The sequence below is a fragment of the Pseudomonas sp. RGB genome, from assembly GCF_007713445.1.
Classification (GTDB): Bacteria; Pseudomonadota; Gammaproteobacteria; order Pseudomonadales; family Pseudomonadaceae; genus Aquipseudomonas.
This window is the reverse complement of the sequence record NZ_VMSH01000006.1, coordinates 115,343-227,559: the sequence shown is the minus strand read 5'-3', so window position 1 is coordinate 227,559 and position 112,217 is coordinate 115,343. Positions and strand designations below refer to the sequence as shown.

At 57.5% G+C, this 112,217-nt stretch carries 107 protein-coding genes and 3 pseudogenes (2 of these 110 running past the window's edge); 53 read left to right on the top strand and 57 right to left on the bottom strand.

Features of this window, described 5'->3' with window-relative positions; translation table 11 throughout:
• The 5 genes from FPT15_RS15300 to FPT15_RS15280 all read left to right on the top strand — a co-directional run.
• Positions 1-1,078: the 3' portion of a D-alanyl-D-alanine carboxypeptidase family protein gene (locus FPT15_RS15300; protein WP_106579372.1), read on the top strand. It extends 80 nt beyond the left edge of the window; the window shows 1,078 of its 1,158 coding nt (coding positions 81-1,158); its start codon lies off the left edge, out of view; it ends in the stop codon at positions 1,076-1,078.
• A gap of 85 nt (positions 1,079-1,163) precedes the next feature.
• Positions 1,164-1,445 (top strand): DUF493 domain-containing protein, encoded by a 282-nt coding sequence (locus tag FPT15_RS15295; RefSeq protein ID WP_017136054.1) that lies wholly within the window; start codon positions 1,164-1,166, stop codon positions 1,443-1,445.
• On the top strand, positions 1,445-2,092 hold the full coding sequence (gene lipB / locus FPT15_RS15290; RefSeq protein WP_145162471.1) for a lipoyl(octanoyl) transferase LipB: 648 nt from the start codon (positions 1,445-1,447) through the stop codon (positions 2,090-2,092). The genes FPT15_RS15295 and lipB overlap by 1 nt, the downstream gene beginning before the upstream one ends.
• A gap of 2 nt (positions 2,093-2,094) precedes the next feature.
• Positions 2,095-3,114 carry a lipoyl synthase gene (gene lipA / locus FPT15_RS15285; protein ID WP_090401916.1) on the top strand — a complete coding sequence of 340 codons (1,020 nt, stop codon included), beginning with the start codon at positions 2,095-2,097 and terminating at the stop codon, positions 3,112-3,114.
• Positions 3,115-3,293: 179 nt separating this feature from the next.
• On the top strand, positions 3,294-4,226 hold the full coding sequence (locus FPT15_RS15280) for an LD-carboxypeptidase (RefSeq protein WP_145162468.1): 933 nt from the start codon (positions 3,294-3,296) through the stop codon (positions 4,224-4,226).
• 176 nt (positions 4,227-4,402) lie between these two features.
• Here FPT15_RS15280 and FPT15_RS15275 read toward each other — a convergent pair whose 3' ends face one another.
• From FPT15_RS15275 to leuS, 5 genes are all read right to left on the bottom strand, one after another.
• The gene (locus FPT15_RS15275; protein WP_145162466.1) at positions 4,403-5,728 is read right to left on the bottom strand and encodes a lytic murein transglycosylase; all 1,326 of its coding nucleotides are present in this window, start codon (positions 5,726-5,728) and stop codon (positions 4,403-4,405) included.
• Between the two features lie 61 nt (positions 5,729-5,789).
• Complete coding sequence (arfA, locus tag FPT15_RS15270; protein ID WP_003176285.1) at positions 5,790-5,954, bottom strand: alternative ribosome rescue factor ArfA; 165 nt, start codon at positions 5,952-5,954, stop codon at positions 5,790-5,792.
• Between the two features lie 218 nt (positions 5,955-6,172).
• Positions 6,173-7,210 (bottom strand): DNA polymerase III subunit delta, encoded by a 1,038-nt coding sequence (holA, locus tag FPT15_RS15265; RefSeq protein WP_145162463.1) that lies wholly within the window; start codon positions 7,208-7,210, stop codon positions 6,173-6,175.
• 39 nt (positions 7,211-7,249) lie between these two features.
• Positions 7,250-7,855, bottom strand: a complete 606-nt coding sequence (lptE, locus tag FPT15_RS15260) for an LPS assembly lipoprotein LptE (protein WP_145162460.1) — start codon at positions 7,853-7,855, stop codon at positions 7,250-7,252.
• A gap of 88 nt (positions 7,856-7,943) precedes the next feature.
• Positions 7,944-10,550 (bottom strand): leucine--tRNA ligase, encoded by a 2,607-nt coding sequence (gene leuS, locus FPT15_RS15255; protein WP_145162457.1) that lies wholly within the window; start codon positions 10,548-10,550, stop codon positions 7,944-7,946.
• Positions 10,551-10,812: 262 nt separating this feature from the next.
• Between leuS and FPT15_RS30050 the strand changes: the two genes are divergently transcribed.
• Together FPT15_RS30050 and FPT15_RS15245 are read left to right on the top strand one after the other, a co-directional pair.
• Positions 10,813-11,124 carry a hypothetical protein gene (locus FPT15_RS30050; protein WP_145162454.1) on the top strand — a complete coding sequence of 104 codons (312 nt, stop codon included), beginning with the start codon at positions 10,813-10,815 and terminating at the stop codon, positions 11,122-11,124.
• Between the two features lie 97 nt (positions 11,125-11,221).
• On the top strand, positions 11,222-11,983 hold the full coding sequence (locus FPT15_RS15245) for a YdcF family protein (protein ID WP_145162451.1): 762 nt from the start codon (positions 11,222-11,224) through the stop codon (positions 11,981-11,983).
• A 154-nt stretch (positions 11,984-12,137) separates the two neighbouring features.
• Here the strand turns inward: FPT15_RS15245 and lnt are convergent, their stop codons facing one another.
• The 5 genes from lnt to miaB form a co-directional block, all read right to left on the bottom strand.
• Entirely contained in the window at positions 12,138-13,661 is a 1,524-nt protein-coding gene (gene lnt, locus FPT15_RS15235; RefSeq protein ID WP_145162444.1) for an apolipoprotein N-acyltransferase, read from the bottom strand.
• 8 nt (positions 13,662-13,669) lie between these two features.
• A complete protein-coding gene (locus FPT15_RS15230) occupies positions 13,670-14,509 on the bottom strand; it encodes an HlyC/CorC family transporter (RefSeq protein WP_015373027.1) in 840 nt (279 codons plus the stop codon).
• A gap of 27 nt (positions 14,510-14,536) precedes the next feature.
• Positions 14,537-15,010, bottom strand: a complete 474-nt coding sequence (ybeY, locus tag FPT15_RS15225) for an rRNA maturation RNase YbeY (RefSeq protein ID WP_145162441.1) — start codon at positions 15,008-15,010, stop codon at positions 14,537-14,539.
• Entirely contained in the window at positions 15,003-16,004 is a 1,002-nt protein-coding gene (locus FPT15_RS15220) for a PhoH family protein (RefSeq protein ID WP_145162438.1), read from the bottom strand. Before FPT15_RS15220 ends, ybeY begins: the two co-directional genes overlap by 8 nt.
• 229 nt (positions 16,005-16,233) lie before the next feature.
• Positions 16,234-17,562: a tRNA (N6-isopentenyl adenosine(37)-C2)-methylthiotransferase MiaB gene (gene miaB / locus FPT15_RS15215; protein ID WP_145162435.1), complete on the bottom strand. Its 1,329-nt coding sequence runs from the start codon at positions 17,560-17,562 to the stop codon at positions 16,234-16,236.
• A gap of 131 nt (positions 17,563-17,693) precedes the next feature.
• Between miaB and FPT15_RS15210 the strand changes: the two genes are divergently transcribed.
• Complete coding sequence (locus tag FPT15_RS15210) at positions 17,694-18,020, top strand: DUF1820 family protein (protein ID WP_003194436.1); 327 nt, start codon at positions 17,694-17,696, stop codon at positions 18,018-18,020.
• Between the two features lie 128 nt (positions 18,021-18,148).
• Here FPT15_RS15210 and FPT15_RS15205 read toward each other — a convergent pair whose 3' ends face one another.
• The 4 genes from FPT15_RS15205 to FPT15_RS15190 form a co-directional block, all read right to left on the bottom strand.
• Positions 18,149-18,703 carry a tetratricopeptide repeat protein gene (locus FPT15_RS15205; protein WP_145162432.1) on the bottom strand — a complete coding sequence of 185 codons (555 nt, stop codon included), beginning with the start codon at positions 18,701-18,703 and terminating at the stop codon, positions 18,149-18,151.
• A gap of 225 nt (positions 18,704-18,928) precedes the next feature.
• On the bottom strand, positions 18,929-20,212 hold the full coding sequence (hemL, locus tag FPT15_RS15200) for a glutamate-1-semialdehyde 2,1-aminomutase (RefSeq protein ID WP_106579359.1): 1,284 nt from the start codon (positions 20,210-20,212) through the stop codon (positions 18,929-18,931).
• Positions 20,213-20,223: 11 nt separating this feature from the next.
• Entirely contained in the window at positions 20,224-20,853 is a 630-nt protein-coding gene (thiE, locus tag FPT15_RS15195) for a thiamine phosphate synthase (RefSeq protein ID WP_145162429.1), read from the bottom strand.
• A 19-nt stretch (positions 20,854-20,872) separates the two neighbouring features.
• Positions 20,873-21,670 (bottom strand): hydroxymethylpyrimidine/phosphomethylpyrimidine kinase, encoded by a 798-nt coding sequence (locus FPT15_RS15190; protein ID WP_124418525.1) that lies wholly within the window; start codon positions 21,668-21,670, stop codon positions 20,873-20,875.
• Between the two features lie 286 nt (positions 21,671-21,956).
• On the opposite strand from FPT15_RS15190, the gene FPT15_RS15185 reads away from it, so the two are divergent.
• The 4 genes from FPT15_RS15185 to FPT15_RS15170 all read left to right on the top strand — a co-directional run bounded on the left by FPT15_RS15185 (position 21,957) and on the right by FPT15_RS15170 (position 28,441).
• On the top strand, positions 21,957-24,335 hold the full coding sequence (locus FPT15_RS15185; protein ID WP_145162426.1) for a hybrid sensor histidine kinase/response regulator: 2,379 nt from the start codon (positions 21,957-21,959) through the stop codon (positions 24,333-24,335).
• A gap of 89 nt (positions 24,336-24,424) precedes the next feature.
• The gene (locus FPT15_RS15180; RefSeq protein ID WP_145162423.1) at positions 24,425-26,074 is read left to right on the top strand and encodes an acyl-CoA dehydrogenase family protein; all 1,650 of its coding nucleotides are present in this window, start codon (positions 24,425-24,427) and stop codon (positions 26,072-26,074) included.
• A 186-nt stretch (positions 26,075-26,260) separates the two neighbouring features.
• Positions 26,261-27,733, top strand: coding sequence for an AMP nucleosidase (gene amn, locus FPT15_RS15175; protein ID WP_178119700.1), 1,473 nt, complete (start codon positions 26,261-26,263; stop codon positions 27,731-27,733).
• Positions 27,734-27,805: 72 nt separating this feature from the next.
• Complete coding sequence (locus FPT15_RS15170) at positions 27,806-28,441, top strand: pseudouridine synthase (RefSeq protein WP_145162417.1); 636 nt, start codon at positions 27,806-27,808, stop codon at positions 28,439-28,441.
• Here FPT15_RS15170 and FPT15_RS15165 read toward each other — a convergent pair.
• Together FPT15_RS15165 and FPT15_RS15160 are read right to left on the bottom strand one after the other, a co-directional pair.
• A complete protein-coding gene (locus FPT15_RS15165) occupies positions 28,436-28,645 on the bottom strand; it encodes a DUF2788 domain-containing protein (protein ID WP_007975837.1) in 210 nt (69 codons plus the stop codon). The genes FPT15_RS15170 and FPT15_RS15165 overlap by 6 nt on opposite strands.
• Before the next feature lie 195 nt (positions 28,646-28,840).
• Positions 28,841-29,320 carry an Lrp/AsnC family transcriptional regulator gene (locus FPT15_RS15160; RefSeq protein ID WP_003194418.1) on the bottom strand — a complete coding sequence of 160 codons (480 nt, stop codon included), beginning with the start codon at positions 29,318-29,320 and terminating at the stop codon, positions 28,841-28,843.
• 442 nt (positions 29,321-29,762) lie between these two features.
• Here FPT15_RS15160 and FPT15_RS15155 point away from each other — a divergent pair, with 442 nt between their 5' ends.
• Positions 29,763-30,857, top strand: coding sequence for a DUF6515 family protein (locus tag FPT15_RS15155; protein WP_145162414.1), 1,095 nt, complete (start codon positions 29,763-29,765; stop codon positions 30,855-30,857).
• Here FPT15_RS15155 and FPT15_RS15150 read toward each other — a convergent pair.
• Positions 30,854-31,747, bottom strand: a complete 894-nt coding sequence (locus FPT15_RS15150) for a cation diffusion facilitator family transporter (protein ID WP_145162411.1) — start codon at positions 31,745-31,747, stop codon at positions 30,854-30,856. The two genes, FPT15_RS15155 and FPT15_RS15150, sit on opposite strands and share 4 nt — an antisense overlap.
• 15 nt (positions 31,748-31,762) lie before the next feature.
• Positions 31,763-32,182 carry a polyribonucleotide nucleotidyltransferase gene (locus FPT15_RS15145; protein ID WP_106579351.1) on the bottom strand — a complete coding sequence of 140 codons (420 nt, stop codon included), beginning with the start codon at positions 32,180-32,182 and terminating at the stop codon, positions 31,763-31,765.
• Positions 32,183-32,434: 252 nt separating this feature from the next.
• Between FPT15_RS15145 and FPT15_RS15140 the strand changes: the two are divergent.
• Positions 32,435-32,815 (top strand): annotated as a pseudogene (locus FPT15_RS15140) (DEAD/DEAH box helicase); the annotation flags it as partial.
• A 129-nt stretch (positions 32,816-32,944) separates the two neighbouring features.
• Positions 32,945-35,467, top strand: a complete 2,523-nt coding sequence (gene hrpB / locus FPT15_RS15135; RefSeq protein ID WP_145162405.1) for an ATP-dependent helicase HrpB — start codon at positions 32,945-32,947, stop codon at positions 35,465-35,467.
• Positions 35,468-35,727: 260 nt separating this feature from the next.
• Here hrpB (FPT15_RS15135) and FPT15_RS15130 read toward each other — a convergent pair whose 3' ends face one another.
• From FPT15_RS15130 to FPT15_RS15110, 5 genes are all read right to left on the bottom strand, one after another.
• On the bottom strand, positions 35,728-36,384 hold the full coding sequence (locus FPT15_RS15130; protein WP_256676462.1) for a DUF4365 domain-containing protein: 657 nt from the start codon (positions 36,382-36,384) through the stop codon (positions 35,728-35,730).
• 28 nt (positions 36,385-36,412) lie between these two features.
• Positions 36,413-37,105: a helix-turn-helix domain-containing protein gene (locus FPT15_RS15125; protein ID WP_145162402.1), complete on the bottom strand. Its 693-nt coding sequence runs from the start codon at positions 37,103-37,105 to the stop codon at positions 36,413-36,415.
• A gap of 89 nt (positions 37,106-37,194) precedes the next feature.
• Positions 37,195-38,823 (bottom strand): DUF2326 domain-containing protein, encoded by a 1,629-nt coding sequence (locus FPT15_RS15120; protein WP_145162399.1) that lies wholly within the window; start codon positions 38,821-38,823, stop codon positions 37,195-37,197.
• Entirely contained in the window at positions 38,816-38,986 is a 171-nt protein-coding gene (locus FPT15_RS15115) for an ABC-three component system middle component 7 (protein ID WP_242461450.1), read from the bottom strand. The genes FPT15_RS15120 and FPT15_RS15115 overlap by 8 nt, the downstream gene beginning before the upstream one ends.
• Before the next feature lie 37 nt (positions 38,987-39,023).
• Positions 39,024-39,758 (bottom strand): ABC-three component system protein, encoded by a 735-nt coding sequence (locus FPT15_RS15110; RefSeq protein ID WP_145162393.1) that lies wholly within the window; start codon positions 39,756-39,758, stop codon positions 39,024-39,026.
• Positions 39,759-40,193: 435 nt separating this feature from the next.
• On the opposite strand from FPT15_RS15110, the gene FPT15_RS30365 reads away from it, so the two are divergent.
• A complete protein-coding gene (locus tag FPT15_RS30365) occupies positions 40,194-40,748 on the top strand; it encodes a hypothetical protein (RefSeq protein WP_145162389.1) in 555 nt (184 codons plus the stop codon).
• Between the two features lie 75 nt (positions 40,749-40,823).
• On the opposite strand, the gene FPT15_RS15100 is transcribed toward FPT15_RS30365, so the two are convergent.
• Positions 40,824-41,882, bottom strand: coding sequence for a hypothetical protein (locus FPT15_RS15100; RefSeq protein ID WP_145162386.1), 1,059 nt, complete (start codon positions 41,880-41,882; stop codon positions 40,824-40,826).
• A 356-nt stretch (positions 41,883-42,238) separates the two neighbouring features.
• On the opposite strand from FPT15_RS15100, the gene FPT15_RS15095 reads away from it, so the two are divergent.
• Both FPT15_RS15095 and FPT15_RS15090 read left to right on the top strand, forming a co-directional pair.
• Positions 42,239-43,195, top strand: coding sequence for a restriction endonuclease (locus FPT15_RS15095; RefSeq protein ID WP_178119698.1), 957 nt, complete (start codon positions 42,239-42,241; stop codon positions 43,193-43,195).
• Positions 43,196-43,476: 281 nt separating this feature from the next.
• Positions 43,477-44,271, top strand: coding sequence for a hypothetical protein (locus tag FPT15_RS15090; protein WP_145162381.1), 795 nt, complete (start codon positions 43,477-43,479; stop codon positions 44,269-44,271).
• 19 nt (positions 44,272-44,290) lie between these two features.
• Here FPT15_RS15090 and FPT15_RS30040 read toward each other — a convergent pair whose 3' ends face one another.
• Both FPT15_RS30040 and FPT15_RS15080 read right to left on the bottom strand, forming a co-directional pair.
• On the bottom strand, positions 44,291-44,497 hold the full coding sequence (locus FPT15_RS30040) for a hypothetical protein (protein WP_032861746.1): 207 nt from the start codon (positions 44,495-44,497) through the stop codon (positions 44,291-44,293).
• An 18-nt stretch (positions 44,498-44,515) separates the two neighbouring features.
• Entirely contained in the window at positions 44,516-44,923 is a 408-nt protein-coding gene (locus tag FPT15_RS15080; RefSeq protein ID WP_145162378.1) for a hypothetical protein, read from the bottom strand.
• A gap of 272 nt (positions 44,924-45,195) precedes the next feature.
• On the opposite strand from FPT15_RS15080, the gene FPT15_RS15075 reads away from it, so the two are divergent.
• The 7 genes and pseudogenes from FPT15_RS15075 to FPT15_RS15045 all read left to right on the top strand — a co-directional run bounded on the left by FPT15_RS15075 (position 45,196) and on the right by FPT15_RS15045 (position 49,241).
• The gene (locus FPT15_RS15075; RefSeq protein ID WP_242461448.1) at positions 45,196-45,429 is read left to right on the top strand and encodes a hypothetical protein; all 234 of its coding nucleotides are present in this window, start codon (positions 45,196-45,198) and stop codon (positions 45,427-45,429) included.
• 84 nt (positions 45,430-45,513) lie between these two features.
• A complete protein-coding gene (locus FPT15_RS15070; RefSeq protein WP_032861748.1) occupies positions 45,514-46,587 on the top strand; it encodes a hypothetical protein in 1,074 nt (357 codons plus the stop codon).
• 34 nt (positions 46,588-46,621) lie between these two features.
• Positions 46,622-46,798 (top strand): annotated as a pseudogene (locus FPT15_RS30035) (NAD-dependent dehydratase); the annotation flags it as partial.
• A gap of 46 nt (positions 46,799-46,844) precedes the next feature.
• Positions 46,845-47,054 (top strand): hypothetical protein, encoded by a 210-nt coding sequence (locus tag FPT15_RS15060; protein ID WP_145162375.1) that lies wholly within the window; start codon positions 46,845-46,847, stop codon positions 47,052-47,054.
• Positions 47,051-47,527: a hypothetical protein gene (locus tag FPT15_RS15055; protein WP_145162372.1), complete on the top strand. Its 477-nt coding sequence runs from the start codon at positions 47,051-47,053 to the stop codon at positions 47,525-47,527. The genes FPT15_RS15060 and FPT15_RS15055 overlap by 4 nt, the downstream gene beginning before the upstream one ends.
• Positions 47,528-47,580: 53 nt before the next feature.
• Positions 47,581-48,111 carry an SH3 domain-containing protein gene (locus FPT15_RS15050; protein ID WP_306099027.1) on the top strand — a complete coding sequence of 177 codons (531 nt, stop codon included), beginning with the start codon at positions 47,581-47,583 and terminating at the stop codon, positions 48,109-48,111.
• An 89-nt stretch (positions 48,112-48,200) separates the two neighbouring features.
• Positions 48,201-49,241, top strand: coding sequence for a DUF4062 domain-containing protein (locus FPT15_RS15045; protein WP_032861751.1), 1,041 nt, complete (start codon positions 48,201-48,203; stop codon positions 49,239-49,241).
• A gap of 44 nt (positions 49,242-49,285) precedes the next feature.
• Here FPT15_RS15045 and FPT15_RS15040 read toward each other — a convergent pair whose 3' ends face one another.
• A complete protein-coding gene (locus FPT15_RS15040; protein ID WP_032861752.1) occupies positions 49,286-49,741 on the bottom strand; it encodes a helix-turn-helix domain-containing protein in 456 nt (151 codons plus the stop codon).
• A 157-nt stretch (positions 49,742-49,898) separates the two neighbouring features.
• Between FPT15_RS15040 and FPT15_RS15035 the strand changes: the two genes are divergently transcribed.
• Genes FPT15_RS15035 through FPT15_RS15025 form a run of 3 tightly spaced genes read left to right on the top strand, consistent with a single transcriptional unit; the run spans position 49,899 to position 51,197 of the window.
• On the top strand, positions 49,899-50,294 hold the full coding sequence (locus FPT15_RS15035; RefSeq protein ID WP_032861754.1) for a hypothetical protein: 396 nt from the start codon (positions 49,899-49,901) through the stop codon (positions 50,292-50,294).
• 40 nt (positions 50,295-50,334) lie between these two features.
• Complete coding sequence (locus tag FPT15_RS15030; RefSeq protein ID WP_017337051.1) at positions 50,335-50,805, top strand: hypothetical protein; 471 nt, start codon at positions 50,335-50,337, stop codon at positions 50,803-50,805.
• A gap of 2 nt (positions 50,806-50,807) precedes the next feature.
• Positions 50,808-51,197 (top strand): hypothetical protein, encoded by a 390-nt coding sequence (locus tag FPT15_RS15025; RefSeq protein ID WP_145162369.1) that lies wholly within the window; start codon positions 50,808-50,810, stop codon positions 51,195-51,197.
• 86 nt (positions 51,198-51,283) lie between these two features.
• On the opposite strand, the gene FPT15_RS15020 is transcribed toward FPT15_RS15025, so the two are convergent.
• The 3 genes from FPT15_RS15020 to FPT15_RS15010 form a co-directional block, all read right to left on the bottom strand.
• Entirely contained in the window at positions 51,284-53,002 is a 1,719-nt protein-coding gene (locus FPT15_RS15020) for an AAA family ATPase (protein ID WP_020309465.1), read from the bottom strand.
• Between the two features lie 95 nt (positions 53,003-53,097).
• Positions 53,098-54,084: a hypothetical protein gene (locus tag FPT15_RS15015; RefSeq protein ID WP_145162366.1), complete on the bottom strand. Its 987-nt coding sequence runs from the start codon at positions 54,082-54,084 to the stop codon at positions 53,098-53,100.
• A 49-nt stretch (positions 54,085-54,133) separates the two neighbouring features.
• Positions 54,134-54,601 carry a 3'-5' exoribonuclease gene (locus tag FPT15_RS15010; RefSeq protein ID WP_145162713.1) on the bottom strand — a complete coding sequence of 156 codons (468 nt, stop codon included), beginning with the start codon at positions 54,599-54,601 and terminating at the stop codon, positions 54,134-54,136.
• Positions 54,602-54,639: 38 nt separating this feature from the next.
• Between FPT15_RS15010 and FPT15_RS15005 the strand changes: the two genes are divergently transcribed.
• From FPT15_RS15005 to FPT15_RS14985, 5 genes are all read left to right on the top strand, one after another.
• Complete coding sequence (locus FPT15_RS15005) at positions 54,640-54,984, top strand: hypothetical protein (RefSeq protein ID WP_256676461.1); 345 nt, start codon at positions 54,640-54,642, stop codon at positions 54,982-54,984.
• Between the two features lie 85 nt (positions 54,985-55,069).
• Complete coding sequence (locus FPT15_RS15000; protein WP_145162360.1) at positions 55,070-55,402, top strand: hypothetical protein; 333 nt, start codon at positions 55,070-55,072, stop codon at positions 55,400-55,402.
• A 129-nt stretch (positions 55,403-55,531) separates the two neighbouring features.
• Positions 55,532-55,936: a hypothetical protein gene (locus tag FPT15_RS14995; RefSeq protein WP_145162357.1), complete on the top strand. Its 405-nt coding sequence runs from the start codon at positions 55,532-55,534 to the stop codon at positions 55,934-55,936.
• A gap of 329 nt (positions 55,937-56,265) precedes the next feature.
• Positions 56,266-56,634, top strand: coding sequence for a hypothetical protein (locus tag FPT15_RS14990; RefSeq protein ID WP_038443869.1), 369 nt, complete (start codon positions 56,266-56,268; stop codon positions 56,632-56,634).
• A gap of 1,006 nt (positions 56,635-57,640) precedes the next feature.
• Positions 57,641-58,600: a hypothetical protein gene (locus FPT15_RS14985; protein ID WP_145162354.1), complete on the top strand. Its 960-nt coding sequence runs from the start codon at positions 57,641-57,643 to the stop codon at positions 58,598-58,600.
• Between the two features lie 568 nt (positions 58,601-59,168).
• Here FPT15_RS14985 and FPT15_RS14975 read toward each other — a convergent pair.
• Positions 59,169-60,545: a HEPN domain-containing protein gene (locus FPT15_RS14975; RefSeq protein ID WP_145162351.1), complete on the bottom strand. Its 1,377-nt coding sequence runs from the start codon at positions 60,543-60,545 to the stop codon at positions 59,169-59,171.
• Positions 60,546-60,699: 154 nt separating this feature from the next.
• Positions 60,700-61,467, bottom strand: coding sequence for an NAD-dependent deacylase (locus tag FPT15_RS14970; RefSeq protein WP_145162348.1), 768 nt, complete (start codon positions 61,465-61,467; stop codon positions 60,700-60,702).
• Positions 61,468-61,778: 311 nt separating this feature from the next.
• Between FPT15_RS14970 and FPT15_RS14965 the strand changes: the two genes are divergently transcribed.
• Entirely contained in the window at positions 61,779-62,684 is a 906-nt protein-coding gene (locus FPT15_RS14965) for a hypothetical protein (protein WP_145162344.1), read from the top strand.
• A gap of 613 nt (positions 62,685-63,297) precedes the next feature.
• Positions 63,298-64,095 carry an HNH endonuclease gene (locus tag FPT15_RS14960; protein ID WP_145162342.1) on the top strand — a complete coding sequence of 266 codons (798 nt, stop codon included), beginning with the start codon at positions 63,298-63,300 and terminating at the stop codon, positions 64,093-64,095.
• Between the two features lie 294 nt (positions 64,096-64,389).
• Here the strand turns inward: FPT15_RS14960 and FPT15_RS29790 are convergent, their stop codons facing one another.
• From FPT15_RS29790 to FPT15_RS14905, 10 genes are all read right to left on the bottom strand, one after another.
• Complete coding sequence (locus tag FPT15_RS29790; RefSeq protein WP_178119697.1) at positions 64,390-65,724, bottom strand: hypothetical protein; 1,335 nt, start codon at positions 65,722-65,724, stop codon at positions 64,390-64,392.
• Positions 65,725-66,170: 446 nt separating this feature from the next.
• Entirely contained in the window at positions 66,171-67,634 is a 1,464-nt protein-coding gene (locus tag FPT15_RS14950; protein WP_145162338.1) for a YecA family protein, read from the bottom strand.
• A gap of 40 nt (positions 67,635-67,674) precedes the next feature.
• Positions 67,675-67,911: a hypothetical protein gene (locus FPT15_RS14945; RefSeq protein ID WP_122677720.1), complete on the bottom strand. Its 237-nt coding sequence runs from the start codon at positions 67,909-67,911 to the stop codon at positions 67,675-67,677.
• A gap of 754 nt (positions 67,912-68,665) precedes the next feature.
• Complete coding sequence (locus tag FPT15_RS14935) at positions 68,666-69,472, bottom strand: DUF4238 domain-containing protein (protein WP_178119696.1); 807 nt, start codon at positions 69,470-69,472, stop codon at positions 68,666-68,668.
• 59 nt (positions 69,473-69,531) lie between these two features.
• Positions 69,532-70,929 carry a hypothetical protein gene (locus FPT15_RS14930; RefSeq protein WP_145162335.1) on the bottom strand — a complete coding sequence of 466 codons (1,398 nt, stop codon included), beginning with the start codon at positions 70,927-70,929 and terminating at the stop codon, positions 69,532-69,534.
• Positions 70,930-70,948: 19 nt separating this feature from the next.
• On the bottom strand, positions 70,949-71,218 hold the full coding sequence (locus FPT15_RS14925; protein ID WP_145162332.1) for a hypothetical protein: 270 nt from the start codon (positions 71,216-71,218) through the stop codon (positions 70,949-70,951).
• A gap of 364 nt (positions 71,219-71,582) precedes the next feature.
• On the bottom strand, positions 71,583-72,998 hold the full coding sequence (locus FPT15_RS30030) for a site-specific integrase (protein WP_242461446.1): 1,416 nt from the start codon (positions 72,996-72,998) through the stop codon (positions 71,583-71,585).
• Positions 72,995-73,600 (bottom strand): hypothetical protein, encoded by a 606-nt coding sequence (locus tag FPT15_RS14915; RefSeq protein ID WP_145162328.1) that lies wholly within the window; start codon positions 73,598-73,600, stop codon positions 72,995-72,997. The genes FPT15_RS30030 and FPT15_RS14915 overlap by 4 nt, the downstream gene beginning before the upstream one ends.
• The gene (locus tag FPT15_RS14910) at positions 73,597-75,672 is read right to left on the bottom strand and encodes a site-specific integrase (protein WP_145162325.1); all 2,076 of its coding nucleotides are present in this window, start codon (positions 75,670-75,672) and stop codon (positions 73,597-73,599) included. The genes FPT15_RS14915 and FPT15_RS14910 overlap by 4 nt, the downstream gene beginning before the upstream one ends.
• The gene (locus FPT15_RS14905; RefSeq protein WP_145162322.1) at positions 75,656-77,944 is read right to left on the bottom strand and encodes a hypothetical protein; all 2,289 of its coding nucleotides are present in this window, start codon (positions 77,942-77,944) and stop codon (positions 75,656-75,658) included. Before FPT15_RS14905 ends, FPT15_RS14910 begins: the two co-directional genes overlap by 17 nt.
• 89 nt (positions 77,945-78,033) lie before the next feature.
• Between FPT15_RS14905 and hrpB (FPT15_RS14900) the strand changes: the two are divergent.
• Positions 78,034-80,160 (top strand): annotated as a pseudogene (gene hrpB, locus FPT15_RS14900) (ATP-dependent helicase HrpB); the annotation flags it as partial.
• Between the two features lie 153 nt (positions 80,161-80,313).
• Here hrpB (FPT15_RS14900) and FPT15_RS14895 read toward each other — a convergent pair.
• The gene (locus tag FPT15_RS14895; protein WP_145162319.1) at positions 80,314-81,402 is read right to left on the bottom strand and encodes an endonuclease/exonuclease/phosphatase family protein; all 1,089 of its coding nucleotides are present in this window, start codon (positions 81,400-81,402) and stop codon (positions 80,314-80,316) included.
• Positions 81,403-81,441: 39 nt separating this feature from the next.
• Positions 81,442-82,101 carry a YciC family protein gene (locus FPT15_RS14890; RefSeq protein ID WP_145162316.1) on the bottom strand — a complete coding sequence of 220 codons (660 nt, stop codon included), beginning with the start codon at positions 82,099-82,101 and terminating at the stop codon, positions 81,442-81,444.
• A gap of 180 nt (positions 82,102-82,281) precedes the next feature.
• On the opposite strand from FPT15_RS14890, the gene FPT15_RS14885 reads away from it, so the two are divergent.
• From FPT15_RS14885 to FPT15_RS14875, 3 genes are all read left to right on the top strand, one after another.
• The gene (locus tag FPT15_RS14885) at positions 82,282-83,049 is read left to right on the top strand and encodes a DUF2076 domain-containing protein (protein ID WP_145162313.1); all 768 of its coding nucleotides are present in this window, start codon (positions 82,282-82,284) and stop codon (positions 83,047-83,049) included.
• A 128-nt stretch (positions 83,050-83,177) separates the two neighbouring features.
• The gene (locus tag FPT15_RS14880; RefSeq protein WP_119740929.1) at positions 83,178-83,654 is read left to right on the top strand and encodes an NYN domain-containing protein; all 477 of its coding nucleotides are present in this window, start codon (positions 83,178-83,180) and stop codon (positions 83,652-83,654) included.
• A 29-nt stretch (positions 83,655-83,683) separates the two neighbouring features.
• The gene (locus FPT15_RS14875; RefSeq protein ID WP_145162310.1) at positions 83,684-84,295 is read left to right on the top strand and encodes a PolC-type DNA polymerase III; all 612 of its coding nucleotides are present in this window, start codon (positions 83,684-83,686) and stop codon (positions 84,293-84,295) included.
• 221 nt (positions 84,296-84,516) lie between these two features.
• On the opposite strand, the gene FPT15_RS14870 is transcribed toward FPT15_RS14875, so the two are convergent.
• Together FPT15_RS14870 and FPT15_RS14865 are read right to left on the bottom strand one after the other, a co-directional pair.
• The gene (locus FPT15_RS14870) at positions 84,517-84,825 is read right to left on the bottom strand and encodes a DUF3077 domain-containing protein (RefSeq protein ID WP_145162307.1); all 309 of its coding nucleotides are present in this window, start codon (positions 84,823-84,825) and stop codon (positions 84,517-84,519) included.
• A gap of 249 nt (positions 84,826-85,074) precedes the next feature.
• Entirely contained in the window at positions 85,075-85,527 is a 453-nt protein-coding gene (locus FPT15_RS14865) for an Lrp/AsnC family transcriptional regulator (protein ID WP_145162303.1), read from the bottom strand.
• Between the two features lie 160 nt (positions 85,528-85,687).
• Here FPT15_RS14865 and yedA point away from each other — a divergent pair, with 160 nt between their 5' ends.
• The gene (yedA, locus tag FPT15_RS14860; protein WP_145162300.1) at positions 85,688-86,584 is read left to right on the top strand and encodes a drug/metabolite exporter YedA; all 897 of its coding nucleotides are present in this window, start codon (positions 85,688-85,690) and stop codon (positions 86,582-86,584) included.
• A gap of 48 nt (positions 86,585-86,632) precedes the next feature.
• Entirely contained in the window at positions 86,633-87,970 is a 1,338-nt protein-coding gene (locus FPT15_RS14855; RefSeq protein ID WP_145162297.1) for a DEAD/DEAH box helicase, read from the top strand.
• A 122-nt stretch (positions 87,971-88,092) separates the two neighbouring features.
• On the opposite strand, the gene FPT15_RS14850 is transcribed toward FPT15_RS14855, so the two are convergent.
• Together FPT15_RS14850 and FPT15_RS14845 are read right to left on the bottom strand one after the other, a co-directional pair.
• A complete protein-coding gene (locus tag FPT15_RS14850) occupies positions 88,093-89,319 on the bottom strand; it encodes a TIGR03862 family flavoprotein (protein ID WP_145162294.1) in 1,227 nt (408 codons plus the stop codon).
• 170 nt (positions 89,320-89,489) lie between these two features.
• Positions 89,490-90,410: a histone deacetylase gene (locus tag FPT15_RS14845; RefSeq protein ID WP_145162292.1), complete on the bottom strand. Its 921-nt coding sequence runs from the start codon at positions 90,408-90,410 to the stop codon at positions 89,490-89,492.
• A 76-nt stretch (positions 90,411-90,486) separates the two neighbouring features.
• Here FPT15_RS14845 and FPT15_RS14840 point away from each other — a divergent pair, with 76 nt between their 5' ends.
• From FPT15_RS14840 to FPT15_RS14830, 3 genes are read left to right on the top strand one after another with little or no spacing between them, the layout of a single operon-like run.
• Positions 90,487-91,056: a GNAT family N-acetyltransferase gene (locus tag FPT15_RS14840; protein ID WP_145162289.1), complete on the top strand. Its 570-nt coding sequence runs from the start codon at positions 90,487-90,489 to the stop codon at positions 91,054-91,056.
• Positions 91,057-91,097: 41 nt separating this feature from the next.
• Positions 91,098-91,967 (top strand): acyl-CoA thioesterase II, encoded by an 870-nt coding sequence (gene tesB / locus FPT15_RS14835; RefSeq protein WP_145162285.1) that lies wholly within the window; start codon positions 91,098-91,100, stop codon positions 91,965-91,967.
• A complete protein-coding gene (locus tag FPT15_RS14830; protein ID WP_145162282.1) occupies positions 91,964-92,551 on the top strand; it encodes an HAD family hydrolase in 588 nt (195 codons plus the stop codon). The genes tesB and FPT15_RS14830 overlap by 4 nt, the downstream gene beginning before the upstream one ends.
• Positions 92,552-92,686: 135 nt before the next feature.
• Here the strand turns inward: FPT15_RS14830 and FPT15_RS14825 are convergent, their stop codons facing one another.
• The 3 genes from FPT15_RS14825 to FPT15_RS14815 form a co-directional block, all read right to left on the bottom strand.
• Positions 92,687-93,673 carry an alpha/beta hydrolase gene (locus tag FPT15_RS14825; protein WP_145162280.1) on the bottom strand — a complete coding sequence of 329 codons (987 nt, stop codon included), beginning with the start codon at positions 93,671-93,673 and terminating at the stop codon, positions 92,687-92,689.
• On the bottom strand, positions 93,674-94,561 hold the full coding sequence (locus FPT15_RS14820; protein ID WP_119740949.1) for a neutral zinc metallopeptidase: 888 nt from the start codon (positions 94,559-94,561) through the stop codon (positions 93,674-93,676).
• Positions 94,562-94,732: 171 nt separating this feature from the next.
• Entirely contained in the window at positions 94,733-95,149 is a 417-nt protein-coding gene (locus tag FPT15_RS14815; RefSeq protein WP_145162277.1) for a membrane lipoprotein lipid attachment site-containing protein, read from the bottom strand.
• Positions 95,150-95,346: 197 nt separating this feature from the next.
• On the opposite strand from FPT15_RS14815, the gene FPT15_RS14810 reads away from it, so the two are divergent.
• Positions 95,347-96,225 (top strand): DMT family transporter, encoded by an 879-nt coding sequence (locus FPT15_RS14810; RefSeq protein WP_145162274.1) that lies wholly within the window; start codon positions 95,347-95,349, stop codon positions 96,223-96,225.
• 1 nt (position 96,226) lies between these two features.
• Here FPT15_RS14810 and FPT15_RS14805 read toward each other — a convergent pair whose 3' ends face one another.
• Positions 96,227-97,561 (bottom strand): MFS transporter, encoded by a 1,335-nt coding sequence (locus FPT15_RS14805; RefSeq protein WP_145162271.1) that lies wholly within the window; start codon positions 97,559-97,561, stop codon positions 96,227-96,229.
• 221 nt (positions 97,562-97,782) lie between these two features.
• On the opposite strand from FPT15_RS14805, the gene quiC reads away from it, so the two are divergent.
• Both quiC and FPT15_RS14795 read left to right on the top strand, forming a co-directional pair.
• Entirely contained in the window at positions 97,783-99,684 is a 1,902-nt protein-coding gene (gene quiC, locus FPT15_RS14800) for a 3-dehydroshikimate dehydratase QuiC (protein WP_145162267.1), read from the top strand.
• A gap of 81 nt (positions 99,685-99,765) precedes the next feature.
• The gene (locus FPT15_RS14795; RefSeq protein ID WP_145162264.1) at positions 99,766-100,431 is read left to right on the top strand and encodes a TetR/AcrR family transcriptional regulator; all 666 of its coding nucleotides are present in this window, start codon (positions 99,766-99,768) and stop codon (positions 100,429-100,431) included.
• 124 nt (positions 100,432-100,555) lie between these two features.
• On the opposite strand, the gene FPT15_RS14790 is transcribed toward FPT15_RS14795, so the two are convergent.
• The 4 genes from FPT15_RS14790 to FPT15_RS14775 form a co-directional block, all read right to left on the bottom strand.
• Positions 100,556-101,404, bottom strand: coding sequence for a shikimate dehydrogenase (locus tag FPT15_RS14790; protein ID WP_145162261.1), 849 nt, complete (start codon positions 101,402-101,404; stop codon positions 100,556-100,558).
• Between the two features lie 5 nt (positions 101,405-101,409).
• On the bottom strand, positions 101,410-101,850 hold the full coding sequence (gene aroQ, locus FPT15_RS14785) for a type II 3-dehydroquinate dehydratase (RefSeq protein WP_145162258.1): 441 nt from the start codon (positions 101,848-101,850) through the stop codon (positions 101,410-101,412).
• Between the two features lie 184 nt (positions 101,851-102,034).
• Positions 102,035-103,114, bottom strand: coding sequence for a tRNA (uridine(54)-C5)-methyltransferase TrmA (trmA, locus tag FPT15_RS14780; protein WP_145162254.1), 1,080 nt, complete (start codon positions 103,112-103,114; stop codon positions 102,035-102,037).
• Complete coding sequence (locus FPT15_RS14775) at positions 103,111-104,406, bottom strand: NCS2 family permease (RefSeq protein ID WP_145162251.1); 1,296 nt, start codon at positions 104,404-104,406, stop codon at positions 103,111-103,113. The genes trmA and FPT15_RS14775 overlap by 4 nt, the downstream gene beginning before the upstream one ends.
• A gap of 210 nt (positions 104,407-104,616) precedes the next feature.
• Here FPT15_RS14775 and FPT15_RS14770 point away from each other — a divergent pair, with 210 nt between their 5' ends.
• The 4 genes from FPT15_RS14770 (at position 104,617) to FPT15_RS14755 (ending at position 108,847) form a co-directional block, all read left to right on the top strand.
• The gene (locus tag FPT15_RS14770; RefSeq protein ID WP_145162247.1) at positions 104,617-105,060 is read left to right on the top strand and encodes a DUF4879 domain-containing protein; all 444 of its coding nucleotides are present in this window, start codon (positions 104,617-104,619) and stop codon (positions 105,058-105,060) included.
• A 96-nt stretch (positions 105,061-105,156) separates the two neighbouring features.
• The gene (locus FPT15_RS14765; protein WP_145162245.1) at positions 105,157-105,681 is read left to right on the top strand and encodes a (2Fe-2S)-binding protein; all 525 of its coding nucleotides are present in this window, start codon (positions 105,157-105,159) and stop codon (positions 105,679-105,681) included.
• Positions 105,678-106,667, top strand: a complete 990-nt coding sequence (locus FPT15_RS14760) for a xanthine dehydrogenase family protein subunit M (RefSeq protein WP_145162242.1) — start codon at positions 105,678-105,680, stop codon at positions 106,665-106,667. The genes FPT15_RS14765 and FPT15_RS14760 overlap by 4 nt, the downstream gene beginning before the upstream one ends.
• The gene (locus FPT15_RS14755) at positions 106,664-108,847 is read left to right on the top strand and encodes a xanthine dehydrogenase family protein molybdopterin-binding subunit (RefSeq protein ID WP_145162239.1); all 2,184 of its coding nucleotides are present in this window, start codon (positions 106,664-106,666) and stop codon (positions 108,845-108,847) included. The genes FPT15_RS14760 and FPT15_RS14755 overlap by 4 nt, the downstream gene beginning before the upstream one ends.
• A 145-nt stretch (positions 108,848-108,992) precedes the next feature.
• Here FPT15_RS14755 and FPT15_RS14750 read toward each other — a convergent pair whose 3' ends face one another.
• The gene (locus FPT15_RS14750; protein ID WP_145162236.1) at positions 108,993-110,249 is read right to left on the bottom strand and encodes an MFS transporter; all 1,257 of its coding nucleotides are present in this window, start codon (positions 110,247-110,249) and stop codon (positions 108,993-108,995) included.
• A 329-nt stretch (positions 110,250-110,578) separates the two neighbouring features.
• Here FPT15_RS14750 and FPT15_RS14745 point away from each other — a divergent pair, with 329 nt between their 5' ends.
• Together FPT15_RS14745 and cydB are read left to right on the top strand one after the other, a co-directional pair.
• Positions 110,579-112,018: a cytochrome ubiquinol oxidase subunit I gene (locus FPT15_RS14745; protein ID WP_106579300.1), complete on the top strand. Its 1,440-nt coding sequence runs from the start codon at positions 110,579-110,581 to the stop codon at positions 112,016-112,018.
• Position 112,019: 1 nt separating this feature from the next.
• Positions 112,020-112,217 carry the 5' portion of a cytochrome d ubiquinol oxidase subunit II gene (gene cydB, locus FPT15_RS14740; RefSeq protein ID WP_124418507.1) on the top strand. The gene runs 810 nt beyond the window's last position, so 198 of the gene's 1,008 nt are visible here — the first part of the coding sequence; it begins with the start codon at positions 112,020-112,022; its stop codon lies off the right edge, out of view.

Genomic DNA, 112,217 nt, shown 5'->3' with positions numbered 1-112,217 from the left:
GGTGCCGGCTTCCCCGCAACTGGCCGCCAAGGCCTGGGTCCTCATGGATGCCGCCAGCGGCAACGTGCTGGTCGAGAACAACGGTGACCAGCGCCTGCCACCCGCGAGCCTGACCAAGCTGATGACGGCGTACATCGCGACCCTGGAAATCCGTCGCGGCCAGATCGGCGAAAACGACCCGGTTACCGTCAGCGAAAACGCCTGGCGTACCGGCGGTTCGCGGATGTTCATCAAGGTGGGTTCGCAGGTGACTGTCAGCGACCTGCTGCACGGCATCATCATCCAGTCCGGTAACGACGCCAGCGTGGCCTTATCCGAGCACATCGCCGGCAGCGAAGACGCCTTTGCCGACATGATGAACAAGACGGCCGGCGACCTGGGCATGACCAACAGCCACTTCATGAACCCGACCGGTCTGCCGAACCCGGAGCACTACTCGTCGGCTCACGACATGGCGCTGCTGGCGCGCGCGATCATCCGCGTCGACCCGGTGCACTACGCGATCTACTCCCAGAAGGAGTTCTTCTGGAACAACATCAAGCAGCCTAACCGCAACCTGCTGCTGTGGCGCGACAAGACCGTCGATGGCCTGAAAACCGGCCACACCGACGAAGCCGGCTACTGCATGGTGTCGTCTGCTGTGCGTGACGGCCAGCGCCTGATCGCGGTGGTCTTCGGTACTAACAGCGAGCAGGCCCGTGCGGCCGAGACGCAAAAGCTGCTGACCTACGGTTTCCGCTTCTTCGAAACCCAGACCTTCTACCAGAAGGGTGCTGAGCTGGCTCAAGCCCCGGTATGGAAAGGCGCTACCCACCAAGTCAAAGCCGGCCTGGCTGATGACCTGACGTTGACCATGCCTAAAGGCCAGCTGAAAAAGCTCGCTGCCAGCATGACCATGAACCCGCAATTGGTTGCGCCAATCGCCAAGGGTGACGTTATCGGTAAAGTCGAAGTGAAGCTGGACGACAAGGTGGTGCACAGCGCCGACCTGATCGCGCTGGACGCCGTCGACGAAGGTGGTATCTTCCGCCGCGTGTGGGATAGCATCCGTCTATTCTTCTACAGCTTGTTCAACTGATAAGTGTGCACCTGCAAAGCCCCGCGTCGACCTGACGCGGGGCTTTGCCCGTCGCCACGGCTTACGCTTACGAGGCCGTTACGCCATGACCGATAAAGAAGTAGAAGTAAAGGCGCCAAAGATCGAATTCCCTAACGTGGACTATCCCGTCAAGGTGATCAGCGATACGGGTGTGGGCAACAAAGACAAGATTCTGGAGATCGTGCGTAAACACGCGACGATCAACGACAACCGTGTGGACGAGCGTTTGAGCTCCAACGGCAAGTACACCACGATCCAGTTGCACATCGTTGCGACCGGTCAAGACCAGCTCTACGACATCAACAGCGAACTGCGGGCCACCGGCTTCGTGCACATGGTGCTGTGATGTCTCAGGTCCTGGGCTTTCGCGAGCTCGGCCAGATGGCCTACGAGCCGGTCTGGCATGCCATGCAGCGCTTCACCAACGAGCGCGGCAGCTCGGCCCCGGATGAAATCTGGCTGGTGGAACACCCGCCGGTATTCACCCAGGGCCAGGCTGGCAAGGCCGAGCATCTGCTGCTGCCGGGGGATATTCCGGTGGTGCAGGTCGACCGAGGTGGCCAAGTGACTTACCATGGGCCGGGTCAGCTTGTTGCTTATCTCTTGCTGGATGTGCGCAAGCTGGGTTTTGGCGTACGTGACCTGGTGAGCCGCATGGAAGCTTGCCTGATCGAGCTGTTGGCCAGTTACGGCGTGAGCGCCGCGGCCAAGCCCGATGCACCCGGTGTGTATGTGGACGGCGCGAAAATCGCCTCCCTCGGTTTACGGATCCGTCACGGTTGTTCCTTTCATGGCCTGGCCCTGAACGTGGACATGAACCTGGCGCCATTCCGGCGCATCAACCCGTGCGGTTATGCAGGGTTGGCGATGACCCAACTGAGCGATCACGCCACACCGATTAAATTTGCCGAGGTAAGTGCCCGGCTGCGTGCGCAGCTCGTCAAACACCTCGACTATGCTGAGCAGACGACCCTTACGGGCGGAATCGACTGATTATGACTACTGATGCAGTGCAAACCATGATCCCGACGCTGGACATCACCGAGCGTCCGGCCCCGCGTGCCAAGGTGGAAGCCGGCGTCAAGCTGCGCGGCGCCGAGAAGGTTGCACGCATCCCGGTCAAGATCATCCCGACCACCGAACTGCCGAAAAAACCTGACTGGATCCGCGTGCGCATCCCGGTTTCGCCGGAAGTCGACCGTATCAAGGCCCTGCTGCGCAAACACAAGCTGCACAGCGTGTGCGAAGAGGCATCCTGCCCGAACCTGGGCGAATGCTTCTCCGGCGGTACCGCCACCTTCATGATCATGGGTGACATCTGCACCCGTCGTTGCCCGTTCTGCGACGTTGGCCACGGCCGGCCGAAGCCTCTGGACGTCAACGAGCCGGAAAGCCTGGCCATCGCCATCGCCGACCTGAAACTCAAATACGTGGTAATCACCTCGGTAGATCGCGACGACCTGCGTGACGGCGGTGCCCAGCACTTTGCCGACTGCATTCGCGAGATCCGCAAGTTGTCGCCGAACGTGATGCTCGAAACCCTGGTGCCGGACTACCGTGGCCGTATGGACGTCGCGCTGGAAATCACCGCGGCCGAGCCACCGGATGTGTTCAACCACAACCTGGAAACCGTGCCACGCCTGTACAAGGCCGCGCGTCCAGGCTCGGACTACCAGTGGTCGCTGACCCTGCTGCAGAAATTCAAGCAGATGATGCCGCACATCCCGACCAAATCCGGCCTGATGCTGGGCCTGGGCGAGACCGACGAAGAAGTGATCGAAGTCATGAAGCGCATGCGCGAACACGACATCGACATGCTGACCCTCGGCCAGTACCTGCAGCCGTCGCGCAGCCACTTGCCGGTGCAGCGTTTTGTGCACCCGGACACCTTCGCCTGGTTCGCCGAGGAAGGTTACAAAATGGGCTTCAAGAACGTGGCGTCCGGCCCGCTGGTGCGTTCCTCGTACCACGCTGACGAGCAGGCCAAGCTGGTCAAGGCCAGCCTGGTTTCGTAATAACGATGTGCGCAACACCGCAGATCCAATGTGGGAGCGGGCTTATGTAGGAGTGGGCTTGCCCGCGATAGCATCGCCTCGGTTTGACTGAAAACCGAGGCGTTTGCGTCGCAGGCAAGCCCGCTCCCACAGGGTCCGGCTCCCACATTTCGTTCCGCGTCATACAGGGAGACCCATGGATGACAACTCAACTTGCGGCCGCGGTACCTGCACTTCGCCCCGAAGGCATCATCGGCCTGATCGCCCCCGCCGGCCCTGCCGCCCTCGACGTTGAAAAAGCCGGGCAATGGATGCGCGCCCGTGGCCATGAGCTGCGGATTTTCCCGGGTGTATACGAACGCGACGGTTACCTCGCAGGCAGCGATGACGTGCGCCTGCGTGACCTTCATGCTGCTTTCGCCGACCCCGACATCGATGCCATCTTCTGCCTGCGCGGCGGCTACGGCACGCCACGCTTGCTGGATCGTCTGGATTACGACCTGCTGAGCGCCAACCCCAAGCCGTTCGTGGGTTACAGCGACATCACCGCGTTGCACCTGGCGATCAGCCGCTACGCAGGCTTCGTGACTTTCCACGGGCCGATGTTCAATGCCGATTTGCTGGGCGACAAGCAACAGCCCACGGAGTCATCGCTGTTCAGCATGCTGCGCGGCCAGCTTGGCGCCGGCAGTGTAGTGGCGCACCCGGTGGCCTACCCATTGACCACCCTTGAGCCAGGTATCGCCTGTGGACGCTTGTTGGGTGGCAACCTGTCGATGATCGCGGCGGTGATGGGCACGGCTTATGAGATTGATGCCGAAGGCATCATTTTGCTGATCGAAGACGTCAACGAGCCGATCTACCGTATCGACCGCCTGCTGACTCACCTGCGCCTGGCGGGCAAGCTGGAGCAGATTGCCGGTGTGCTGGTGGGCGATGTGGCGGGTGTGGATAAAGCAGCGCTGGAGCGACTGCTGAAGCAGACCTTCGCACCGTTGTGCATTCCGGTGTTGTCCGGCTGGCGCAGTGGGCACTGCGACCCGAACCTGACGCTGCCGATGGGCGCATTGGTACGGCTGGATGCGGCGGCGCAGCGGGTGGTGTTGGAGCAGGATGTAGTGTTCAAGCCCTGACAGGGTGATAAAGCCACCGCGCGGGCCTTTTTTGTGGCGAGCGGGCTTGCCCCGCGTCGGGCTGCGCAGCAGCCCCAAAACCAGCCACTCAGGCGCAGCTGATACACCGTATTCTGCTTGATCAGGGCCGCTTCGCGGCCCAGCGCGGGGCAAGCCCGCTCGCCACCATTGCAGGTCTATCGGCTCTGCAACGATTCCAGCAACTTCACCGTCGGATACCCATCCGCCGGCCAGCCCAACGACTGCTGCGCTGCGCGGATCGCCTTGCGCGTGTTGGCGCCGATGATGCCGTCTGCATTGCCCGCGTCATACCCTTTGGCGCTCAGCACTGTCTGCAAGTCGATGCGCTGGGAGCGGCTCAGTGGCAGCTCATCTTTGGGCCAATCGCCACGAATCACACCACCGCCACCAAACCGCTCCGACAGCAGGCCAACCGCCAGCGCGTAGGACGACGAGTTGTTGTACTTGAGGATGGCGCGGAAGTTGTCCAGCACCAGAAACGCCGGGCCCCGGTAGCCTGCCGGCAGCAACAGGGCGGCGGACAGTTGGTCGACGTTGGGCGGCATGCTCGCGCCAGGTGGCAACTGGATACCGAGTTTCAGCCACTCGGCGACGGTCTTGCGCACGCCGCCGTCTGCCAGGGCGTAATCAAAGTTGGCCGGCAGCTGTTGCACCTCAAAGCCCCACGGCTGGCCTTTTTGCCAGCCAGAGCTTTGCAGGTAGTGCGCTGTGGAGGCGAGGGCGTCGGCTGGGCTGTTCCAGATGTCACGGCGACCGTCACCGTCGAAGTCGACGGCGTGGGTGTTGTAGGTGGTTGGGATAAATTGCGTCTGGCCCATCGCGCCGGCCCAGGAGCCTTTCATCTGGTCGGCCTGGATGTCGCCATGCTGGATGATCTGCAGCGCCGCCAGCAGTTGCGCCTGGGCGAATGCCGGGCGACGGCCTTCGTAGGCCAGGGTGGCCAGGGAACGGATCACCGAATTATTGCCCTGGAACTGGCCAAAATTGCTTTCCATGCCCCACACCGAGACCAGCGCCTGGCGGTCGACGCCATAGCGCTGTTCGATACTTTGCAGGATGTCGGCGTACTTGATCAGCAACGCTTGGCCATTGCGTACGCGCACCGGCGAGAGGGCGCCGTCGAGGTATTCCCAAACCGGGCGGGAAAATTCCGGTTGGCTGCGGTCAGCGCGAATCACCGCCATGTCGGGGGTGACGCCGGCAAAGGCGTTGTCGAACACCGCGGGCGTGATCCCGGCTTTCAGGGCGTCCACGCGAAAGGCCGCCTGCCATTCGGCAAAGGTCTGGGTCGGTTGGATATCGAGGTTGTCCACGGCCAACGGCGCAACGACGGCGGGCGCGACGGCCGGCACAGTCTGCAGTTTTGGCAGGGGTTGCGCGTCTGCGGCGGTGGGTTTTTCCGCGCAGGCGACAAGCAAAATGAGGCTGGAGGCAGCGATCAATTGGCGAAGGTGCCAACGACGGGAAAGACTAGAGGGCATGCACAGGTCCAGGGATTACAAATCAGGTACAGACCTTATCATGCCGGAGGGGCGCTTGCCTTCAGGCAGCCAGAAAGTAAGAAGCCTCCCAGCTATTAGACTGGAAGGCTTCGCGGCGGTAGCTGCCTTTGCCCTTGCCGGCGCGTTCTTGACGGCTGCGGAACAGTGGCTGGGCGATGATGGATTTGGCCTTGTTGGGGCCATGCTTGGATGGCTTTTTGCTCATGTCGATACTCTCTGTCGGTGGGATGAAGCGGTGCAAATCATCTGCCGAAGTGACGCCGCTGTAAAGCCCGGCGCGGTGTAGGAAAGGTGCACGATCAAAATGTGGGAGCGGGCTTGCCCGCGAAGGCGGCGTGTCAGTCACTACAAGTGTCAGCTGAACCACCGCATTCGCGGGCAAGCCCGCTCCCACATGGGATCTGTGATGTTTTTGAGAGAAGGTTATTCGGCGGGCAAGGTCAGGCGCTGGCCGGCCATCAACAGCGACAGGCGGCTCAGGCTCATCCACGGCGAACCGGCCGCCTGGCCCTTGATCTGCGCGTCTATTCGTTGCGCTTCCAGCAGCAATTGCGCCCAGCGTTGCGCCGAGTGCCGTTGCAGGGCTTTGCTCATCAGGGGTTTGCGTTTGTCCCAGACCGGTGGCCGCGCCTGGCTGAAGCATTTGTCCAGCGGAGTGCCCTGGCTGTATTGCAGCGAAATATTGGCCAGCACCCGCAACTCACGGGCCAGCGCCCATAGAATCACCGGGGGTTCCACGCCTTCGCCGCGCAGCCCTTCGAGCATGCGCAGGGCGTGGGCGGGTTCACCGTTAAGAATCGCGTCCACCAGCCCGAACACGTCAAAGCGAGCGCTGTCGGCCACTGCGCCTTGTACGGTTTCGACGGTGATTTGCCCGTCTTCGGCCATCAACTTGAGCTTTTCGATCTCCTGGGCGGCAGCAAGCAAGTTGCCTTCGACCCGGGCGGCGATCAGCTCAACAGCGTCTTGCGTCGCTGACAGCCCCGACTGGGACAGGCGCTGACGAATCCACTGCGGCAACTGGTTGCTGTCCACTGGCCAGATCTGGATGAACTGGGTCTGTGGTCCCTCTACCAGCGCCTTGCCCCATTTGGTTTTCTGCGCACTGCCGTCGAGCTTGGGCAAGCTGACCAGCAGCACCGTGTCTTCAGCGGGACGCGAGCAGTATTCCATCAACGCCGCCGCGCCCTTGTCCCCGGGTTTGCCCGAGGGCAGGCGCAATTCCAGCAGGCGTTTTTCGGCGAACAGCGACATGCTCGCACCGGCTTGCAGCAGCGTGCCCCAGTCGAAACTGGCGTCGGCGCTGAAGACCTGGCGTTCATCGAAACCCTGCTGGCGCGCGGCGCTGCGAATAGCGTCTGCCGCTTCCTGGCACAACAGCGGGTCATCACCGCTGACGATATAGACAGGCGCGAGGCCACCTTGCAGGTGTTTGGCGAGTTGGGCGGGGGCGAGCTTCATAGGCGGGGCAAACGGGGCGCCAGGGGCGCCCCGTCTGGCTTACTCGACAGGGACTTCAACAGGCGATTGTTTCGGCGTGTTGTCTTCGTACTCTTTTGCGGCTTTCAGGGCGTCGGCGTCAGCCTTGGCCTTGTTGTCGGCGGTTTGCTGCAGAGCGGCCAGTTTTTCCGGCGTCAGCTGTTGCAGACGTACCATCAGGCGCTGGATCAGCTCACGACGCATTTCCTTGCGAACCTGAATGATCTCCGAGTCCGAACCCACCAGGTTGTTGCCGTCGTGGCTCACAACTTTCTGGACTTCGAGCTTGTCGGCCATCAATGACAGGTGGTCACGGCCCTGTACTTCATAGTTGACGGCCGTATTGAGCTCAACGTCCGACGCGCGGCCGGCGCTGGCGTAGCTCAGGCTACGCTGGGATTCCTGCTCGTCCACCAGGACCAGTTTGTAGGTTGCACCGGTGTAGACGTGCACACCGCTGTTTTCCAGGGTCTGGCGCAGCTGAACCACGGTGTCGCCGTAGGCGTTGCGGGCGCTGACGTCCAGTTCCTTGATGCTCAGTTCATTGGTGCCGGTGCCGCGCAGCTGGAAGCCGCAAGCGCTCAGTAGCACAGCGAGGCCCATCACCAGCAAATTGCGTTTGATCATTTTGTTGCTCCCCTTGAAACCATGTGGGCCTTATCGAGGCCTTAAAGGTTTGGTTCGGCGCAGGGCCCAAGCCCTGCGCCCGATCCGATTAGCTGGCGACGATGTTGACCAGTTTGCCAGGCACTACGATCACTTTGCGGATCGTCAGGCCTTCGGTAAAGCGCAGCACGTTCTCGTTGACCCGTGCAGCCGCCTCGACGTCTTCACGGCTGGCGCTGGCTGGCATATCAATCTGGCCACGCAGTTTGCCGTTGACCTGGATCACCAGCTGAAGCGTGTCCTGTACCAGTGCGCTGTCATCCTGTACCGGCCAGCCGGCGTCGATCACCGCGCCACTGTGGCCCAAGCGGCTCCACAGATCATGGCTGATGTGCGGCGTGATCGGAGCCAGCAACAGAACGACCGTTTCCAGGCCTTCCTGGACCAGCGCGCGGTCTTGTTCGGTCGCCTGCGGTGCTTTTTCCAGCACGTTCATCAGCGTCATCACCTGAGCGATGGCGGTGTTGAATTTGTGGTTCTGGCCCACGTCCTGGCTGGCCTGGCGAATGGCCAGGTGAGTGCTGCGGCGAATGGCTTTCTGTTCATCGCTCAACGACGCCACGTCCAGCTTGCCCGGCAGGCCCTGGCTGACATGGGCATGTGCCAGGCGCCAGACGCGCTTGAGGAAACGGTGCGAGCCTTCGACGCCGGAGTCGGACCATTCGGCGCTCATGTCGGGCGGCGAGGCGAACATCATGAACAGGCGGCAGGTGTCGGCGCCGAACTGATCGATCATCGACTGTGGGTCGACGCCGTTGTTCTTGGACTTGGCCATCTTCTCGGTGCCGCCGATTTCCACCGGCAGGCCGTCGGATTTCAGCTTGGCGCTGATCACCTTGGCTTTGCTGTCACGCTCAAGCTCTACGTCCGCCGGGTTGAACCAGGTGTAGGCGCCATTGGCTTCGCGGCGATAGTAAGTCTCGGCGATCACCATGCCCTGGGTCAGCAGGTTCTTGAACGGCTCATCGGAGCTGACCAGACCTTCGTCGCGCATCAGCTTGTGGAAGAAGCGCGCGTACAGCAGGTGAAGAATGGCGTGTTCGATGCCGCCGATGTACTGATCCACCGGCAACCAGTGGTCGGCCGCGGATTTTTCCACCAGGCCGCCTTCATAGTGCGGCGAGGCGTAGCGAGCGTAGTACCACGAGGACTCGACGAAGGTGTCCATGGTGTCGGTTTCACGCTTGGCCGGTGCACCGCATTTCGGGCAGGCGCACTCGTAGAACTCGGGCATGCGCGCCAACGGCGAACCGGCGCCATCGGGCACTACGTCTTCGGGCAGTACCACCGGCAACTGGTCTTCCGGCACCGGCACGTCACCGCAGGTTTGGCAGTGGATGATCGGAATCGGGCAGCCCCAGTAGCGCTGGCGGCTGATGCCCCAGTCGCGCAGGCGGAACTGGGTGCGCGAGGCTCCGAGGTTTTTCTTGATCAGTGCCACTTCAATGGCGTCGAAGGCACCCTGGAAATCCAGGCCGTCGAACTCGCCGGAGTTGATCAGTTCGCCGTGCTCGCCGTAGGCGTCTTGCCACGGGGCCGGGTTGGTATCACCCGAGCTGGTACGCACGACCGATTTGATCGGCAGGTCGTACTGGGTGGCGAATTCGAAATCGCGCTCGTCGTGAGCCGGCACGGCCATTACTGCGCCATCGCCGTAGTGCATCAGCACGTAGTTGGCGACCCACACCGGCAGTTTTTCACCGGTCAGCGGGTGCTCGACGAACAGGCCGGTTGGCAGGCCTTTTTTCTCCTGGGTGGCGACGTCGGCTTCGGCCACGCTGCCGCCTTTGCATTCGGCGATGAAAGCCTGCAGCTCTGGGTTGTTCTGTGCAGCCTGGGTGGCCAGCGGGTGTTCAGCGGCCACGGCGACGTAGGTCGCGCCCATCAGGGTGTCTGGGCGGGTGGTGAAGACTTTCAGTGCGCCGGCAACGCCAATGGAATCGACGTTGTACGGGAACTGCACTTCCATGCCCTTGGACTTGCCGATCCAGTTGCGCTGCATGGTCTTGACCTGTTCAGGCCAGCCCGGCAAGTCGTCGAGGCTCGACAAGAGTTCATCCGCGTAGGCAGTGATCTTGAAGTAGTACATCGGGATTTCGCGCTTTTCGATCAGCGCGCCGGAGCGCCAGCCGCGACCGTCGATGACCTGCTCGTTGGCCAGTACGGTCTGGTCGACCGGGTCCCAGTTCACGGTGCCGCTTTTCTTGTAGATCACACCTTTTTCGAACAGGCGGGTGAACAGCCATTGTTCCCAACGGTAGTAATCGGGCTTGCAGGTGGTCACCTCGCGCGACCAGTCTACCGCCAGGCCCAGGCTGCGCAGCTGGGTCTTCATGTAGGCGATGTTTTCGTAGGTCCACTTGGCGGGCGCCACGTTGTTTTTCATCGCGGCGTTTTCCGCCGGCATGCCGAAGGCGTCCCAACCCATGGGTTGCAGAACGTTCTTGCCGAGCATGCGCTGGTAGCGCGAAATCACGTCGCCGATGGTGTAGTTACGCACGTGCCCCATGTGTAGCTTGCCGCTGGGGTAAGGGAACATCGATAGGCAGTAGTAAGTCTCCTTGCCTGGCTGTTCACTGACTTCAAAGGACTTTTGCTCGTCCCAGAAGGTTTGGGCGGCATTTTCTATTTCACGGGGCTGATATTGTTCGTGCATGGCTACTTTTGAACTGAATAGGGGTGGCCTAATCCTCTTCGGTGCAACGTTCAGGTTGATCGACACCAAAAAGCGGCGCGTCCGTGCCCAAACCCTGCGGGAAGTGGAGTTACAGGAAGCGCCGTAGCATACATGACCCCACTCTATCGAGGGAAACCCTGATTGCGCAGGCAGGGCCGTCTGTCGCGGCGCCGGGCAGGCGCAGCCACGGGGACTACGCTGTTTATTGGGGAGTGAGTCTTATCTTCAATGAGGTGAGGGGATGGTTGAATCGCAGCGAACTTTAACGAAACCGCAGTTGTACCAAGGACTGATCGACCGTTTGGGTCGGGCATTGGATGCTGCCAGAACCGCAGGCCGATTGCGTGATGAACGGCCTCTGGAATTGGAGTTGCGAGGCTTGAGCCAGGCTGAGCTTGAATTGATCAAGGTTTACCTGGAGTTGAATCACCAGCGTGCCTCTCAAGGGCCGGCTTCCCCGCCAGCCCAGGCGCCATCACGTTCGGCCAAGGTAATCTGGTTGAAGGATGTGGCGGCCGGTCGCGGCCCCGAAAAGCTTCGGGCCGTTCGGTGAAACATCGCGTTATCCAGTGACCTTCTCGAAATGTGTGGGTAAAGATTGTCGCTAAATCCCGTTGCATCTAGGCTTCGGGCATCTTTGGAGATGCCCGATGCCTTTTCGTTATTTCATTAAACAATTGCTGTTGCCGCCCGGCATTTTTTTGCTGCTGCTGGTGTTTGCCTGGTGGTTTCGTAAAAGCCGTCCGCGCCTGGCCGGGTTTTGCTTTGTGGTGGGGTTGGGCGGGATGTGGCTGATCAGCCTGCCGGTGATGGTGCAATGGGGCGCGCATGCGCTGGAAACCGAGCCACCGTTGGCGCGTGACGCGTGGGCAACGCTGGCGCAGCGCGCCGATGCCATTGTGGTGCTGGGCTCCGGGCGCGAACGCGGTGATCCGGCCTGGGGCAGTGATCAGCCCACCGGCATCGGCCTTGAGCGCCAGCGGTATGCCGCGCGACTGGCCAAGGCCTCCGGGTTGCCGGTATTGACCAGCGGCGGCTTGCACTACGGCACGCCGCCCAGTGAAGCGCAGTTGATGGCCGTGTCGATGCAGGATGACTTCGGCGTGACGGTGCGCTGGAAGGAAGAACGCAGCCGTACTACCTGGGAAAACGCGCAGATGAGTGCCGAGATACTGCTGCCCCAAGGCATCAAGCGCGTGGTGGTGGTGACCCAGGCCTGGCACATGCCGCGCGCGGTGTGGAGTTTTGAGAAGGCCGGCTTCACTGTGGTGCCGGCGCCGGTGGGGTTTTTGGGCGTGGACAATGCCCGGCCGCTCGGCGGCTGGATGCCCGAGTTTGTGTCGGTGTGGCGCAGCGGGCAGTTGATCAATGAGGCGGTGGGGCAGGTGGGGTATCGGGTGTTTTATCGATAACCCCGTAAATCAACGGTGCGGTGGGCCTATGTGGGAGCGGGCTTGCTCGCGAAAGCGGTGCGTCAGTCAGCCTGTTCATTAGCTGATGCACCCTATTCGCGAGCAAGCCCGCTCCCACACAAGCCAGCTCCCACATTGATTTTGGGTTTGTCTGTCAGACCGTCTTGGACATCCGCCCCGCCAGCAACGCCCAGCCAAACAGCCCCAGGCACACGATGATCAACGGCCATGAGCGCCATTGCAGGTACGGCGTGAGGTTGTGCATCGGCACCACCTCGCCGTACAGGATCCCGCGCTCGAACTGCGGGATCTGCGCGGTGATCTGCCCGAACGGGTTGATCAGGCCGGTAACGCCGTTGTTGGTCGCCCGAATCATCCAGCGACCAGCTTCCAATGCGCGCATCTGCGCCATTTGCAGGTGTTGCAGCGGGCCGATGGAGCGGCCAAACCAGGTGTCATTACTGATGGTCAGCAACAGATCGCTCTGGGCCGACAGGCCGGCAGCAAATTCCGGGTACACCACTTCATAGCAAATGAAGGGCGCAATCTGATAGCCCTTGGCCTGCAGCATCGCCTGGTCAGACGGGCCGCGAGCGAAGTCCGACATGGGCAGGTCGAAGAACGCAATCAGCCCGCGCAGCATGTCTTGCAACGGCACGTATTCGCCAAACGGCACCAGTTTCTGCTTAAGGTAAGTGCCTTCGCCTTCGCCGACCACGGTGATGCCATTGAAGAAACGCTTCTGGTGGTGCACTTCCTGGCGGATCGGCACGCCGGTGATCAGCGCCGTGTGCCGGTCTGCAGCAAACTTGCCCATCATGCCCAGATAGCCTTCGACGGAATCCTTGAGCACCGGCACGGCGGTTTCCGGCCACACCAGCAGGTCGACGCGCTTGGAGCTGAAGCTCATGTCGCGGTACAGCGCCAACTGCGCATTGAGCTGCTCGGGGTCCCACTTCATGCTTTGTTCGACGTTGCCCTGGATCGCTGCCACCGTCAGGGGCGCGCCCGAGGGCGTGGTCCAGGCGTGGTGCTTGAGCGCCAGGCCTATGGCCCAGGGCGCAACCAGCAGAACCAGGCCTGCGCCGATGAACCCGTTGCGCTTGCTCGCCAGCAGGCGTGGCAGGTTGCACAGCACCGCAGCGGTCAGCGCCAGCGCGAAGGAAATCAGCCACATCCCACCCAGCGGCGCGAGGCCGGTAAGTGGGCCGTCGAGTTGACTGTAGCCAGAGTAGAGCCAGGGGAAACCGGTGAGGAACCAGCCGCGAAAGGCCTCTTGGCCGACCCACAACGCAGCAAACGTCAGCGCGTCGGCCAACGGTGCTTCATTACGGCGCAGCCAGCGCGCCCACAGCCAGGCGGGCAGGGCGAAAAACCAGGCGATGGCGGCGGTAAACAGCAGCATCAAAAAGCCAGCCAGCAGCACCGAAGCGCCGCCGAAGTGGTGAATGCTGTAGTAGATCCAGCTGGTGCCGGCGCCAAACAGGCCGAAACCGAAACACCAACCACGGCCCAGGGCCTGACGTGGCGTCAGCTCGCGCAGGCCGATATAGAACAACCCGACCGCCACCAGTGCAAATGGCCACAGATCGAACGGCGCCAGCGCCAGGGTGGTGATGGCGCCGGCCACCACGGCCAGCAAGTTACCGGGCCAGCCGGGGCGGGTCAGACGGCGCATATCAATCCTTAGCGGGCAATAGGTGTCAGGCGAATCAAATGGATGCGGCGGCTGTCGGCATTCAGGATGCGGAAGCGATAGGCGCCGATCTCGGTGGTCTCGTTACGCTTGGGCAGATGCCCGAACGCGCTCATCACCAGGCCGCCGACGGTGTCGAACTCGTCGTCGGAGAATTCGCTGTCGAAGAACTCGTTGAAGTTCTCGATCGGCGTGAGCGCCTTGACCAGGAAATCACCGCTGGGCAGCGGCTTGATGTAACTGTCTTCTTCGACGTCGTGCTCGTCTTCGATGTCGCCAACGATCTGTTCCAGCACGTCTTCGATGGTCACCAGACCCGCCACGCCGCCGTATTCGTCGATCACGATGGCCATGTGATTGTGGTTGGCGCGAAATTCACGCAACAGCACATTCAGGCGCTTGGATTCAGGCACGAAGGTGGCCGGACGCAGCAGGTCCTTGATGTTGAAGTTGTCGCCGTTCTCCTTGAGGATCAACGGCAGCAGGTCCTTGGCCAGCAGGACACCCATGACGTCGTCATGGCTTTCACCGATCACCGGGTAGCGCGAGTGCGCCGAGTCGATCACGGCCGGGAGGAATTCCCGAGGGGTCTGGGTCGCCTTGATGCTGATCATCTGCGAACGCGGGACCATGATGTCCCGGACTTGCAGGTCAGCCACCTGGATGGCGCCTTCGACGATGGCCAGCGCTTCGCTGTCCAGCAACTTGTTCTGATGGGCCTCGCGCAGCAGCTCAAGCAGCTCCTGGCGGTTTTTCGGCTCGTGGGCAAAAGCCTGGGTCAATTTACCCAGCCATGACTTCTGCCCGTTGCTCGATCGGTCTTCGCTCATAGCGATTACTCTAAATCCTTTGTTGTTTCAGTGAGGTGTAGTTTCGATTTCGTCGTCTGCATAAGGGTCGCGGTGACCCAATTCAGCAAGCAACGTTTGTTCCAGTGTTTCCATCTCCAGCGCTTCGTCATCGTCTATATGGTCGTAACCCAAGAGATGCAAGCAGCCGTGGATCACTAGATGGGCCCAATGGGCCTCAAGTTCCTTGCCTTGCTCCTTGGCTTCGCGTTCCACCACCTCGACACAGATCACCAGGTCGCCCAGCAGCGGGATGTCCAGTAACTCATCCGGCACGTCGGCTGGGAAGGACAGCACGTTGGTCGCGTAATCCTTTTGGCGCCACGTGTGATTCAGTTCGCGGCCTTCGGGCTCGTCCACCAGGCGGATGGTCAGCTCCGAGTCGGCGGTGCGCTGGCGCAGGGCCAGCGTGCACCATTGGCGGAACTGTTCTTCGCTGGGGGCGGGCGCGTCGGTGGCCAGCTGCAGGTCAAGCTCAAGCATCGCGGCGAACGTCCTTGGCGGGTGCGTCGTCCTTGTGGTCGAAGCGCTCGTAGGCTTCGACGATGCGCTGCACCAGCGGGTGACGCACCACGTCTTTGGGCATGAAATGCGTAAAGCTGATGCCCGGCACGTCCTTGAGCACTTCGATGACTTGGGCCAGGCCCGACTTGGTGCCCTTGGGCAGGTCGACCTGGGTCACGTCACCGGTGATCACGGCGGTTGAGCCGAAACCGATACGGGTCAGGAACATCTTCATCTGTTCGACGGTGGTGTTCTGGCTTTCGTCGAGGATGATGAAGCTGTTGTTCAGCGTACGGCCACGCATGTAGGCCAGCGGGGCGATCTCGATCACCTGGCGCTCGATCAGTTTGGCCACGTATTCAAAGCCGAGCATCTCGTACAGCGCGTCATAGAGCGGGCGCAGGTACGGGTCGATCTTCTGGGCCAGGTCGCCGGGCAGGAAGCCAAGCTTTTCGCCGGCCTCGACCGCCGGGCGCACCAGCAGGATACGGCGCACTTGCTCGCGCTCCAAGGCGTCCACCGCACAGGCCACGGCCAGGTAGGTCTTGCCGGTACCGGCGGGGCCGATGCCGAAATTGATGTCGTTACCGAGGATTTCTTTGACGTAGCGCTGCTGATTCAAGCCGCGCGGGCGAATCATGCCTTTTTTGGTGCGCAGGGCCACGCTGGCTTCGGCCACCGGGTTGTTGGCCAAATCTTCCACGGCAGATTCCTGCAGGTACAGGTGCACGGTCTCCGGCGACAGCTCACTACCCTTGGTTTCGCGGTAGAGGCGGCGGAGCAGGTTTTCTGCAGACGTGGTGTGCTGGGGTTCACCAATGAGCTCGAACTGATTGCCGCGGTTGCGGATCTCGATGCTCAGGCGTTGCTCGATCAGGCGCAGGTGCTCGTCGAACTGTCCGCACAGGTTGGCGAAACGGCGAGCCTCAAAAGGCTCGAGGAGAAAACGATGGGGTTCTATGGGTGCGTTCAAGGTCGCTTTTAGCCGCCCTTTGGCTGTTGAGGTGAAAGAGAGGATAACGCCAGTGGCCTACGTGCGAAAGCACTTAAATGGGCTGGTTTGGATCTCAAGAACCCTGAAGATCCACTGTGGGAGCTGGCTTGCCTGCGATAGCGGTGTATCAGCGCCAGTTGTATCGGCTGACTCACCGCTATCGCAGGCAGGCCAGCCCCACATTTTGATCTACATCAGGTCAGAGCGATCAGTTAACCAACGACCCACGCAACGAGTGCGGTTGCGCCGCATCAATGTGCACATCCGCAAACTGGCCGATCAGGGTTGGGTTGTCGCAGCGGAAGTTGACGATGCGGTTGTTCTCGGTACGCCCTTGCAGCTCGCCCGGGTCTTTTTTCGAATAGTCGGTGACCAGGATGCGCTGGATCGAGCCGACCATTTGTCGGCTGATCTCGAAACCTTGCTGGTTCAGACGGTGCTGCAGCGCGTTCAAGCGCTCTTTTTTCAGCGCTTCCGGGGTTTCATCCGCCAGGTCGGCAGCCGGGGTGCCTGGGCGCTGGCTGTAGACGAACGAGTAGGAGAAGTCGAACCCGACGTCTTCGATCAGCTTCATGGTCTGCTCGAAATCTTTCTCGGTCTCCCCGGGGAAGCCGACGATAAAGTCCGAGCTGATGCAGATACCCGGCACCGCCGCGCGCAGTTTGCGCAGCTTGGATTTGTATTCCAGGGCCGTGTGGTTGCGCTTCATCGCCGACAGAATGCGGTCCGAGCCCGATTGCACCGGCAAGTGCAGGTGTTTGACCAACTCCGGCACTTCGGCATGGGCCTGGATCAGGCTGTCGGAGAACTCCAGCGGGTGCGAGGTGGTGTAGCGAATGCGCTCGATGCCATCGACGGCGGCCACTACGCGGATCAACTCTGCCAGGTCGGCCAGGCGGCCGTCATGGGTCTGGCCGCGGTAGCCGTTGACGTTTTGGCCCAGCAGGGTGACTTCGCGCACACCGTTTTCGGCCAGGTGGATAATTTCTGCCAGCACGTCATCAAACGGCCGGCTGACTTCTTCACCACGGGTGTAGGGCACCACGCAGAAGGTGCAGTACTTGCTGCAGCCTTCCATCACCGACACATAGGCGCTCGGGCCGTCGATGCGCGGCTCGGGCAAGTGGTCGAATTTTTCGATTTCCGGGAACGACACGTCCACCTGCGGCAGCTTGGTGATACGCGCGGCGTCGATCATTTCCGGCAGGCGGTGCAGGGTCTGCGGGCCGAAGACCACGTCAACATAGGGCGCGCGGTCGCGGATCGCGGCGCCTTCCTGGCTGGCCACGCAGCCGCCAACGGCAATCACCATGTCCGGGTTGGCCAGTTTCAACTCGCGCCAGCGGCCCAGCTGGGAATACACACGGTCCTGGGCGCGCTCACGAATCGAGCAGGTATTGAGCAGGATAACGTCAGCATCTTCGGCGCGGGCGGTGACTTCCAGGGCCTGATGTTCGCCCAGCAGATCGACCATGCGCGAGCTGTCGTACTCGTTCATCTGGCAACCGTGGGTTTCGATGTAAAGCTTCTTGGCCATGGGAATCGTCAACTGGTGGTAAAGAACCGCGCATTATAGGGGGCATGTCCATTGGTTCCTAGCGTTGTGCATCGGGTGCCATGCTATAGTTCGCGCCCTCTTTTATATCCCCGATGTGTTATTCGCCCACCATGACCAAACGTGAAGCTCCAATCTATAAGGTGATTTTCCTTAACCAGGGCCAGGTGTTCGAAATGTACGCCAAGCAGATCTATCAAAGTGATCTGTGGGGCTTCCTGGAAGTGGAAGAGTTCGTCTTTGGCGAGCGCACCCAGTTGGTCGTCGATCCGGGTGAGGAAAAGCTGAAAGCGCAGTTTGAAGGCGTGGTGCGCAGCTTTGTGCCGATGCATTCGATTGTGCGCATCGACGAAGTCGAGCGCCTGGGCACGCCGAAAATCAGCGAAGCGCGTGGCACCAGCAATGTGATGCCGTTTCCGATGCCGATGCCTGAGAAGTAGCGCGTTAGACCGAGGTGTGCCCATCGCAGGCAAGCCAGCTCCCACATTCGACAGCATTCCAATCTTGGAGCGCGTTCAAGTGTGGGAGCTGGCTTGTCTGCGATAGCGGTAGAAGGGTTTAGCTGAAATCAGGGAAGGGGCGAGAAGGGCGAACGCCCATCGGCACTCTGCAATTCCTGCAAGTAATTGCGGAAGATCTGGCCCAGCACCTGGGTCGCCACTTCCAACTCATCACGCTGCATGTGCTCGGCGACTTCGTCGGCGGTGTCCAGCGCGTCTTCAGCGCCGTTGACCGCGGCCATTTTCAGCACGATATAGGCCTGGACGTTATTGGCCGGCACGCCTTCGCCATGGAAAAACATTTTTCCCAGTTCGAATTGCGACTGGGCGTGGCCCTGCAACGACGCTTTCTCGAAGTAGCTCAAGGCTTTGTTGAGGTCGCGGGCGGGGTTTTTGTCGTCGTGGTAGTACTCGCCCAACTCGTATTGCGCCTGCGCATCCCCGCCGTCGGCCTGTTTCTGGCACGCGCTCAGGGCTTCGGCCTGGCTGTCTGGCTGGGTATTGAGGGTGCAACGACCCATCGCTGGGATTAACAACGAGTTGCCGCCTGCTTGTGCATGTGCCAGCAGCGGCTGAAGGAGCAACAGGCAGCCCAGAACCAGGGTGCGGCCGGTGCGTTTCATGGGAATCGACTTACCTCTGACGGGGCGCGCGGACCCTCGCGGGTCCAATAAGCGCGCATTATGAAATAAGCAGGCCTCTGCTTACAAAGTCTTTACTCGTTTTTCTGCTGCGTGGGCAAGTTATCTGCAGGATTGCAGGTGATTTCTCGAAAAATGCAGGAAAGCGCTGTAAGCAAAGTAGCAAATTCTGACGTCACCCAAGGCAACGTCAGCTTGATATGCCCCTTATTTCAGGGCCGCGAAGGCGCGCTCGGCAGCATCCAGGGTCAATTTCAACTCTGCATCGCCATGGGCGATCGAGGTGAAGCCCGCTTCGAAGGCGCTCGGTGCCAGGTAAACGCCGCCTTCCAGCATCAAGTGGAAGAAGCGCTTGAACAGGTCGGCATCGCTGCCCATCACGTCATCGAAGGTGACGATATCGTCGGCACCGCTGAAGTACAGGCCGAACATGCCACCGGCTTGCGTGGTGACGAACGGGATGCCGGCAGCATCGGCGCGCTGTTGCAGGCCATCGAGCAGGCGCGTGGTGTAGTCGGTCAGCTCGGCGTGAAAGCCCGGGCGGCTGATCAGGCGCAAGGTGGTCAGGCCGGCCGCCATGGCCAATGGGTTACCCGACAAGGTGCCCGCCTGGTAGACCGGGCCCAGTGGCGCGATGTGCTGCATGATGTCGCGCTTGCCGCCGAAGCAACCCACCGGCATGCCGCCGCCGATGATCTTGCCGAAGGTGCTCAGGTCCGGCGTGACGCCGTAGTAAGCCTGGGCGCCGCCGAGGGCGACACGGAAACCGGTCATGACTTCGTCGAAAATCAGCACTACGCCGTGCTTGTCGCACTGCTCGCGCAAGCCTTCAAGGAAGCCAGGCGCCGGCGGTACGCAGTTCATGTTGCCGGCGACCGGCTCGACGATGATGCACGCCACCTCTTGGCCCACTTCGCTGAGCATCTGCTCGACGGCGGCGATGTCGTTGAATGGCAGGGTCAGGGTGTGCTTGGCGAAGGCCGCCGGTACACCGGCCGAGCTCGGCACGCCCTGGGTCAGTGCGCCGGAACCGGCTTTTACCAGCAGGCTGTCGGAATGGCCGTGGTAGCAGCCTTCGAACTTGATGATGCTGTCGCGGCCGGTAAAACCACGGGCCAGGCGAATCGCGCTCATGGTGGCCTCGGTGCCTGAGCTGACCATGCGCACCATTTCCATCGACGGCACGATCGAGCACACCAAGTCTGCCATCTCGGTTTCCATGGCGGTCGGGGCGCCGTAGGACAGGCCGTGTTGCAACTGCTGGCGCACCGCATCGAGCACGTCCGGGTGGCTGTGGCCGAGGATCATCGGGCCCCAAGAACCCACGTAGTCAACGTAGCGCTTGTCATCTTCGTCGGTGACGTAGGCGCCTTCGGCATGCTTGAAGAACAACGGCGTGCCGCCCACGCTCTTGAACGCACGCACGGGGGAGTTCACACCGCCGGGAATGTGTTTCTGAGCATTGGCAAACAGGGTTTCGGAACGGGACATGGTCGGGCTCTCTAAACTGAAATTTTAAGAAGATCGTTGAATGCGCGCGCGCGGCGCGTGACTTCCTGGGTGCTGTCGGCACCGAACAGGCCGTGCACCACGGCGAGCAGGTCGGCACCGTGGGCCACCAGCGGTTCGGCGTTTTCCAGGGTGACGCCGCCGATCACGCAGATCGGCAGCTGCAGGCGCGCGCGGGCCTGGGCAAGCATGTCAACGGTGGCGGCGGGTGCGCCGGGCTTGGTGTTGGAATTGAAGAAGCGGCCGAAGGCGACGTAGCTGGCGCCTTCTTTGGCGGCCTGTTCGGCCAGTTCGATCTGGCTGTGGCAGGTGGCGCCGATGATCGCTTTGGAACCGAGCAACGCTCGGGCCGGAGTCAGTGGGCCGTCGGTTTGGCCCAGGTGTACGCCCACGCCCAGGCGCGCGGCCAGTTCGGCGTCGTCATTGATAATGAGCTGGGTCTTGTAGCGCGAGCACAGCTCGCGCAGTTTCTCCGCCTCTCGCAGGCGGCGGGCTTCATCGCTGCTTTTGTCGCGGTACTGCAGCAGGGTTACGCCGCCGTCCAATGCCGCTTCGACGTAGGCGAGAAATTTGCCGGCCAACAGTTGGCTGTCGGTAATGGCATACAGGCCACGTAGTTTCATCGGGCAGGCCTCTTGTGCTTTAAGAGCAGAAATCCAGCGGCAAACGGCGCGGCACGAACTGGCCCTGGCCGAGTTGTTCGGCGTCACGCAAGGTGCGCCAAGTGTAGTTGAGCGCCGACTGCACAGCACTGACCAGGCCTTCGCCCTGGGCGATGCGACCGGCCAGTGCGCTGGCCAGCGTGCAGCCCGAACCATGATAGCTGCCGGGCAGGCGCTGGCAGGTAAAGGTCTGGCGCGTGCCGTCGCGGCTGTACAGGCGATTGTGCACTTCATGCTCGTCGCCGTGGCCGCCGGTTATCAGCAGGTGCTTGATAAACGGCAGCAGCTTCTCGGCGCATTCGTCCGCGGTGCCTTCAGGCAGTTCGGCGAGGATGCGCGCTTCAGGCAAGTTGGGCGTGGCGATCAGCGACAACGGCAGCAGCCGCTCGCGCATCGCGTAGCCGACTTCGTCCTTGCCCAGGCTGCCACCGCCGCCGGCCCGCAGCACCGGGTCGCACACCACCGGCAGGTGCGGGTGCGCCTGCAGCAGTTCGACCACGGTGTCGACCATCGCGGTGGACCCGAGCATGCCAAGCTTGACCGCCGCCACCTCGGAATCGCCGAGCACGGCATTCGCCTGGGCCAGGACCCACTCGCGGTCGAGCACGCGGAAATCGCTGACATTGACGGTGTTCTGCACGGTCAGGGCGGTGACGGCGGGAGCCGCATGACAGCCTTGGGCGAGCAGGGCTTCGATATCTGCCTGCAGGCCGGCGCCACCACTTGGGTCATGGCCGGAGAGACAGAGGACAACGGGGCGAGAGCTGTAGATATTCATGGTGCGCGAGCTTACCACCAAACGCTTTTTGCGTGGCTGTCTGGCGAGGGTTGAATTTTGCCGCTACCCAAGCGTAATTATGGCCGATAGCTATTATCGAGTATTGCGTCATAAATGCGTTGAAAGCCGCGTGCTAGAGCCTTTCAAAAAATTATTTCAATGGTGTCTAATGGCCTCCAGCGGCTATGCTAGAGTGGATCCAAACAACTTACTGTATCGCCGGTATACGTCTTCTCAAAAGGAATGGGGGCTTTTGACATAACCGGGCAGGCCACGCTGGGGCTCTATGCGCTATTTGCTGATCTTATTATTGTGCGGGCTGCCGATGCTCGCCGGCGCCGTCGAGTTCAATCAGAGCACTCGAAGCCTGCCGCTGGGCCGGGTCATGCAAGTACTCGAAGACCCTACCGACGCCCTCACCATCGCCCAAGTCAGTTCCCCCGCCTACGCCACCCAGTTCAAGACCCACGACCAAGCCACCCTCAATGCCGGTTATTCACGCTCGGTGTTCTGGCTCAAGGTCGATCTGCATTACACCGCCACTGACCCTCGCGCCCCGCGTACCTGGTTCCTGGAGCTGGCGTACCCGCCGCTGAACCGCCTGGACCTGTACCAGAACGACGGTACCGGCGGCTACCGACTGACCACTCGCACCGGCAGTGCACTGCCCTTTTCCAGCCGTGAAGTGCGCCAGAGCAACTACCTGTTCAAGCTCAACTTTGTGCCCGACCAGCAGCAAACCGTGTACCTGCGCCTGCAAAGCGAAGGCTCGATCCAGGCGCCGTTGACGCTCTGGGCCGGCACCGCCTACCTGGAGGAACAGCCGCTGCGCTTGTATGTGTTGGGCGCCATCTACGGCGTACTGCTGGGGATGCTGGTCTACAACCTGTTCATCTACCTGAGCGTGCGCGACACCAGCTACCTCTATTACATCCTCTATATCGCCTCGTTCGGCCTTTATCAGCTGTCGGTCAATGGCGTGGCCGTGGAGTACTTCTGGCCCAACAACCCATGGTGGGCGAATGCGGCGGTGCCGTTCCTGATCGGGTCGGCGGCGCTGTTCGGCAGCCTGTTCGCGCGCAGCTTCCTGCACACCGCGCAGCACAGCCGCTGGCTCGACCGGATCTTGCTGGCGCTGGCGACCTGCGGCGCGGTGGTGATGGTGCTGGCGCTGCTGACCAGCTATGCGGTGGCCCTGCGCCTGGCCACCGGTCTGGCGCTGGTGTTTACCGTGACCATCTTTGTTGCCGCGATCAAGGCCTGGTATTGCGGCCAGCGCATGGCGCGGTATTTCATCATCGCCTGGTCGGCATTCCTGCTCGGCGGGGTGGTCAACACGATGATGGTATTGGGCTACCTGCCGAATATGTTCCTCACCATGTACGCCAGCCAGCTCGGTTCTGCGATTGAAGTGGCGCTGCTCTCACTGGCCCTGGCGGACCGCATCAATGGCATGCGTGAGCAGCAGGCGCAAATCCTGTTCGACGCCAGCCAGAAACTCGAAGTGCTCAACCAGCAACTCGCGCGCAGCAATCGTTTAAAAGACGAATTCCTCGCCACCCTGACCCACGAACTGCGCACACCGATGAATGGCGTGATCGGCTCCCTTGAGCTGATGCAAACCGTGCCGCTGGACGATGACCTGGCGCAGTACCAGCAAACCGCCGCCGGCTCGGCGCGGGACATGATGCGCATGGTCAACGGCATCCTCACCCTGACCGAACTGCAAGCCGGGCGCCTGACCGCCCAGCCCCAGGTGTTCAGCCTGCGCGGCGCACTCGACACCTTGCGTCAGCAGTTCAGCACCGGCGCGCAGAACAAAGGCCTGGCATTCTCCATCGACGTGGCGGACGAGTTGCCGGACCGCGTGATCGGCGATGCCGACAAACTGATCCAGTGCCTGGATTGTCTGCTCGACAACGCGTTCAAGTTCACCCACGAAGGCGCGGTGCGCCTGCGCGTGGTGGGTGTTCCACAAAACGAGGGCAGCTTGCGCCTGAGCTTTATCGTCACCGACAGTGGTATCGGCTTCGCTTTCCTCGACGAGGCCACGCTGTATCAGCGCTTCTTCCAACTCGACGGCTCAACCACCCGCGAATACGGCGGCCTGGGCATCGGCCTGGCGATCTGCCGACAGCTGATCGAACTGCTCGGTGGGCGCCTGACCCATCATTCCGAGCCGCGCAAGGGCAGCCGTTTCCAACTTGAGGTGACGGTAAGCCCGGTGCCGCCCGAGCCCAAAGCGACGCCCCAGGAAACCTTGACGCAGCGCGCGCCCCACGAGTGCGCGGTGTTGCTGGTGGACGACAACAGCGTCGGCCAACTGGCGGTGCGTGGCATGCTGCTCAAACTGGGCTATCGGGTGAAAACCGTGGACAACGGTTCGTCTGCGCTGGCGATGTTGCAGAGTGAAACGTTTGATGCGGTGCTGCTGGATGTGCCTGAAGGCGGGTTCTCATTGTGCTGTCAGATTCGTGCACTGCCGGGGTGTGGCGAACTGCCGGTGATCGCCCTGAGTACCTCACTGAATGGGACGGACCGTGAGCGCTGCCATGGCATCGGCATCACTGACCGGCTGGCCAAGCCCGTGCGTTTTGAAGCGCTGCAGGCGGTGCTGGAGCGTCGGCTGCTGTGCCCGTTAGAGGGCGAAAGCGCCGGACATTAGGCGCGTATGCCACTTTTTTAAGCCCGGTGACGGTGCTTAACTGAAATTCAGGCCTCAACTGCACGTGGCCTTTTTTCAGGAGGCCCGTCATGAACCTGCATCAGTTCGCCGAAACCCACGACGTCACCAATCAGCCACCGTCCTTGGACGGCACCAACCTGTACCGCATCGACGTGCCCCTGCAAGAGTGGTCGCGCCGCTTTGGCGCCGGCTGGGCCCATGCGCGTATCGATGCGTATGGCGCACTGGCGGGCGGCCCGTTGATGGCGGCCGGGTTCCTGGCAAACGAGAATAAGCCGGTGTTCAACAGCCATGACCGTTATGGCCATCGCATCGACTGCGTGGCGTTTCATCCGGCGTACCACGAGCTGATGCGCACCGCCGTCGAGCATGGCCTGCCGTCGCTGCCGTGGGCGCACCCACAACCCGGCGCCCATGTGGCGCGCGCCGCCATGACTTACCTGCACAGCCAGGCCGAAGCGGGCACCGGCTGCCCGCTGACCATGACCTTCGCCTGCGTACCGGCCCTGCGCCTGCAACCGGATCTGGCGCAGACCTGGCTGCCGAAAATCCTCAGCACCGAATACGACCCGCGCAACGTCGGCATCGCCCACAAGGCCGGGGCCACCATCGGCATGGCCATGACCGAGAAGCAGGGTGGCACCGACGTACGCGCCAACACCACCCGCGCGTATCCAGTGGGCGCGGGCGGCCCAGGGCAAGCCTATGAACTGGTGGGGCACAAGTGGTTCTGCTCGGCGCCGATGTGTGATGCGTTCCTCACGCTGGCGCAGACCGACAAAGGGCTGACCTGTTTCCTGCTGCCCCGGCACCGCCCGGATGACACCCGCAACGAGTTCTACATCCAGCGCCTGAAAAACAAACTCGGCAACTGCTCCAACGCCTCCAGCGAAGTGGAGTTTCGTGGCGCGCTGGCCTGGATGATCGGCGAAGAGGGCCGTGGCGTGCCGACCATTATCGAAATGGTCGCCATGACCCGCTTCGACTGCATGGTTGGCTCCAGCGCGCTGATGCGTCAGGCGTTGACCCAGGCCAGTCATCATTGCGCGCACCGCTTGGTAGGTGGCCGTGTGCTGAGTGAGCAGCCGCTGATGCAAAACGTATTGGCTGACCTGGCCCTGGAAAGCGAGGCGTCGCTGGCATTGAGCATGCGCATGGGCCGGGCCCTGGACCATCTGGATAACGAGCAGGAAGCCAAATTTGCCCGGCTGGTAACGGCAGTGGGCAAGTATTGGATCTGCAAGCGCGCGCCAGCAATGATCAACGAGGCGGCCGAGTGCATGGGCGGTGCCGGGTATGTCGAGGACAGCATCCTGCCGCGCTTGTACCGTGAGGCGCCGGTGAATTCAACGTGGGAAGGTTCCGGCAATGTGCAGTGCCTGGACGTGTTGCGGGCGCTGTCGAAAGAGCCGGGCGTGCTGGAGGCGCTGTTTGTCGAACTCGGGGACGGGCATGGCCATACGCAGCTGGCGCGGCATATCGAGCAGCTGAAGTCGGCGTTCATGGACACTCAGGACATCCAGTACCGCGCCCGCCAATTGACCGAGGATATTGCCGTGGCGTTGCAGGCCAAGTTGTTGCTGGAGGCCGGGAACGCGGCGGTCAGTGATGGCTTTATCGCCAGCCGCTTGGGGGAGTCGTCCGGTCGGGTGTACGGCACCTTGCCGCGAGGCGTGGATGTAGAAGCGATCGTCGCGCGTTCAACCCCAACCCTCTGACTACACTCGGTCAAAATGTGGGAGCGGGCTTGCTCGCGAATACGGTTCTTCAGTGACTGAGCAGGTGACTGATACACCGCATTCGCGAGCAAGCCCGCTCCCACATTATTAACCGCATTCCAATCACTACTGTTTCAGTGAGGCCGGGATACAGGCAAGATAAAGGCCTGCAAGTCAGAACACAGGATGCTTACCGTGACCGAAGCTTTTGTTGTCGTTCAAACCGCCGAAGAAGCCGTGGATCGGCTGGCGGCTCTTCACGAGCGTGCTACCGGCGCGCTCAATCAAGCCCTCAAGCAATACCTCAAGGACCGCGTCGAGCCCGACGCCGCGCAACGCGCACTGTTTCGCTATCCAGAACTGCGCTTGACCTACCATTGCCATGGCGAAGTCCCACAGACCACTCGGGCGTACGCCAAGGTTCAGTTGCCGGGGACCTACAGCGTCACCGTCACCCATCCGGGCGCATTCCGTAAGTACCTGCTGGAGCAACTGGTGCCGCTGATGCACGACTTCACCGTAACGGTAGAAGTCGGCGTGAGCCAACAGAATATTCCGTACCCGTATGTGGTGGAGCAGGGCGACGAACTGGCCGGCTCCGGCGTGACCGCCGCGACCCTGGCGCGCGTGTTCCCCAGCACCGACCTGTCCGCGGCCACCGACGGTATCGCCGATGGCCTTTACGACTGGGAAAACACCGACCCGCTGCCGCTGGCGCTGTTCGATGCCGCCCGCGTGGACTTCTCCCTGCGCCGTCTGGTGCACTACACCGGCAGCGACTGGCGCCATGTGCAGCCGTGGATCCTGCTGACCAACTACCATCGCTATGTTGACCAGTTCATCCTGCATGGCCTGGAGCAATTGCGCAGTGACCCGCGGTTTATCCGCATGGTGCTGCCGGGCAACGTGATCATCGACAAGAGCATGGACCACGGCGAAGCCTCGGCGATTGCGGCGGGCGTGGTCTGGCACCGTTACCAGATGCCGGCCTATCACCTGCAGGCCACTGATGGCCACGGCGTGACCCTGGTGAACATCGGCGTCGGCCCGTCCAACGCCAAGAACATCACCGACCACCTGGCCGTGCTGCGCCCGCATTGCTGGCTGATGATTGGTCACTGCGGCGGCCTGCGCCAATCCCAGACCATTGGCGATTACGTACTGGCCCACGCCTACATGCGCCGCGACGGGATTCTGGACCGCGTAGTGCCGCCGAATATTCCGATCCCGGCCCTGGCCGAAGTGCAGATGGCCCTGCAGCAAGCGGCGGCCAACGTTACCGGCGAAAAAGGCGAGGAGCTGAAAAAGCGCCTGCGCACCGGCACCGTGTTGACCTACGACGACCGCAACTGGGAGCTGCGCTGGGCCCAGGAACGGCCGCTGATCAACCTGTCCCGCGCCGTGGCCGTGGACATGGAAAGCGGCACCATCGCCGCCCAGGGTTATCGTCTGCGGGTGCCATATGGCACGTTGCTGTGCGTCTCGGACAAACCCCTGCACAGCGAGATCAAGCTGCCAGGTTCGGCCAACGCGTTCTATGAGCGTGCGGTCAGCCAACACTTGAAGATCGGCATCGAGGCGGTGGACCTGTTGCGCACCGAACTCAACTCGCTGCACTCGCGCAAACTGCGCAGCTTCGACGAGCCGCCGTTCCGCTAAGCGGTTGGGATGGTCATTTAGCGGTCAGGCCACTAGCATTGTCGGTCCTGACCGTTAGATGTTCCTTTTGCCATGTCCCGTCCCACCCGTCCCGACTCGCGCCGCCCTGGCGTGAAACCTGCGTATCCCGCTCTCCGGCGTGTCGCCAAGGCGCCACCGGCCGAGCCGAAACTGATCCTGTTCAATAAACCCTTCGACGTGCTGACCCAGTTCAGCGACGAAGGCGGGCGCGCGACCCTCAAGGATTTTATCGACATCCCCGGTATCTACCCGGCTGGCCGCCTGGACCGTGACAGTGAAGGCCTGTTGCTGCTGACCAACGATGGCCAACTGCAGGCGCGGATTGCCGACCCCAAGCACAAGCTGGCGAAAACCTACTGGGTGCAAGTCGAAGGCGAACCGACCGAAGAGCAATTGCAGCGCCTGCGCGACGGCGTGGAGCTTAATGACGGCATGACCTTGCCCGCGCAAGCCCGGCAGTTGGACGAACCTGAATTGTGGCCACGCAATCCGCCGGTGCGTTTTCGCAAGAGCGTGCCCACGCACTGGCTGGAGCTGGTGATTCGTGAAGGGCGTAACCGCCAGGTACGGCGCATGACCGCTGCGGTGGGCCTGCCGACCTTGCGTCTGGTGCGCGTGCGCATTGGTGATTGGTCGATTGACGGCCTGGACCAAGGCCAGTGGAAGGAAGTGCCGGCGCGTTTATAAGGCGCCGGATTCGATCAGGCCGATCACCACGCTTTTGATGATGAATGCGGCCACGCCCAGGCCCAGTACGAAGAACAGAATGAACGAGCCAAAGCGCCCGGCTTTGGATTTTTTCGCCAAGTCCCAAACGATAAAGCCCATGAAAATGATCAGAATGGTGACCAGGCCGGTCATCATCCATTCTTCAAACACGGCGGGGTCGATGTTGTTCATGTGGGAATTTTCCGGCAGGGCAGGCGGGAAGTATAAAGCAGGGCTTCAGGCGCAACATTGACCTGAGTCTTGAGGCGGTCAATGTGGGAGCTGGCTTGCCTGCGATAGCATCAACTGGGGCTGGCTGATACACCGAGTGGCCTGTATCGCAGGCAAGCCAGCTCCCACATTTGATCTTCTGCGACCTTAAGTACGCAGGTGTGTCAGCGGCAATTCGGTGCTGTTGAGTACCTGATTGAGCACAAAGCTCGACCGCACGCTGGTCACGCCTTCAATGCGGGTCAGGTGGCCCAGCAGCAGTTTTTGATAGTGATCCATGTCCGGTACCACCACTTTCAACTGATAGTCCGCATCCATCCCGGTGACCAAGCTGCATTCGAGCACTTGCGGCAGGGTGCGAATCGCCGCTTCGAAATTCTCGAAACGCTCGGGTGTGTGGCGGTCCATGCCGATCAGCACATAGGCAGTGAGGCTCAGGCCGAGCATCTTGCGATCGAGCAAGGCGACCTGGCGCGCGATGTAACCATCGTCTTCAAGCTGCTTGACCCGGCGCGAGCAGGGCGAAGGCGACAAGCCGATACGCTCGGCCAACTCCTGGTTGGAGATCCTCGCGTCGCGCTGCAATTCCGCCAAAATACTCAGGTCGTATCGGTCAAGCTTGCTCATTGGGTTGGCCTTTGTCGTAACTATTGCGGCGAATTATCTATGAAGGGTTAAAAATTGCGCAAGCACTGTTTATTGACGCAATCTTCGCAATCATCTGTCGGCGCGGCGGGCCTATGATTACCAACAGAATCACCGCCTGGACAACAGTCCACTGCAGCCCGCCCAATCAGGCCCGCTGCGGCCGCCGCCCCAGCAGGGTTGAGTCGGCCTCCAGGCTGCACACTGTCCACAAGACGGCGTGAGGTGAGCCAACGTCAAAAGCGTTGAGCACGGACGAAATTCTCAAGGGGTGGCCGACGGGTCACCCCTTTTTCTTTGCGCGCGTTTTTACCCAAAAAAATACTTCTCGTGACTGATAATCTGTCTCAGAACCGGGCGAGGCTTTTCCAGTCTCATCTATGAGGCCGGACGTTCTAGGCCCTTATCCGCAGTGAGGAATAGCATGAAGCGCATCTGGCGTATGGCAGGTGTAGGTTTGCTGATAATGACCGTTGGCTCGCAAGTAATGGCCGACGACCCGCGCTCTGAAGGGGGCGGTCAGCATGAAAGAGGTCCCGAAGGCGGACGGCAAGGCAACGAACAGCCGCGACCGCAAAATAACCAACCACGCCCGCAGAACAATCAACCGCGCCCGGAAATCAACCAGCCGCGCCTGCAGAACCCGCGTGTCGAGAACAATCAGCCTCGGCCGCAAAACCAGCATTTTGATCGCGCCGAACAACAGCAGCACGGCGGTGGGCAATGGCAAGGTCGCCCGCAAGGTGCCGAACAGCCTCGGCCAGCGCCGCAGCCCGCGAATGACCTGCCGATTCAGGGGCGCCCGGACACGGTTCGGCAAACCCAGGAGCCGCGCCAGGGTCACTATCAGGACATCCCGCGCCGTAACGATGGCAACCAGCATTGGCAGGCCGGCAATGGCCCCGGGCGCCCAGGTGGCGGGTTCAACAATGGTCACCCCAACGACAACCGCTGGCCGGGTCGCCCCAGTGGGCACGGCACTGGTTGGGGCCCTGGCCCGCAATATCGCCCCGGCTATACGGTGGATCGGTTTCCCGACCGCAACTACCGCGTGCCTTACCGTGGCCAGGATTACTTCTTTTCCGGCGGCTACTGGTATCGCCCGCAAGGCCCGCGTTATGTCGTGGTGACGCCGCCGTACGGCATCCGCGTGCAATACCTGCCGGACTATGCGCGCGAAGTGTGGGTGGGGAGTGCGCTGTTCTTCCTCGCAGCGGGTTCGTACTACACCTACGAAAGCGCCACCCAGCAGTACGTGGTAGTGCAGCCGCCGACAGAAGTGCCGGCACCGCAACCCGCGCCGCAGGGCAATGGCTATGACGTGGTGGCCTACCCGGCCAACGGCCAGTCACCGGCGCAGGTGCAGCAGGACGGCTACGACTGTTATCGCTGGGCAGTGCAACAAAGCGGTTTCGACCCTCGGACCGTCACCTACGCCCCAGACCCCGCGGTGGTGCAAACCTACCGCCAAGCCCAGGGCAACTGCCTCACCAGCCGCGGGTATCAGGTGCAGTACTAGGCCTTATTGCCCGTGACCACTTCCCGCGGGTCGGCGTGCACCAGCACTTCGGCGCGCGGGTAGGCGTTGTGAATGGCATCGGCGGCCTGGTCGCTGATGCCGTGAGCAACCGACAACGATAATTCCCCCGGCAACTCCAGATGCAGTTGCACAAACCAGTGGCTGCCGGAAATCCGCGTGCGCAAATCATGTGCACCCAACACGCCTGGCACACCGCGCGCCAGTTCCAGCATGTGCTGGCTCACATCGGCTGGCAGTTCCTCGTCCATCAACACCGCAAAGCTTTCACGGGCGATCTGGATGGCGCTCCACAAAATGTACGCGGCGATGCCCAGGCCGAACCAGGCATCGACCTGATTGAAGCCGAACCCCGCCAACACCAACGCCACCAGAATGCTGCCATTGAGCATCAAGTCCGAACGGTAGTGCAGCGAGTCCGCGCGCACGGCGTTGGAGCCGGTTTCGCGGATCACCCGGTGTTGCAGCATCAGCAACGCCACCGTCATCACCAGCGAAAACACGATCACCCCGATGCTCAGCCAAGGCGCGCCGACTGGTTCCGGATGGTGCAAACGCTGGTACGCCTGGAACGCGATCAACACCGCACTGCCGGCGATAAACAACGCCTGTGCCATGCCCGACAGCGACTCCGCCTTGCCATGCCCATAACGGTGGTCATCATCGGCCGGGCGCAGCGCGTAATGCACTGCCAGCAGGTTCAGCAACGAGGTCACGCCATCGAGCAGCGAGTCGGTCAACCCGGCGAGCATGCTCACCGAGCCACTGAACCACCAGGCGATGGCCTTGGTAATAATCAGCGCACAGGCCACGCCCACCGACGCGCGGGTGGCCAGGCGCAAGAGCCTTGCGTGTTCGGGACTGCTGGTCATAAGCGGGTCGAATCCTTAAGCGGCGGGCTGCAGGCCCAGGGAGGCGAGTTGTTGCACGCTGCCCTTGAACTGGATCATGCGCGGATCATCCAGCGGCAGGGTGCGGCCGGTTTCCTTCTGGATGATGGTTTGCAGCTTGGCGTTATCGACCTTGCCGTCGGCGCCGATGGCTTCATGCAGTTTCTCGGGCGCGACTTGAGCCGTTTTGCCGGGCTCGAAGTAAATCGCGCCGGTGGCGAAGTCCACGCCGAATGCGATCAGGCCGGGGATCACGTAGAACAGCAGGCCCACGGCGTCGAGCACGGCAATCGCCGGGTCGATCTTGCCGTCGATCTGGCCACGGCGGTCCGGGTAGAAAATCGAGCCACAGGCGGTCAGTTGGCTCAGCAGGGTGACGGCGAGGACACCGCCGATGACACGGGAAGCGATACGCATGGGAATCTCCTGAACACGTTTAAAGGTGACTATAAGCCAGATCCATCAGACGACGATGATCCAATGTGGGAGCTGGCTTGCCTGCGATAGCGGTGGATCAGTGACACATGCCTAGCTGACCCACCGCTATCGCAGGCAAGCCAGCTCCTACATTTACCTGTATTCCAATTAAGGAAGAACGAGGTGTCTTTGAGACCAGCACCGGCATCCGGCAGTTCGCCGTTATACTCGCCGCTCTGCTTTGGAGCCAGTATGAATTCGTTGCCGATCGATGATGTTTTACCCGCCCTGCGTGACGCCTTGGCGATTCGCCATGAAGCCGTGCTGGAAGCGCCGCCCGGCGCCGGTAAAACCACCCGCGTGCCCTTGGCCTTGTTGAACGAGCCATGGCTGGCCGGGCAGACCATCCTGATGCTCGAACCCCGGCGCCTGGCCGCGCGCGCGGCCGCCGAACGCCTGGCCAGCGAACTGGGCGAAAAGGTCGGCGAAACCGTCGGCTATCGCATTCGCCTCGACAGCAAAGTCGGCCCCAATACACGTATCGAAGTGGTCACCGAAGGCATCCTCACCCGCCGCTTGCAGGACGACCCGGCGCTGGAAGGCGTGGGCCTGCTGATCTTTGACGAATTCCACGTTTTGCTGAATGCACAGAAACCATCACTTTCTTGTCAAAAACTCTCAAACAACGCCGTCTCAGTCTGAGGGCTTAATCTCCTCGCTTGATCCCCCGTCGTATACTGCCTCCCTGATTTGGGAGCCTCGATGATTTCACTACCTATTGACCTCGTATTGCCAGACCTACGAGAGGCCCTGGCCAACCGCCACGAAGTAATCCTTGAAGCTCCTCCTGGTGCGGGCAAGACCACTCGAGTGCCCCTAGCACTACTGAGTGAACCTTGGCTTGGTGATCAGAAGATCCTGATGCTCGAGCCTCGTCGATTGGCTGCTCGGGCCGCCGCTGAACGTTTGGCGAGTGAGCTTGGTGAGAAGGTTGGTGAGACTGTCGGATACCGCATTCGCCTTGAAAGCAAGGTAGGCCCTCGCACCCAGATTGAAGTGGTGACCGAAGGCATCTTGGCTCGCCGACTTCAAGATGACCCCGCGCTTGATGGAGTGGGCGTGGTTATCTTCGATGAGTACCACCTTAGAAACCTCGACTCCGACCTTGCGCTGGCCTTGTGCGTGAGTGCTCGGGAGCTTCTGCGTGATGAGCCGCCACTGAAGTTGCTTCTGATGTCCGCAACGCTGGACGGTGCTCGTCTTTCAAAGGTGCTGAATGATGCGCCTGTGGTCACCAGTGAGGGCCGGATGTATCCGGTCGTACCGGTTTGGGGCAGTCCATATCAGCCGGGCGAGCGTATGGATGCGCGAGTCACTGACACCTGTTTGGCTGCCATCAACGAACAGTCGGGAAGCGTTTTGGTTTTCCTTCCTGGGCAGGCAGAGATTCGGCGGGTGGCTGAGGCGCTCAAGGAGCAGTTGAGTGGTCGTCCAGAGGTAATCGTATGTCCTCTGTACGGCGACCTCGACTTAAATGCTCAGCGTGCTGCGATAGACCCGGCACCCAAAGGCTCCCGGAAGATCGTACTGGCCACGAACATCGCGGAGACTAGCTTGACCATCGAAGGTGTCAGAGTGGTGGTGGATAGTGGTCTCGAGCGAGTGCCGAAGTTCGATCCTCGCAGTGGAATGACCCGGCTCGACACACAGCGTATTTCGAAGGCCAGTGCTACTCAGCGTGCAGGGCGGGCAGGGCGATTGGAACCAGGTATCTGCTATCGCCTTTGGTCTGAGTCGCAGCACGAGCAAATGGCTGGCTACAGTACCCCTGAAATTTTGCTGGCTGATCTTGCAGCCTTGGCACTCCAGTTGGCGCGGTGGGGAATGAAGCCAGAGGAGATGGCCTGGCTCGACCAACCTCCATCAGCTCCCTTCGGCCAAGGTAGAGACCTGCTGAAGCGCCTGGGCGCACTCGACGATGGTGGACAGCTCACACCACACGGATCAGCCATGAGCGAGCTCCCAGCGCATCCACGGATCGCTCACATGCTCATTAAAGGCAACGCGATGGGGCTGGATGACCTTGCTTGCAACATCGCGGCGCTGCTGGGTGAGAAGGATATTTTGCGCGGTGCAGGTGCCGATCTTCACGCCAGATTGAGTGCATTATCCGGCGAGCAACATTCACGTCGAGACGGTGGCTCCTTTCAGCGCGTGAAGCAGTCTGCTCGGCAGTATCGATCCCTGCTACGAGGGAGTGTCGTTCACCCTGTCAGCGAACCCGATCACCCAAGATGGGTAGGGTGTCTACTGGCATTCGCCTACCCTGACCGAATCGGTCTCCAGAGGCGTGCAAGTGCATCCGAGTACCGTCTCTCCAACGGTCGGGCTGCCGTGTTCTCAGAGCCTGATGCTCTCACCAAGCACGAGTGGCTGGTGGTAGCCGATCTGGGTAGCCGGCAAGGCCAGCGTGAGGAGCGGATCTACCTGGCGAGTGACCTCGATCCGGCCCTTTTCGATGACGAGCTAGATGACCTCGTGAGGTCTGTCGATGAGGTCGATTGGGATGAAAGGGAAGGGGTGCTTAAGGCTGAGCGGCAGTTGAAGGTTGGGCATCTCATCCTGTCGACGACACCCCTGCCGAATCTTGATGAGCAAACCCGTTCGTTGGCCTTGGTCAACCTGGTGAGGCGTAAGGGCCTCGAGCTCCTGCCTTGGAACCCTGAGCTGCGCCAATGGCAGGCGCGGGTCGATCTGCTGCGTCAGCTGGATATCCACAATGGCCAAGCAGAAAGCAAGTGGCCTGACCTCAGCGATGCCAATCTTCTGGCCACATTGGAAGAGTGGCTCACACCGTACTTGGGCAAAGTCGCGAGGCTCAGCCACTTCAGTCATCTGGATCTGGCTTCGATTGTCAGAAGTCTTCTGCCTTGGCCGCTTCCACAGGAACTGGAGACTCAGGCACCTCAGACCATCCAGGTGCCTTCCGGCTCCAATATTCGTATCGACTACTCGCAGCATCCACCAGTCCTCGCAGTGCGCCTGCAGGAGCTTTTTGGCCTAGCAGAAACCCCACGCATTGCCCTTGGTAAGCAATCGCTGGTTTTGCATCTCCTGTCGCCGGCCCGCAGGCCGGTGCAAGTTACCCAAGATCTCGCAAATTTCTGGCGCAGCACCTACGTGGAAGTAAAGAAGGATCTTAAGGGCCGATATCCAAAGCATTATTGGCCCGAAGACCCATTGGTGGCTGAGCCAACCGCGCGAGCCAAGCCCAGAAAATCCTGATGAGGGATGAGAATGTTGCTGGCGGCATTGTGAGGCTGCCTTCGGCAGTCATTGAACCGTGATCCGCGAACCAAAACCCGCATGCTTCTCTTGTTTCGCATGTGTCAAATAAGACGCTAACAGGGTGATAAATGTGTTGGTGAGGTATTAAGCCTCATCAATGAATTTTTGAATCTCGCCGTCCCCGTACTTTCGGTCATCCCAATCGATATGCATATTCCAGTCTTCCATGAAAGTTCTCAGCTCATTCAGGGCTGCCTCTAAGGTTTCTTCCATTTTCTTGCATTCGGGTGCCCCGACCTTATAACTGGCGGAAAGAGTTTTGGCTTGTAATAAGTCATTGTAGGCCCCCACCTACTGTTCATAATATCAATTAAGCTGGGTGGGTCTGAGTAATCGTCCATCTCTTCGATTGCTGATTTGACTTCGTCGATCTTAATCTGGACTTTAGACAAATGTTCCTCTATTGCCGACATGGTGCTTTCTTCGGCTGCCGCCTTAATTCGCTTGCCGCTTGATTCGGTGAAGTGCTCATTAACTAAATCAAAATCAATCCGGACTGAGTCTTTCTCAGTTATGTGGTAGCGGGATTTTTTCTTTATTTGATGCAAGTGAATAGTCTGCTTTTTTAGCGAGACCAATGCAACAAATACCGGTATGTCCATGTCGCGCCAGTAGTCGAGCTGATTTTTCGAAACGTACCAGTAAGGCTGAGGCTCCTCATCTGCAGAAGTTTTCACTTGGAAGGCGACAAATCGCCCGGTGCTATTTCGATTCTCGTCCAGTATTTCGACTTGTGCATCAATGCCAATGTCGATATCGAAGAGCCGACAAGGCCAACCGAGAACATACGAAATCTTGTAGGCAAAAAAATATTCTCCAGCATCGCCTGTTGCAATCTTGGATGGGTATTTCATGTTTTGTCGAGTTGCCTTTAGATAAGGTTTACCGAAAATTAAGCTTCCTTGGCAGTCCGAGTTCTTCCGGAGCCTCTCCATGCATGAATGCCAAGAGGTAAAGCACCTGACCCACTGGCTGTGGTTTCTGCTGCGGTTCGGAGGCGTCCTTCTGCACTATCTGTCTGGTCGCGTAGCGTAACGTTACGCCCAGAGCACTGAGCCGGTCTAGGAGCTCCTGCAACTGATCAAAAACCTCAAGGCGGGCGGTGCTTGAGTAGTGCTCGGCGCAGTCGCGATAGTCGCGTAGGTAATCAGTCAGCTCCGCGAATGCTAGTGCTTGATCACATGAGGGTTCGAAGGCGGGCTCGATGTAATCGCCGACGGTCTCAGCTGCAAGCCTAGCCAAACACCTTCCCGACGCGGGCTTGAGAGCCCTACGTACCACATAATCATTCTCAAACTGCTCGCGTGCAGCTTTCATTTGTTCATCGGTAGGGATGGCCATCGGTTTACTGAAAGCGTCGATGTCTCGGAATTCAAATGCACTGGCGATGGAGCGTAGGGTGTTGATACTCGTGCCCGAACCGGCTTCGATTCTTTGGATGGTGCGGGTTGTCGTCTGGGCGAGCTCCGCCAACGTCTCTTGAGACCATTGGCGAAGTTCTCTCAGATACCTGATTACCCGCCCCAGTTCGGCTTTGCTCAGAGTGCGTGTTTCAGTGGTGTCAAAGGTGCTCATATCGTGTCTCCTGCTACTAGGCTGATGTGATGAACCGAGTATGAACAGGCGCGGATCGCGGTGACACGACATGTACCCGACAGGCCTCTTTATGTCCTCTTCACTTTTGCCCGCCAGTCCTTGGTATAGAGCAGCTTGTCGCGATGCAATTGTAATACCTTATTGTTTTGCAGGATCTGCTGAGTCGCGAGGCTGAACTTTTTCGCTTCATCAAAAGCTAGGAAAATTTGCTTTTGTTTAAATGAGGCGAGAATTCGAATGATATGCTCAGTGGCGGCAATTTCGATGTTTTTGTAGATCATCGAATCATGGATGACAAATGGCAGACGCGTGAGCGAAAGCATTGACAAATCAAATCCAACCAAGCCTGCATACGATTTTCCTGTTCCAGTATCCAATGGCGAAGTAAAGCTGTAAGAGTTTGCATTCTTAATGCGAAGCTGTGACGGGTTGCGCTCAGGCCCATAAACAGTATTGTTAAATTTCTCAAGCTTCTGGTTAATGGTGCCTTCAATCTCAAGAAATATTTTGTCGTAGATAGCGTCTAGTCGAGTTTTGGAAGCGGCCTCGCTATCATCAATGGAAACCTTCTGCTCGAAGAATTTATTCTCTTCCCTAGCCTTGTCGGTAACCTCTTTAAGTTCAAAGACTTTCGTGAATAGATCTGTGGGGGTGCCTTTGGCTTTAAGGGTGAGTTTTATTTGTTGATCCAAGTCGGTGATAAGTCCGGTAATCTCAGATTCATTTGCGACCAAAAGCTCAAGTTCGCTTTTAAGTTCTTTGCTGACTAGCTTGCCAATTTTTGCGTGGAATTGCTCTACCTGTTCGAGTCTTTCTAGGTTGGCTTCTGGGAAAAATTCAGCAACGAGAGCTATGTTTGCAGCGAGGCGAGGTGTTACGCCAGATATGTCCCTCTGAAGCTTTTCTCTTCTAGCTGAAATCAGATTTCTCTGATTTATCATTTCGTTTTTGGTTTGTTGGATGGCCCTTAATTTTTCGTCGAACAGGGCTTCGTATGCGGTGATAGCTCCAGCGAAATTATCCTTGATATCACTAATAGCTTGCGCATTAGTTTTAATTAGCTGGTTGTTGGATTTGTATTTGGTCATCGTGATCCGTGGAATGATTTCCGCAGTCATCGACTTTCTCATCAGATCTTTTTTATCTTTCAAGGTCTGAAGTACAGCCCGCTCCACGGAAACATCACCGGTGCGTTCAAAGAGATCGAGCAGCCTGGCCACCCCGGCGCTGAGCCTTTCTTTTGAAGCTCCCGCCAATGGGTGATCTGGATCGGCTTCGCCCTTGTTCCATATCCGAGCAAATGGGCCAACAATGGATCGAAAGGTGCTCTCTAGCTCAGATAGGTCGTAGAGGCTTTTTAGCTTTTCTCTATACGCTTCTAGTGATATTTCGTCTTGTTTAACATGGTTGGAGTCGCAGACATCAACAACGTCTGGCTGCTCAGTAGACCTAGTTACGAATAGGGGGGCGCCACCGAAGTCAAATGTGATTTCGTATGAATGGTTCCCCAGCACCTTAATAACTCCGGCGTCGTCTACCAATAGGCTATTACCGCCCATTGCGAAGTCGATCACCAAGAGAGCTGAGGATTTGCCAATGGAGTTCTTGGCTTCGTCATCACCAAGGACAATATTTAGTCCAGCATGGAATTCAATAGGGGTTTGATTGAATAGGCTGCACTTCACTTGTTTAAGCATATTCAATCACTCCAGTTTCATCTTGAATATCTAAATAACCTAGAAAAAAAAGAACATCCATCGCAGCAAGAAATTCAGAAGTGTCTAAGAATTTATCGCGAGTCTTCGCGAGGGCTTGGGCTACTGTTTCGCCAGGCTCCTTCTCTGCTAGGATTACGTGCATCTTGAAAATCGTAGATTCCTCCAGCTTCGTAAACTTACTAGGCACTAACATCGAAAACCTCGCAGTTTTGAACAAAGAATGAAGTTATGATCTTCGAAACATCCAGCGATTTGCCGCTTTTGGCGCTAATCCATTGAGCGATATAATTGAAAATTACATCCTTGTTGTCAGGGTGCTCTCTATGCATCGCCCAAAAATAGGTATTTACTTGGTTGAGCAGCATCTTGACTGATGCTTGATCCCTTTGCTCAAGCAGCCGCAGTTCATCCCGAATTGTCACGAAATAGCCAACCACGTCGTTTCGTATGTTGCGTTTCAGGATGTTGGTAGCGCCTTTCTTTAGTTTCTCTTTTAAGGTGTAGGCATTAAGTTCTAAGTCAAAAGCGACGAGGCTTTCGTCGTCTAGATCAGCGAATGACTCAATCAGTTCTTTTATCTCAATCCTGAGGCTGTGTTCAGAAATCGACTTTCTTGCCTCGGTATCTCGGATGAAGCCATCCTTAATTTCCCGTAACCGATCATACTCTTCAATCTTAAAGTCCTTGTCATACTTCCGGTGACAAGAAGGACACAAGCAGATCACGTTGCCGAGACCGTTTATGTCGATAGGAATCGTGTGATTTATCAGTGCCAGAGTTTGAGCGGCAGTTGGATTCAGAGGGTAGATGTGAGCGATTTCATAAAACTTTCTAGGGTTTTTGGAACCTGGCTTCTTATCTATGATTACACGAGCGCAAAGCGGACAGATACCACCTGTTTCCGCATAAAGCATGCTGTGCTCTTCAGGATGGTAAGTTGTCCTTACATTCGCCATATAAAACCTAAGTTGTCTGCATGCCACTCAGGGCTGAGCAGTGCCCCGGTTGGCTGATGGAAGAGTAATGAAGAGGCGCAGGTATAGGTTCCAAGCGGCAAAACAAGAACGCCTGACCTACGGGTGATTGTGAGGGCAGCAAGACGCTGTCAACCAACGGTGCGGCTGTGCCTAGTGATAAAGACATCCTGCTTTCGCAGGTTGCCTGTTTAAAATTCCACATTCCCTGTGCCTGATTTCCACTTGTCTCGCGCAACATACCATTTTGCCATCATCGCCGGTATAGCTAAGCCCCGCCTTTTGAGGAAGGGGCAACCAATGGCGGTGTGAGCATCATTGAAGCTGTGAGGTATGATCGCCAGAGCTTGCCTCCCTCAAATCAGGCTAGGAATGATGCTGAAGTTTTTAAAATGCGTCTTTAACGTCCTCTATCCCGACCGCCGTCCCGATTGGGAGCAGAAGCGCGAGCGTGAGTTCATCCTGGCAGCGAACGGATTAAAGACTCTTTCGGTCACCGACCGGGGTGGCATGTCTATCGACCCCGAAGAGCTCCGCGACCAGATAGTCGCCTCGCGTGAGCAGTTGAAGCATCTTGTCCACAGGCCAGAAGCGCCTAACCGATCATTCAGAGCAGCGGAAGATGCCCAAGTGGAAACGTTAGTGAGTTCCACCGTAGAGGCTCCGGTGAGCACCATGGACTGTATCGAGGTAGTGGCTTGGCGTCGGTTGCTGAGTGGCGCTGTAGTGCGGTACGTGTGCCTCCAATCTACGAGTACGGGGCGATTCGCTGTCGCGACTGCAAACCTGTTCTCAGAGAGCTCGCATAGTCTTCCATCTTGGATCGAAGCCAACACAGCCAGGCACGTCGCCCATGCTATACAGAACGATCATCTCCGCTGGTTGGCTACCGTGAGTGAGGCGATGGATGCATGGGATGCGGAGCTCTGATTGTCCTCGCTTGACCATTGATTTCACGGTCATCGATGCGGGGTGGGGGGGGGCGCATCAAGTGCTGTTCGGTTGTCACTCATAGTGCAGCTCTCCGAACAAACCGATCATGAGATCTCCTTCCAGGATTTCGAACGGAAGGGTGACATATTGATCTCGATGACGAGGTAGAGCTTTTCCGTCATGTGGCGCGTTCTTAGTGTGGCCTTGCACCCGCTCGCCATTTTCCTTGATATATGGAAGCACTACGATCCGACCATGATTTTTGGACAAAATAGTGCCTTCATGCCATAGCGTCGAACCTTCTTCGTTATTGGACTCGCCCCCGGTGTTCTTGATGACCCACCTCGGCTGCCCATCATCCTCGAACCAGAACACGAAGCCTCCACAGACCAGCACCCTCTGGCCGCGCATCCTGGCTTCGGCAAGCATTTGTTTGACGCTGGCCAGTTGAAGTAGCTGGTTAGCTCTTGGAAGCAGCAGAGCACGAATCTGTGCCTTGGTTCTTCCCCAGTGATCAGCTGCCGAAAGACCAAAACCCTTGGCAGTAAATTCTCTAAGGCATATCTGTGAGCGCTTCGGGGTTAGAGCGCCGATCTCTTCCCATTCCATGTCTCCGGTACGACGAAGACAAGCGTTAAACCTTGCGATTGCAACCACTTGCAAATACGGGGCACGTATAAGCTGTTCGTGTAGCGGCTCCCGCAAACTGTCCATCTTACTGGGCAGATTTAAATCTCGGATGGCTGGGCGGGGCAGATGAGCATTACGTTTGATCGCCTCGCGCTCCATTAGCTCCTCTTCGTCCTGAATGCGGCGAGCCGCAGTCAAAGCCTTGTCGACCTTTAGGGTGACTGAGGCTTGGAGCACGGGATCAAGCACCGCTATGCCTATGCGCTCGGCGATGGTCTGGTTGAACGCATCTGCCGCAATCATGGCTTCTGCAAAGGTGCTAAATGAGGAACCACGTGCATGCCCCTGGCCGTTATCGTAGAAATAGCGTTTCCAGGCGAGCAGGGAGTCAGGGAAGAGCTTCAGGGCTCGCAGTTGCCATGACCAGCCGATTCCAAATTGACGGAATGGGAGTACGGCTAGAGTAGGCATCGAGTGGTACGGCATCTGATCGAGGCGCATGGTTCTTCCTTGCAGATAGGCATTGGTCGCGCCGATAGATGCGCCCCGGTGGGATACCCTGTTTCCAACGATAGCGTATATACCCAATGGATAGCACATCGCCAGGATGATTCAACCTACTAGGGAGTCTGATACGAAACTTCTGACGCCCCGTGACGATGTTAAGTATCAATGGGCATCACTCAACGCTTGTGCCACATGCCCCAAAACCTAATCAGATGAGGCCGTAGCATGGCGCAGGAGCTTTGCCTGCTACCAAGATATGTCCGTCATGAGCTTTTTTCACATCCACCGATGGTGTCTTTGTGGTCTTGGTAGCTACTCTTGCATTTCACCACCACGTGCTGGGCTGGAACATGGACGCGCGCTACCACTATCCCCCTGATGTCTTTAACCTGCTGGTCGACACCATCCCGCTACTTTGCAAAAGTAAGGCTGATGTGCTGCTTTTTTTACGGGGGGCAGGAGTGCCTCAAGATGATCTCGCGCTGATGGACGTCACGGTTAAAACAAACCGTGATTCAGTCAGTACATTTGCCATAGTTCGCGACGTCCTTGAAAAGCTGAATAAGCGAGGGGATGGGGGCTTGGCGGCTAGGCGCGAAATCATCAAACGAGTGGTGGAGTTCGAGGAGTTTTCAGGATGCTGGCCCAACAATGTTCACAAGGCTAAAGCTAACGTGGGAGACCTGGCGCGCATCGTCAATGTTAAAGACTCGTTTACCCGAATGAACCAGCAACGAGAGGCCGCTCAAGCCGAGGTTGCCGCCAAGGCACGAGCCGAGCGTCAAGCGGCTGCAGCGAGGGATCGTAAAGTTGAAGACGTGCGTGATCGGCTGAGTGCTCTCTTTGGTATGGATAGAGAACCTCAAAAGCGCGGCAAGCTCTTGGAAGGAGTTTTGAACGACCTGTTCAGGGCACACGGAATCCTTTTACGAGAAGACTTCAAGCGACTTGATCAATCTGGAGGCGCCGTCGTTGAGCAAATAGATGGAGTCATCGAGTTTGAAGGACACATTTACCTTGTAGAGATGAAATGGCTCAAGGATCCAGTAGGAGTGAATGATCTCGCGGCGCACATGATTAGACTGTTTGCGAGAGCTGACGCTCGAGGAATCTTCATCTCGAACTCAGATTTTGCCTCTACCACTATTGCCGAGTGCGTCACTCACTCAACCCAGAAAACGATGGTGCTTTGCACGCTAAGGGAAATCGTGGTGCTGCTCATGAACAAAAGCGACTTGGTCAGTCTCCTGCGAAGCAAGGTACGTGCTGCAGTGATTGATAAGAAGCCCTACCTCGAAAGCCTATAAGAAGGCGATGTGATTAGCCCGGCTAATTCTGGAGGTGACGTATGAGATGGTTTTCCAATGGCATTAATCGCCGACTCCTGTTGCGGCAGGACGTTGGGAGCGACGTGCAGAATCGATCCTAGTTTCATCCCAAGGCATTTGCACATAGGTAGCCTGTCGTAATTCGCGATCAGGCCCCACCGCCGTCGCCACTGGTCTCAGGACAAGATGAAAACCACAGATAGTCATGGGCCATCACTGTGGATAGGATGAGTTCTCGGACGAATGAGGGAATATGAAATATGAGCTCTGAATTGATGACCACCGCAGTGTGCTGGGAGGTGGGCGCCAACGTGTCGGCAGAGTACGCAAAAGACAACTCCACTTTCTATTATTTTTGTCCTGAGCAGAACTGCTTGGAAAAGGTCGTCCCAGCGCAAAGGAACAACAAATTTTTTAGGGCACCAAACAGGCATATCACGGGATGTAAGAATGAAAAGGAATCCATCGAGAACTCCAATGTACAGGGAGAGCAAAAAAAAGTTGCAATGGCAGTAGCACCCACGATCATCCCAAGCCACTTAGGCGCAGTTCCTACTACGAAAAAAAAGGCCATGCCTACGCGAGCACAAATGCTTGCGCTTGCTCAACAAGTTCAGAGCTCTCCAGCAATCCACCCTGGCACGCTACAGGAAGTTGTCGATGCTTGGAGAATTTTGAGCATGAACGAACGAGTCGAGCATCAGCTTTATATAGAAAATGAGCCGCTCAATTACTTTGATGCATTCGTTCCGTTGAGTCACGCTGGGGAGGATGTCAACTCAGTAAACTGGAGCAATACCATTGTTTTTGGAACTGCATCGGTTAACTTATTTAACGGCTCGTTCTATATCAAAACGTTCAGCAAATTTGCCAATGGTGCTAACAGAGCACAAATCCGGGTTAGGGTAAGGTCGAGCGAACCCTATTTTAACCTCCTGGTAGATGGCCAAAAAGTGACGCTATTCCTGCGCACATCCATGCCGACCATAGACGCCAGAAATAAATTTTTCGAAATCCAACCCTCAACGTTATATAGCGGCTTTGCTATTGGCTAGTAACACCGTGATGAGGGAATCATTCGCGCCAAAGGCCCCAAGTCGGCGGATTTTCGACTATATCAATCGACGTGCTGAGCTCGTACTGCATGTGTTCAAAAACTCTGTCGAGACTTGGATGAGCTTTCGACTCTCGCAGGACATTCACTAACGTCAATAGCTCCCGCCCTTGAGCCACCGGCATTTGGATATCGCAATACACGGTGTCATCGCTGTCTCGTTCCACGTCTTTTCTCCGTCTGCATCAATCCAGCTTGGGCTTACTGCTGGCAGCTCTGTGTGCCTCGAGGTGCTGCATCTCTGATTCCCAACAAGCCAGGAATTTATACCAGTCCGCAGCGTAAGGCCCATCTAACAATCTGGTCGACCCGATACTCGCCTGACTGAAGCGTTCCCTCCAGGGCTGGGGGATAGTCTGCTCCAAAATGATGTCGATTCCGGAGTGGTGATACTGCACGGTGACACAATCCCGAAGCTGGTTGAACTCAAGTGCCTTGTCAGCATGAGGGGAGTCTTTTCGCTCTTGAAGTTCAAGGTCATCAAGAATGGATAAGGGATCGAACGCCTTCGAATCGCCTGGAGATATGTTCGCAAGCATCCACAAAGCTTTTCGTCTCTTGGCCTCCAGTTCGCGGAGTTCATCGTCGGGCATTTGAGTTACCTCTTGTTGGCGTTGATGGCGTGCCGCCTGCGGCGTCAGGCTGCTGTGAATCGAGCCCCGCCAAGGCGTGTCTCGTCCCTGCGGGCTCGCATCCCTCACGCCTGCGCGCTCCGCTTGCTTGGTGTCTGAGCCTATGGGAAGCATAGATCGCAACGCATCCTACCTTCATGATTCGGAGCTCGGCATCGCTATTCGAAGCGTTCTGTTATCGTTCTAAAAGTAATTTAGTCGCTCTTATTCATCAGCCTTCTGGGGAGCCGGGAATGGACACAACTCGACGCGTACTAGGCAGAGCCTACCAAACGGTTCGCGATCCTGAGCGTCTGCTCATTGAAGAGCGCGCCGAAGCTCTATCTGCTGCAGGCTACCCGCTGCCAGATGATGATCCGGCTATGTACGCTGAGCAGAGGCTCAAAGAGGCCAAGGAGGCTCGTTCAGCGCAAGTTGTTGGCGTTCCCGAACAAGCTTCAACTCAGAAAGATTTGCGAGGTACGTGAGAAGTGATCTTCGGTCGAAGTAGCCTGAAAATACGCTTTAACTAGAATGTAAACATTCCTGATTCTGCACACCGGGAGGCCGAAATGGACTTGCTAAAGCCCTTGTACGAACAGGACAGGCTTCATCCACACTTTCGCACCATATCTGACGGACGACCCGGCAGGCTTTACCAGCGAGAGGAGCTGCAACGCTGGCTTGATGGATTTCCAGACAGGGATAACAAATTCGTACGTGAGTTTCAGACCACGTTTAACTCAAGCTTTTGGGAAATCTATCTTCACGCAGTGTTCCGCGAGTATGGCTTTGCTTTCGACTGGACTTATCCAGCCCCTGATTTTCTAGTTTCGTCAGCAGACATTACGTTTACGGTGGAAGCAACCACTGCCAACCATTCCATTGACGCTACCCCGGAGTGGGGTAGGCCCATGACAGCGGAGTTCTTTGAAGACGTTGATTTCAATGAGCTCAATCGGGTCGCGATAATCAGGTTGGCCAACGCGTTCATGAGCAAATCACAAAAATTCCAAGATAAGTATCAGCATCATCCGCATGTCCAAGGACGCCCATTTGTCTTAGCAGTAGCACCGTTCGAACAGCCGGGTTTCAACCTCCAGGCCTACCGGGCTATCGAAGCCCTGCTATTCGATTACTACGTAGATGAAGCGGAATACCTGGCTAATCCGGAGCGCTTTCCTAACGGATTAGAGGGGAAATCTTTGGGAAGCGTACAGAAAGATAACGGTGCTGAAATCGAACTGGGGTTTTTCGATTGCTTGCGCTTCAGCCACATTAGCGCCGTGATATTCAGTAATCTGGCCACTTGGGGAAAAGTAGATGCCATGTGCGGAAATCCGGATGCGGTCATATCGTCTGTCTGGTCGCTACCGAATGGCGAGATGAAGCGCACTGTGTCCAGAGGCAACGAAGCCTCAGAAGGGATCACCGATGGGCTGCGTATCTATCACAACCCTTTTGCTACAACGCCGTTGCCGCTTGAAGTATTTCGACGAGAAGGTGTGATGCAGATGTGGGCTGATCCTTACGCTCGATCACTCATAAGTGAACAAGCCGAGAACTGCTTACAGTCCAGGACGGCTATGACTTTCTTCGTAAAGGATGATGATCCCTCTTGCGAGGGCTTATCTGAGAAAATTTAGCAGTGCGCTCTGGCCAATCCGGCTAGGCAGCAATTCGCCTGTGGATTGCTTGATATCCTCAACGAATACCGATGCAGACCTTACTCGACCAATCGAAGTCGTGACGGATATGTCAAAAAGCCGTGCAATGGGCTCAACCGCCTACCAAGCGAGCGATCAACCATTTTTTTTGTGTTGGGGCAAACTACGGAAGATGCGCTTGATACCCTAGGTCGTCCCAGAACACATATGCTCAGATGATTTCAGGGAGAAGGAAAATGGCAAGTGAATACTCGCTATCAGATGTGCTGGAAGGGATGTACCAAAATCAGCTCGCCCTTGAGGCTGCTCTCATGGAGCTAACCCTCCAGGTGGAAGCCCAAGGACATGCGGAAGTTGGCGACAACGTTCGTGGCACGCTTTACACAATTGGTGAGAACGCTGGCCATATCAAACAGGGGCTGGCCCGGCTCAAAAAACTCCCATGACCCAGCCGCTTTTCGATTTTGATCTCAAACGCGTTTCCCGCACGCATTACATCACTGGCAAGGCTGCGATCAACTTTCCGCACCCTGGAAGCATCACTGGCGGATGGCATTTCCTGTCCTACTTCGACCGCGATTCGGGCGTAGCGAAAGTGTCCTTGGCAGGTATTCATTATCCAGATACGACCGATTTCTTTGGAGGCGCTGGAGTCATCGACGTAACCGACAAGCTTGCGATGCGAGGCTGGTCAGAAGACGGCAAAAGGCTGTTCATGGCGGATCACTACAGAGCTGCAGCTGACATGGTGATGAAATGGGTGCTAAGTGATTCTAAGCACTGCAACGTCGAGGTCGCTGATTGGTTTCCCTCTTCCGAAACGAAGCAGCGGCTTTTTGAGATCCTAAATTCGGGAAGGCCCAAACTTTTAGATCCCGACAAGCTGCAAAAAATGGAAGCTTGGCTAAGCTCGCAGTAGTCCGAAGGACAGATCTGCATGGCAGCCGGCGTATTGCGTTTTAAGCGGGAGCAATGGATATGCGCAAAAAGTCCCAGTCGTGGTTTATCCCGCTCCTGATTCTTTTTGCCGTCCTGTGGGCAATGGGGAAAAAAGACACGCCTCAAACCCCGGTAGAGCCGAGCGCTCTGAGCACGCTAGTATCAACCACGCCGACGTCTCCATCCCCACCCACGCCGACCTCCGCAACTGAGCAGTTCGTGAGCGCTGATAACCTCAATGTCCGGGATCAACCAGGCGGAAAGGTCATCTCAAAACTGAAGCGCGGGGAGAAGGTTCAAGTTTTTGAGACCCGAAAGGATTGGGCGCGCATCAGCATTGATGGTCAACCTTCAAAGTGGCTTTCGTCCAAAAGCCTGTGTAGCGGCTCAGACTGCTACGTCGTTTTGAGGCTAAGACCAGCGATTCAGCCGAAACAGCCTGCTCGTCAACAGGCCCCAGCTTACGGTTCATCCTGCCCTTGTTCCTCTGGGAACGTGTGTATCGGGCCTCGCGGTGGTCGATATTGCATTACCTCTGGCGGTAACAAACGATACGGTGTCTGATCTGCTGTTCACCATTGAGACAATCTGCAACGATCACACCTAGTTACAGTCCAAAAGGACACATATGCCAGCGTTCAGAGGATGCACTGATGAAGGTGTTCATAAGCTCCGTAGTAAGAGGTTTCGAGCAGTTCAGAGCCGCCGCCAAAGACGCGGTGGAGACACTGGACATGAAGCCGGTCATGAGCGAGCACTTCGGAGCGCGAACCTATTCCTCGGAGCACGCCTGCCTGACAGAGGTCGATCAGTGCGACGTTTATATCCTGATTCTTGGCGCTAACTACGGCTATGAACCTCAGCCAGGTCTCTCGGTTACGCAGCAAGAATTCCACCAGGCAGTGAGCAAGCGTAAACCGATTCTGGTCTTCATCCAGCAGACTGACTTTGACGCGAAGCAGGCCGTGTTCGTCAACGAGGTGTCTGACTACAAACAAGGTTTTTTCAGAGCCTCATTCTCAGACCCCCAAGAGCTGTTGAAAGCTATTGTCCAGGGCCTGAGTAGAATGGAGAAATCCAAAAGCGCAATTTCTGAGAAAGCCTTTCACGAGCGCATTACAGAGGCATCAAGCTCTCGCTCCTACGGCGGTCACTCCTATGCGCCACAGCTTGAGTTCGCATTTCTGCCACAGCCCGTTGAGCAGCACGCTGTGCACGGAGCGGCCCTACGCCGTGATGAGATTTTCCATAGCTTCCATAACCTGGGCTTGGCGAAGTTCAAGCAAGGTTACGAAGACTGGGATGACAAGTTGTTCACAGGACTGAAGTCCGGAGATACGTCTTGGCGCGTTTTTGACGACGGGCTCGTCCTTTTGGAAACTGACGCAAGTGTGCCAGTCGAGGGGCGTACGGCTGGTCTCTATTTCGTGTCTCCGACCAACCTATCAAAGCTAATTATGTCCTGCTTCGAGGTGTCCGGATTCAACAGCGGATGGTATCGCATTACCTTGAAGAATTTAGACATGGCGAAGATAGAGGAGCCGCCAGCGACTGCCCCCAGCAGCTATTCGATGCCTATGCGCCGTGAAAAGATCGTTAGTGAGTCACGACTTTTCATCCCTGCCACACGGCCCATCGTGGAGCAATGGATACAGGAAAGCATCGTAAGAATGGCCAGAAGTTTGGCTTATTGATCAGTGACACCCGTGCCTCTGTCATTTTGAGCCAAGGGGGACTTTTAATCGTCAACGTGCCACAGGCGCCCAACAGTGCTTCTGGGTAATTCCAGTTGCCGGCAGACCTCTGCCTGAGAAAGACCTTCTGCCTTTAGTTTGCGTACTGCCTCGAGCCTTTCTGCGGCTGCGATTCTCTGTGGTGTGGTGATCTTCTGCGGCTCGGCAGGCAGCGCTTCATCAAGAACTCCTAACCGCATGAGTTCTATCATCGATTCATTCAAGACAGAGCGTGCTGTCTTCCCCTCATCGGCTGCGGCCACCAGAGTGAGCAGCGACAAAGGCGTTAGGCCCAGCGCATGCGCCAGATCCGCACTCAGATCAATAGTCGGTGTCGTCGTCGCAGCCTCCAAGCGGCTTATGTGAGCCTGGTCAGCTTGATGCTGGAGGTCTGCTTGCGATAAGCCATTTCGAATCCTCAGCCACTGTAGCGTCGCCGCATAAGCCTTCCGCAGGGACATCCAACCTACCTCTCCAAAAAAGAGACGGTATGACGCGTTTGATAGATCCCACACAAATGCATATAATCATATCAATGGGATTCCTGGCTTGTTGCCCGGTATTTTACGTGTTCGCAGAGCCTGATTTTTGGGTTTGCACCATGAGGATCATCAATTTATGGGTAATTCTTCGGAGCATGAGTTGCTCCGCGAGGGTGAGATATCGTCCTTTGGAACAGAGCTACCTCAAGCCGAAATAGAGGCATTGGTGTCGGATCGTTTCGGTCGGAAACCGTACTGTTTGGTCGAGGATTGGCTGATCTTTCATGTGGACGAGCCTCCTGAATCGCTCGCCAAGGTGCGCGCCATAGGCCTGCAGACAATGTTCCTTTATTCCCATTGCGTGACCTACGACAGCCAGGGCCGGTTCCCTCCAGGGGGCTGGGTACGCTCGACCCTGTGTAAGTCGTTCGACGGCGTTTGCCTGTTCGAGACCCGGAATACGGTGTACGCCTTGGTAGGCAAAGGGCGCGAGATGACCGCATCGCTCAAGACAATATTCGGCTTATGTTAATCGCAGGCGCTAAGCAGGCCTGCTCCACACGAGATGCACGATGTTCAGGATTAGCATGCAAGACCAGGCCGGCCCGGTGGGTATGTTCGGGGACGGTCTCGCTCACTTCCACGCCATGTCGCGATCCTTGGTTACTCATTGGTATCACGTCAGTCTCAAGCGCCGGCATGAGGGACGGTTCGTAGCTTATGAAGAGATGCTGAACGATGAGCCTCGCTTGGTGGAGCTGCTGGTCTCCCAAGACGAGAGCATGGTCATTCAAGATGTCCAGGTCGTTACCCCGGCATGGATGAACAAAGGGTCAGGCTGGAAGATGGAAAAGCTGAAATCGCTTTCCATGGGGTTCAACCAGGCAGAAGTGCCGATCTGTGTTCTGCACGTCGAGAGTGGTGATGTGTACGTCAATACCCATCAGCGCGACCTCGATGTCGATGCCTTGGTTGGGGTCAGGGAGCTATATCGGCGCAGTGCTGCAACCACCGGCGTAGCCTCAGCGTCGGAGGCTCTGTAGCTATGGACGACATCAATACCGTCGCAGTCGATTTACACGAAAAGCGCTACTCGGACTTCGACCTTCTTCGCATCGCCAAAGCAGTGAATCAAGACTACGACGGGCTGGTCACGGCCTACCTGGTGAATGTCCATATTCATGCGTGCAGTGCTGTTGGTGTGGTGTTCGGTCACATTTGCCCTGGGCCGTACCAACGATTTGCAGATGGTCGGCTGATTCGGACATCCGACATTCAGTCCGTAACGAAGGAAGGCAGGTTTTGGGTGATCAATACGGTCAACTCGAAGTACGTCATTGCGACGTTCAGGCGTGATGTCGGACGGCGTAGTCTGCGTGAGTTCACGCGCATAGCGGGAGACAGGTATCTGCCAACGCCTGATCGCCTCCAATGACTGCGGCGCAGGTCATATGTAAGTTTGGATATAAGTATCAAGTAAACTGAAAGGAGGAGCAGTTACTTACGCTCCTCCTGCAATTTTTAAGCTGCTGCAGGCCAGATTCCTCCCGCGATTCTCTGTAACGTCGCACATGCAGGAACAAAGCCTTGGAAATTTTCATCATAGGAAATTCCAAATCTTGCCCTGAAGCCGTCTCTGACTCTTTTGATCATAAACTTTCCCTTGCGCTTATCACTAGGAAGAGGCATGGCTACTCCCATTAATTCCCGTGTATCAGGGGCTGCGTCTCGATTTCGTTTGTGGATGCGCTCAAAAATTTCGTCCCGCTTACGTGTAAACTGATGTTGGATGTCCATATGATGATGGAAGGCCACCTCATCAAGCCAAGTGACAACCTCATTCGGATCTTCAATTCCAGCCATAGAGGCGAGGAAGTCTGGCAGAATAAAATATGACTCGATATCGCTGCCCGCTGTGATGAATGGAATCGCCTGTTCTTGATTAATCCGACCTTCAATACCTGCAGACTCCTCATCGGTCATGAAGTCCCTATCTCTGTGGATCATAACCTGAATACCTGGAGACACGTTTTTCAGAAAATCAGTGAATAATGAAGCAGACTCTAAATTTGACGAGGTTTTGTAGCTGTAGATTAATGTCCTCCCCATGTTGAAGCCGTTAAGTTCGAGCAGCCTCTCCAGGTATCGTGTTTTTCGATCTTCTGTTAGTACAATCAGATCAATTTCGTTATTTCTCAGTCGATCAAAGTCATCAAGTGCTCCTAAGTCAAGAAGCATGGGTAAGCGGTCGAGATTGCTTCCTTGCTCTTGGATCTCACCGTTCCTCATCCACACAAAATGAGCATCATCTGCTAATGCATCCATCATATGACGGCTATGAGTAGACAGAAGAACTTGTGTCCCAGTGCTCTCGGCTATGTAGGAAATGGCGTTGCAGAGCGCTATTTGATTATTTGGATGAAGATGAGAATCAGGTTCATCGAGCAATAGAAGTTTCGGATTGAAGTAGGTTATATAGGAATAAATTTGTAGAACTTGCAAAAGTCCGGTTCCACAAAGTTCTATTAGGTTTCGCGTGCCATTATGCGCTGCAAAAACTTTGATCCTGTGATCACGCTGCTCGTCAAACTCAACCTCGATCAATGTATCCGGAAAGATGGTGGCAAGCCGTTGATTTAGGGTATTTAGCTCGCCGGCAATATGAATATAATAAATAATGTTACGCAGGTACAAATTCGCATCACCGCTCGCTACGCCCCGCCTTACAATCGCTCGAGCTCGAAGCTCTTCATATTGTGAGATACCAGCTAGCCCAGGAACATAAACACTATAGAGATCCGTAGCGCTCGTTACTAAATTCCCTATTCGTTCATAGTCACCTTCCCTATTGCAAGCTATATTACCGTGATTCCTTCCCTTGCTAATCTTTATGTTATAGTGTATTGCTTCTTCTGCATGCACTCCGTCGTCGCCATGAATATCGACGCTAGAATAAAGTGTTAAATTGCTCTCTCCTGCCCCTGTATGATTGAGGTAAGGAGATCCATTTCTCAATACACTAAAGTCCGGTGTGGGATTGTAGTGCAACAGCTCAGTCGAGAAAGTTTTCTGCCCTTGCTGGCGGGACGCAACTGCTGCACCAATAGCGAAATGGATGCCTTGAAGAACGCTACTTTTGCCCGCATTGTTGCCACCCACAAGGACATTTACTGATCCCAATGAAATTTCGGCTCTCACAACCTTTTTGTAGCGTTCCAGCAACAATTTGTTAATTCTCATAAAGCATTGTCCTTAAGCTTGAGTTTAGGTGTGGCGACGCGAAAGAAATTTTGAAAATGGCAGTAAGGATGGCGCGCGGCGTTGTTGGTAGAGCGCTAGAATGGTATTGGATCATCGAACTGGACAGATGCTCTCTTAGCTGCCTGGGGCACAGCCAGAGGCGACACTACGAACAGATTGACGATGTCCTCCCTGTCCATGAAGAGGATCTGACTCCGCTTGGATTGATCGAGCTTGCCACCGATCCAGTTTCTAGCAGCCTTGGTGATTTCTCCACCCGCGACGATGTAAGCGTGATCGACCAAGACACGTTTGCTGAGCTCTGAATCAAAGATTTCGTGGCCCAACATCATCAGCACCTGGTTATGGATCTCGGCGACGTTGGCCTGTCCTCCCTTCGTCACTCCGGAAGAATCTAGTTTTCCCTTCTTCACTTGGATGCCAAAGTAGATGACGTGCTGGGTGGGAAGCGTGAACTTCATCCAGATGTCTTTCCCATACTCCAAGGCTTTGTCTTTGTGCCCTGTAGATGTGATCCGAGCGAATCCTAACTGCCTGAACAAAGGAAGCAGGACATGCTCAATCAGATCGTCCTCTGAGCACTGATCAAGGTACAAGATCAGCTGATTTTTCTTCTCCATTTCGGCGGCAGAAAGAGGACGGTGGGGGCTCGCGGATTCATTTCCTATTGCGCCGGTGCGGCAGTGACGCAGATAGCCCTGGTCGTCATCTGCAAAGAATGCCTCAAAGCCCTCGCGCTTGATCGCTCCGTTTAGTGCCATGAGCGCGTTCAAGCGGGGCGGCTTCTCGTTGAAGGCATCTTCATTATCCATGAGAAGGCGAATCACACGGAGCATGGCACCTGGTGGCATCAACGGATTTGAGCTTGGAAAATCCAGGATTTTTTGAAGGACATCCGCAACCCAGAATCGGCGCGTTGAGCCGTCATGGACGAAATCTGTGTCGGCGTCCCTGAAGAACCGAGTCAGGTTGGGGCCGGTGAGGTAGCGGAAATAGCCTTCTGTGTTGTCCCCGCAGATTAGCTCCGCGACTTGCTCTGTCGTGCGCGCTTTCCATTTCATCCTTCGCCCCACTCTTCAGCCCAATCCAAATGGTTGATCCGTGCTCTGATCAGGATAACCCGTTCCCTCGGTACATTGGCACAAACATGCCGGCAATAATCCTGGCGTCGAGCAGTGCGTGGTGAGGCAGTTCCTCACCCTCGGTGGTCGGTGCGAGCGTCGTTGCGTCAGTAGGAAAATTACGAACGATTCCGGGCCATCGCCCGCCGTCATAGACCAGATCGCAAAAAAGCTCCCAGTCGTACTGGGGAGCATCCGTGACGATCTCGACCTCCTTTTTGAACGACGTCAGAAACCTGAGCAGCGACATCCTGGCTTCAAAAATGGACAGCGCATAGCTCCCACCCCACAGCTGCGGAAGCACGATTTCCTTTACGAAATCACTGCAGTCTTCTTCTTGCCAAGTATCGAGCAATTCGACGTAGAATTCGCGCCCGTCCTCAGCCACCAATGCGAGTGATATCAGCTTCGCTGCTGCTGATAGATTGGTAAACTCGCTATCAAGAAAAAGCCTAATGTTGTTAGAACTCCGCAATGGCTAGGGCTCGCCTGGATATGGCGCAGGAAGGTCAGCTATGGAAAATGGCACTCGAACATCTTGGTTCAGATGGACTGCTTCAGGTGGTTGTAGATATGTGGAGTCGCGCCGCTCCTCCGCCCAAGCCAGTCGTTGAGCACCTGACCACCGATAATTTGAGCCTGGAAGTCCTGAATATACTGAAAATCGCCCAAGAGCTTGTCGGGGCGTTCGTGCCGGGGCAAGCACCTGTTCCGGGCATCGTGACGTTGTACGCTCGTCACGCCAGTGACCTAGCGGATGGGCTCATTACGCGACCGCCGAAAGAAAAGCTTTCTCGAGCATGGAGAGGCTCCTGTCTCGAAATCGACCTAGGTATTTGATGTCCATTCATGCTCGAAAGGGCTCCGTAACGCAGCCATCCTACTAGAGTTTATTGAGCTAATTTCCGCTCCATTGAGATGTTTTATGAACGCTGATTTAACTGAAGAAGAAATGCGTCGTGCATTGTTTGGCTCGGCTGAGCCCGAAGAGGTTCCTGCGCCTCCAACGCCACAGCCTGTGACAGAAGAGGTGATCACGACGCCACTGCCTCCCCCGGCAGCCAAGAAGAAAACGGCGAAAGCCTTTACGCCTAGGCTCAGGGTCACGCTTCGGGTTGGAAACGAATACGAGGGGGAGATGTACGAACTCATCCACGACGCCGACACGTTGAGCTCGTTGCTGGCTGAGCAAGAGGCTGTGAAGTCTGCAAGGAAGAAGTACAAATATGTGGAGGTGGTCTCGGTTAAGTCGATCTAGAAAGGACTGCTGGCTTATGAGGTAGAACGTTGACGAGCGTCTGGCGAACGCACCTTCGCCATTAAGCATTAATGTCCACGTTGGTTGATCCCGCTATCATAGGATCACTTCACCAGAGCAGGCCAAGCTATGCCAAGGTTGTCATTCGCCATCCGAGCTTTGTTTGCCTTTTGCCTTTTGATCGCGACCGCCAATCACATCCGAGCAGACTTTCAGCATGGGTTGTTCTGGGACTACGGCTACGGTGACAGCGCCTACTGGGCTAGCCGCGTGTTCTGGGCGGCACTGACTATTTTTGACCCGCTGGCGGTACTGCTCCTTTTCAAAAAGCCACGGATGGGAATAGTCCTCACCGCAGCAATTATTTTGGCTGACGTAGCCCATAACACCTATTACGTCGCACTGAAACAGCAGTGGCTGGAGTCGTTCTATCTGTCGCAGGTGGCGTTTCTTATTGCGGTGCTTCTACTCTCACCTATTGCTTGGAGACGCACCATTCGCCGCGTATCAATAGCAAGTCCGGTTCGATGGTAAAGCACTCCAATGATGAAGCCCTCAATGAGCCAGACGATAGGGATGACGGCCTTCTATGGCCTGTTCCCATCCGGAACAGGTGGATCCTGCGGCGAGGCGTGGATGAGCCTAGGCCGAAAATAGCCGTTATCGCGGCGGCTCAATCCGGCTCCAACCGAGGCTCCTGAAGATCTCAATAATCTGGGCTTTCTCTGCGGTCACCTTGGATAAGAGCATTATCTTTATGCGTAGTGCTCTGCCGACGAGCACAAGCGCAGATGATCAAGATGGCGATGGCTTTTGGCCTTGATGCCAGCTAGATTTGGAGCTTTCTACGATCAAGGAAGGATATGAAAAAGCTCATCGCAGTAATGGGAATCTGTGTCGCACTTGGCGGTTGCGCTACGTCCCACTACACCGCAGGACGAGACTTTCCGTCGGCCAGTGTAGCGAGCATCACCAAAGGCAAAACGACGACTACTGAGTTGAAGTCCCTGTTTGGTGAGCCCTACGCCAAGAGCGCAGTCAGCGAGACTGACGAAAAGTGGATCTACACCTACACCAATGGCTCAGCCCATGCTCAAAGCTACGTGGTCACCATGAAGGTGACGACTACAGGCACTCAGAAAACTCTCGACGTCTTGATCCGCAATGATGTGGTCATCAACTACACGTTCAGCGAAGGCCCCGCTCCTGGTACGACCACCGCGACGAACTGAGACTGCCACCTGCAATAGGCCATCTAATGATCTCAGTCAGTTGGATGGAGCGCGCAAGTCAGAGGAGGTCATCGATAAACCAGGAGAAGCCTCATTTGCCGATGGATTCAGGTATGAGTCGATCACCTACCGAGTTGAGACAGGTCACTCCCTTTCGCGAGTAACCTGCGATTCATCGCGGTTGACTATTTCTTCCTAGGCTTTCCCGCGTCATCACGCTTATCGCGGACTTGGCCATCTTGATTCCGAGAGCGAGGCTGGACGCCACCTCCCGGCTTCGGAACTGTTACATTTGGATTCAAAGGTCGTCTATCGGTCATGCTGTCATCCTTGGTTACCTACACGGTGAAAGATGGCTCAACCATGAACATTTCTTGTGTCGCAGGCATCTCGAAAATCCACAGCGCCGTTGCTGAGCGTAGACCACGAGCACGGCGAGAGAAGAGGTTGTGTTCAAAATTGCTTGTCGTCGAATGAGTGATGCTAAAACACATCGCTTGGCTACGAGCAATGTGGCGCTCAGGCCTTAGTTATGCCATTACCCCGGTTACGGATTTGTGTACGGAGCCAACCCTCTATTTTTGGCAATCTGCCAACCTGGAGAAGCTTTGGCGTCCATCCTGCAAAGCGGCCATCAGAATGCGGGCCGATTGGCTGAGGCTGTATCTATCATCCTTGCAGGGGATGCTAGGGATAGCGATGGCGAAAGGACGAGATCGTGAAAAGAAATCTGAGCAAGGTACTCATGCCCGATAATTCGCTGTACATCTAGGCTGCGCAAGCGCTGAGGTCTATTATATGGCCGAAGCTGATGGAGTCGAGGGAATTGAGCTAAACGCCTGTGGGTAATGGCTAAGCATCGCTTTCAAGTTTTCACCTATCATCAGCTCCGGGCTTTGTGTAGAGGCGCAAGCGATAAGGCGCCGTTGATGCGCGCCGTATAGTGCGCTTCAGATCAATCAACTAAAGACGTTCGACAAATATCAAGCTTAGTATTGGGGATGTAGTGTTTAAATTTCTTGAAGGCTTTTTCTCACCATTTAAATCAAATCTACCCTTGGTCTTTTTGCTCTTGGGTACTTTGCTTTTGATTTTCGCTTCAGTTTTTGCAGATTGGATAGATTCTTTACCGTACACGTGGAATGGAACCGCAAAAATTCTCAAAGATTTTTCCACTGCGATCATAGGGGCAGGTGTTTTTGCAGCGGTTTTAAAATCGTCGCAATTTTCAGAGATTTTTCAAAAGAATATTCATGACGTTTTTTATAGCCCACACTTTGCAGTTGATCATGAAGAAAATGTAAAGAAATGGAAGATTCTCACTAGCTCCATGTTTGTGAAGTGTTTGCCAGGGATGACCGCCCAAGCTACGGATAAAATAGTAGAAACTTTTTTTGATAATGAGTTGGATTACCATTTTGAAAATATGGAAGTGATTTTTAAGATTGAGATGGTGTCTAAAATAAACGCCAAAATCACTATAAAAACAAAGATGAATGTCGTGGTGTCTCCAGGGCGAACGCCTGATATTTTTCAGAAGGTCAGTGATAGCAATTACCGTTTGCTCTCGTTATTTTTGAATCAGGAAGCCGTTGATGTTGCGGCTGCTACTGCCCCGGTCAAGGGTAGACCTGATTTAAGACAGATGAATATTTCATACGATGTATATTCGAAAGTTTCAGGGTTTAAGGAAACTAATTCTGTTGTGCTTGAACGAGTGACAGAATACACTCAAGATATAGAAAAAGAGCCATATTATGTTTCTGGTTTCGGACGTTACATATCCGGGCTCACTATTGGAATTGAATCTGTTGGATGTAACATTTATTTTTCTGGAACCGGCAGCAAAGTTTTGGACGAAATCAAACCAACAGTTGATGGTCTCGGCATCAAGCGCTGGGTGATGGCAAAAAATGGCGACTTGCTTTTGCCGGGGCAAGGCTATATAATAGTCATTACTAATTAACTTCTATAGGAGTTGCAGATGAAAATGGTCAAAGAGCTGGTTTGATTAGTTTGGTTGCCTCCCACAAGAGCCCGAGCCTTCGCTCGGGCTTTTTATTTTTTGCAAATGCCCCCGCAAAGCATGACCTCATTGGTTAGTGGGTGAAATGACTCCGCACCTTCCACCATACCATTACTGATTTCTTGTAAGCGCCAGCGGAGCGCTCCGGCCCACGATGGGCCAAAGGCTTGAGGATGAGTGCCCGGAGGGCCAAAACCTGGCGCAGTCAGGGTTTGGTTCACGCCAGCCGCACCCCGAAGGGGCAAGCCCAAAGCAGAGGCAATGTGAACCTCCCTCGAACTACTAGGCACGAAGGTCGCCTTCGCTCTCGCGAAGTAGGCTTTGCATCATTACCGAGGCAGTGCCTTCGAGAAAGTGCTCCTGACTGCTGATATCAAACCGCACAGGAATGATGAGAACGACAGATGCCCATTAAAGCTTTGCAGCCGTGTCAACAATCCCGAACGTACGAATCGAAAGGAGCACATCGGATACGTGCAGCTTCCAAACCTGCGCTCCTGGGCATGTATTAATCCTCAGCCAGGATGTGTTTTGCATTACCTAGGAGACGGGCGAGATTTGGCTGCTTGACCAGGTTTATAGCTAGCTCTGGGGGCATGCCAAGGCGTCCGAGCAGGCAAAGCGTAAACAGAACTTGAAGCCGAAGCACCAATGCTACCAATGCCGCTCCCTTCAAAGCCTTCTTCTCACCTTTTTTATCGTAGTGGGCGTGATAGTTTCTGGTGTTTTTGGTGTCCTTTACCATTAATTCGACGGTCGCCTTGCCTCCAAATACTTCAACGAAGGGCTCAAGCAATGCGGTCAGCCGCTCACCTAGTGTCAGCTCATTCGCGAAGCATAGGCGTTGCTTGACCCATTCCCGCTCAGCCTCGGGCACTGCTTCTACGATGCCTGCAAGCTTTTTGCTGAACTCCGCTTTCGACCACCTATACCCTGGTAGCGTCCTGCGATGAAAGGCTTCAAGCGCCTGGGCGATGGCCAGAAACTTTGTATCGTTATAGGCCAAGCCTTCATCCTGGACGGCGAAATAATGATGAAGAGCTGGCATCAGCGTGTCGTATTCGTCCAGCCATGCTTGAAGCATTGCGCTGAACTGCTCGGCAATTTGCGAGTAAGGAAGAAGCATCGCACGAGCGCGCTTTTTCTTGGCGGTCGTCCCATTGTTCAGACTCTGGAAGTAGACGTCCTGCCACCGAGGAATCTTCTCTCCTTCTTCTTGAGAGCTCACGCGGAGCGAATGGATCGCGACGGGGTGCCCAATGCATAGAGCTAGGAAGCGGGTGATCTTGTGCGAGAGAGAGACGAAGAAGGATAGCGACTTGCTGGAGTCGGCTTTGATGGTAAGGCACGCTTGTTGTCGAAGCTCGGTAACTGGGTATTTGACCTTACCTGGGAAGGTAGCCTTCATCCCGATCTCAAGTATGACACCCTCCTGCAGGTGGCATGTGACAGTCGACGGCATGCCAAAGTCGATTACGCAGTCAGAGGGTTTCATCCCCAGGATCGGTCTGAAGGCTGATTTCCCATACCATTCGCTCAGCTCATCCACCGCAAACTCAAACTGGTCGAACTGGCACTCTTCAGGCATTCCCATCCCGATGTAGGCGATCCGAGCGGTGATCAGAGATGTAGCGGCACCGCCGCCGAGCGACAAATTCATGGTTTCATAGGAGCAGTCTTCGAGAGTGGTGTACCCACCTTCGATTTTCCCTATTAGACGACCGATAAACATCTCATCGAATGATACGAACGCGTTTTCATCTGACGTTAGATGGAGTTCAATTCGTCCACCATCCAGGATCTTAAGAATTCCTGGATAGCGTTTATCAGGTTCGGTGGGAGTAAAGAAGAATCCATTTTTTACAGTGGGTTCAGAGACGCGCATCAGTTTACTCCTGGGAGCCTATTAGCGGTGCGTTGAGGCAATGACTGAGCATGAACGTTGGACGTGGGTTTGAGATTTCTGCTGGGAGTTGGATTTGCGGCAGCCGTAACTTACTGAGAGGCAAGTCCAGCGGATCTAACATAATAGCCTCTAACTACGAGACCGGATGGCTGCCGAAGGCCTCGCGAAGTAGGCTCTGCATCGTGTCCGAGGCTGGGCCCTGGAGAAAGTGCTCCTGACTGCTGATGTCGAAGCGCACAGGATTGATGTGAACGACAGTTGCCTCGTGACCCAAAGCACGTAGCGGTAGCTCAGCAGCCGGGTAAACGACCCCAGACGTACCAATCGAAAGGAAGACATCGCATTCCTTGGCGGCAGCTAGACCTGCGCTCCATGCGTCTTCAGGCAGCATCTCGCCAAACCACACAACGCCTGGTCGGACATACCCATTACATACACTGCATCGCGGCGGCTCAATACGACTTCCATCCTCAGGCAGGGCTTCAGTCGTGAGGGGCAACGTAAACGCAAGCCCGCAATCGATGCACCTAGGAGAGTGCAGGCTTCCATGTAGATGAATCACATCCTGGCTGCCAGCTCGCTCGTGTAGGTCATCAACATTTTGGGTGACCACAGTGAGCTTGGGCACATACTTGGTAAGCTCGGCGATAGCGAGATGTGCCCCGTTTGGCTGCGCCTGGATAACCTTCAGCCGGCGCCACTCGTACCATCCCCAACACAGGCTCGGGTCTGCACGAAATGCCTCAGGAGTCGCAAGCTGCGCAGGATCAAACCGCTCCCACAGTCCACTAAGCGCATCACGGAAGGTCGGGATGCCACTCTCCGCTGACGCCCCTGCGCCCGTGAACACAACGACATGCTGAGCCTCACGCAATCGCTCAGCGAGTGAACTGATAGTCACAAACTAATTCCTTGAGATTCGGCAGTTGATCATCGCTCGAGCGGCTTAGACCTGCAGCAGAATTCGAACTGGCCGGAGGCCGCTCATTTCCTGAGCCATTCGGACGCTCTCCCATTTTAACCACTGCAAATATAATATTGCGAAAGCACTCAACGATGGGTAGCATCCACGCAAGGTCTAGAGAACCATCCCCTCCCGCCCATCTTGGGCACGGTAAATCTCTGTTGAACAATTCTTTGCTGCGCTCCTAACTGAGCACTGAATGGCAAGGGGAGGCCCCGTTCTTACATGTGCTCATCATGGAGAAAGGTATGCCTGCTCTCAGTGTTGCCGAAGCAAAAGAATTAGCGCACTACGTAAAACATTCTCACGCTCACATCTTCAATACCGTACCGCTCGGGAAATGGCTGACAGCTATATCGCGTGCCTGTGGGTTCCGTGACTGGAACGTGATGAGTGTCAAAGCACCGAAATTACCTGACTCGTCCAGTAATGATTGGGGAGACTCTGGTCTCGGTTTTGCTGTTGTTTGCGCGCCGGGGCGTGCTACCTCCTACCACTTGATCCATGATCGCAGCAACGCCTGGAACATGGTGCAAGTCGCCGAAAAACTAGCTCAAAGGATCGCCAGCGGTGGAGAACATCGGTTTTCAGGCGCGACTTCAAAGTTTTCGTTGCTAGACCCAGCCGAGCCTATGGAAGACTGGCCAGCCTTCAATCTCCCCATACGAAGAAAGCATTCCACAGCGCTTCCCCCTGTTCAGGTCACGATAGCGGACGGAGAGGTCACTATTTGGCTCTGGTGGCTAAGTCCACGTTACCTGCTTCGCGCAGGCGATCCAGGTGAGCCGGAAACCCTCGCCTTCCACTCTCTGCATGAGCAATCCATGACTCCCAAAAATGAGTGCGTTACAAGCTTGTTTTTGCGTGAGCTGACCGGAAAGGTCTTGCCGAGAAAACATTGCTACTACTGCACCGAGCTTCCAAACGAGCGGCACATTTTCAGGCTGATGCTCGTTCAGGAAGGCAGTCGTGATGGGCAAGCTACCCAATACACCTACGATAATCATGAGTCCGCAGCCAGGCAGAAAATAGCGTTGAACTCGAGCCTTGGGTTGAGTGAGCGGGATGCCCAAGCCGTATCAGCGGTATTCGCCCAATACGATCCTTACTATGAAGAGGATTATTTCGACGACTACTCGCACAACAACGACTAACTCAGCCATTGCCAGCTAGGAATCAATCTATATGTCAACGTATCACTATCAGTGCCAACATTGTTATTGCACCACCAGCATGTGGGAGGTGGAAGATGGCGAAGACGATTTCTATGGCGGTGCCGTTGAAGACTGTGGATGTACCTCGCACCATGGTAGTCAGGATGACGATGATGACTAACGCTTGACGCCTATAGGTCATGACCGCAAGCGGAGCGCGCCGGCCCTTTGGGCCAAAGGCCTGAGGATGGTAACCGTCCGGGGAACACACCTTCCTGAGGTCATCGCTTAAGGCGATGGTGTCCGTCTAAATTTGATTGGACGCCATTTCTAGCCTTTTTAAGCGGACGCCCATGCCACAAGAACGCCGTCCCTATAAAAAACCCACGTCATCGCCGAGTGCGCGCAGGCTGGCACCTCGATTGCCAATGTCGCCTTGACCCAAAACCTCAAATGCAAACCTTGTCCATAAATATATTCGCGGGCACAGGTTGCCTAGCAGCAAGCCTCGTTCCCGAAAAATATGTCAGCCCCAGACAGTGCTGAGTTGAATCTGTTAACACATTTCTGCGAAGATCCGCTACGAAGGACACCAATATGGAAGGAACCAGGCATGATCTGCGCATACTGTAAAAAAGACGCTCCAGCAACTCGTGAGCATGTAATTCCAGCGTTTATATATCGCTTTCAGAAAGAGCTGCAAGCTAAAGTGATTGGCTGGAATGAAGTCGCTAACAAAATGGTTGGCGGAGAGCACCAAGTGAAAGATGTCTGTGAAAAATGCAACGGCGGAGTGCTATCCAGCCTTGACGCTTACGGAAAAGAATTTCTTATCGCCAATGGGTTCTTGACCCAGAATTACATCCAGCGCCGCGCCGAGCTTTCATATGATTATGACAGGTTAGTACGCTGGCTTTTGAAGATATCCTTCAATTCAACTCGCACTGACCAAGGCCACGTCCATTTATTTGAAAAATTCATACCTTATATTTTGAATGGTTCTCCATCACCTCAAAAGATAGATTTTGCAGTGCTGGCAACTCTAGCAGCTCCAGTAACCACTGAAGAACTAAATGGCCAATACAAAGTGTTTGATGATCTTGCAAACGGATCCGGCGTGGTGAATCCATTTTTAATGAGAATCTCCTATGGGCCTAATCAGTACGAAACATTTACATTAAGGGTGATAATGTTCGGCCCATTGACATTTTTCATGCTTATGTATGTACCAGGCGTGTCGGCTGGCGAAGCGTCCATCGAAACCAAGCGGCTATTCAAAGAGTTTTCCAACCTCACTCAGCTGAAGCCTGGAACCACGAAAGCTTTTTTGACTGCTGGCTCCACAACTTGGCTTGATTACTACGCCCCGCAGGTCGACAGAGTCAACGCTCTCGGCACTTACGCGCCTTAATGGACATCGCTGCGGCGCCTTCTACCTAGCGCCCTAGTGTCTAAATTCGAGCTTGCATATTGATTCCAGCGTGCGTTCCCGGGTGGTAACAAAACGGTTTGCAATGAGTGCGCCCTTAGGAGGCGTGTAAGTTAACGACGTGACAAAGAATCGCCCTTGAGCCAGCTGGTGCTACTTGCTGGCAGCGATCAACCAGTGAAGCAAACCTGCAACGCCCCCCGCTGAAGCCATTCGCGCCCAATATCCCTTGCACGTGCAGTTGGCAACCGGGGGTAGCGACACAGCTCAGTTTCCCTAGTGGGCAATCTTGCGCAGCACAGAGTGCCTGACAGTGCAGTTGATACCGCTGGCTTTTATGGAGGCTCGAACCTCCTCTAATTCTACATCTGTAGCGCTAGGGTGCAGGCGCACTTCATGAATGATTTTTTCGAGTGGATAGGCAAGAACATAGCCCTTACCCTTGCGACGAATCACGTCGTGGCTACGAGCTAGTGACTCTGGGGACATGCACGAGGTAATCTCGTCGCTCTCGTGAGACAAAACTCCGCCAACACGTACTTCGTTACGAGCCTCAAACCCCGTCAAAACCGAATACTTTAAGAGATTGAATTCCAGTCTGTACTCATTCTCATGTTTATAGCTCTCATTTTTTACACGGAACGGCTGTTGGCTCGCTTGCGGCTTGAGCTGGTCGTCATAAGTGAGCGTATAGAATTCGGCGGCTTGATTCAGTGGGCGTGGCAAGGAAAGCTCTAGAGCATAGTCGCTGCTAAAGATCGCAACACCTCCTTCGCCATAGTTCTCCCACATTTCGAAAGACTCTTCCCCAGAGTTGTACCAGCAACTCAAATAGGTGCTTTTGCGTCCTACCTCTTTGCTTCCAAGCATCATCTCATCAACTTTCGACATCAGCTCTTGATCTTGGCTAGCTTGGCTTTTCAGGTGTTTGGTAAGAAACGTGTGATCATAATCACCCTCTAGTAAGTCCAATTGATCGCACGCAGCACTTACGTAGATGCCTTTGTCTTCTAGGAGATATTTGAACTTACCTAATGTCAGGTAGCGCATGATCGCTTTTGGTCTTGCCATGTCGTAATCCTCTAAGCGGTATGGGGAAAAGGAAATTGAGCTTCTGGGCACGCCATCCTCAGCAAGCAACCACTTACCTTCGCGACGAAGCAATTTGACCGTGGCAGTAAGGAAGCGCGCCGCACTTTGATACACTCGCTCTTGATCCTGCTGGCCCTTGTAGGGAAGCGTAACTCCTAGGATGAGCATTCCGGTTGAATCGGCGTATTCAGTGGTGTCGACCGTCAAAGCGTCTATCGTGAATTTGCTTGCGTTTGTCTCCGCAATCGCACCGGACAGCTGATTTCTCAGCTTTTGATCCAGCTCGGAGAACACTTCGTCCTCGTGGATCGCGTCCTTGAAGTCACGCACGCCGAAGGCGGCGAGCATCAAGCGCGGATCCGTGGGGCTTCGCTGGGCGACGACAATGAGCTCGTGGTACTCCTCGAACCCTGCCTGACGCGCAAGCGCTTCTTGGGCAGCGGAAAGCTTCATGCCATATTTGCGGGCATGCTGCTTGGCTAGCGATTTGAAAATGCTGAGAAGGGAAAAATCAGACATGGCTGTGCCACCAAAACTATCGACGCTTTGGTTACCGATTGCCTGTTCACCGGGCAGCGTCTAGTTAGGGACATGCCGATGTAAAACGAGGGATATATCTACGATGGGCTATTGCTTCGCGAAACAGGCGCCAGGCGACCATCACCGCCTGGCCGGATCATAGGTCAGTCAAATTCACTCTGCAATAGCCTACGGGAGGGGCGCATCAGGTTGGCTTCGCGAGGAGTGTCTTGGAGAGTTGCTCGGGTATCAGGCACAACCGCAAGCGGAGCGCGCCGGCCCACGATGGGCCAAAGGCGAGAAGATGGAAGCCCGATAGGGCCGTAACCTGGTGCAGCCAGGTTGCGGTTCACGACAGCTGCCCCCTAGCAGGGGGCGAGCCCATAACTCTCCGTTGTGCGATGGTTTCCGCCTACTGGAGGAACTCTCACCCATCCACAAAAAAGTTATGGCTCTGGGTTGAAGCAGCATTTCTTATACTTCTTATTAGAGCCACACGGGCACGGAGCATTTCGGCTAACTTTCTTGGCCGCCCCGTTCCCTGGTATTGCTCTCTGAGAAATGTTGTCTAGTATGTTGTAGGTTTTCATGATTTGTTGAGCAGTCGTTCGCTCATCGCCAGTAAGCGGAACAGATGCATCTATAGCAAAAATTGTCTCAGAGCCCCCTTGATGGCCTTTGGTGTCGGCTCCAAGAACTACGATTTCTTTTGCTTTCTGGAACTTGTACCGCGCTACACATGCGTATAGCTGCATGTAGGCAGTTCGCTCCTGTCTATATTCATCATAGGAGTTGAATCTATGACTCCACGGGAAAAATACGAAGACGTACACTCGGCCTGGATTACAGAGAGAGTAAGTCGTTCGTGCTGAGCGTGTTCCGCTGGGGACTGTATGGAATTTGTCAAATAGGGTAGTTGCAAGGAGGCTACTCGACAGAAGGTTTTCCGACGCCAACACCTGCACAGCATTTGCATGCGTTATGAACGGTAAGTCACTTGCTTCACCTACCTGTGCATCCACAATCCCGTCCGCGAAGCGGGAAATGATTTCATTCCATAGCTTTGCTTCTTTTCTTTGTTGATACCTCAAGGCATATATTACCGTTTTCCTGTAATGATTCCATTCTCCTTCGGGTATCATTAGGAAATTGCCATTGTTTTGAGGTGGGTTGGTAATTTTTCCGAACCCGTTGCCACCATTCTCTTGAAGATAGCATGCAAGTGTTTCCTCTTCTCCAGCGCTGATCAGGAGGTCTTTGTTGCGGATTGCATCCTCTTTAACCTCGAGGTATCGGATGAAGTCTGCAGGTGTGCAAAGCTCTTCTAGGAGAAGTTTTATACCCCCTTCATCTAGCACGTGAACGAAGGTTTTGCTTATGTCTACATCGCCGACGAAGAACGGTTTATCGAGCAACTGTTCTTCATTCGCTCCATAAAGGTAGCCGAGCGAACCACGGCTGCCGGGCCTTATGGCGTCGAAATGCTGCTTGGCATGTTTACCTATTCCTCGGGTTACCGCTATCAGGTGTATTTTGAGATCAGTCCTACTCAAGTCAAAAGGGAATGGCTCATCAAGTTTACTATTGAGGAAGATCTTGTCCGGGTGATTCCTAATGCAACTTTCTGCTCCATGCAGTTGTTTTGCAGATTCCTTGACTGCGGCTCTGTACCATCGGCTCCAAGCAAGTTTGGGGTCATTCTGCTCTTGGAACTTAACGTGCCCCTTGTCGGAAAATAGTATAACCGTGTTATTGAAGTACACGGTGAGGTCGGTAAGCTCTTTTCCTTTTCCTAACGACCGATACAGGCTGGGGTAGCACCACAGGCTAAAAAATGTATTTGAAGCAATCGTGGCAAGAATCTTCTCGCTTTCATTTACACTTGCTTCCTTGTTGATTGGCTTTAACAATCTGCATATCCTTTCTGCCAATATTAGCGGTTGTGAGTTGCTAGCTTTTATGGATATTCATAATTATCTTGGCCTTCGTCTCTGTTGCATATTCGAGGTAGTAGGCTGCATTGTTTTGCTGCTCTAAAAGTTGGCTATGCTTTTCCTGGTCACCTGCGTGTCTGGATTCTTGGATTTTAATTTGCAGGTATTTTATTTCTGCCTGGAGCATGGATATGTTTTTATTCATAAGTTCTAGCTGTACGTTCATTTCGACCCCTTTGTTTTGCCAAGTCACCTACGTCTCGATCTCGAGTGACCGCTGACGTGCTGCGATCTCACGCTTACCGGCCAATTTCGGGTGTAGCGTAGGTGACAGCTTCGAATGTGGCCGCTGACGTGCTGAAGCGTCAACCACTCGGCGATGAACGACATCGCCTGGGTATGGCGCCGATAAACCTTGGCATGTGCTGCTGCAGATAAACGGCAAGGGAGTCTTCTGCCACCTCGAAGTTGTAGACGCGCCAGTAGGCCTCGATGAGATCCTTGTTCCGGCGAAGGTAGTAGCGCCATAGCCAGCCAGGGTACGGCGTCTCGCACTGGAACTTGGCTAAGGCCGGGGCCTCATCCAGCGAAGCTTTAAACCCTTCTGTCTAGGCCAGGAGCAGTAGCAGGGCCACCCCAACGATGATCATGAATATCTTGTCGTAGATGAGCGAGTAGATCGCTGCCGGCGAGGCCCAGTCCCACATGATCCAGCCGAACAGAAAGGCAGGAAGAAGAGCGGAATCAGGAACAGGCCGATTGCCAAATTAATCCGGGCGCCAATAATCTCTGGCAACTTCGACCAAACGCTCGGCACGAGTATCCTCCCAGGAGCCTGGCTGATCAGGTGTATCTCGATGGGAGCTCAGCGGCTCATGCTCAGGGAATGAACGTCGCATGGAGGTCTTCAGGAGGAATACGGAAGGCCAGAAGTAGGCCGGAGATGGAGCGAGTAGGCAGAGCGCATCTGTTCTGGCTGCGGGCAAAGCGCGGAGCGCCTGCAGGATTCACTTGGGGGAAACGTAGTAGCGAACCGATGACTCCAAGAAGCGCTTGTTGAGATACTCCGGCGTGAGCCTGCCGGCCTTTTGGAGTTTGGCAAGGAGCTTCTCGTCAAGAATCACGAGTTCCGGGCTCACTGGCAGTGCTGGGAAACCTTGCTCGTAAAGTGCAACGTTTGAGTCGGGAAGAATGAATTTCTCCCCCATCGTCGTAAAAGGCACCCATGCAGTGTCCTTCAAGAGCTCGCGCCCCCTGATGAAAAACTGTGTGAGCGCCATACCTACAATCATGCGAGCTGTAGCATGTGGATCACCAGTTCCGTTGAAGATTCGGACGGTGTCATTCACCTGCTCAACCTCATCTTTTTCAAGCTGTGCTTGCGAGGGTATGCATGGCGGCGGCTCCATGATCGAGTCGTAGAGCGGCCTTTCTTTGGCTACGCAGTAAGCCCGTGCTGCCAACATGACGAAATACTCGGTGACGATGGGGGATCTCTCGATGCTCCCGTTCTTTCGGAAGCCATCTATCTGCTTTAGGTAATTGTCTTCAGTCGACTTGATCATCCCCTGTTCAGCCTGCTGATCCCATAGCCTGGCTACAACAAAGGCACTCTTGGGCGAGCGCTCTATGGGGGCGCCACCCTGCTTTCTGTGTATGGTGAGGAGATTGTCGTCCTTTAGCCATTCTTTCAGGTGTGCCTGGGGGATCACGTGCTGATTGACTGTGATCCTGTTCGGATTTTTGACGCGATTGCCGTTTTCATCAAGAGTTTCGCTGGGAGCTTCGTGAGGAGAGTGGTCTTTTTGGTACATGCTATGGGCCCATTATTTTTTCGGAGCCGGCGTGCAGCTATCCGCCCGCCGCATTGTGATTAAAGCGCGCCATGCTTCTGCAGCAGGGCATCGAGTACGTTCCATGCGTTGTTGGTAAGGCTTTTCCACTGCGCCAGGGAAAGGTTGTGTAGATTCGAGCGGATGAACTGCATTTGTTGACGTCGACCATCCCTGTTGCACTTGGTGTACGTCTCCAGCTTTTGTGGGTTGAGCTCGACGTGTTGGTAGCTCAAGAGCATCGTATTTAGCTGACGCTGTTGGTACATGATGCGAGTCAAAGGCACCTGCTCATCGGTCTCGATCTCGCGTCCATTCACAAGGTCGAGATCTTTGACGTCTGGAACTCTGAGGTCATGCTTTTCGCAGGTGCAGTAGCTCCAAGCAAAGTGCAGCGCGCACATGTTGAGAAGGGCATCCTCCTTCACGCTGTGCTCCACGCCGTTCAATTTTTCCCAATCGAGTACCCAGGTGGCTTGAAAGTAGAAGCGCTCCAGATGCTGTCGTTTCAAGGTGCGCCAGGCTTCTTCGCCGGGGAACCTGTTCTGGGAGAGCTGCATTAACAGCCAGTCTTTGAAGGCTGCTTTTTCAAGGTAAGCAGGAATGTGATGGTTCCCTTTCTGCTTAAGGCCACGGGTTAGCCTAGAAAGGCTCTGGGTGGCTATCTGCTCCAAACGTTCGTATTCGAGAAGCTCCCAGTGAGAGCGATTCACCATGCTGGCAAGCAGCAGCTCTGCAGAGAGCGAATCTTTTCTCGGGGTTGCTGCAGCCTCAAGCAGAGGCCGTAGGGCGCCGCTAGAAAGCTCGGTAATACGTTTATGTGCCTTGGTGGCGGCAGCTTCGATCCAGTTATCAGGAACGCCGTCCAGAGGCTTGATCAGAAGTTGTGATAGGAATTTCCACGCCAGAATGAGCCTTTGGTGTGTCTCATAAAGCTTGAGGTCTGGCATCGAGCAGAGCAGGGGATCACAGGCTTCCAGCAAGTCGCCATAGCTCTCCCTCTCGTCGTCACGCAAGTGTCCATATAGCTCGGTGAGGAACCGGCGTTTGGCGTCAGCCAGCCTCTCAATCTGGGCCGCTGCGTCACGAAGATGCTGCGGAAACGCTATGGCATTGCTCTTCTCCAGGGCGTTCAGCAGGACGGCGCCCATCGGAGCGATCAGGCTCGACTGGTAGCTACTTTCCGACTCCACGCCCTCTGGCGCGGCAAGCAGCAGTTGGCTCGACCACTGCAGGTATTCACCGGACATGATCGTGCATGTCTCGATGTACGCTTTGAGCTCAGTTTCGTAGGTCGCTCGCTCAGCTTCATTCAGGCTGTCGAGGTGCGCCTGGTAGGCGCCCTCATCAAGGCCAAGGATTTCTTTGAGGCTCTGGATAGCGCGGCTCTTTCGAGCCAGCTCTCCATCAGCGAGCTTCTGGGTTCCCTTGTCGTGCATTTGTCTTCACCATTTTTGGTTACAAGGCCGGAATCGCTTCAGGCTGCGCTTCGAGGATTTCCCGAGTACGCCTGCCCAGCTCCTGGCCGCCGAGTACGCCGACAGTGTAATCGTCGACGGTGATGGCTTGACGCATAGCGTCACGGAAACAAGTGCCCGGCTTCACGTCCTGGATCGCCTGGGCAAGCGCGTTCAGGTAGTCGGGCTCAGAGTGTTTCAGGCGAGCCTGCTGCAAGTGGTAGGAGTCTTTGCCTGCTTGCCAAGCGATGGATGTGGCTTTCTTTAACATGGAGTGCCTCTGCGTTTCGGTTGATTGGAGTTGCGAGGCCAGTGTCTTCGAACCGCCATTCACCTTCGAGCAAGGAATCCGATTTGATTTTTAGGGCCGGTGTCGAGCGCCGCATCAGCGCCTGTCCCCCCGGCCTTTACGGGGCCCCCTTTGCACTTCGAACCGCATGCTTCTCATTCGGTATCTTCAGAAGCGTCACTTAATATTTGTGGGCAAATGAGCAAGCGGAGCGCGCCGGCCCACGATGGGCCAGAGGCTTGAGGATGAAAGCCCGTAGGGCCAAAGCCTGGCGCAGCCCGGCTTTGGTTTACGACAGCCGTCCCCGAAGGGGCAAGCCCCGCAAGTCCGACAATCAGGGAGATATTTAGTTGGAGCTTACCCGCCTGCCAGCAATATCGAAGTCTTCATCTCTTAGCCGCTGAAGTTCTAACACCTCGGCTTCATATTCTTCAACGGCGAGACCGGCCTTGAGACGATTGAGTAATTCGCGCTGTTTACGGTCGAACAGCAGCATGGCTGATGCTAAGTGCACTGACGATACTGTCGCAGCGTAATTAGCGACCTTCTTGAATGCCAGGTGAATGTAGCGCTCAACAGCCTCTGCAGACTTGTGTCCCGTCCACATCATTACTTCGGTAATGAAGGTTTGGCTGCTCAGCAAGGACTGCCTGAATTGATCAGGATTTTCTAGCTCATGCTGTTTAATCAGCTGGACAAATTTATTCGTAATGAAGGCATGCCGGAACATATGCGGAGATATTTTTTCTTTAATACCTGCAGCCTTTTTCAGAAGAGAAATTTCCGAGGTGATTGTGTCCGGAGATATCCCCTTTGCAAAAGTTTGTGATATGAACAGGAAGCCATCGTCTACTTTTCCCTTGACGATCTTTCTGCGCATGAATTCGATGTGTTTTTTGATATCGCTGAGAACCATTTTGTGAACAGGAATGAACCGCTGGCTAGATACCCCTTGCTTCCAAGTCTCTAGCCTAAGCATTGGCTCATCCATCTCCAGTGCATTAAGGATGTCTTTAACCAATATTCTCGAGATTTCCCCCCTGCGTGCACCTGTGTGCTCCAACAGGAGAAGCATGATCTTTCTTCTGGAGTCAATAAATCGTGATTTGGAATCCCTGTCCACCGCGTCCACCAGGCGCTTTATGTTTTCGTCTGAAATCGGGAATATCGACCGAACCCGTCCGCCTAGGCTTAGCGAGTGATGATGTACAAACTCTTTTTTCAGCGTGCGGCCATTCCGATATTTAATCGTAAAGGCGTGCATAGTTATTCTGATTGTCCCGCCGACAGCGACAAAACTTGGATTCTCGTGAAGCCTACCAACAAACTCCAGAAAGGCTAGGCAAACTCTACCTATACCCAGGATTGTAGGCTCAGTCCGTTTATTCGCGGTTGGGTAAATTCGAGACTTTTCGTCTCTAAGGGAATCGATAAACTCTGTAAAACTGGAGTCAGTCAGGTGAATGAAGTCGATGTTGGCATGATAGCAATAACGAACCAAGTGGCTTATCTTGGAGGCGTACTCGCCGAAGGTTCCGCCTTTGGATCCGCGTGTAGATAGGTTGCGGTTGCCGTTGCGACCAGGCCGTTCCATCATCGACAGAATGTACTGATTCACCGGCACACAGGGCGCACCGTTCGGCCAGGTTACAAATGGGACATTGTTGAATGTCCTTGTCTCAATCGTTCCCAGCGCCATGTGGGAAAATAGTGTCGTCTCTTCCAAGACCGAGAACAGCTGGTTTTGGCTTTTCTTCGTCATCTTCTGTATTCATCAAGGTTTACAACAGAAGGGCCATTGGGCGCAGGAATCTTGTCGTAAGGTGGGGCGTTCAGCGATGCCATCGCGGTCAGCGCCTTTATGGCCTCCTGGGCCCGTAATGATCTGACACCTGCGTTCGGCGCATCCCTGACACTTTTGATGTGATCGCGAGCATTGCCGAGAGCGTGAAGCAATGTAAGGTTCGTTTTTTGGTGCAAGGCCAGTTTCTGCTCCAACTCTGCGACTCGCAGCGATAAACCTACCTTGGTTCGTTTGTTGGATCGCTCTTCGCGTCGTTCTGAGGCCTCCAGCGCTTCAAGGGCCGCCATTCGGAGATTGTTTAGCCCGTTGAAACCTGTAGGCAAGTTACTTTCTGCATAAGTCTTCAGAGTGTTCAGGCTGACCGGGGTTGTTGCCTTCGTGTCTCCGCCTACGGTGAAGCTGAGGCTCAGAGCTGCAGTTGAACCCTGGCTTTTCAGGGCCGCCACCAATTCTTTGTTGCCCCTAAAACTGTCGGGAGACCGATGGATTTGTTGCAGGCACTCAACCAGGGTGCAAAGCGCCAACGTGTTGCGTTCTACGCGAGCATCAGTCTTCTTCATGCTGCTGCCTTCATGACCCGAGCTACTACCTTGAAGCGTTTGCCTTCATCGTCCTGGATGAATTCCGGTTCAATTTCCACGGAGCCTTCTTCCATGAGATCCGAAAGGTAATCTTCGAGCTCCTCGGTATCGACAATGGTGAAATCTTCTGTGCCATAGCGGGTTTTCAACAGGGCCGCTAGGCTTTCAAAGCTGGCTTCATCGCCACTGTGGAGTGCTTCGGCCACAAATTGTGCTTTAGCCCCTCGGAGGGTGGCACCATCCACAGATTCGGTGATGTAGTGCCAGACGTGCTGTACATCTGTATGCCCAAGCATCCATTGCAAAGTCTCAAGTCCGCCAAAGCTGCTGGAGTAGAAGAACAGCATTGCGAAGAAGCGGCGAAGCTGATGCTGACGAATGTAGTACCGTTGGCCTTCGTCGTTGGTATCAGTTTCAAAGTAATCACAAAAGAAGTCGAGGTTTTGGTTAAAACCGTAAACAGCAACTTGAGAGAAATCAGCATTACCCTTTCCGGATGGGCTGGCAAACAGTCCCTTAAGTTCGCTTAAGAACCCGATACGCTTAAGGATTTTCTGCATCCTGATGAGGCTTTTAATCATCTTCACGGCAATTGGTTCAATTGGCCGTGCTTCAATCTGACGCGTGCCGAATAGCCGATAGGTACTTTTGCGATTAACAAAAACCAGCCATTGTTCCGTCACGTCCAAACAGTCTGTGACGTGCAGATCCAATAGCTCACCAATGCGCCTTCCCATCAGAGCACCAACAACGACTTGAGAACATCCAATAAGCACTTTTACCAGTTCAATCAGCCCTTGATTAGAGCGAAGCTTGGTAAAGTATTCGGATCTCATACCCTTAGTGGTACTGGCGTATTGTGTTCCTGCGCTACGCCGTGACAACCCAAGGCTTTCCACGCCTATTGAAGTTAGGCGATGACCAACCACCTTCTGGAGCTGTTGATCGGTTAAATCGTTTAGGGACATCTGCTGCTTTTTACAGAACAGTGCCGCTCGGCAATAGCCATCTACGATATCTGAACCATGTTTTAAGTAAAACTCAATAGAGTTTCGCACTGCGCTAAACACAACTTGAGATGGAAGCGTCCTGAATCTTCCTGCGGCCTCCGTTTCAATCGTGAAGTTTTTGGCGCTGATCAAGTCCTCCGTTGAAGGTGCGGGCAAACCAAGGTCGTGCAAATTTCCTAGGCTATAGAGAGTCCTTCTGTACTCGCTGAAATTCGAATCTCCCATCTTTTCCCGACTACCTGTCGCCACAGGAATTGGAAGCAATTCTCGTACAAAATCATCCCCGCTTTGTACGGACAGGATTCCGATAATGGGTTTGTCATCGAACCTACCTTTGAGCGTGTTTCGGTAGACTTCGTTTGATACCGTTACAGAGTTGGGGTTGTATCCCTTGTCACGAGATACTCGATACAACCCCTTCAGATACAGAGCTGCTCTGATTTTTGGTATCAAATTCATTGGGACTTCCAGCACGTTCTCGTCTATTTGCTGTGGAGTAATGATCGCGAGATCAGGCCAGTCTTTAAACGCAAGATCAATCTCAACCTGGCTGGTTTCAAGAACGAGCTTCAAGCAGTAAAGGGACATCCGCTTTGACCAGGCATAAACAGATTCTGCTGTGTCACTGCTAGAACCGATTTCTGAAAGGATCAACTTCAAATTGTCTCTGCCAAGACCGGCTAGGCCATGTTGGGCAAGTTTGAATTGCTCGCAATTAAGCAGCAAGAAGTCGACGATATGCAGTGCGCGTGCAAGCTCACTTGATCGCACACCGCTCGAATTTGAAGCTGAATTAGCCTGGGTTGAGCCTGTCAGAAAATATTTCAAGCCATCCAGAAGCTCTTTATTTTTTTTGTCGATCAAGCGACTGCCGTCGCTGAGCTCTACATCCCATTCGATCCTTTTCGGAGTCTTGAAGCCAAAGCTGTACATCCATACGTTTTCGTCGAAGTCGCTAAGGAGCCAGTCTGTAGACCTCAAAGATTGATAGGCGTCAACGAAGTACGGCTCAAGAAAATCTAATTCAGGCGGCAGCGACATAAATAATGTTCTCCATGCGAGACGGGTTGCAATGAGCTCTGGCTACGTTGAGGTGTTCTTTAAGCAGGGAATCGTTGCCTCGTACGATTTCGTCGCTGACGGCTTTAGATACATCTGCCCAATACTTAGCTTTGCCACATACCTCATGGGCTTTTTCAGAGCTAGCGACGGCGGCCTCCAAGGAAAGCAGGGCGGTCATGATTCCTACATCAATGGAAATGTAAACCTGGCTACTGCGAGACTCGATTTGCTCAGCGCTAGGCTTGTTTTCCGGGTTCCTTAGGTGACTCGGGATATCTTTCAACGCATGGTTTTTCAGGAATCCGTGAAGTTCATCCATGCTCGAAAAATCCGTTGCTTCGAGCAAATAAGGGCTGTCTTTCATCGCTTCGCAGATGAAGCTGCGCTGGAATATTCGGATCCAACGTGTTTGGAAGAAAGACAGGATTGCCTCTGGGAGATACCGGCGAAGCAGTACCGCATCGTAACGAACGTGACCCAGGGCTTTGGCCATTTCAGTAACGCTTTTTGTTCGTAGATAGACCATCACGCCACAGGATGACCGAATCGAAGTAAGCGTTACCCGTTCCAGAAACTGGCGCAGGTCACATTGCAGCATGTGCTGATAGGGGGCGAACTGGTTGAGAAGCACGTCGAGCGATTTGGGCATCGAATTGAATTTGGAGCGATTCCATGCGGGTTGAGTGACGCTACTCGGCGTCGAAAAACCGTATCCACAAGTGATAAACAGTTCCTTGAACGCAGGCTTTCCCGCTAGCCGCAGCGCTTCTCTCAACGGCTCGGTAATCTCGAGAATTTCTTCGATCCACTGCTGGGATTGAGCCGTCAACTGAATAACCTGCTCGCTTAGTTTCTTGCCCCTACGATCCTTAAACCCAATGAGTTTGGCCCCGCTGTCATCCTTGATGTAGCCAATCGAATCCCCGTTGTCATCAAGGAGCATGAGCTTATCAAGAAAGCCGTGGGTGATTTCCGGGTGCTCGGTTACCAGCAGGCATTGATATGGATAGAGCTTGTCGGCAGTCGGCAAGCCGAGTAAACCAGAAACCCTCACTAGGTTGCCGTTGCCAAAATGAGAGTTCAGATAGTTTCTCTCGGCTCGAAAACCATCAGCTTCAAAGGTCGCACAGATGTTTTCTATACCGAGCTGCTCAATCGATTTCAAGGAACCACCCCTGACGATAGGCCGGCCCATTTTGGCCATTGCCTTGCGCTCCCTAACCTTCGAGAGAAGCTGCCGACATTGCTCTGTCGCCCAAAGTTTAATAACCGAAACATCTGTCTCGATGTTATGGAAGATGATCTCAATCGCCTCTTCATCTGTAACGTGAAGTGGTACAGGCGTGATCAGCTTTTCATGCACAACCACACCGTCCTCACGAGTTTTTTTCCTTGTGCCCAAGCCTAGATCTGGCCTCTCCAGCGGCTTAGGAAGTCCACCTTGGTACGGCAAGGCCCAAACGCCGGTTTCGACGAAAATTTCCTCACAGTTGGCGATAAACCGCCTCCAGCTTTTGATCTGGCCATTAATGTTCTTTTTTTCTTCATGAGCCTTGAGGAAAAAATCCTTCATGAAAGCTAGGAAGAACGCCTTGATCATTTGAGGGTGCTGGAAGGTTACAGCGGGCCAATCCTCGCGATGCTCCGCAAGGAATTTCGCCATTTTGTTCACCTCTGTGTACGCAGGGCGGGCCTGCTTCTTAAAAAAAAGTACCCAATGGTTGTAGAAGTCCTCAGTGAAGTCTTTGCCGTGGCTCAACCACAGGCAGGGGAGTCTGAGAAAGTATTCTCGACCCTTCGGAGATGTGACTCCCCAGCCATTCCAATACCGGAGGCTTTCTTCATTCAGTTCCGAGCGGCATTCGTCCCACAGGGATACGTTATCCCGCATGCTTGCCGGATCAGCCCGCAGCTCTTCCATAGCCGGAACTTCTGCCCGCATGACGTTATGCATACCCGCGAACAAGCGAACAAACGATTGACGTGAAGTCGGATCGTTGTCGAGAAAGGAGGTGCTCCTCAGCGCCCCCAGGAAGCCTCTAGCCAGCTTAAAGTACGACGGGCTAGACAGCGTGAGATACGAGACCTTTGCGCCCATGAGATCGCAATAGCACTCGAATAGCTTGATCGGAATCACTGACGGGATGCTTGGAAAATCCTTCGCCGCTCGCTCCATCAGCGCCACTACCTCGGGCGACAGCACTCTGAAAGGATAGTTGGCTAGAGGTGCGGTTTTTCTGATGATTGTCAAAATGATTTTCTCGGCTTGGTGTGCCTTAAGTGTCTGTTTTTAAGGCGTTTTGTAGATTTTGACAGGTATGTGCAATCGGTCAAGTGCCCGAGCGCAGTCTCGACGCCGACCTCGCGCTGGCCCTGAGCCTGAATGGCCGCGATCTGTTTCGCGACGAACAACCGCTGAAAATCCTGCTGATGTCCGCCACCCTCGAAGGCGAACGCCTGTCCGGCCTGCTGGATGACGCGCCGATCCTGCGCAGCGAAGGGCGCATGTTCCCGGTGCAGATGCGCTGGGGCCGCCCGTACCAGGCCGGTGAATTCATCGAGCCGCGTGTGGTGCAGACCGTCCTTGAAGCCGTGCATGACGAGACCGGCAGCATTCTCGTCTTTCTGCCGGGGCAGGCCGAGATTCGCCGGGTTAATCAACAACTGGCCGACGCTTTGGGTGATCGCCCGGATGTGCTGCTGTGCCCGCTGCATGGCGAGCTTGACCTCAACGCCCAACGCGCCGCCATTGACCCGGCGCCCGCCGGCAAACGCAAAGTGGTGCTGGCCACCAACATCGCCGAGACCAGCCTGACCATCAACGGCGTGCGCGTGGTGATCGACGCCGGGCTGGCGCGGGTCCCGCGTTTCGACCCCGGCAGCGGCATGACCCGCCTCGACACCCAACGCATCTCCCGCGCCAGCGCCACCCAGCGGGCCGGCCGGGCAGGGCGCCTGGAGCCGGGCGTGTGTTATCGGCTGTGGTCCGAAGACCAGCATGAAGGCCTGGCGGCGTATGGCAGTGCGGAAATCCTCGCCGCCGACCTTGCCGGGCTGGCCTTGCAACTGGCGCGTTGGGGCGTCACGCCCACGCAACTGGTGTGGCTGGATGTGCCGCCGACTGCCGCGTACGCCCAGGCTCAGGATTTGCTGGTGCGTCTGGGCGCGTTGAACGACGACAAACTCACCGCCCATGGCCAGAAGATGGCCGAGTTGCCCGCGCATCCGCGTATCGCCCACCTGTTGCTGCGCGGGCAGGACCTGGGGCTGGCGGCCACGGCGTGTGACGTCGCCGCGCTGTTGGGCGAGCGTGACATCTTGCGCGGCGCCGGTGCCGATTTGCACAGCCGGCTGGCGCTGATGTCCGGCGAGGAGCGTGCGCGAGGTACCCAAGGCGGCGTGCAGCGCACCAAGCAACTTGCCCGGCAATACCGCAGCTATTTAAGAGGCCAGGCGACTCAGGCCGTGCCCGATCCCAATCACCCGCGCTGGCTCGGCGCCTTGCTGGCGCTGGCCTACCCGGACCGCGTCGCCCAGCAACGTCGCCCCGGCGGCGCTGAATACCGCCTGGCCAATGGCCGTGCCGCGCTGTTCGCCGAGGCCGACAGCCTGATGAAACAAGCGTGGCTGGTGATCGCCGACCTCGGCAGCCGTCAGGGCCAGCGCGAAGAGCGCATCTACCTCGCGGCCGACTTCGATCCGGCGCTGTTCGACACAGTGCTTGCCGAGCAAGTGCGCAACGTCGACCAGCTCGATTGGGACGAGCGCGAAGGCGTGCTGCGCGCGGAGCGCCAGCGTAAAGTCGGCGAACTGGTGCTCAGTCGCGAACCGCTGAGCGGTCTGGACGAGGCCGCGCGCAGCCAGGCGCTGGTCAACCTCGTGCGCCGCAAAGGCCTGGAGCTGCTGCCGTGGACGCCTGAACTGCGCCAATGGCAGGCCCGCGTCATGCTGCTGCGTCAGCTGGACGCCGGCAACACCAGTGAGTGGCCGGATATCAGCGACAAGGCTTTGCTCGCCAGCCTGGAGCATTGGCTGATGCCGTACTTGGGCAAAGTCTCGCGCCTGAGCCACTTCGCCAACCTGGATATCTCCAGTTTCCTGCACAACCTGTTGCCCTGGCCGCTGCCCCAGCGCCTGGACGAGCTGGCGCCGCAGCACGTGAAGGTGCCCTCGGGATCCTCGGTGCGTTTGGACTACAGCGAACAGCCGCCGATTCTGGCGGTGCGCTTGCAGGAATTGTTCGGGCTGGCGGACACGCCGCGTATTGCCGGTGGGCGCCAGGCGGTCAAGCTGCACCTGCTGTCCCCGGCGCGCCGGCCGGTGCAGGTGACCCAGGATCTGGCGAACTTCTGGCGCAGCACGTATGCCGAGGTGAAAAAGGATTTGAAGGGGCGGTACCCGAAGCATTACTGGCCGGATGACCCGTTAGTGGCCGAACCCACCGCCCGGATCAAACCGCGCAAGTAAAGCTTGTGGAGATCAAATTTGGGAGCGGGATGGTGTGGGAGCTGGCTTGCCTGCGATGCAGACGACTCGGTGTACCTGTTTCACCGAGGCGATGCTATCGCAGGCAAGCCAGCTCCCACAAAAGCCCACACACATTGAGCTTTGTGGTGTGGGTTATTGCGCGGCCGGGAGCAGGAACCGGGCGATCACTGGTAGGTGGTTGGAGATACGCAGTGTGTCTTCTTGCCGTACTTTGGCCTCTATCCGCTTGATCCTTGGGCTGTAGAACAAATAATCCAACGTCCGATCCGGCCCATCCACACTTGGGTCATTGGGGAAGTGCGTAAGCCACTTCGCCCGGTCAATCCCACTGGATTCACTGTTACTGGGGATCATCGGGTACTTATCCCACAGCAAATGCAGCTCGCTGTCCGGCGAATACTGCCCGCGCTTATCGGCGTCCAGGCGCAGGAATTGCCCCAGTGGCAGCAAGTTGAAGTCCCCACCGATCAGCCATGGCGTGCCACGCCCTTCGAATTTATCCAGCAGCTTCACGGTGGCTTTAGCCTGCTCCTGTACCGCCGACCGCCCAGGCATATCGCCATCCAGCCGGGTGTTGAGCACGGCCAATTGGCCACCATCGCTCAGCGGCAGGTAGGTCAGCAGCAACGCAGGCTTGGGTTGGAACTGGCGGCTGATGATGTTGGCTGGGGACACCGGCAGTTGCAGGCGTTCGGCGTGTTCGATCTGGTAGCGGCTGAGGGTCACCAGCTTGCGGCCGACGCTGCCGAAGATATGCAGGCTGGGCACAAAGTCGGCTTTCCAGTCGAAGGCCTGGGCGCTGCATGGGTAGAGATCGACCAGGCGTTCCTGCAGCAGTGCGATCTGGTCCTGGTAATGGGAGGGCTTGGCGTTTTCGTCGAGTTCCTGCAGCAGCAGGATGTCGGGTTGTTCGTCGCGGATCACCCGCGCCACTTCATCGAGGCTGGAGGCCATGTCTTCCACGGTAGGGCGATCATCCGGGCCGTTGCCGTCGGCGGTGTCGTACCAGAACACATAGTTCTTGCCCGCCAGGTATTGCACATTCCAGGTCATGACCTTCAGCGCCTGCCCGGGCAGAAGCGTTGGCGCACGCGGCGCGACGCAACTGACGGGCAGGGTTTGTTTGTCGGCAGGGCGCCAGGTCAGGCTGTAGATCAGGGCGGCGAGCAGGCCCGCGAGAATCAGCAGGCTCAACAGGGTGATGCGCAATAAACGGGTCATCGGCTCGGCTTATGGCGTTTCAGGAGTGGCAGGAGCATATCACCGCGCGTCGGCATCGCCACCGATCAGCATGAATAAACGGAACAGCACCACGCTGGTAAACAGTTGCAAAAAGCTTTGGGCGCTGTCGAGCACGGTGGCGAGCATTGGGCTCGGGTTGGGGTAGACGGCATCAGTGGCTTCCTTGAGCAGCAACAGCGGCGTCATCACACACAGCAGGCATACCAGGATTCGCCAAAAATGCCCGCGAGTCAGGCGCAAACTTTCCTGCATAGCCCCCAGCGCCGACAGGCCGCGCAGCACCAGCAGGTACTCGGCAAAACCGAGCACGACCATCAGCCACAGGCCGGGTAGGTAAAACAGTGACAGGCCCAGCCAGACCAACAATGTACTTATCGCGGTCAGCACGGCGAAACGTGGCCACAGGGTCAAGGCCGTCGCCCACAAGTCTTTAGTGCGCGGCGAGTCGCCACGCGTGCGGGCATCCAGAAACAAGATCAAGGCGCCGACGTACAGCGGGTACATCACCAACCCCACCACAATGCTGTAGGCGCGCGAAGCATCCGGCGCCAGCGTGTGCTCGATTACCTGTTGCAGCAGGGCTTCGAGGATCACCAGGGGCAGGCACAGCTGCACGATGGCGCCCAGGTTACGCTGAGTAAAACGGAAGGAGTCGCGCAATACGTCTAACGGATTCATCAGGTTCATCACAGACCGAAAAGCAAGGCCCACACTTTAACCGATCATGACGAGAGGTAAGCAAACGTAAACCTTGCGTAAAGACCATTGAAACGTCTGGTAACAGCCCCATAACTAGTGCGTAGCTCGCCTGATCACAGGCGGGCCCATGATTTTTACCGGCAATCTAACGAGGTCGCCATGAACAGCGAAGAGCAAACCCTGATCGATGGACTGTTTTCACGGCTGCAGCAAGCAGAAACGGACTCAGCCCCCCGCGACGCCCTGGCCGAAGCGCGGATCAAGGAGCACATGACTCGCCAACCGGCCGCCGGGTACTACATGACCCAGTCGATCCTGGTGCAAGAACACGCGATCAAGAGCCTCGACGCGCAGAACAAGCAACAGGCGCAGCAGATCCAGCAATTGCAGGATGAGTTGCAGCAGGCCAAGGCTCAGGCAGCACAGCCGGCGCCGAGCAGTGGCGGTTTTCTGTCGAGCATCTTTGGTGGCGGCTCCCGTGACCCGCAACCCACGCAAAGTGCGCCGGCGGCTTCCGGTGGCGGCTGGCGTGAGCCTGGGCGGCCTTCGTTCGGCCAGCCTGCGCCACAGCAAAACTACGGCGCGCCGCAGCAAAACTATCAACAGCCACAACAAGCGCCCGCAGCACCGATTGGCAGCGGCTTCCTCGGCGGGGCGTTGAAAACCGCTGCCGGTGTGGCCGGTGGTGTGATGCTGGCCGAAGGCATCAGCAGCTTGTTCAGCCACAACTCGCAACAGCCGCAAGTGGTGGAAGAAATCATCCGCGAAGAACCGGCGCCCGCCAGTGATAACGGCAATTGGGGCAACGACGACCAGAAGTTTGCCGGCAATGACAGTTGGGGCAGCGACAACGCCTCGGACAGCTTCGCCGACAGCGACTACAGCGATGATTCTTCCTCGTTTGGCGACGACGATTCCTTCGTCTGACCCGCCTTCAACCGGGGCGCTTCGTCGCCCCGGGCTGATTTTTCGCTGAAACTTTCCCATGGCTGGCATACTGGCGCCTTTGCGGGCTCTCACGTCCGAGGTCCAAGTGGCATCCATGGGGAAGTGCGGTGAAGAAAATTGCGGTGTTCGCCGATGTACAAAACCTCTACTACACCGTGCGCCAGGCCTACGGTTGCCACTTCAATTACGCCGCCCTGTGGGCTGACATCAGCGCGCGCGGGCAGATCGTCGAAGCCTATGCGTACGCCATCGACCGTGGCGACAGCAAGCAGCAGCAATTCCAGCAGATCCTGCGCAACCTGGGCTTTACGGTAAAACTCAAACCCTACATCCAACGCAGCGACGGCTCGGCCAAGGGCGACTGGGACGTGGGCATCACCCTCGACATCATGGACGCCGCCGACCACGTCGACGAAGTGGTGCTGGCCTCCGGCGACGGCGATTTCGACATGCTGCTCGAACGCATCATCCAAAAGCATGGCGTCGAAGCCGTGGCCTATGGCGTCCCGGGGCTGACGGCCAACTCGCTGATCCGCGCCGCCAGCCGCTACGTGCCGATCGAAGGCGCGCTGCTGCTTAAATAAGTCAATTGTCAGACGGAGTTGGAACAGGTTTGGAACGTATAGCGGTCATCGACTTTGAAACCACCGGCATCACCCCGAGCAGCCACTGCCGGGCCACGGAAATCGCGGTGGTCATCCTTGAACGCGGCCAGATCGTGGACCGCTACCAGAGCCTGATGAATGCCGGCGTGCGCGTGCCGGGCTTTATCGAACAACTCACCGGCATCAGCAACGCCATGCTGCGCAGCGCGCCACCGGCGGAGCGGGTGATGAACGAAGTGAATGAATTCGTCGGCACCACGCCGCTGCTGGCGCACAACGCCGCGTTCGACCAGAAGTTCTGGGACTTCGAACTGGGCCTGATCCGTCGCACCCGCCTGCAAAAATTCGCCTGCTCGCTGCTGCTGGCCCGCCGCCTCATGCCGTCGGCGCCGAACCACAAACTCGGCACCCTCAACAGCTACGCCCAACTGCCCCACACCGGCAAGGCTCACCGGGCGATGGCGGATGCCGAAATGGCAGCTAACTTGACGGCGCACCTGGCCGAGCAATTGCGCGGTACGCATGGGTTGCGCGAACTGTCCCACGACCTGCTGTGCACCTTGCAGAAAGTGCCGGCGGCGAAGATCAATGAGCATCTGAAGAAGCATCGCGGGTTCTGAACCCTGCGCAGATCTCATGTGGGCGGAGGACTAATTGTGGAGAGCGGGCTTGCCCCGCGTTGGGCTGCGCAGCAGCCCCAAACCCTGACACCCAGTTCCAACTGACAGAACGCGGTGACTTCATTAGGGCCGCTTCGCAGCCCAACGCGGGGCAAGCCCGCTCGCCACAGAAGCCCGCTCGCCACAACAAGCCCATTTGCACCTAAAGCTCGCTTGTCAGGCTATCGAGGCTGCACGCATTCCAACGCCCGACCCACCACCTCCTTTGCCATCCCCACCAAATGCATCACTGCCCGCTGCTGCACACTGAGCGTCTCGCCCGACACCAGCGCCGTCTCCACCGCGCAATGCAGCAAATCCGCCGCATGGGCGAGGGCGTCTTCGAAGCTCAGGTTGTCATTCAGCACAAAGTTGGGCGCATCCGGGGCGCAGGCTTTGAGGTAGTAGTCGATGGCTCGTCGGTTGAGCAGGGCGTCTTCGCTGAGGAAGTTTGTATGGTTATCAGTTGAAGCAGAGGTTGTTTTGACCATGTTGAGTCTCCGGGACTTGTAACTCTCTCCTTCGTCAATTTCGGCTTGCACTTCCGGTCACCGAAGGGCCGATGACGTGGGGAAGACTAGCGGCTGAATTTAGCTGGAACAAGGCATGAAATGTCGCTCGGAAACGTCCTTCAAAAGAATGGGAAGCGGTGACACAACTGACGCCATCGCAGGCAAGCCAGCTCCCACAGTAAATTTCCTGTTTGTTCGTTCCCACGCTCCGCGTGGGAACGATCGGTGTCAGGTGGCTTTCCCTTCCAACTGCCCCAACGGCACGCGCCGCGCTATTGCGCTCGACAAAATGATCGAGGTTTTGCTGAACCCGAACTTCGCCACTCGGTTGATCAGGTTCTCCAGCTCCGGCATCGAGCCCACCGCCGCCTGCATGATCACGCACGGGTCGCCTGTCACCCGGTGGCATTCAGTCAGTTCGGGTATTTCCGCCAAGGCGTCGTAGACCTTCTGGCTGCCATTGTTGGTCAGGCGCAGCTCTATCGTGCATTGGATCGGCAAACCGATTTTCGACAGGTCGACCTTGGCCTGATACCCGGTGATCACCCCGCTGGCTTCCAGCTTGGCCACGCGTTCAGCCACAGCAGGGGCGGAGAGGTTTACGGTGCGGGCCAACTGCGCATAGGAAGCGCGGCCGTCTTCGAGCAGGGCGCTGAGGAGCATGCGGTCGTATTTATCCATGATAAGGCTCCGGTGATGCGTGGCTTTCGAATGCACGGGTTATAGCCTTCATAACCATGTTTTGAAAAGTGTATGGGCGCTTTAAACAGGTTTTGTAACTTATGTTCGGCGTGCTGCCTTTTTAGAATAAGCCTCCAATATTCTGCCGCAGAGCTACCCAATGCCTGGCCCACGTCGCTTTCCCTTACCGTTGATTGCCGCTTTTTTTGCGCTGTATGTGATCTGGGGTTCTACCTACCTGGTGATTCGAATCGGTGTGGAGTACTGGCCGCCGTTGATGCTGGGCGGGATTCGCTTTTTGGTGGCGGGGCTGGCGATGTATGGCTATTTGCGCTGGCGCGGGGCGCCTGCGCCGACGTGGGTGCAGTGGAAGGCCGCGGCCAAGATCGGCGTTTTGCTGCTGACTTTTGGTAATGGCGCGGTGACGGTGGCCGAGCACACCGGCGTTGCTTCCGGCGTGGCCGCGTTGGCGGTGGCGACGGTGCCGTTGTTCACCTTGCTGTGTGGGTATTTCTGGGGAGCACGTAATACCCGTCTGGAGTGGGCCGGAGTGGTGCTGGGGATTATCGGCATTGCCATGCTCAACATGGGCTCCAACCTGCAGTCGAGCCCCACCGGCGCCATGTTGCTGCTGTTTGCCGCTGCCTCCTGGGCCTTCGGCTCGGTGTGGAGCCGGCACTTGCCGTTGCCTGCCGGCGCCATGGCCAGCGCGGCCGAGATGATCATCGCCGGTGCCTTGCTGCTGGTGGGCAGTGCGCTGACCGGTGAGCGCCTGCATGCCGTGCCGCCGATTGAAGGCTGGCTGGCCTTGGCTTACCTGGCCGTGTTCGGCTCGATCATCGCCTTCAATGCCTATATGTACCTGCTCAAACACGTGCGCCCGGCAGCGGCGACCAGTTATGCCTACGTGAACCCGGCCGTCGCGGTGTTGTTGGGTATTGTCTTCGTCGGCGAGACCATCGGCATGGAGGAAGCCTTGGCGATGCTGGTGATCATCAGCGCGGTGTTGCTGATCAGCCTGCCCCAGTGGCGAAAGCCCAAGCCGGAAATAAGGTAAACTGCCGCGCATTACGCCCTTGCGCTGAATTTTTCCTACGGTAAACACATGACTTTCGCCACACTTGGCCTGATCGAACCCTTGCTGCGCGCCCTTGAGACGCTTGGCTACCAGACCCCGACGCCGGTGCAGGCGCAAGCCATTCCGGCGGTGCTGGCCGGTCGCGACCTGATGGCCGCGGCCCAGACCGGCACCGGCAAGACCGCAGGTTTCGCCCTGCCGCTGCTGCAACTGCTGACCATGGAAGGGCCGAAAGTCGCCGCCAACTCGGCGCGTGCGCTGATTCTGTGCCCGACCCGCGAGCTGGCCGAGCAGGTTCACGCCAGCGTCGCCGAGTACGCCCAACACCTGCCGCTGACCACGTACGCGGTGTACGGCGGCGTGAGCATCAACCCGCAGATGATGAAGCTGCGCAAGGGCGTCGACATTCTGGTCGCCACGCCTGGCCGCCTGATCGACTTGTTCCGCCAGAACGCGCTGAAGCTCAACCAGCTGCAAACCCTGGTGCTGGATGAAGCCGACCGCATGCTCGACCTGGGCTTCTCCGAAGAGCTGGCGAACATCTACCGCATGCTGCCGAAAAAGCGCCAGACCCTGCTGTTTTCCGCGACCTTCTCCGATGAAATCCGCTCGCTCGCCGGGCAGATGCTCAACGACCCGCTGAGCATTGAAGTGAGCCCGCGCAACGTCGCCGCCAACACCGTCAAGCAGTGGGTGGTGCCGGTGGACAAGAAGCGCAAGGCGGAGCTGTTTGTGCACCTGATGCGCAAAGGTCGCTGGAAGCAGGTGCTGGTGTTTGCCAAAACCCGTAACGGCGTGGACGCGCTGGTGGATAAGTTGCAGGGCCTGGGCATCAATGCCGACGGCATCCACGGCGACAAACCGCAAGCAACCCGCCAGCGTGCGCTGGACCGCTTCAAATCCAGCGACGTGCAGATTCTGGTGGCCACCGACGTGGCAGCCCGTGGCCTGGATATCGAAGATTTGCCGCTGGTGGTCAACTTTGACCTGCCAATCGTGGCCGAAGACTACATTCACCGTATCGGTCGCACCGGCCGTGCGGGCAATACCGGTGAGGCGATTTCGCTGGTGTGTGCCGATGAGGTGAACATGCTGTCGGCCATCGAGATGCTGACGCGTCAGACCTTGACCCGCAAGATGGAGCCGGACTTCGAACCGGAGCACCGCGTGCCGGACACCGATGCCAGTGGCCAGGTGGTGAAGAAGCCGAAGAAACCGAAGAAGCCCAAGGCTTCGGGTGGTGGCGGTGGTAAGCGCAATTTGGGTAAGTGGGTGGACAGCGGGGACGTAGCGCCGGCTGAACCGTCGATCAAGCCGGTGCGCAAGGTGCCGGTATTCAACACAGGCCCGCGCAAGAAGAAGTAATTTTTCGTCGCGGCTACTGGCCTCATCGCAGGCAAGCCAGCTCCCACACTTTGAATGTATTCACAGCTCAAAATGTGGGAGCTGGCTTGCCTGCGAAGGCGGCTCTGAATTCACCGCCGATTTCAGCGCCTAAGCCACTCCAACATGCCCCGCGCCGCTGCCCGCCCACTGGCAAAGCACCCCGTCAGCAAATAGCCGCCCGTCGGCGCTTCCCAATCGAGCATCTCCCCGGCGCAAAACACGCCCGGCAATTGCTTGAGCATCAACCGCTCATCCAGCGCCTCAAACGGCACACCACCTGCGGTGCTGATGGCTTCATCCATCGGCCGGGTTTTCACCAGTGTCAGCGGCAATGCCTTGATATCCACCGCCAGCTGCGCCGGATCATGGAAGTGTTCCGCAGGCGCCAACTCACGCAACAGCGCCGCCTTGACCCCGTCCAGGCCCAACTGACTGTGCAAATGCTTGCTCATCGAGCGCGAACCACGCGGCTTGGCCAGTGCAGCCTGCACCTTGTCCAGCGGCTTGCTCGGCAGCAGGTCGATATGCACTGTGGCTGAGCCATCGCGATTGATCGCTTCACGAATCGGCGCCGAGAGCGCGTAGATCAAGCTGCCCTCGATGCCCATGGCGGTGACCACGCATTCCCCCAACCGAGGCTTGTCATCCGCCACGCCGATGGCGACGTTTTTCAACGGCGCGCCGGCGAATTTGCTTACCATTAATTCGCTCCAGGCCGACACCTCAAAGCCGCAATTGCTCGGTTGTAACGGCGCGTAAGGCACGCCTTTGTCTTCCAGCAACTTGAGCCAGGCGCCATCGGAGCCCAGGCGCGACCAGCTGCCGCCGCCCAGGGCCAGCAACACGGCATCGCTGTGGACAGTTTTTTCGCCGTCCGGGCTGTGGATAAGTAAACCGCCGTCGGCCGTCCAGCCCAGCCAGCGATGGCGGGTGTGGATAACCACGCCTTGTTCGCGCAGGCGTTTGAGCCAGGCGCGCAGCAGCGGTGCGGCTTTCATGTCGGTAGGAAACACGCGGCCGGAAGTGCCGACAAAGGTCTGTATGCCCAGCCCATGAATCCACTCGCACAACGCCTCGGCACCGAACGCTCGCAGCACCGGCGCCATAGCTGGCGCACGTTCGGCGTAGCGAGACAGGAACGCCGGGTACGCCTCGGAGTGGGTGATGTTCATGCCGCCCACGCCCGCCAGCAGAAACTTACGACCCACCGACGGCATGCCGTCATACAGGTCCACCCGTACGCCCGCTCGGCTCAAGACTTCAGCGGCCATCAGCCCGGCTGGGCCGCCGCCGATGATAATGATGTGTTGAGAAGAGGTCTGAGGCATGGGCAAGGCTACGGTCGCTGAATAGGCCGAGCATTCTACCCGACGGCAGCGTGGCTGCCTGATCAAAAAACGTACACTTTCCTACAGGCCATATGGCTGTGCGCTTTCAGGCGCTTACGCTCAAGTTATCCACAGGCCGTTCCACAGGCATTGTGGGTAACGCTCACACTTCAATGACAGCCTGATGACGTCCACACCCGCTGAGCGCTGTGGTGCAGGATGCCATGGCGGCGGGCCAGGGCCGGGCGGTCTTTGCTGTAGCCGCCACCGATCACGCCCATCACCGGGATGTCGCGGCCCAGGCAGTGGCGCATCACGCTTTCATCGCGGGCGGCAACGCCTGCGTCTGTCAGCTTGAGGTAACCGAGGGCGTCGTCTTTGTGCACATCGACACCGGCGTCGTACAGCACCAGGTCAGGCTGATAGAGCGGCAGCAAGTAGTTGAGCGCATCGTCCACCACCTTGAGGTAATCGGCGTCGCCCATGCCCATGGGCAGCGGGATGTCCCAGTCGCTCTGGGCCTTGCGTGCGGGGAAGTTCTTTTCGCAATGCAGCGACACGGTGATGGCATCCGGCGTGTCGTGGAGGATGCGTGCAGTGCCGTCGCCCTGGTGCACGTCGCAGTCGAAGATCAGCACGCGGTTGACCCGGCCGCTGGCCAGCAGGTAATGGCTGATCACCGCCAGGTCATTGAAGATGCAAAAGCCGGCCGGGTAATCGTAATGGGCGTGGTGGGTGCCGCCCGCCAGGTGGCAGGCCAGGCCGTGTTGCAGCGCTTGTTCGGCCGCGAGGATCGAGCCGCCGACCGCGCGCACGGTGCGCCGCGCCAGGGCTTCGTTCCACGGCAGGCCGAGGCGCCGTTGGTCTTCGCGGGACAACTCGCCGCCCATGTAGCGTTCGATATACCCAGCGTCATGGGCCAGGGCCAGAATCTCGGGTGGGCACAGTTCGGGGCGCAGCAATTGGCTGTCCTCGGTCAGCCCGCTGTCCACCAGGTGATCGCGCAACAGGCGAAACTTGTCCATGGGAAACCGGTGGTCTGCCGGGAACTCAGGGCTGTAGTCATCGTGGTAGATCAATGGCAAGGGCATGGGATTTTCTGACGGGAACCTGCGAAGGATCTTACCAGCGCTGTACACTCACGCACATGGCAAGGGAGGGGGACCCATGGAGCCGATACTGGAATTGGAAAGCGCACGGCTGGTGCTGCGCCAATGGCGCGACAGCGACTTAACGGAATTTGCGCGCATGTGCGCCGACCCGCAGGTGATGCGTTATTTCCCGGCCAAGTTGAGCCACTTGGAAAGCGCGGCGTTGATTGGCCGGATTCGCGGGCATTTCGCTGAATACGGCTTTGGCCTGTGGGCCTTGCAGCGCAAGGACACCGGCGAGTTTATCGGCCTGACCGGGCTGCTGAATGTCAGCTTTGAAGCGGACTTTACCCCGGCGGTGGAAATTGGCTGGCGCCTGGCCCGCGAACATTGGGGTTTGGGCTACGCCAGTGAGGCCGCGTGGACCGCGCTGCGGTGTGGTTTCGACCGACTGCAGTTGGATGAAATTCTCGCCTTCACCACCGAAACCAATCTGCCATCACAAAAAGTCATGCAGGCCATCGGTATGCATTACGATCCCCAGGCAGATTTTGAACACCCCAAGGTCGCAGCCGATGACCCGCTGCGCCATCATGTTTTGTATCGCATCACCCGCGCCCAATGGTTGGACACGCTGCACGGATAAGCAGCCCGGAATGCCCTCTCGATTGTTGTAGGAGTTGCTCTATGAGCCAAGTATTGGAAGATCTGGTGGACTTGCTGACGCTGGAGCCGATCGAGGAAAACCTCTTTCGCGGCCGCAGCCAGGACCTGGGTTTTCGCCAACTGTTCGGTGGCCAGGTGCTGGGCCAGTCGCTGTCGGCTGCCAGCCAGACCGTAGAAGAAGCGCGACATGTGCATTCCCTGCATGGTTATTTCCTGCGCCCCGGCGATGCGTCATTGCCGGTGGTGTATTCGGTTGACCGCGTGCGCGATGGCGGCAGTTTCAGCACGCGCCGCGTCACGGCTATCCAGAAGGGCAACCCGATTTTCACCTGCACCACTTCGTTCCAATATGACGAAAAGGGCTTTGAGCACCAGACCACCATGCCTGTGGTGGTCGGCCCGGAGAATTTGCCTTCGGAGCTGGAACTGACCAAGCAGCGTGCGCACTTGATCCCCGAGCACATGCGCGACAAGTTGCTGTGCCCCAAGCCGATCGAAGTGCGCCCGGTGACTGAAAAAGACCCGTACAACCCGCAGCCGTCCGACCCGGTCAAGTACGTGTGGTTCCGAGCCGACGGCGCGCTGGCCGACGCGCCCGCGCTGCATAAATACCTGCTGGCCTACGCCTCGGATTTCGGCTTGCTGACCACCTCGTTGCTGCCCCATGGCAAGACCGTGTGGCAAAAAGATATGCAGGTCGCCAGCCTCGACCACGCGCTGTGGTTTCATGCCGACCTGCGCGCCGATGACTGGTTGCTGTACGCAATGGACAGCCCGTGGGCCGGCAACTCGCGCGGTTTCTCGCGCGGCAGCGTGTACAACCGCGCCGGGCAACTGGTGGCCTCGGTGACCCAGGAAGGCTTGATTCGTCATCGCAAGGACTGGGCATGAGCCTGTCCGACGTTAAGCATTGGGTGTTTGACATGGACGGCACCCTCACGGTGGCCGTGCATGATTTTGCGGCGATCCGCGTGGCCCTGGAGATTCCGCCCGAAGACGACATCCTTACGCACCTGGCGGCCTTGCGGGCGGACGTGGCGGCGGCCAAGCACGCGTGGTTATTGGAGCATGAGCGCGAATTGGCACTCGGTTCGGTTGCCGCTGTGGGCGCGGTGGAGCTGGTGCGCGAGCTGGCCGGGCGCGGGTATCGCCTGGGCATCCTAACGCGCAATGCGCGCGAGCTGGCGCACATCACCCTGCAGGCGATTGGCCTGGCGGACTGCTTTGCCGTCGACGATGTGCTGGGGCGTGAAGATGCGCCGCCCAAGCCGGACCCGGGTGGGTTGCTGAAACTGGCAGAAGCTTGGGAGGTTTCGCCGGGCGAAATGGTGATGGTCGGGGACTACCGCTTTGACCTGGATTGCGGGCGGGCGGCAGGAGCCAAGACGGTATTGGTTAACGTGCCGCAGAACCCGTGGCCAGAACTGGCGGATTGGCATGCGGCGGATTGCGCAGTGCTGCGCCAGATGATTTAGCCCAAGCACTGAAGATCGAATGTGGGAGCGGGCTTGCCCGCGAAAGCGGTGGATCAGTCACTGATGAGTCGACTGAAAATCCGCCTTCGCGAGCAAGCCCGCTCCCACATTTTTATCCGGTTTCGTCAGCTGTTTTTACTTAGGGAACAACACCTTCTCGCCCTCAGGCGAAGTAAACATCTTATCCCCATCGTGCCCAACCCCTGGCACTTCCACCAACCTCTGAGTCAGCTGCGGATGACGCTGCTTGAGGTAGTCAAAATAGTTGTGCCCACGAATCAGGCGATACGCACCCTGGGTTTCGGCCTCGCAGCTTTTATCCAGCGCCGGGTGGTTCGGGTCGGTGTCCTGCTGGCCGAGCAAGTAGGTGATGTCGCGTGACACGTAAGCCTGCTCAAGCTGCTGGGCACTCTGGCCCTTGGCGTAGTCCGGCAGGTTTTGCATGCCGTATTTCCAGTCGTTGAAGCCAGGGCAACTGGCCGTGTCGAATTTCACCGGGCGTTGCGGGCTGAAATAGGCGTAGGACGACGGGTTGGCCACCACATAACGCAGGCTGATGCCTTCGGTTTGCAGCAGCGGGTGGTCGTGGCCGGTGAGGGCGAAACGCTGCACCACCTGGCCGCCGCCGGAATGGCCGGCCACCACGATTTCCTTCAACGCCGGGAACAGCTTGCGGTTGCCCAGGTGCTTGATGATCTGGTCCAGCGCGCCGTAGGAACTGAGCTGGCCGGGGCCCGTCGAGGCGTCGCCGGCCATCCAGTCATTGCCGTTCCAGCGCAGCACCTGGCTGCCCAAGTGGTTGCGCTTTATGTCGGACTCGTTGAGAAATTGCGGCGCGATCACCAGGGTTTTGGCCGCAACCCCGGCGTTTTCGGCGGCATCTTCGCCGCTTTGCAGGTAGGTCTGTGCATTGCGCAGGCGGCCATGCACGATGATCAGCGCGCGGGTCACGTTGGGCAGCGGCTGGTTCCAGTCCTGGCTCAAGCCCAGGCTCAGGTCACCGGCGTCCAGGTGGAAACGATCGGGGCTGACCACCTTGACGCCGTGTTCTTTCTCGGCGGCCCAGGTGGAGGAGGAACAGGCAATCATCACGCCGAACAGCAATCCCAATCGTTTATTCATCTAAAGACTCTTCGCTGTAAAAGTGTCGCATTGAGTGATCTGGCCCGCTGCGAAGCCGGTTTTGAACCAGCGAACGCGCTGCGCAGAGGTGCCGTGGGTAAACGAGTCCGGCACCACGCGGCCCTGACCCTGCTGTTGCAAACGGTCATCGCCGATGGCGTTGGCCGCATTCAGTGCTTCTTCGATATCGCCGGGCTCCAGCCAGTTCAGGCGTTTTTGCGCACGGTTGGCCCACACGCCGGCAAAGCAGTCGGCTTGCAGCTCCTGGCGCACCAGCAGGCCGCCGTCGCCTTGCATCTGGCGGCCCTGTTGGCGCGCGGCTTGAATCTTGGCCGAGATGCCCAGCAGCGTTTGCACGTGGTGCCCGACTTCGTGGGCGATCACGTAGGCCTGGGCGAAATCGCCGGCGGCCTGGAAGCGCTGCGACATTTCCCGGAAGAAATCCAGGTCCAAATACACCTGCTGGTCAGCCGGGCAATAAAACGGGCCGCTGGCCGAGGTGGCGCCACCGCAGGCGGAATTGACCCGACCACGGAACAGAATCAGTTTCGGGTTCTTGTAGACCAACCCGTTTTCCTTGAACACCTGGCCCCAGGTGTCTTCGGTGTCACCCAGAATCGCGCGGACGAAATCGGCCTGCTGGTCATTGGCCGGCGGTGCCTGGCGCGACTGCGTGCTCACTGACGGCGCTTGCTCCGCCTGGCCGGTCAACTGGCCGAGGATCTGCAGCGGGTCCTGGCCGGTCAGCCAGCCAATACCGACGATCAACACAATTGCCGTCAGGCTCAGCCCCTTGCCGCCGCCAAACCGCATGCCGCCACCGCCGCCGCCACTGTCATCGCGGGCATCTACCACGTTGTCGCTGCGTCGGCCTTTTTTCCATAGCATGGGGCAATCCTCTCGTTAAACCTGTCGAACACTTTTGTAAGAGCAGTGTTGTTGGTGCGTATGAATGGCGCCAGCCCGGCTGTCCGACAAGCAACAAGAGTTGCCTAGTATTGCTGCTGTCAGGCCGTGCAGGCAGGGGCGCCAGATGAAAGTTGTGTCAGCTTGATTGGGTCAGTCGCGGCAATAGCCTTCGCCGGTATCGACGATCAGGCAGTCCTTTTTATCCGCCAGCCATTTCAGGCCAGTGGCCTCGCCGTCGCCGGCGCTCAATTGTTGCGGGCCGTCCGGGCGGGTAAAGGCGATACCGTCTTCGTTGGCTTCACCTTTGAAGGTGCCTTCGTCGTCGGCGTCAAGGCCGTACTTCATGGTCAGAACGTAGTGGCCGCGGCCGATGCTGTCGTCCTTGGCGATGGTCAGGTTCAGGCCTTCGACGCCGATCCACTTGCCGACCCATTTGTCGGTGGGCGGCGTGGCCGGTACCAGGGTGGCCTGCACCGAGGCCGGGGCGGGCTTGGGCGCTTCTTTGGACTCTTGGTTACAAGCAGTGAGCAGGACGAGAGCAGAAAGAGCAAAGAGTGTCTTTTTCATAGCGGCAAGGCCTTGGTTAAAAAGTGCAACGCGCGGGCAAAGGTGCAGCGTTGGACTCGAATCCGGTGATTTAGTGCGCTGTTCGCACGGTGTTTGGTTATGCTCTTGGGGCGCACGCAGGCCCGCCTGCTAGATTACCGGGTTGAGCGCTTGCGTGTTCAGTGCTCAGCATTCAGCCCGCCATGCAAGAGAATTCAATGACTGTCAGTACACCCCTTTCCGGCGTCAACCATCCCTTCAAAGGCATTTTGCTGATTGTGGTGGCAACGTTTCTGTTTTCCAGCCACGACGCCTTGTCCAAATACCTGGCCGGGTTCTACCCGATCGTGATGGTGGTGTGGGCGCGGTACCTGGTGCACACCTTGTTGATGGCCGGCATTTTCCTGCCGCAGTCGGGCTTGCGCGTACTGCGCAGCAAACGCCCGGGCATGCAGGTGGTGCGTGCGTTGTGCCTACTGGGCACCAGCCTGTTTTTTACCGCGGCGCTGCATTACATCCCCTTGGCGGAAGCCACGGCGGTGAACTTCCTGGCGCCGATCCTGGTGACAGCACTGTCAGTGCCCTTGCTAGGTGAACACGTGACACGTGGCCAATGGCTGGCGGTGATCTGCGGGTTTGTCGGCGTGCTGATCATCATCCACCCCGGCGGTGAGCTGTTCACGCCTGCGGTGCTGCTGCCGCTGTGTTCGGCGTTGTTCTTCTGCTTCTACCAGCTGCTCACGCGCATCCTCAGCCAATACGACACGCCGACCACCAGTAACTTTTTCGCTGGCCTGTGCAATACCCTGGTGATGAGTGCGATGGTGCCGTTCTTCTGGCAGTTGCCCACGGTGTGGCATGGCGTGCTGATGCTGGCGCTGGGCACGTGCGGCATGACCGCGCACTTGATGTTGACCCAGGCCTTCCGCTTTGCGGCGCCGGCCTTGCTGGCGCCGTTCGGCTATTGCCAGATCGTGTTTGCGGGGTTGTTGGGCTGGCTGGTGTTCAACCATACCCCCGACATGACCACGGTGGTCGGCATCGGGGTGATCTGCATGAGTGGGTTGGCCGCTGCCTGGCAGCAGCGGCGGCGCTGAATCAAGCCTCGACGGTCGGAATCTTGCGAGGCGCCATGAAGTACATCCAGGTCAGCGCGATGAAGTACATCGCCGGGATCAGGGTGAACAGCACGGTGTAGTTGTTGTTCGTGACCGTGAGGATGTGGCCGACGATCTGCGTCATGAACATGCCGCCGATAGCTGCGCACATGCCGCCGAAACCGAACACCGTGCTCATCATGTGCTTGGGCGTGTAGTCCATTACCAGGCTCCAGATGTTGGCGGTCCAGGCCTGGTGCGCGCCGATGGCCAGGGAGATGGCGAACACGGCGACCCACAACTGGCTGGAGCCGGCGGCCATGATCACGCCGACGATGCAGCAGGCAAACAGCAGCATCGACAACAGCCGCGCCTTGATCGGATTCATCCCACGGCCGATCAGGAATGACGACAGAATCCCCCCACCCACGCTGCCGAAGTCGGCTGTCAGGTAAATGATGATCAGCGGGATGCCCATTTGGGTCACGTTGATGCCCAGGTTGTATTGCTGGTTCAGAAACGGTGGCAGCCAGTACAGGTAGAACCAGAACACCGGCGCGGTCAGTGCGTAGGCGAGGGCGAAGGCCCAGGTGCCGCGCATGCGCAGGATGCGGCTGAAAGGCACGCTGGGTTGCTCTGGTTCGACTTCCTGTAGCACGTAGTCCAATTCGGATTTTTTGACCGTCGGATGGTCTTCCGGGTTGTAGTACTTCAGGCCCCAGCACACCAGCCAGATCCCGCCCAGTGCCGACATGCACAGGAACGCTGCCTGCCAGCCCCACACGTGAAGGATCAATGGCAGCAGCATCGGCGTCATCATCGCGCCCACATTGGTGCCGGCGTTGAAAATACCGGTGGCCACCGCGCGCTCACCGGCCGGGAACCACAATCGCGTGGTCTTGACGCAGGCCGGGTAGTTGGCGGCCTCGGTCAGCCCGAGAACGAAGCGGCAGACCATAAAGCCGACGGCCGACGTCGCCAGGCCATGGGCGCCCGTGGCGATGCTCCACAGCAACACGGCGCAGAAAAACACGCGCTTCACGCCAATTCGGTCAATCAGCCGGCCTTGCAGCACAAAGCCGATGGCGTAGCCGACCTGGAACCAGAAGTTGATGTTGGCGTAGTCCATCGCCGTCCAGCTCATCTCCTTGGCCAGGATCGGTTGCATCACGCCCAGCGCGGCGCGGTCGATGTAGTTCAGGGTGGTGGCGAAGAACACCAGGGCCAGCATGCCCCAGCGGGTTTTGCCCACGGCCATGGCGCCGCGGATTTTGTCGCCGATGCCGCTGTGCGGATTGCTGTGGCGCACGGCCACGGCGGGAGTTTGCGAAGGCATGAGGTCGTACCCGTTTTTTTGAAATTTTTATGGTGTGTTCTGGGTCTTGATACGTGTTCGATGGTGCGCAGTGGCTAAAAACTCGTCAATTCGCGGATTACCATTTTGTTCGATAATCGCCCAAAAAACTAACCGGTTCGTACATTTCAATTGCTGTGCACAGTTTAGCGGCCAATAATTTGCCGTAAATAAGACGAGCCTCATTTGTCGGGAGTCGCCCCATGCAACGCTCCATTGCCACTGTTTCCTTGAGTGGAACCCTGCCGGAAAAACTCGAAGCCATCGCCGCTGCCGGGTTTGATGGTGTGGAAATCTTCGAAAACGATCTGCTGTATTACGACGGCAGCCCACGGGAAGTCAGGCAGATGTGCGCCGACCTGGGTATCGCCATCACCTTGTTCCAGCCGTTTCGCGACTTTGAAGGCTGCCGCCGCGACCGTCTGGCGCGCAACATCGAGCGCGCCGAGCGCAAGTTCGACTTGATGCAGGAACTGGGCACCGACCTGGTGCTGGTGTGCAGCAACGCTTCGGCCGATTGCGTCGGCGATGAGCAGACTCTGCTCGACGACCTCAGCCTGCTCGCCGAGCACGCCGGCCGCCGTGGCCTGCGCATCGGCTATGAAGCGCTGGCCTGGGGCAAGCACGTGAATACCTGGCAGCAGGTGTGGAACCTGGTGCGTCAGATCGACCACCCGAGCCTTGGCGTGTTGCTCGACAGCTTTCACACCCTGTCGCTCAAGGGCGACCCGAGTGCAATCGCCCAGATCCCGGGCGACAAAATCTTCTTTGTGCAAATGGCCGACGCGCCGATCCTGGCCATGGACGTGCTGGAGTGGAGCCGGCATTTCCGCTGCTTCCCGGGGCAGGGCGAGTTCGATCTGGCGGGGTTTCTTGCGCCGATTATCCAGAGTGGCTACAGCGGGCCGTTGTCTCTGGAAATTTTCAACGATGGTTTCCGCGCAGCCCCGACGCGGGCGAATGCGGCGGATGGCTTGCGCTCGCTGTTGTACCTGGAAGAGAAAACCCGCGAGCGCCTCAAGCAGCAAGCGCCTGCTCAACCGGTCGACCTGCTGTTTGATACGCCGGCCGCCAGCGAGTACGACGGCATCGAATTTCTTGAGTTTGCCGTGGATGAAAACCTCGCTGCCAAGCTCACGCAATGGCTGGAGCGCCTGGGTTTCGTCAAGGCCGGGCAGCACCGTTCCAAGAGCGTGAGCCTGTTGCGCCAGGGCGATATCAACTTGATCCTCAATTGCGAACCCTATTCTTTTGCCCACAACTTTTTCGAAGCCCATGGGCCGTCGCTGTGCGCCACCGCGATTCGGGTCAAGGACAGCGCCAAGGCGTTGCAGCGCGCGGTGGCCTACAAAGGCCAGCCTTATCGGGGGCTTGTAGGGCCAAATGAACTGGAGTTGGCCGCCGTGCGTGCGCCGGACGGCAGCCTGATTTACCTGGTGGATCAGAACGCAGGCGGGCTGTACGGCACCGACTTCAATCTGCAACCGACTACCACCTCAAGCGGCGGCCTGCTGCGCATTGACCATATGGCCATGGCCTTGCCCGCCGACAGCCTCGACAGTTGGGTGTTGTTCTACAAGAGCCTGCTGGATTTCGAAGCCGATGATGAAGTGGTGCTGCCTGACCCGTACGGCCTGGTGAAAAGCCGCGCGCTGCGCAGCCGTTGCAGCTCGATTCGCCTGCCGTTGAACATTTCCGAGAACCGCAACACGGCGATTTCCCACGCGCTGTCGAGCTACCGCGGCTCGGGTGTGCACCACATCGCCTTCGACTGTGCGGATATTTTCGCCGAGGTGAGTCGGGCCAAAGAGGCAGGCGTGCCGTTGCTGGACATCCCGCTCAACTACTACGACGACCTGGCGGCACGCTTTGATTTCGACGACGAGTTCCTCAGCGAGCTGGCGTACTACAACGTGCTGTACGACCGTGACGCTCAGGGCGGTGAGCTGTTTCATGTGTACACCGAGCCGTTCGAAGGGCGGTTTTTCTTCGAGATCATCCAGCGCAAAAACGGCTATGCCGGGTATGGCGCAGCCAACGTGGCAGTGCGCCTGGCGGCGATGGCCAAATCGCGTAGCGGGGCGCCGCGACAAGCACGGTTATGACGGCGCGGCCAGGTGCTTCCTTCGGGAAGCGCCTCGGCCCATAATCGCGGCCTGCACAACAAAAATGGCCGTGAGCGCACCATGACCCTGACCCCCGACCTCTCCGCTGTGTCAGACGCACCGCGCAAGAGTCGTAAGAACAACCCGGAAAAGACCCGCGAAAACATCCTGCAGGAAGCGATCGTCGAGTTTGTCCAGCAGGGCCTGTCCGGCGCTCGCGTGGATGCCATCGCCGAGCGCATCCACACCTCCAAACGCATGATTTATTACTACTTCGGCAGCAAGGAGCAGTTATACGTCGAGGTGCTGGAGAAGCTCTACGGCGACATTCGCAATACTGAAACCCGCATGAACCTCACCGCCCTGGAGCCGCGCGAAGCGATTCGTCGGCTGGTGGAATTCACCTTTGATCACCATGACCAGAACGTGGATTTCGTGCGCATCGTCTGCATCGAAAACATCAACAACGCCGAATACGTGAAGCGCTCGGATTCGATCAAGGCGATGAACAGCAATATTCTCGAAGCGCTTGGCGCCACCTTGCAGCGCGGCGTTGAGATGGGCGTGTTCCGCCAAGGGCTGGACCCGTTGGACGTGCACCTGCTGATCAACTCGTTCAGCTTTTACCGAGTGTCCAACCGCCATACGTTCAGTGAGATCTTTCAGATCGGGTTGTCGGACGAGGCGGTTAAACAGCGGCATCGGGAGATGATTTGTGAAGCGGTGATGCGTTACCTGCAAGCCTAAATCCATCGAATACCCTTGTGGGAGCGGGCTTGCTCGCGAATGCGGAGTGTCAGTCAATACATCCGGCGACTGACACAGCGCTTTCGCGAGCAAGCCCGCTCCCACATGGGGTCGGTTTCGGCAGTCAGGTATTCATGCTCTGGAAGTGCGCCAACATCCTCTGCGCATCCGGCCTCTCACCACTGAACAGCTCAAACGCTTTTACCGCCTGAAACACCGCCATGTTGCCGCCATCCAGCGTGCGGCAGCCCAAGGCGCGGGCATCGCGCAGCAGCTCGGTTTCCAGCGGGAAATACACGATTTCTGCGACCCATAATGCCGCCCGCAACAGATGGGCAGGCACCGGCGTGCCGGGCAGCTTGGCCATGCCCATCGGCGTGGTGTTGACCAGCCCATCGGCCTCGGCCATGGCGCTTTCCAGGTGGTTGCCGACCTGCGCGCGCCCGGCGCCGAAACGCTGGGCAAGGTTATCCACCAGGTCCCGAGCGCGGGTCACGTCCACGTCGAAAATGCTCAGGTGGTGCACGCCCTCGGCCAGCAGCGCGTGGGCCACCGCCGCGCCCGCACCGCCGGCACCCATCTGCACGACATGCTGGCGCGCGACGTCATTCAAATTGCGTCGGAATCCTTCGGCGAAGCCCAGGCAGTCGGTGTTGTGGCCGATGCGTTTGCCGTTCTTGAACACCACGGTGTTGACCGCGCCAATGCCCCTGGCTTCGTCGGACAATTCGTCGAGCAACGGCAGAATCGCCTGTTTGCACGGGTAGGTAATGTTCAAACCGGTGAACTGCATCCTCTCGGCGGCGTGCAGCAGGTCGGGCAGGGCATCAATATTCAGTTGCAGCGGTTCCAGGTCGATCAGGCGATACAGGTAGCGCAAGCCCTGGGCATCACCTTCCTGCTCATGCAGGGCAGGCGTGCGGGAGGCTTGGATACCTGCGCCGATCAGGCCGGCGAGGATGCGCGGTTTCATCGGGCTCACCCTTTCAACGTGTGGCTGAAATGTTCCAGGGCCAGGTGGTAACCATGGCTGCCGAACCCGGCGAGCACCGCCTTGGCAATGGGCGACACAAACGAGTGATGCCGAAACGCCTCACGCGCGTGCACGTTGGATAAATGCACCTCGATCACCGGCACTTCGCTGGCCACCAATGCGTCGCGAATTGCTACCGAGGTGTGGGTCCAGGCTGCCGGGTTGATCACGATGCCGGCGCACCGGGCGCGGGCGCCGTGGATCCAGTCGAGCAGTTCGCCTTCGTGGTTGGTCTGGCGGAATTCGATTTTCAGCCCGAGTTTTTCTGCGCTGCGCCCGCACAGGGCGGCGATGTCGGCCAGGGTTTCATGGCCGTAGGTGGCGGGCTCGCGGGTGCCGAGCAGGTTGAGATTGGGGCCGTTGAGCACCAGCACGATGGGCGGCATTTTGGGGTATCTCCACAGTTATTATTGGTTGTGGAGATAAAATGTACTGGATGGTTAATTTGGTCAATTGACGGCGGCGGATCTGTTCGATTATCGAACCGTAAATCAACGCGCGGGAGTTTTCGGTGGTCGGCGACCGCCCATTGCCAATGGCAGGAGGGCGGTCGCACGCGTGTGAGACGGGTTACCGGCGGGTCAGCAATACGCCGGATTCCATATGGTGCGTCCATGGAAACTGGTCAAACATCGCACACTGGGTGATCCGGTGCGTGTCATGCAGTTGCGCAATGTTCGCCGCCAACGTCTCCGGGTTGCAGGAGATGTAGAGGATGTTGTCAAAGCGCCGCGTCAGCTCGCAGGTATCCGGGTCCATGCCGGCGCGTGGCGGGTCGACGAACACGCTACCGAATTCGTAGCTTTTCAGGTCGATGCCATGCAGGCGGCGGAACGGGCGCACTTCGTTGAGCGCTTCGGTGAGTTCTTCAGCCGACAGGCGCACCAGGGTGACGTTATCCACCGCGTTTTCATCGAGGTTGCTCAACGCCGCATTCACTGAGGTCTTGCTGATTTCGGTCGCCAGCACTTTACGCACACGGGTCGCCAACGGCAGGGTGAAGTTGCCGTTGCCGCAGTACAGCTCCAGCAAATCATCCGGGCGATCGCCCAAGGCTTCATACGCCCAGTTGAGCATCTTCTGGTTCACCGTGCCGTTGGGCTGGGTGAACGCGCCTTCGGGTTGGCGATAGCTGAACGTGCGCCCGCCGACGGCGAGTTTTTCCACCACGTAGTCGTGGCCGATCACATCACGCTTGCCCTTGGAGCGCCCGATGATGCTGACATTCAAGTCGGCAGCGAGTTGGTTGGCGGCCGCGTGCCAGTGCTCGTCCAGCGGGCGGTGGTAGCACAGGGTGATCATCGCGTCGCCGGCCAGGGTGGTGAGGAACTCCACTTGGAACAGCTTGTGGCTCAAGGCCGCGCTGGCTTGCCAGGCGGCTTTGAGTTGCGGCATCAACTGGTTGATGCGCTGGCTGGCAATCGGGAATGCTTCGATCAGAATCGGCGTGCGCTTGTCGTCCTGGGAAAACATCGCGTAGTGGCGCTCGCCGCCTTCGCGCCACAGGCGGAACTCCGCACGCAGGCGGAAGTTCTGCAGCGGCGAATCGAAGACCTGTGGCTCGGGTGCGTCGAACGGTGCCAGCAGGTCACGCAAGCGCGTGACCTTGTCTTGCAGTTGAGCGGTGTAGCTTGCGGCGTCAAAAGTCATGCGTTGAACCAGCCCAGCTTGATCACAAACAGAATCGACAGGATCACCAGTGCCGGGTTCAGCTCACGGTAGCGGCCCGAAAGCAGCTTGATGGCGGTCCAGGCGATGAAACCGAAGGCGATGCCGTTGGCGATGGAGTAAGTGAAGGGCATCGCCAGGGCGGTGATCACCACCGGCGCTGCAACCGTAATGTCATCCCAGTCGATTTCGGCCAGGCCCGAGGTCATCAGCACGGCCACGAACAACAACGCAGGCGCGGTGGCGAAGGCCGGAACGCTGGCCGCCAGTGGCGAGAAGAACAGCGCCAGCAGGAACAGGATCGCGACCACGATGGCGGTCAAACCGGTACGGCCACCGGCGCTCACGCCTGCCGCGGACTCGATGTAGCTGGTGGTGGTCGAAGTGCCCAGCAGCGAACCGGCCATGGCCGCGGTGCTGTCGGCGATCAGCGCACGGCCCATTTTTGGCATGTGGCCGTCCTTGCCCATCAGGCCGGCGCGCTTGGCGACGCCGATCAGGGTGCCGGAGTTGTCGAACAGGTCAACGAACAGGAACGCGAAGATCACGCTGACCAGGCCGATATCCAGCGCGCCTTTGATATCCAGCTGCAGGAAGGTCGGGGCCAGGGACGGTGGCATCGAGATCACGCCGCCGAACGGGGTGACATTCAACAGGATCGAGACAATGGTCACGGCCAGAATGCCGATCAGCACTGCACCGCGTACGGCCAGGGCTTCCAGCGCAACGATGAGGATAAAACCAAAGGTGGCCAGGATAGGCGCCGGTTGTTTCAGGTCGCCCAGGCCCACCAGGGTGTTCGGGTTGCCGACCACGATACCGGCGTTGTGCAGGGCGATCAGCGCCAGGAACAGGCCGATACCGGCGGCAATCGCCGAGCGCAGGGGCAAGGGGATGCTGTTGATGATCCACTCACGGATGCGGAAGATCGACAGCAGGAAGAACAGCACCGCCGAAATGAACACCGCGCCCAGCGCCACTTGCCAGGTGTGGCCCATGTGCAGCACCACGGTGTAGGTAAAGAAGGCGTTGAGGCCCATGCCCGGCGCCAGTGCGATCGGGTAGTTGGCGATCAGGCCCATCACGGTCGAACCGATGGCGGCGGCCAGGCAGGTCGCGACAAACACCGCGCCCTTGTCCATGCCGGTCTCGCCAAGGATGCTCGGGTTCACGAACAGAATGTAGGCCATGGCCAGAAAGGTCGTGATCCCCGCAAGAATCTCGGTGCGCACGTTGGTGTTGTGTGCTTTGAGTTGAAACAGCTTTTCCAGCATGCCGGCTCCCTGTGACGCTATTTTGCGTCGTTATTTGTTGACCTCTAAGTCAAAGCACAAACTGCGCCAAGCGCCTGTGGTTTCAGAGAGGATCGGAAAAAGCGGCGCATCATACCAGCAGCCGAAGGCCAATGGCGCATAGGCTTGGTTTTGTGGGTGGATGGCCTTGAGGCATACTGCGCCGACGTTTAATCCAGAGTCGTCAACAGCATGAAAAAAGCCAACGCCAGCAGTCTAGCTCTGTTCGCCATAATCGGCCTGGGGCTGGCGGCACCGGCTTGGGGCGCGACTGCACCGGCATTGAGCGAGGTGCGCGTGTTTAAAGTGGAGTCTGCCGGTTGCGCTGAAACCATCCCGGAGCGCGCGACCAGCACGCAGATGTGCACCCATCGCGGGCCCACCAAGGTGTCGGTGATGGAAGTCGGCCTGGGCAAAAGCCCGATGGGCCGTTTCGATGGCGCAGAGTTGAACGGGCAACGCTCGCCGGTGTGTCAGGTCGGCAACATCAGCCAGGCCTGTAATGGCGTGGGCACGGTGATGGGCTACATCTATGTGTTTGACCTGAACGTCCAGGCCCCGGGCTGGTTCGAGTACAGCAATTCCTCGATCAACGGCTCGCAAACCCCGCTGACGACGATGCTCAACATCCGCTGATCAATCCTCTTGAACGCTCAATACCCCGGGAAGTCGTACCCCTGAGACGGCGACTTTCCTGAACGCCGCGGATATACCCCAACCCGTGAGGTGTTTATGAGCGCAACCCCCAATGGCGCGGCGGCCAGACCGTTCGTCAGCCACCCGATTCGTCTGACCCTGAACGGCCAGGACCGCCAACTTGATGTGTTGCCGTGGACCACCTTGCTGGACCTGCTGCGCGAACAGTTGGACCTGGTCGGCAGTAAAAAAGGCTGCGACCACGGCCAATGCGGTGCCTGCACAGTGTTGCGCGACGGCAAACGCGTAAACGCCTGCCTGACCCTGGCGGTGATGTGCGATGGCGCCGAGTTGACCACCATCGAAGGCCTGGCCGATGGCGACGTGCTGCACCCGATGCAGCAGGCGTTTATCAAGCATGACGCCTTTCAGTGCGGCTATTGCACCCCAGGGCAGATCTGCTCCGCCGTGGGCCTGGCCAATGAAGGCCGCGCCCACGACACCGCGCAGATCCAGGAGCTGATGAGCGGCAACCTGTGCCGCTGCGGCGCCTACAGCAACATCCGTGATGCCATCGAAGACGCCTTGCCGGCCTGCCGTGCCCAGGGAGGTGAGCAATGAACCCCTTCCAGTACAGTAAGCCAGCCGATGTGCACGAGGCCGTGCACATGAGCAGCGCGGCTTCACGCTTTATCGCCGGTGGCACCAACCTGCTGGACCTGATGAAAGAAAACATCAGCCGCCCCGAGCACTTGATCGATATCACCGGCCTGCCGCTGCAGGGCGTTGAAGAAACCGCCAGTGGCGGCGTGATGATCGGCGCGTTGGTGAGCAACGCCGACCTGGCCTGGCACCCCGTGATCGAGGCGCGTTACCCACTGCTGTCCCAGGCCATCCTGGCCGGAGCCTCGCCGCAGTTGCGCAACATGGCCAGCACCGGCGGCAACTTGTTGCAGCGCACCCGCTGCTACTACTTCTATGACGCCAGCGTGTCCTGCAACAAGCGCGAACCCGGCAGCGGCTGCCCGGCGCGCACCGGCTTGAACCGTATCCACGCGATCCTCGGCGCCAGCGAACACTGCGTGGCCACGCACCCGTCGGACATGTGCGTGGCCTTGGCGGCGCTGGAGGCGCGGGTGCATGTCGAAGGCCGTGCAGGTGCGCGCGTCATCGAATTTGCTGACTTCCATCGACTGCCCGGCGATACGCCGCAGCGCGACAACCTGCTGGCCGACGATGAGTTGATTACCGCCATCGAGCTGCCCGCCAACCAGCTGGCCAGTCACAGTCATTACCTGAAAATCCGCGACCGCGCCTCTTACGCGTTTGCCCTGGTCTCCGTGGCTGCCGCCCTCGAACTGGACGGCGACCAAATCATCGACGCCCGCGTTGCGCTTGGTGGCGTGGCGCACAAGCCTTGGCGTGACCGCGCGGTGGAAGCCTCGCTGATTGGCCAGACGGTCAGCCGCGAAACCTTCAGCAACGCCGCCGACGCCTTGCTGCAAGACGCCGTACCGCTGGAACACAACGGCTTCAAGATCAAGCTGGCGCGCCGTGCAATTATTCGCGCCCTGAGCGACGCCGCAGTCGCAGGAGAACGCCCATGACCGCTATCGGCAAACCTCTGGACCGCGTCGACGGTCTGCTCAAGGTCACCGGCCAGGCGCGCTATGCCGGCGAGTTTCCAGGCAATGACTTGCTGCACGGCAGTGTGGTCTCCAGCACCATCGCCAAGGGCCGGGTGATCAAGATCGATGCCTCAAAGGCCCTGGCGCTGCCGGGCGTGGTCATGGTGCTGGATCACCACAATCGCCCCAAGCTTGCCAGCTACGATGACGCGTTCGCCGACGACGATGCGGCGGATGGCTCGCCGTTTCGCCCGCTCTACAACGACCGCGTCCTTTATAGCGGCCAGCCCTTGGCGCTGGTGATTGCCGACAACCTGGAGCTGGCGCGACATGCCGGTTCTCTGGTCGAGATCGAGTACGCAAGCGAAGCCTTTGAAACCGACTTGCTGGCCATGCAGGAGCAGGCGCACCCCTCGCCGCAAACGCCGCCCGCGCCCCGCGGCAACTTCCAGGCCGAGTGGAGCGCGGCCGCCGTCAGCCTCGACGTGCACTACAGCACGCCCATCGAACACCACAACCCGATTGAGCCCCACGCCAGTACGGTGCTGTATCAGCCGGACGGCACCCTGCATATCCACGACAAAACCCAGGGCCCGCAGAACTGCCAGGCCTATGTGCAAAAAATCTTCGGCCTGGACAAGAGCCAGGTGAGGATTTTTGCCGCGTTCGTCGGCGGCGCTTTCGGTTCGGGCCTGCGCCCGCAATACCAGTTGCCCCTGGCGGTGATGGCGTCCTTGGCGCTCAAGCGTTCGGTGCGCGTCACCCTGACGCGTCAACAGATGTTCACCTTTGGCTACCGACCGCGCACCTTGCAGCGGTTGCAGATGGGCGCGGCCGCCAACGGTCGGCTGCTGGCGTTGGGGCACACCGCGATTGGCCAGACCTCACGCTTTGAAGACTTCAGCGAGCACGTCGTGGAATGGAGCGGCATGCTCTACCACTGCGACAACGTGCAGCTGACCTACAACCTGGTGCCGCTGGATGTGTACACGCCGCTGGACATGCGCGCGCCAGGCGCTGCGCTGGGCGTGATCGGCCTGGAGTGCGCGATGGACGAACTGGCCTGCGCCTTGGGCATGGACCCGGTGCAATTGCGCCTGATCAACTACGCCGAGCGCAACCAGAACGAAGACAAACCCTGGTCGAGCAAAGCCCTGCGCGAGTGCTACAGCGAAGGTGCCGAACGTTTCGGTTGGGGCCAGCGCAACCCGGAGCCGCGCAGCATGCGTGACGGCAACCAGTTGATCGGCTGGGGCATGGCCGGTGGTGTGTGGGAAGCCATGCAGATGAAGGCCAGCGCCAAGGCGAGCATCGACGCCGAAGGCAAATTGACAGTAAGCAGCGCCACCACCGATATCGGCACCGGCACTTACACGGTGATGACCCAGATTGCCGCGCAGGCCAGTGGTGTGGCGATGGGCGATATCCAGTTTTTGCTGGGGGATTCGTCCTTGCCCACCGCGCCATTGCAGGGCGGCTCGTTTACCGTGTCGTCCGTCGGCACCGCCGTGCAACAGGCATGCGAAGCGCTGAACGCCAAACTGCTGAAGGTTGCCCGCCAGACGTACCCGGTGTTCAAGGACGCCGAGTCCGTGCGCTTTGAAGACGGCCAATTGCACACAGGCGATGTGAGTGTGTCGTTGGCCCAACTGGTTAAAGACAGCGGTGAGGACGCGCTGCAAGTGCAGGTTGACAGCGAGCCCGACAAAAAACGCGAGGGCTACGCCACGGCCACTCACTCGGCGGTATTTGTGGAAGTGCGGGTCGATGAAGACCTGGGCACCATCAAGGTCAGCCGCGTGGTCAGCGCGATTGCCGCCGGTCGCGTGGTCAATCCGAAGATGGCCCGCAGCCAGATCCTCGGCGGCGTGGTGTGGGGCATTGGCATGGCGCTGCATGAAGAGACGCAGATCGACCATCACCTGGGGCGCTACATGAACCACAGCCTGGCCGAATACCACATCCCGGTGAATGCCGACATTGGCGAGATTGACGTGATCTTTGTCGAAGAACACGACGACGTCGTCAATGCCCTGGGCTCCAAAGGCGTGGGCGAAATCGGCATTGTCGGAGTGGCGGCGGCGGTGGCGAATGCGATTTATCACGCCACCGGCAAACGGGTACGCGACTTCCCTATCACCCTGGATAAGGTGCTCTAGCACACACCTCAAAACCACGGTGGGAGCGGGCTTGCTCGCGGAATCGGAGCGTCAGTCAGTGAATGTATCGACTGACGCACCGCATTCGCGAGCAAGCCCGCTCCCACATTTTTTTGTAGTCCTGCACCCAGTCAGGCGGCGGTGCTCAGACCTTCGCCGCTTCAGCCTTCGGCTCTTCCACCGGAACATGCATCCGGTCGCGATTGGCCAGGGTTGGGAACAGTTTTATCCACACCCCGGTCACCAGCAGCGTGCCGATCCCGCCCATGACCACGGCGGGCACGGTGCCGAACCAGTGGGCGGTGATCCCCGATTCGAACTCGCCCAGCTGATTGGACGCGCCGATAAACAGGCCGTTGACCGCACTGACGCGGCCGCGCATTTCATCCGGCGTTTCCAGTTGCACGAACGACGCACGGATCACCATGCTGATCATGTCCGCCGCGCCCAGCACCACCAGCACCGCCAGGGAAAACCAGAACGATGTCGACAGGCCGAACGCGATGGTCGCCACGCCAAACACGCCGACGGCAGTAAACATCACGCGCCCGACATGCCGGTCCACCGAGAACCGCGCCAGCCACAACGACATCAACAACGCACCCACCGCCGGTGCCGAGCGCAGCAGGCCCAGGCCCCAGGCGCCGGTCAGCAGGATGTCCTTGGCAAACACCGGCAGCAACGCGGTGGCACCGCCCAGCAGCACGGCGAACAGGTCCAGAGAAATGGCGCCGAGGATGTCCGGGCGGCTGCGGATAAAGCGAATCCCGGCCAGCAGCGAGTCCATGGTGGCCTTGGCTTTGTTCAGCGGGGTCTGGCGCGCGGGCAGGTTGAGGGTCAGCACGCAGGCGATCAGGTACAGCGCCACTGTCGGGCCGTACACCCACACGCTGCCGAATGCGTAGAGCAAACCGCCCAAGGCTGGCGCGACGATGGTTGCCAGTTGCTGCGCCGATTGCGACGAGGCCACGGCCCGCGGGAACAGCGCGCTGGGCACGATGCTCGGCAGCAGCGCCTGGGTGGTCGGCATTTCAAACGAACGCGCAGCGCCCAGCAGGAAGGCGAGGATAAAGATCATCTCGCGCGTCACGTTGCCGGTCAGGCCGCCGATGGCCAGGGACAAGGCGATCAGCGCCTGCACAGTCTGGCAGATGGCGGCAACCTTGCGCCGCTCATAGCGATCGGCCACATGCCCGGTGTGCAGCATGAACAATACGCGTGGGATGAATTCCACCAGGCCGACCAAGCCCAGGTCCAGCACGTTGCCGGTCAGTTGGTAGAGGTTCCAGCCGATGGCCACGGTGAGCATCTGGAAGCCGCTGGCGGTGAAGATCCGAGCCAGCCAGAACGCGATGAAAGGGCGATGGTGACGCAACAGCAACGCAGGTTCACTCGTAGGCATCGGAATTCAGGTCGGGAGCAGAGGGAACGGCGAGATTAGCATCATGCTGTAACAAATAGTTGCAAGGGTTTGCTGTGCACCGGCATGAGGCAAGCTGTCACGCGGCAAAAGACCACGCCGTCCTACAGCGAAAATGGGACTACTCTTTGAGCAATGCTTGATCCAGATCAAAACCGGCCCCGGGATTGTTCTGGAGGCCGAAAGGCCCGATTCCCTACGTGGTTGGTTAAAAAAAGAAACGAATTGAAATTCGCCACACTCCATATCCGTGGGGGCAGTGGGTGCAGGCTTCCAGCCAGCAGCCGGTATTACCTGACAGAGGAAGACTTATGTTCGGTTTGGAGGCGCTAGATCTCGCCCGAATTCAATTCGCATTCACTATCTCGTTCCACATCCTGTTCCCGGCGATCACCATCGGCCTGGCCAGTTACCTCGCGGTGCTGGAAGGTTTGTGGCTCAAGACCCATAACGACACCTACCGTGACCTCTACCATTTCTGGTCGAAGATCTTTGCCGTCAACTTCGGCATGGGCGTGGTCTCGGGCCTGGTCATGGCCTACCAGTTCGGCACCAACTGGAGCCGCTTCTCGGACTTCGCCGGCGCGGTAACCGGGCCGTTGCTGACGTACGAGGTGCTCACGGCCTTCTTCCTGGAGGCGGGTTTCCTCGGCGTGATGCTGTTCGGCTGGAACAAGGTGGGGCGCAAGCTGCACTTTTTTGCCACGGTGATGGTGGCCGTCGGTACGTTGATTTCGACCTTCTGGATTCTTGCGTCCAACAGCTGGATGCAGACCCCGCAAGGCTTTGAAATCGTCGACGGACGCGTGATTCCTACCGACTGGCTGGCGGTGATCTTCAACCCGTCCTTCCCGTACCGGCTGATGCACATGGCCACGGCGGCCTTTGTGGCCACGGCGTTCTTCGTCGGTTCGTCGGCGGCCTGGCACCTGCTGCGCGGCAAGGACAACCCGGCGATCCGCACCATGCTCTCGATGGCAATGTGGATGGCGCTGATCGTGGCACCTATCCAGGCGGTGATCGGTGACTTCCACGGCCTGAACACCCTCAAGCACCAGCCGGCGAAGATCGCCGCGATTGAAGGCCACTGGGAAAATATCGGCAACGAGCCGACGCCGCTGATCCTGTTCGGCCTGCCCGACATGAAGGCCGAAAAAACCAAGTACGCGGTCGAAATTCCTTACCTGGGCAGCCTGATCCTGACGCACTCCCTGGATAAACAGGTGCCGGCGCTCAAGGAGTTCCCGCCTGAAGACCGTCCCAACTCGACCATTGTGTTCTGGTCGTTCCGGGTCATGGTTGGCCTGGGCTTCCTAATGATCTTCACCGGCCTGTTCAGCCTCTGGCTGCGCCGGGGCGACAAGATGTACACCTCCAGGCCGTTCCTGTACCTGGCGCTGTGGATGGGCCCGTCCGGCTTGATCGCGATTCTCGCCGGCTGGTTCACCACCGAAATCGGCCGCCAGCCGTGGGTGGTCTACGGCCTGATGCGCACGGCGGATGCGTCCTCCGGGCATAGCCTGGCGCAGATGACGATCACCCTGGTGCTGTTCGTGGTGGTGTACTTCGCGCTGTTCGGCGCAGGGCTGGGCTACATGATGCGCCTGGTGCGCAAAGGGCCGCAGACCCACGAAGGCAGCGAGCCAACCCATGGTGGCCCTGGCCAGAAACGCACGCCGGCCCGTCCGTTGTCCGCCGCCGATGATGGCAGCGATGACGACCACGCCCACATTCAGCACAAGGGGAATTGAGATGGGTATTGATCTTCCGCTGATCTGGGCCGTGATCATCATCTTCGGCATCATGATGTACGTGGTCATGGACGGCTTCGACCTGGGTATCGGCATTCTCTTTCCGTTCATCCCAGGCAAAGTCGACCGTGACGTGATGATGAACACGGTTGCCCCGGTGTGGGACGGCAACGAAACCTGGCTGGTGCTGGGCGGCGCG

Excerpts from the sequence above, each read along its gene's own strand:
- FPT15_RS15295 (WP_017136054.1), top strand. The coding sequence starts at position 1,164 with ATGACCGATAAAGAAGTAGAAGTAAAGGCGCCAAAGATCGAATTCCCT.
- lipB (WP_145162471.1), top strand. The coding sequence starts at position 1,445 with ATGTCTCAGGTCCTGGGCTTTCGCGAGCTCGGCCAGATGGCCTACGAG.
- lipA (WP_090401916.1), top strand. The coding sequence starts at position 2,095 with ATGACTACTGATGCAGTGCAAACCATGATCCCGACGCTGGACATCACC.
- FPT15_RS15280 (WP_145162468.1), top strand. The coding sequence starts at position 3,294 with ATGACAACTCAACTTGCGGCCGCGGTACCTGCACTTCGCCCCGAAGGC.
- FPT15_RS15275 (WP_145162466.1), bottom strand. The coding sequence starts at position 5,728 with ATGCCCTCTAGTCTTTCCCGTCGTTGGCACCTTCGCCAATTGATCGCT.
- arfA (WP_003176285.1), bottom strand. The coding sequence starts at position 5,954 with ATGAGCAAAAAGCCATCCAAGCATGGCCCCAACAAGGCCAAATCCATC.
- holA (WP_145162463.1), bottom strand. The coding sequence starts at position 7,210 with ATGAAGCTCGCCCCCGCCCAACTCGCCAAACACCTGCAAGGTGGCCTC.
- lptE (WP_145162460.1), bottom strand. The coding sequence starts at position 7,855 with ATGATCAAACGCAATTTGCTGGTGATGGGCCTCGCTGTGCTACTGAGC.
- leuS (WP_145162457.1), bottom strand. The coding sequence starts at position 10,550 with ATGCACGAACAATATCAGCCCCGTGAAATAGAAAATGCCGCCCAAACC.
- FPT15_RS30050 (WP_145162454.1), top strand. The coding sequence starts at position 10,813 with ATGGTTGAATCGCAGCGAACTTTAACGAAACCGCAGTTGTACCAAGGA.
- FPT15_RS15245 (WP_145162451.1), top strand. The coding sequence starts at position 11,222 with ATGCCTTTTCGTTATTTCATTAAACAATTGCTGTTGCCGCCCGGCATT.
- lnt (WP_145162444.1), bottom strand. The coding sequence starts at position 13,661 with ATGCGCCGTCTGACCCGCCCCGGCTGGCCCGGTAACTTGCTGGCCGTG.
- FPT15_RS15230 (WP_015373027.1), bottom strand. The coding sequence starts at position 14,509 with ATGAGCGAAGACCGATCGAGCAACGGGCAGAAGTCATGGCTGGGTAAA.
- ybeY (WP_145162441.1), bottom strand. The coding sequence starts at position 15,010 with ATGCTTGAGCTTGACCTGCAGCTGGCCACCGACGCGCCCGCCCCCAGC.
- miaB (WP_145162435.1), bottom strand. The coding sequence starts at position 17,562 with ATGGCCAAGAAGCTTTACATCGAAACCCACGGTTGCCAGATGAACGAG.
- FPT15_RS15210 (WP_003194436.1), top strand. The coding sequence starts at position 17,694 with ATGACCAAACGTGAAGCTCCAATCTATAAGGTGATTTTCCTTAACCAG.
- FPT15_RS15205 (WP_145162432.1), bottom strand. The coding sequence starts at position 18,703 with ATGAAACGCACCGGCCGCACCCTGGTTCTGGGCTGCCTGTTGCTCCTT.
- hemL (WP_106579359.1), bottom strand. The coding sequence starts at position 20,212 with ATGTCCCGTTCCGAAACCCTGTTTGCCAATGCTCAGAAACACATTCCC.
- thiE (WP_145162429.1), bottom strand. The coding sequence starts at position 20,853 with ATGAAACTACGTGGCCTGTATGCCATTACCGACAGCCAACTGTTGGCC.
- FPT15_RS15190 (WP_124418525.1), bottom strand. The coding sequence starts at position 21,670 with ATGAATATCTACAGCTCTCGCCCCGTTGTCCTCTGTCTCTCCGGCCAT.
- FPT15_RS15185 (WP_145162426.1), top strand. The coding sequence starts at position 21,957 with ATGCGCTATTTGCTGATCTTATTATTGTGCGGGCTGCCGATGCTCGCC.
- FPT15_RS15180 (WP_145162423.1), top strand. The coding sequence starts at position 24,425 with ATGAACCTGCATCAGTTCGCCGAAACCCACGACGTCACCAATCAGCCA.
- amn (WP_178119700.1), top strand. The coding sequence starts at position 26,261 with ATGCTTACCGTGACCGAAGCTTTTGTTGTCGTTCAAACCGCCGAAGAA.
- FPT15_RS15170 (WP_145162417.1), top strand. The coding sequence starts at position 27,806 with ATGTCCCGTCCCACCCGTCCCGACTCGCGCCGCCCTGGCGTGAAACCT.
- FPT15_RS15160 (WP_003194418.1), bottom strand. The coding sequence starts at position 29,320 with ATGAGCAAGCTTGACCGATACGACCTGAGTATTTTGGCGGAATTGCAG.
- FPT15_RS15155 (WP_145162414.1), top strand. The coding sequence starts at position 29,763 with ATGAAGCGCATCTGGCGTATGGCAGGTGTAGGTTTGCTGATAATGACC.
- FPT15_RS15150 (WP_145162411.1), bottom strand. The coding sequence starts at position 31,747 with ATGACCAGCAGTCCCGAACACGCAAGGCTCTTGCGCCTGGCCACCCGC.
- FPT15_RS15145 (WP_106579351.1), bottom strand. The coding sequence starts at position 32,182 with ATGCGTATCGCTTCCCGTGTCATCGGCGGTGTCCTCGCCGTCACCCTG.
- hrpB (WP_145162405.1), top strand. The coding sequence starts at position 32,945 with ATGATTTCACTACCTATTGACCTCGTATTGCCAGACCTACGAGAGGCC.
- FPT15_RS15130 (WP_256676462.1), bottom strand. The coding sequence starts at position 36,384 with ATGAAATACCCATCCAAGATTGCAACAGGCGATGCTGGAGAATATTTT.
- FPT15_RS15125 (WP_145162402.1), bottom strand. The coding sequence starts at position 37,105 with ATGAGCACCTTTGACACCACTGAAACACGCACTCTGAGCAAAGCCGAA.
- FPT15_RS15120 (WP_145162399.1), bottom strand. The coding sequence starts at position 38,823 with ATGCTTAAACAAGTGAAGTGCAGCCTATTCAATCAAACCCCTATTGAA.
- FPT15_RS15115 (WP_242461450.1), bottom strand. The coding sequence starts at position 38,986 with ATGCACGTAATCCTAGCAGAGAAGGAGCCTGGCGAAACAGTAGCCCAA.
- FPT15_RS15110 (WP_145162393.1), bottom strand. The coding sequence starts at position 39,758 with ATGCTTTATGCGGAAACAGGTGGTATCTGTCCGCTTTGCGCTCGTGTA.
- FPT15_RS30365 (WP_145162389.1), top strand. The coding sequence starts at position 40,194 with ATGCTGAAGTTTTTAAAATGCGTCTTTAACGTCCTCTATCCCGACCGC.
- FPT15_RS15100 (WP_145162386.1), bottom strand. The coding sequence starts at position 41,882 with ATGCGCCTCGATCAGATGCCGTACCACTCGATGCCTACTCTAGCCGTA.
- FPT15_RS15095 (WP_178119698.1), top strand. The coding sequence starts at position 42,239 with ATGGACGCGCGCTACCACTATCCCCCTGATGTCTTTAACCTGCTGGTC.
- FPT15_RS15090 (WP_145162381.1), top strand. The coding sequence starts at position 43,477 with ATGAGCTCTGAATTGATGACCACCGCAGTGTGCTGGGAGGTGGGCGCC.
- FPT15_RS15080 (WP_145162378.1), bottom strand. The coding sequence starts at position 44,923 with ATGCCCGACGATGAACTCCGCGAACTGGAGGCCAAGAGACGAAAAGCT.
- FPT15_RS15075 (WP_242461448.1), top strand. The coding sequence starts at position 45,196 with ATGGACACAACTCGACGCGTACTAGGCAGAGCCTACCAAACGGTTCGC.
- FPT15_RS15070 (WP_032861748.1), top strand. The coding sequence starts at position 45,514 with ATGGACTTGCTAAAGCCCTTGTACGAACAGGACAGGCTTCATCCACAC.
- FPT15_RS15060 (WP_145162375.1), top strand. The coding sequence starts at position 46,845 with ATGGCAAGTGAATACTCGCTATCAGATGTGCTGGAAGGGATGTACCAA.
- FPT15_RS15055 (WP_145162372.1), top strand. The coding sequence starts at position 47,051 with ATGACCCAGCCGCTTTTCGATTTTGATCTCAAACGCGTTTCCCGCACG.
- FPT15_RS15050 (WP_306099027.1), top strand. The coding sequence starts at position 47,581 with ATGGATATGCGCAAAAAGTCCCAGTCGTGGTTTATCCCGCTCCTGATT.
- FPT15_RS15045 (WP_032861751.1), top strand. The coding sequence starts at position 48,201 with ATGAAGGTGTTCATAAGCTCCGTAGTAAGAGGTTTCGAGCAGTTCAGA.
- FPT15_RS15040 (WP_032861752.1), bottom strand. The coding sequence starts at position 49,741 with ATGTCCCTGCGGAAGGCTTATGCGGCGACGCTACAGTGGCTGAGGATT.
- FPT15_RS15035 (WP_032861754.1), top strand. The coding sequence starts at position 49,899 with ATGGGTAATTCTTCGGAGCATGAGTTGCTCCGCGAGGGTGAGATATCG.
- FPT15_RS15030 (WP_017337051.1), top strand. The coding sequence starts at position 50,335 with ATGTTCAGGATTAGCATGCAAGACCAGGCCGGCCCGGTGGGTATGTTC.
- FPT15_RS15025 (WP_145162369.1), top strand. The coding sequence starts at position 50,808 with ATGGACGACATCAATACCGTCGCAGTCGATTTACACGAAAAGCGCTAC.
- FPT15_RS15020 (WP_020309465.1), bottom strand. The coding sequence starts at position 53,002 with ATGAGAATTAACAAATTGTTGCTGGAACGCTACAAAAAGGTTGTGAGA.
- FPT15_RS15015 (WP_145162366.1), bottom strand. The coding sequence starts at position 54,084 with ATGAAATGGAAAGCGCGCACGACAGAGCAAGTCGCGGAGCTAATCTGC.
- FPT15_RS15005 (WP_256676461.1), top strand. The coding sequence starts at position 54,640 with ATGGCGCAGGAAGGTCAGCTATGGAAAATGGCACTCGAACATCTTGGT.
- FPT15_RS15000 (WP_145162360.1), top strand. The coding sequence starts at position 55,070 with ATGAACGCTGATTTAACTGAAGAAGAAATGCGTCGTGCATTGTTTGGC.
- FPT15_RS14995 (WP_145162357.1), top strand. The coding sequence starts at position 55,532 with ATGCCAAGGTTGTCATTCGCCATCCGAGCTTTGTTTGCCTTTTGCCTT.
- FPT15_RS14990 (WP_038443869.1), top strand. The coding sequence starts at position 56,266 with ATGAAAAAGCTCATCGCAGTAATGGGAATCTGTGTCGCACTTGGCGGT.
- FPT15_RS14975 (WP_145162351.1), bottom strand. The coding sequence starts at position 60,545 with ATGCGCGTCTCTGAACCCACTGTAAAAAATGGATTCTTCTTTACTCCC.
- FPT15_RS14965 (WP_145162344.1), top strand. The coding sequence starts at position 61,779 with ATGCCTGCTCTCAGTGTTGCCGAAGCAAAAGAATTAGCGCACTACGTA.
- FPT15_RS14960 (WP_145162342.1), top strand. The coding sequence starts at position 63,298 with ATGATCTGCGCATACTGTAAAAAAGACGCTCCAGCAACTCGTGAGCAT.
- FPT15_RS29790 (WP_178119697.1), bottom strand. The coding sequence starts at position 65,724 with ATGTCTGATTTTTCCCTTCTCAGCATTTTCAAATCGCTAGCCAAGCAG.
- FPT15_RS14935 (WP_178119696.1), bottom strand. The coding sequence starts at position 69,472 with ATGTACCAAAAAGACCACTCTCCTCACGAAGCTCCCAGCGAAACTCTT.
- FPT15_RS14930 (WP_145162335.1), bottom strand. The coding sequence starts at position 70,929 with ATGCACGACAAGGGAACCCAGAAGCTCGCTGATGGAGAGCTGGCTCGA.
- FPT15_RS14925 (WP_145162332.1), bottom strand. The coding sequence starts at position 71,218 with ATGTTAAAGAAAGCCACATCCATCGCTTGGCAAGCAGGCAAAGACTCC.
- FPT15_RS30030 (WP_242461446.1), bottom strand. The coding sequence starts at position 72,998 with ATGACGAAGAAAAGCCAAAACCAGCTGTTCTCGGTCTTGGAAGAGACG.
- FPT15_RS14915 (WP_145162328.1), bottom strand. The coding sequence starts at position 73,600 with ATGAAGAAGACTGATGCTCGCGTAGAACGCAACACGTTGGCGCTTTGC.
- FPT15_RS14910 (WP_145162325.1), bottom strand. The coding sequence starts at position 75,672 with ATGTCGCTGCCGCCTGAATTAGATTTTCTTGAGCCGTACTTCGTTGAC.
- FPT15_RS14895 (WP_145162319.1), bottom strand. The coding sequence starts at position 81,402 with ATGACCCGTTTATTGCGCATCACCCTGTTGAGCCTGCTGATTCTCGCG.
- FPT15_RS14890 (WP_145162316.1), bottom strand. The coding sequence starts at position 82,101 with ATGAATCCGTTAGACGTATTGCGCGACTCCTTCCGTTTTACTCAGCGT.
- FPT15_RS14885 (WP_145162313.1), top strand. The coding sequence starts at position 82,282 with ATGAACAGCGAAGAGCAAACCCTGATCGATGGACTGTTTTCACGGCTG.
- FPT15_RS14870 (WP_145162307.1), bottom strand. The coding sequence starts at position 84,825 with ATGGTCAAAACAACCTCTGCTTCAACTGATAACCATACAAACTTCCTC.
- FPT15_RS14865 (WP_145162303.1), bottom strand. The coding sequence starts at position 85,527 with ATGGATAAATACGACCGCATGCTCCTCAGCGCCCTGCTCGAAGACGGC.
- yedA (WP_145162300.1), top strand. The coding sequence starts at position 85,688 with ATGCCTGGCCCACGTCGCTTTCCCTTACCGTTGATTGCCGCTTTTTTT.
- FPT15_RS14855 (WP_145162297.1), top strand. The coding sequence starts at position 86,633 with ATGACTTTCGCCACACTTGGCCTGATCGAACCCTTGCTGCGCGCCCTT.
- FPT15_RS14850 (WP_145162294.1), bottom strand. The coding sequence starts at position 89,319 with ATGCCTCAGACCTCTTCTCAACACATCATTATCATCGGCGGCGGCCCA.
- FPT15_RS14845 (WP_145162292.1), bottom strand. The coding sequence starts at position 90,410 with ATGCCCTTGCCATTGATCTACCACGATGACTACAGCCCTGAGTTCCCG.
- FPT15_RS14840 (WP_145162289.1), top strand. The coding sequence starts at position 90,487 with ATGGAGCCGATACTGGAATTGGAAAGCGCACGGCTGGTGCTGCGCCAA.
- tesB (WP_145162285.1), top strand. The coding sequence starts at position 91,098 with ATGAGCCAAGTATTGGAAGATCTGGTGGACTTGCTGACGCTGGAGCCG.
- FPT15_RS14830 (WP_145162282.1), top strand. The coding sequence starts at position 91,964 with ATGAGCCTGTCCGACGTTAAGCATTGGGTGTTTGACATGGACGGCACC.
- FPT15_RS14825 (WP_145162280.1), bottom strand. The coding sequence starts at position 93,673 with ATGAATAAACGATTGGGATTGCTGTTCGGCGTGATGATTGCCTGTTCC.
- FPT15_RS14820 (WP_119740949.1), bottom strand. The coding sequence starts at position 94,561 with ATGCTATGGAAAAAAGGCCGACGCAGCGACAACGTGGTAGATGCCCGC.
- FPT15_RS14815 (WP_145162277.1), bottom strand. The coding sequence starts at position 95,149 with ATGAAAAAGACACTCTTTGCTCTTTCTGCTCTCGTCCTGCTCACTGCT.
- FPT15_RS14810 (WP_145162274.1), top strand. The coding sequence starts at position 95,347 with ATGACTGTCAGTACACCCCTTTCCGGCGTCAACCATCCCTTCAAAGGC.
- FPT15_RS14805 (WP_145162271.1), bottom strand. The coding sequence starts at position 97,561 with ATGCCTTCGCAAACTCCCGCCGTGGCCGTGCGCCACAGCAATCCGCAC.
- quiC (WP_145162267.1), top strand. The coding sequence starts at position 97,783 with ATGCAACGCTCCATTGCCACTGTTTCCTTGAGTGGAACCCTGCCGGAA.
- FPT15_RS14795 (WP_145162264.1), top strand. The coding sequence starts at position 99,766 with ATGACCCTGACCCCCGACCTCTCCGCTGTGTCAGACGCACCGCGCAAG.
- FPT15_RS14790 (WP_145162261.1), bottom strand. The coding sequence starts at position 101,404 with ATGAAACCGCGCATCCTCGCCGGCCTGATCGGCGCAGGTATCCAAGCC.
- aroQ (WP_145162258.1), bottom strand. The coding sequence starts at position 101,850 with ATGCCGCCCATCGTGCTGGTGCTCAACGGCCCCAATCTCAACCTGCTC.
- trmA (WP_145162254.1), bottom strand. The coding sequence starts at position 103,114 with ATGACTTTTGACGCCGCAAGCTACACCGCTCAACTGCAAGACAAGGTC.
- FPT15_RS14775 (WP_145162251.1), bottom strand. The coding sequence starts at position 104,406 with ATGCTGGAAAAGCTGTTTCAACTCAAAGCACACAACACCAACGTGCGC.
- FPT15_RS14770 (WP_145162247.1), top strand. The coding sequence starts at position 104,617 with ATGAAAAAAGCCAACGCCAGCAGTCTAGCTCTGTTCGCCATAATCGGC.
- FPT15_RS14765 (WP_145162245.1), top strand. The coding sequence starts at position 105,157 with ATGAGCGCAACCCCCAATGGCGCGGCGGCCAGACCGTTCGTCAGCCAC.
- FPT15_RS14760 (WP_145162242.1), top strand. The coding sequence starts at position 105,678 with ATGAACCCCTTCCAGTACAGTAAGCCAGCCGATGTGCACGAGGCCGTG.
- FPT15_RS14755 (WP_145162239.1), top strand. The coding sequence starts at position 106,664 with ATGACCGCTATCGGCAAACCTCTGGACCGCGTCGACGGTCTGCTCAAG.
- FPT15_RS14750 (WP_145162236.1), bottom strand. The coding sequence starts at position 110,249 with ATGCCTACGAGTGAACCTGCGTTGCTGTTGCGTCACCATCGCCCTTTC.
- FPT15_RS14745 (WP_106579300.1), top strand. The coding sequence starts at position 110,579 with ATGTTCGGTTTGGAGGCGCTAGATCTCGCCCGAATTCAATTCGCATTC.